The organism is Burkholderia sp. WP9, from assembly GCF_900104795.1.
Lineage (GTDB): Bacteria > Pseudomonadota > Gammaproteobacteria > Burkholderiales > Burkholderiaceae > Paraburkholderia.
Window position 1 is genome coordinate 1 of sequence record NZ_FNTG01000005.1, and the last position, 115343, is coordinate 115343.

Annotated in this window: 104 protein-coding genes and 9 pseudogenes (1 of these 113 running past the window's edge); 77 read left to right on the top strand and 36 right to left on the bottom strand. The window is 60.0% G+C overall.

Annotation, left to right across the window (positions count from 1 at the left end):
* Positions 1–187 precede the first annotated feature (187 nt).
* The 10 genes and pseudogenes from BLW71_RS39480 to tnpC (BLW71_RS39525) form a co-directional block, all read left to right on the top strand.
* Complete coding sequence (locus BLW71_RS39480; RefSeq protein WP_091810129.1) at positions 188–1438, top strand: acyl-CoA dehydrogenase family protein; 1251 nt, start codon at positions 188–190, stop codon at positions 1436–1438.
* Between the two features lie 89 nt (positions 1439–1527).
* Positions 1528–2724 (top strand): acyl-CoA dehydrogenase family protein, encoded by a 1197-nt coding sequence (locus tag BLW71_RS39485; protein WP_091810131.1) that lies wholly within the window; start codon positions 1528–1530, stop codon positions 2722–2724.
* 75 nt (positions 2725–2799) lie between these two features.
* On the top strand, positions 2800–4041 hold the full coding sequence (locus BLW71_RS39490) for a CaiB/BaiF CoA transferase family protein (RefSeq protein WP_091810134.1): 1242 nt from the start codon (positions 2800–2802) through the stop codon (positions 4039–4041).
* A gap of 94 nt (positions 4042–4135) precedes the next feature.
* The gene (locus BLW71_RS39495) at positions 4136–5095 is read left to right on the top strand and encodes a fumarylacetoacetate hydrolase family protein (RefSeq protein ID WP_091810136.1); all 960 of its coding nucleotides are present in this window, start codon (positions 4136–4138) and stop codon (positions 5093–5095) included.
* Between the two features lie 247 nt (positions 5096–5342).
* Positions 5343–6101, top strand: coding sequence for an IclR family transcriptional regulator (locus BLW71_RS39500; protein ID WP_091810140.1), 759 nt, complete (start codon positions 5343–5345; stop codon positions 6099–6101).
* A 684-nt stretch (positions 6102–6785) separates the two neighbouring features.
* Entirely contained in the window at positions 6786–6926 is a 141-nt protein-coding gene (locus BLW71_RS42875; protein WP_353615917.1) for a hypothetical protein, read from the top strand.
* A gap of 509 nt (positions 6927–7435) precedes the next feature.
* Positions 7436–8164, top strand: coding sequence for an SDR family oxidoreductase (locus tag BLW71_RS39510; RefSeq protein WP_091810144.1), 729 nt, complete (start codon positions 7436–7438; stop codon positions 8162–8164).
* Between the two features lie 408 nt (positions 8165–8572).
* Positions 8573–9547, top strand: a pseudogene (gene xylB / locus BLW71_RS39515) (xylulokinase); the annotation flags it as partial.
* 312 nt (positions 9548–9859) lie between these two features.
* Positions 9860–11320, top strand: coding sequence for an ISKra4 family transposase (locus BLW71_RS39520; protein ID WP_143048466.1), 1461 nt, complete (start codon positions 9860–9862; stop codon positions 11318–11320).
* 35 nt (positions 11321–11355) lie between these two features.
* A pseudogene (gene tnpC / locus BLW71_RS39525) lies at positions 11356–12291 on the top strand (IS66 family transposase); the annotation flags it as partial.
* 70 nt (positions 12292–12361) lie between these two features.
* Here the strand turns inward: tnpC (BLW71_RS39525) and BLW71_RS39530 are convergent.
* From BLW71_RS39530 to BLW71_RS39575, 11 genes and pseudogenes are all read right to left on the bottom strand, one after another.
* The gene (locus BLW71_RS39530) at positions 12362–13930 is read right to left on the bottom strand and encodes a DDE-type integrase/transposase/recombinase (protein ID WP_286162285.1); all 1569 of its coding nucleotides are present in this window, start codon (positions 13928–13930) and stop codon (positions 12362–12364) included.
* Between the two features lie 340 nt (positions 13931–14270).
* Positions 14271–15176, bottom strand: a pseudogene (istA, locus tag BLW71_RS39535) (IS21 family transposase); the annotation flags it as partial.
* 104 nt (positions 15177–15280) lie between these two features.
* Positions 15281–15651 (bottom strand): annotated as a pseudogene (locus BLW71_RS39540) (SLC13 family permease); the annotation flags it as partial.
* Positions 15652–16269: 618 nt separating this feature from the next.
* Positions 16270–16632, bottom strand: coding sequence for an AlbA family DNA-binding domain-containing protein (locus BLW71_RS39545; protein WP_091810151.1), 363 nt, complete (start codon positions 16630–16632; stop codon positions 16270–16272).
* A 626-nt stretch (positions 16633–17258) separates the two neighbouring features.
* A complete protein-coding gene (locus BLW71_RS39550) occupies positions 17259–17543 on the bottom strand; it encodes a type II toxin-antitoxin system RelE/ParE family toxin (protein WP_091810153.1) in 285 nt (94 codons plus the stop codon).
* Positions 17540–17818, bottom strand: a complete 279-nt coding sequence (locus tag BLW71_RS39555; RefSeq protein ID WP_091810155.1) for an antitoxin of toxin-antitoxin stability system — start codon at positions 17816–17818, stop codon at positions 17540–17542. Before BLW71_RS39555 ends, BLW71_RS39550 begins: the two co-directional genes overlap by 4 nt.
* A 298-nt stretch (positions 17819–18116) precedes the next feature.
* Complete coding sequence (locus tag BLW71_RS39560; RefSeq protein WP_091810157.1) at positions 18117–19388, bottom strand: Cdc6/Cdc18 family protein; 1272 nt, start codon at positions 19386–19388, stop codon at positions 18117–18119.
* Between the two features lie 271 nt (positions 19389–19659).
* Positions 19660–20688, bottom strand: a complete 1029-nt coding sequence (locus tag BLW71_RS39565) for a ParB/RepB/Spo0J family partition protein (protein ID WP_091810158.1) — start codon at positions 20686–20688, stop codon at positions 19660–19662.
* Entirely contained in the window at positions 20678–21889 is a 1212-nt protein-coding gene (locus BLW71_RS39570; RefSeq protein ID WP_091810161.1) for a ParA family protein, read from the bottom strand. Before BLW71_RS39570 ends, BLW71_RS39565 begins: the two co-directional genes overlap by 11 nt.
* 259 nt (positions 21890–22148) lie before the next feature.
* The gene (locus tag BLW71_RS41410; protein WP_143048467.1) at positions 22149–22364 is read right to left on the bottom strand and encodes a hypothetical protein; all 216 of its coding nucleotides are present in this window, start codon (positions 22362–22364) and stop codon (positions 22149–22151) included.
* A gap of 449 nt (positions 22365–22813) precedes the next feature.
* Positions 22814–23017 carry a hypothetical protein gene (locus BLW71_RS39575; RefSeq protein ID WP_091810163.1) on the bottom strand — a complete coding sequence of 68 codons (204 nt, stop codon included), beginning with the start codon at positions 23015–23017 and terminating at the stop codon, positions 22814–22816.
* A 498-nt stretch (positions 23018–23515) separates the two neighbouring features.
* On the opposite strand from BLW71_RS39575, the gene BLW71_RS39585 reads away from it, so the two are divergent.
* The 8 genes from BLW71_RS39585 to BLW71_RS39615 all read left to right on the top strand — a co-directional run bounded on the left by BLW71_RS39585 (position 23516) and on the right by BLW71_RS39615 (position 28974).
* Positions 23516–23794: a ribbon-helix-helix domain-containing protein gene (locus tag BLW71_RS39585; protein WP_091810167.1), complete on the top strand. Its 279-nt coding sequence runs from the start codon at positions 23516–23518 to the stop codon at positions 23792–23794.
* Entirely contained in the window at positions 23794–24111 is a 318-nt protein-coding gene (locus BLW71_RS39590) for a type II toxin-antitoxin system RelE/ParE family toxin (protein WP_091810169.1), read from the top strand. The genes BLW71_RS39585 and BLW71_RS39590 overlap by 1 nt, the downstream gene beginning before the upstream one ends.
* 235 nt (positions 24112–24346) lie before the next feature.
* Complete coding sequence (locus BLW71_RS42695) at positions 24347–24937, top strand: rhodanese-like domain-containing protein (protein ID WP_286162286.1); 591 nt, start codon at positions 24347–24349, stop codon at positions 24935–24937.
* A 28-nt stretch (positions 24938–24965) separates the two neighbouring features.
* Positions 24966–25382, top strand: coding sequence for a tRNA 2-selenouridine(34) synthase MnmH (locus tag BLW71_RS42700; RefSeq protein WP_286162287.1), 417 nt, complete (start codon positions 24966–24968; stop codon positions 25380–25382).
* A 259-nt stretch (positions 25383–25641) separates the two neighbouring features.
* The gene (locus BLW71_RS39600) at positions 25642–26691 is read left to right on the top strand and encodes a hypothetical protein (RefSeq protein WP_177205244.1); all 1050 of its coding nucleotides are present in this window, start codon (positions 25642–25644) and stop codon (positions 26689–26691) included.
* A gap of 326 nt (positions 26692–27017) precedes the next feature.
* Positions 27018–27272, top strand: coding sequence for a hypothetical protein (locus BLW71_RS39605; RefSeq protein ID WP_091810171.1), 255 nt, complete (start codon positions 27018–27020; stop codon positions 27270–27272).
* Positions 27273–27296: 24 nt separating this feature from the next.
* Entirely contained in the window at positions 27297–28016 is a 720-nt protein-coding gene (locus BLW71_RS39610; protein ID WP_091810173.1) for an autoinducer binding domain-containing protein, read from the top strand.
* Positions 27982–28974 carry a fatty acid desaturase gene (locus tag BLW71_RS39615; RefSeq protein WP_177205245.1) on the top strand — a complete coding sequence of 331 codons (993 nt, stop codon included), beginning with the start codon at positions 27982–27984 and terminating at the stop codon, positions 28972–28974. Before BLW71_RS39610 ends, BLW71_RS39615 begins: the two co-directional genes overlap by 35 nt.
* 71 nt (positions 28975–29045) lie before the next feature.
* Here the strand turns inward: BLW71_RS39615 and BLW71_RS39620 are convergent, their stop codons facing one another.
* Positions 29046–29336 (bottom strand): Arc family DNA-binding protein, encoded by a 291-nt coding sequence (locus tag BLW71_RS39620; protein ID WP_091810177.1) that lies wholly within the window; start codon positions 29334–29336, stop codon positions 29046–29048.
* A 433-nt stretch (positions 29337–29769) separates the two neighbouring features.
* Between BLW71_RS39620 and BLW71_RS39630 the strand changes: the two genes are divergently transcribed.
* From BLW71_RS39630 to BLW71_RS39685, 11 genes are all read left to right on the top strand, one after another.
* A complete protein-coding gene (locus BLW71_RS39630) occupies positions 29770–30153 on the top strand; it encodes a mating pair formation protein (RefSeq protein ID WP_091810181.1) in 384 nt (127 codons plus the stop codon).
* 9 nt (positions 30154–30162) lie between these two features.
* Positions 30163–30447 carry a VirB3 family type IV secretion system protein gene (locus BLW71_RS39635; RefSeq protein WP_091810183.1) on the top strand — a complete coding sequence of 95 codons (285 nt, stop codon included), beginning with the start codon at positions 30163–30165 and terminating at the stop codon, positions 30445–30447.
* On the top strand, positions 30434–32953 hold the full coding sequence (locus tag BLW71_RS39640) for a VirB4 family type IV secretion/conjugal transfer ATPase (protein WP_091810184.1): 2520 nt from the start codon (positions 30434–30436) through the stop codon (positions 32951–32953). The genes BLW71_RS39635 and BLW71_RS39640 overlap by 14 nt, the downstream gene beginning before the upstream one ends.
* Before the next feature lie 256 nt (positions 32954–33209).
* Complete coding sequence (locus tag BLW71_RS39650; protein ID WP_091810186.1) at positions 33210–33446, top strand: DUF3717 domain-containing protein; 237 nt, start codon at positions 33210–33212, stop codon at positions 33444–33446.
* On the top strand, positions 33443–34093 hold the full coding sequence (locus tag BLW71_RS39655) for a TrbJ/VirB5 family protein (RefSeq protein ID WP_091810187.1): 651 nt from the start codon (positions 33443–33445) through the stop codon (positions 34091–34093). The genes BLW71_RS39650 and BLW71_RS39655 overlap by 4 nt, the downstream gene beginning before the upstream one ends.
* Positions 34094–34279: 186 nt before the next feature.
* A complete protein-coding gene (locus tag BLW71_RS39660) occupies positions 34280–34588 on the top strand; it encodes an EexN family lipoprotein (RefSeq protein WP_091810188.1) in 309 nt (102 codons plus the stop codon).
* 1 nt (position 34589) lies between these two features.
* Positions 34590–35681 (top strand): TrbL/VirB6 family protein, encoded by a 1092-nt coding sequence (locus BLW71_RS39665; protein ID WP_091810189.1) that lies wholly within the window; start codon positions 34590–34592, stop codon positions 35679–35681.
* Positions 35675–36382, top strand: coding sequence for a VirB8 family type IV secretion system protein (locus BLW71_RS39670; RefSeq protein WP_091810190.1), 708 nt, complete (start codon positions 35675–35677; stop codon positions 36380–36382). Before BLW71_RS39665 ends, BLW71_RS39670 begins: the two co-directional genes overlap by 7 nt.
* Before the next feature lies 1 nt (position 36383).
* Positions 36384–36794: a TrbG/VirB9 family P-type conjugative transfer protein gene (locus BLW71_RS39675; protein WP_091810191.1), complete on the top strand. Its 411-nt coding sequence runs from the start codon at positions 36384–36386 to the stop codon at positions 36792–36794.
* Positions 36795–36811: 17 nt separating this feature from the next.
* On the top strand, positions 36812–37588 hold the full coding sequence (locus tag BLW71_RS39680) for a TrbG/VirB9 family P-type conjugative transfer protein (protein ID WP_091810192.1): 777 nt from the start codon (positions 36812–36814) through the stop codon (positions 37586–37588).
* A complete protein-coding gene (locus BLW71_RS39685; protein ID WP_091810195.1) occupies positions 37585–38838 on the top strand; it encodes a TraB/TrbI/VirB10 family type IV secretion system protein in 1254 nt (417 codons plus the stop codon). Before BLW71_RS39680 ends, BLW71_RS39685 begins: the two co-directional genes overlap by 4 nt.
* Here the strand turns inward: BLW71_RS39685 and BLW71_RS41415 are convergent.
* A complete protein-coding gene (locus BLW71_RS41415) occupies positions 38808–39125 on the bottom strand; it encodes a hypothetical protein (protein WP_143048468.1) in 318 nt (105 codons plus the stop codon). The two genes, BLW71_RS39685 and BLW71_RS41415, sit on opposite strands and share 31 nt — an antisense overlap.
* On the opposite strand from BLW71_RS41415, the gene virB11 reads away from it, so the two are divergent.
* From virB11 to BLW71_RS41950, 10 genes are all read left to right on the top strand, one after another.
* The gene (gene virB11 / locus BLW71_RS39695) at positions 39100–40110 is read left to right on the top strand and encodes a P-type DNA transfer ATPase VirB11 (RefSeq protein ID WP_091810201.1); all 1011 of its coding nucleotides are present in this window, start codon (positions 39100–39102) and stop codon (positions 40108–40110) included. The genes BLW71_RS41415 and virB11 overlap by 26 nt on opposite strands.
* A gap of 31 nt (positions 40111–40141) precedes the next feature.
* Positions 40142–40867 (top strand): lytic transglycosylase domain-containing protein, encoded by a 726-nt coding sequence (locus BLW71_RS39700; protein ID WP_286162299.1) that lies wholly within the window; start codon positions 40142–40144, stop codon positions 40865–40867.
* On the top strand, positions 40857–41204 hold the full coding sequence (locus BLW71_RS39705; RefSeq protein WP_091810206.1) for a hypothetical protein: 348 nt from the start codon (positions 40857–40859) through the stop codon (positions 41202–41204). The genes BLW71_RS39700 and BLW71_RS39705 overlap by 11 nt, the downstream gene beginning before the upstream one ends.
* Positions 41201–41848, top strand: a complete 648-nt coding sequence (locus BLW71_RS39710) for a hypothetical protein (RefSeq protein WP_143048469.1) — start codon at positions 41201–41203, stop codon at positions 41846–41848. Before BLW71_RS39705 ends, BLW71_RS39710 begins: the two co-directional genes overlap by 4 nt.
* A gap of 222 nt (positions 41849–42070) precedes the next feature.
* Positions 42071–42670 carry a phospholipase D family nuclease gene (locus BLW71_RS39715; protein WP_091810210.1) on the top strand — a complete coding sequence of 200 codons (600 nt, stop codon included), beginning with the start codon at positions 42071–42073 and terminating at the stop codon, positions 42668–42670.
* A gap of 11 nt (positions 42671–42681) precedes the next feature.
* A complete protein-coding gene (locus BLW71_RS39720; protein WP_091810212.1) occupies positions 42682–44157 on the top strand; it encodes a hypothetical protein in 1476 nt (491 codons plus the stop codon).
* A 2-nt stretch (positions 44158–44159) separates the two neighbouring features.
* The gene (locus BLW71_RS39725) at positions 44160–45815 is read left to right on the top strand and encodes a type IV secretion system DNA-binding domain-containing protein (protein ID WP_091810214.1); all 1656 of its coding nucleotides are present in this window, start codon (positions 44160–44162) and stop codon (positions 45813–45815) included.
* A 20-nt stretch (positions 45816–45835) separates the two neighbouring features.
* Complete coding sequence (locus tag BLW71_RS39730; protein ID WP_286162288.1) at positions 45836–46342, top strand: PH domain-containing protein; 507 nt, start codon at positions 45836–45838, stop codon at positions 46340–46342.
* A 15-nt stretch (positions 46343–46357) separates the two neighbouring features.
* Positions 46358–47659, top strand: coding sequence for a DUF1173 domain-containing protein (locus BLW71_RS39735; protein ID WP_091810218.1), 1302 nt, complete (start codon positions 46358–46360; stop codon positions 47657–47659).
* Between the two features lie 525 nt (positions 47660–48184).
* Positions 48185–48922, top strand: coding sequence for a Crp/Fnr family transcriptional regulator (locus BLW71_RS41950; RefSeq protein WP_091810220.1), 738 nt, complete (start codon positions 48185–48187; stop codon positions 48920–48922).
* Between the two features lie 465 nt (positions 48923–49387).
* Here the strand turns inward: BLW71_RS41950 and BLW71_RS39745 are convergent, their stop codons facing one another.
* The 4 genes from BLW71_RS39745 to BLW71_RS39760 form a co-directional block, all read right to left on the bottom strand.
* Positions 49388–50713, bottom strand: coding sequence for a hypothetical protein (locus BLW71_RS39745; protein ID WP_143048470.1), 1326 nt, complete (start codon positions 50711–50713; stop codon positions 49388–49390).
* Positions 50714–51082: 369 nt separating this feature from the next.
* Positions 51083–51535, bottom strand: coding sequence for a D-Ala-D-Ala carboxypeptidase family metallohydrolase (locus tag BLW71_RS39750; RefSeq protein ID WP_091810225.1), 453 nt, complete (start codon positions 51533–51535; stop codon positions 51083–51085).
* A gap of 109 nt (positions 51536–51644) precedes the next feature.
* Positions 51645–52349: a glycoside hydrolase family 25 protein gene (locus tag BLW71_RS39755; protein WP_091810227.1), complete on the bottom strand. Its 705-nt coding sequence runs from the start codon at positions 52347–52349 to the stop codon at positions 51645–51647.
* A 206-nt stretch (positions 52350–52555) separates the two neighbouring features.
* The gene (locus tag BLW71_RS39760; protein ID WP_177205246.1) at positions 52556–53074 is read right to left on the bottom strand and encodes a hypothetical protein; all 519 of its coding nucleotides are present in this window, start codon (positions 53072–53074) and stop codon (positions 52556–52558) included.
* 525 nt (positions 53075–53599) lie between these two features.
* Here BLW71_RS39760 and BLW71_RS39765 point away from each other — a divergent pair.
* The 7 genes and pseudogenes from BLW71_RS39765 (at position 53600) to BLW71_RS39795 (ending at position 64059) form a co-directional block, all read left to right on the top strand.
* A complete protein-coding gene (locus tag BLW71_RS39765) occupies positions 53600–55768 on the top strand; it encodes a GAF domain-containing protein (RefSeq protein WP_091810229.1) in 2169 nt (722 codons plus the stop codon).
* Positions 55761–57344, top strand: coding sequence for a CHAT domain-containing protein (locus BLW71_RS39770; RefSeq protein WP_091810231.1), 1584 nt, complete (start codon positions 55761–55763; stop codon positions 57342–57344). The genes BLW71_RS39765 and BLW71_RS39770 overlap by 8 nt, the downstream gene beginning before the upstream one ends.
* A 65-nt stretch (positions 57345–57409) precedes the next feature.
* Complete coding sequence (locus tag BLW71_RS39775; protein WP_143048471.1) at positions 57410–58624, top strand: hypothetical protein; 1215 nt, start codon at positions 57410–57412, stop codon at positions 58622–58624.
* A gap of 136 nt (positions 58625–58760) precedes the next feature.
* The gene (locus BLW71_RS39780) at positions 58761–59429 is read left to right on the top strand and encodes a hypothetical protein (protein ID WP_091810235.1); all 669 of its coding nucleotides are present in this window, start codon (positions 58761–58763) and stop codon (positions 59427–59429) included.
* Positions 59430–59769: 340 nt separating this feature from the next.
* Positions 59770–60943, top strand: a pseudogene (locus BLW71_RS39785) (IS30 family transposase).
* Between the two features lie 510 nt (positions 60944–61453).
* The gene (locus BLW71_RS39790; protein ID WP_353615916.1) at positions 61454–62650 is read left to right on the top strand and encodes an MFS transporter; all 1197 of its coding nucleotides are present in this window, start codon (positions 61454–61456) and stop codon (positions 62648–62650) included.
* A 98-nt stretch (positions 62651–62748) separates the two neighbouring features.
* A complete protein-coding gene (locus tag BLW71_RS39795; protein ID WP_091810239.1) occupies positions 62749–64059 on the top strand; it encodes a chloride channel protein in 1311 nt (436 codons plus the stop codon).
* A gap of 806 nt (positions 64060–64865) precedes the next feature.
* Here BLW71_RS39795 and traA read toward each other — a convergent pair.
* A complete protein-coding gene (gene traA / locus BLW71_RS39800) occupies positions 64866–67709 on the bottom strand; it encodes a Ti-type conjugative transfer relaxase TraA (RefSeq protein ID WP_091810241.1) in 2844 nt (947 codons plus the stop codon).
* 204 nt (positions 67710–67913) lie between these two features.
* On the opposite strand from traA, the gene BLW71_RS39805 reads away from it, so the two are divergent.
* The gene (locus tag BLW71_RS39805) at positions 67914–68396 is read left to right on the top strand and encodes a conjugal transfer protein TraD (protein WP_177205248.1); all 483 of its coding nucleotides are present in this window, start codon (positions 67914–67916) and stop codon (positions 68394–68396) included.
* 280 nt (positions 68397–68676) lie between these two features.
* On the opposite strand, the gene BLW71_RS39810 is transcribed toward BLW71_RS39805, so the two are convergent.
* Positions 68677–70662, bottom strand: a complete 1986-nt coding sequence (locus BLW71_RS39810) for a ParB/RepB/Spo0J family partition protein (protein WP_286162290.1) — start codon at positions 70660–70662, stop codon at positions 68677–68679.
* Positions 70663–70883: 221 nt separating this feature from the next.
* On the opposite strand from BLW71_RS39810, the gene BLW71_RS39815 reads away from it, so the two are divergent.
* The 7 genes from BLW71_RS39815 (at position 70884) to BLW71_RS39845 (ending at position 74902) form a co-directional block, all read left to right on the top strand.
* Positions 70884–71297: an antirestriction protein gene (locus BLW71_RS39815; protein ID WP_091810245.1), complete on the top strand. Its 414-nt coding sequence runs from the start codon at positions 70884–70886 to the stop codon at positions 71295–71297.
* Positions 71298–71359: 62 nt separating this feature from the next.
* Positions 71360–71680 carry a hypothetical protein gene (locus BLW71_RS39820; protein ID WP_091810247.1) on the top strand — a complete coding sequence of 107 codons (321 nt, stop codon included), beginning with the start codon at positions 71360–71362 and terminating at the stop codon, positions 71678–71680.
* The gene (locus BLW71_RS39825; RefSeq protein ID WP_091810249.1) at positions 71677–71871 is read left to right on the top strand and encodes a hypothetical protein; all 195 of its coding nucleotides are present in this window, start codon (positions 71677–71679) and stop codon (positions 71869–71871) included. Before BLW71_RS39820 ends, BLW71_RS39825 begins: the two co-directional genes overlap by 4 nt.
* 50 nt (positions 71872–71921) lie before the next feature.
* Positions 71922–72146, top strand: coding sequence for a DUF3717 domain-containing protein (locus BLW71_RS39830; RefSeq protein ID WP_091810251.1), 225 nt, complete (start codon positions 71922–71924; stop codon positions 72144–72146).
* Positions 72143–72553, top strand: coding sequence for a hypothetical protein (locus tag BLW71_RS39835; RefSeq protein ID WP_218157164.1), 411 nt, complete (start codon positions 72143–72145; stop codon positions 72551–72553). The genes BLW71_RS39830 and BLW71_RS39835 overlap by 4 nt, the downstream gene beginning before the upstream one ends.
* Before the next feature lie 189 nt (positions 72554–72742).
* Positions 72743–73867 carry an IS110 family RNA-guided transposase gene (locus BLW71_RS39840; RefSeq protein ID WP_143048472.1) on the top strand — a complete coding sequence of 375 codons (1125 nt, stop codon included), beginning with the start codon at positions 72743–72745 and terminating at the stop codon, positions 73865–73867.
* A gap of 495 nt (positions 73868–74362) precedes the next feature.
* Positions 74363–74902 carry a hypothetical protein gene (locus BLW71_RS39845; protein WP_091810255.1) on the top strand — a complete coding sequence of 180 codons (540 nt, stop codon included), beginning with the start codon at positions 74363–74365 and terminating at the stop codon, positions 74900–74902.
* A 1062-nt stretch (positions 74903–75964) separates the two neighbouring features.
* On the opposite strand, the pseudogene BLW71_RS39860 reads toward BLW71_RS39845, so the two are convergent.
* The 8 genes and pseudogenes from BLW71_RS39860 to BLW71_RS39895 form a co-directional block, all read right to left on the bottom strand.
* A pseudogene (locus tag BLW71_RS39860) lies at positions 75965–76673 on the bottom strand (succinate dehydrogenase iron-sulfur subunit).
* 446 nt (positions 76674–77119) lie between these two features.
* Positions 77120–77506, bottom strand: a complete 387-nt coding sequence (locus BLW71_RS39865) for a DUF488 domain-containing protein (protein WP_091810259.1) — start codon at positions 77504–77506, stop codon at positions 77120–77122.
* Positions 77507–77523: 17 nt separating this feature from the next.
* Positions 77524–78174, bottom strand: coding sequence for a uracil-DNA glycosylase family protein (locus tag BLW71_RS39870; RefSeq protein WP_091810261.1), 651 nt, complete (start codon positions 78172–78174; stop codon positions 77524–77526).
* Positions 78175–78176: 2 nt separating this feature from the next.
* Positions 78177–78545: a cupin domain-containing protein gene (locus BLW71_RS39875; protein WP_091810263.1), complete on the bottom strand. Its 369-nt coding sequence runs from the start codon at positions 78543–78545 to the stop codon at positions 78177–78179.
* 178 nt (positions 78546–78723) lie between these two features.
* Positions 78724–79415 (bottom strand): annotated as a pseudogene (locus BLW71_RS39880) (2Fe-2S iron-sulfur cluster-binding protein).
* Between the two features lie 81 nt (positions 79416–79496).
* Positions 79497–80072 (bottom strand): hemerythrin domain-containing protein, encoded by a 576-nt coding sequence (locus tag BLW71_RS39885; protein ID WP_091810265.1) that lies wholly within the window; start codon positions 80070–80072, stop codon positions 79497–79499.
* Positions 80056–80421, bottom strand: coding sequence for a carboxymuconolactone decarboxylase family protein (locus BLW71_RS39890; RefSeq protein ID WP_091810267.1), 366 nt, complete (start codon positions 80419–80421; stop codon positions 80056–80058). Before BLW71_RS39890 ends, BLW71_RS39885 begins: the two co-directional genes overlap by 17 nt.
* Positions 80422–80541: 120 nt before the next feature.
* Positions 80542–80742, bottom strand: a complete 201-nt coding sequence (locus BLW71_RS39895; RefSeq protein ID WP_091810269.1) for a heavy-metal-associated domain-containing protein — start codon at positions 80740–80742, stop codon at positions 80542–80544.
* 415 nt (positions 80743–81157) lie between these two features.
* Between BLW71_RS39895 and BLW71_RS39900 the strand changes: the two genes are divergently transcribed.
* The 11 genes from BLW71_RS39900 to BLW71_RS39950 all read left to right on the top strand — a co-directional run bounded on the left by BLW71_RS39900 (position 81158) and on the right by BLW71_RS39950 (position 94657).
* The gene (locus tag BLW71_RS39900) at positions 81158–82360 is read left to right on the top strand and encodes an NnrS family protein (RefSeq protein ID WP_091810271.1); all 1203 of its coding nucleotides are present in this window, start codon (positions 81158–81160) and stop codon (positions 82358–82360) included.
* Positions 82361–82609: 249 nt separating this feature from the next.
* A complete protein-coding gene (locus BLW71_RS39905; protein WP_091810273.1) occupies positions 82610–86434 on the top strand; it encodes a nitrate reductase subunit alpha in 3825 nt (1274 codons plus the stop codon).
* Entirely contained in the window at positions 86431–87972 is a 1542-nt protein-coding gene (narH, locus tag BLW71_RS39910) for a nitrate reductase subunit beta (RefSeq protein ID WP_091810275.1), read from the top strand. Before BLW71_RS39905 ends, narH begins: the two co-directional genes overlap by 4 nt.
* Positions 87973–88656: a nitrate reductase molybdenum cofactor assembly chaperone gene (narJ, locus tag BLW71_RS39915; RefSeq protein ID WP_091810278.1), complete on the top strand. Its 684-nt coding sequence runs from the start codon at positions 87973–87975 to the stop codon at positions 88654–88656. It begins immediately after the preceding gene.
* Between the two features lie 69 nt (positions 88657–88725).
* Positions 88726–89412: a respiratory nitrate reductase subunit gamma gene (narI, locus tag BLW71_RS39920; protein WP_035479270.1), complete on the top strand. Its 687-nt coding sequence runs from the start codon at positions 88726–88728 to the stop codon at positions 89410–89412.
* Between the two features lie 15 nt (positions 89413–89427).
* On the top strand, positions 89428–90225 hold the full coding sequence (locus BLW71_RS39925; RefSeq protein ID WP_091810280.1) for a peptidylprolyl isomerase: 798 nt from the start codon (positions 89428–89430) through the stop codon (positions 90223–90225).
* 96 nt (positions 90226–90321) lie between these two features.
* Positions 90322–91581 (top strand): MFS transporter, encoded by a 1260-nt coding sequence (locus tag BLW71_RS39930; RefSeq protein WP_502686878.1) that lies wholly within the window; start codon positions 90322–90324, stop codon positions 91579–91581.
* A gap of 60 nt (positions 91582–91641) precedes the next feature.
* On the top strand, positions 91642–92052 hold the full coding sequence (locus BLW71_RS39935) for a ribonucleotide reductase subunit alpha (protein WP_091810472.1): 411 nt from the start codon (positions 91642–91644) through the stop codon (positions 92050–92052).
* A gap of 195 nt (positions 92053–92247) precedes the next feature.
* Positions 92248–93402, top strand: coding sequence for a cytochrome P450 (locus BLW71_RS39940; protein WP_091810282.1), 1155 nt, complete (start codon positions 92248–92250; stop codon positions 93400–93402).
* Positions 93403–93470: 68 nt separating this feature from the next.
* Complete coding sequence (locus BLW71_RS39945) at positions 93471–93605, top strand: PAS domain S-box protein (protein ID WP_091810284.1); 135 nt, start codon at positions 93471–93473, stop codon at positions 93603–93605.
* A gap of 77 nt (positions 93606–93682) precedes the next feature.
* On the top strand, positions 93683–94657 hold the full coding sequence (locus tag BLW71_RS39950) for an IS5 family transposase (protein WP_091800817.1): 975 nt from the start codon (positions 93683–93685) through the stop codon (positions 94655–94657).
* Between the two features lie 595 nt (positions 94658–95252).
* On the opposite strand, the gene BLW71_RS39960 is transcribed toward BLW71_RS39950, so the two are convergent.
* The 5 genes and pseudogenes from BLW71_RS39960 to BLW71_RS39980 all read right to left on the bottom strand — a co-directional run.
* Positions 95253–95399, bottom strand: coding sequence for a helix-turn-helix domain-containing protein (locus BLW71_RS39960; RefSeq protein WP_091810286.1), 147 nt, complete (start codon positions 95397–95399; stop codon positions 95253–95255).
* A 153-nt stretch (positions 95400–95552) separates the two neighbouring features.
* Positions 95553–97193: an IS66 family transposase gene (tnpC, locus tag BLW71_RS39965; RefSeq protein WP_091793202.1), complete on the bottom strand. Its 1641-nt coding sequence runs from the start codon at positions 97191–97193 to the stop codon at positions 95553–95555.
* Positions 97194–97283: 90 nt separating this feature from the next.
* Positions 97284–97652: an IS66 family insertion sequence element accessory protein TnpB gene (gene tnpB / locus BLW71_RS39970; RefSeq protein WP_177204968.1), complete on the bottom strand. Its 369-nt coding sequence runs from the start codon at positions 97650–97652 to the stop codon at positions 97284–97286.
* Positions 97652–98143 (bottom strand): IS66-like element accessory protein TnpA, encoded by a 492-nt coding sequence (gene tnpA, locus BLW71_RS39975; protein WP_091800339.1) that lies wholly within the window; start codon positions 98141–98143, stop codon positions 97652–97654. The genes tnpB and tnpA overlap by 1 nt, the downstream gene beginning before the upstream one ends.
* A gap of 496 nt (positions 98144–98639) precedes the next feature.
* A pseudogene (locus tag BLW71_RS39980) lies at positions 98640–98983 on the bottom strand (transposase); the annotation flags it as partial.
* A gap of 70 nt (positions 98984–99053) precedes the next feature.
* Between BLW71_RS39980 and BLW71_RS39985 the strand changes: the two are divergent.
* From BLW71_RS39985 to BLW71_RS41425, 3 genes are all read left to right on the top strand, one after another.
* A protein-coding gene (locus BLW71_RS39985; protein WP_091810474.1) for an IS3 family transposase occupies positions 99054–100252 on the top strand; the annotation gives its coding sequence in 2 pieces (ribosomal slippage) (positions 99054–99369 and positions 99369–100252; 1200 coding nt in all).
* A gap of 241 nt (positions 100253–100493) precedes the next feature.
* The gene (hpnN, locus tag BLW71_RS39990; RefSeq protein WP_091810476.1) at positions 100494–103097 is read left to right on the top strand and encodes a hopanoid transporter HpnN; all 2604 of its coding nucleotides are present in this window, start codon (positions 100494–100496) and stop codon (positions 103095–103097) included.
* Between the two features lie 263 nt (positions 103098–103360).
* Positions 103361–103699: a hypothetical protein gene (locus BLW71_RS41425; RefSeq protein ID WP_143048473.1), complete on the top strand. Its 339-nt coding sequence runs from the start codon at positions 103361–103363 to the stop codon at positions 103697–103699.
* On the opposite strand, the gene BLW71_RS40000 is transcribed toward BLW71_RS41425, so the two are convergent.
* Positions 103692–103895 carry a DeoR/GlpR family DNA-binding transcription regulator gene (locus BLW71_RS40000; protein ID WP_091810289.1) on the bottom strand — a complete coding sequence of 68 codons (204 nt, stop codon included), beginning with the start codon at positions 103893–103895 and terminating at the stop codon, positions 103692–103694. The genes BLW71_RS41425 and BLW71_RS40000 overlap by 8 nt on opposite strands.
* Before the next feature lie 615 nt (positions 103896–104510).
* On the opposite strand from BLW71_RS40000, the pseudogene BLW71_RS42705 reads away from it, so the two are divergent.
* From BLW71_RS42705 to BLW71_RS40025, 6 genes and pseudogenes are all read left to right on the top strand, one after another.
* Positions 104511–104720, top strand: a pseudogene (locus tag BLW71_RS42705) (helix-turn-helix domain-containing protein); the annotation flags it as partial.
* 349 nt (positions 104721–105069) lie between these two features.
* On the top strand, positions 105070–106464 hold the full coding sequence (bcaP, locus tag BLW71_RS40005; protein ID WP_091810291.1) for a branched-chain amino acid transporter BcaP: 1395 nt from the start codon (positions 105070–105072) through the stop codon (positions 106462–106464).
* Positions 106465–106663: 199 nt separating this feature from the next.
* On the top strand, positions 106664–107089 hold the full coding sequence (locus BLW71_RS40010; protein WP_091810293.1) for a DUF3293 domain-containing protein: 426 nt from the start codon (positions 106664–106666) through the stop codon (positions 107087–107089).
* A gap of 12 nt (positions 107090–107101) precedes the next feature.
* Complete coding sequence (locus BLW71_RS40015; RefSeq protein WP_091810295.1) at positions 107102–107323, top strand: winged helix-turn-helix domain-containing protein; 222 nt, start codon at positions 107102–107104, stop codon at positions 107321–107323.
* A gap of 153 nt (positions 107324–107476) precedes the next feature.
* Positions 107477–107902 (top strand): transposase, encoded by a 426-nt coding sequence (locus BLW71_RS40020; RefSeq protein WP_091810297.1) that lies wholly within the window; start codon positions 107477–107479, stop codon positions 107900–107902.
* A gap of 227 nt (positions 107903–108129) precedes the next feature.
* The gene (locus tag BLW71_RS40025) at positions 108130–108465 is read left to right on the top strand and encodes a hypothetical protein (RefSeq protein ID WP_091810299.1); all 336 of its coding nucleotides are present in this window, start codon (positions 108130–108132) and stop codon (positions 108463–108465) included.
* Positions 108466–108786: 321 nt separating this feature from the next.
* Here BLW71_RS40025 and BLW71_RS42710 read toward each other — a convergent pair whose 3' ends face one another.
* The gene (locus tag BLW71_RS42710) at positions 108787–108915 is read right to left on the bottom strand and encodes a hypothetical protein (RefSeq protein ID WP_286162292.1); all 129 of its coding nucleotides are present in this window, start codon (positions 108913–108915) and stop codon (positions 108787–108789) included.
* Between the two features lie 98 nt (positions 108916–109013).
* The gene (locus BLW71_RS40035; RefSeq protein ID WP_091810303.1) at positions 109014–109478 is read right to left on the bottom strand and encodes a MarR family winged helix-turn-helix transcriptional regulator; all 465 of its coding nucleotides are present in this window, start codon (positions 109476–109478) and stop codon (positions 109014–109016) included.
* A 521-nt stretch (positions 109479–109999) separates the two neighbouring features.
* Here BLW71_RS40035 and mnmH point away from each other — a divergent pair.
* From mnmH to ltrA, 3 genes are all read left to right on the top strand, one after another.
* On the top strand, positions 110000–110878 hold the full coding sequence (mnmH, locus tag BLW71_RS40040) for a tRNA 2-selenouridine(34) synthase MnmH (protein ID WP_091810305.1): 879 nt from the start codon (positions 110000–110002) through the stop codon (positions 110876–110878).
* 27 nt (positions 110879–110905) lie between these two features.
* Complete coding sequence (locus BLW71_RS40045) at positions 110906–112357, top strand: IS1182 family transposase (protein WP_091810307.1); 1452 nt, start codon at positions 110906–110908, stop codon at positions 112355–112357.
* A gap of 478 nt (positions 112358–112835) precedes the next feature.
* Positions 112836–114314, top strand: coding sequence for a group II intron reverse transcriptase/maturase (gene ltrA, locus BLW71_RS40055; RefSeq protein ID WP_091801149.1), 1479 nt, complete (start codon positions 112836–112838; stop codon positions 114312–114314).
* Between the two features lie 464 nt (positions 114315–114778).
* On the opposite strand, the gene BLW71_RS40060 is transcribed toward ltrA, so the two are convergent.
* A protein-coding gene (locus tag BLW71_RS40060) for an ATPase, T2SS/T4P/T4SS family (protein WP_286162293.1) crosses the window boundary here: on the bottom strand, positions 114779–115343 show its 3' portion. Its footprint extends 284 nt past the window's final position; 565 of the gene's 849 nt are visible here — the last part of the coding sequence; the start codon falls outside the window, past its right edge — the gene reads right to left on this strand; the stop codon is at positions 114779–114781.

A 115343-nucleotide genomic window follows, 5' to 3' on the forward strand; every position in this document is an offset into this window, starting at 1 on the left:
GTTAGCCGACAGGTCAATGGATCAGGGGAAAACACCAGGTTTCTGGCGCAACATGAAAAACCGTCGAGGGTTTGTACTACGACGGAATCATTTGACGACCGCAAACGAAGGCCGTAGCATCGTAATTGTGAATTGTTAATTTGCATAGCGAATTACGCCGAGATTTTGACCAGGAGACGCACAGACAATGGACTTCGCTTATACCCCCGAGCAGGAAGCGCTCCGACGCGACGTTCGCGCGTTCATCGAGCACAACGTGACGCCCGCCGTACTCGCCGACGACAACATCAAGGTGGCCGCCGAGGATGGCGAGATGCGCCCGACCGGCAGGACCGGGCCGTTGATGAAAGAGCTCTACAGAAGGATCGGCGAACGTGGCTGGCTCGGCATCGCCTACCCGAAGGAATATGGCGGCCAGGGCGGCGACCAGCTCTCGCAGTTCATCGTTGAAGAGGAATTCATGCGTGCCGGCGTCAGCATCGATCTGGGAGGGAGCGGCGCCCCGGCCATTCTTGCGGCCGGGACAGAGGAACAGAAGCAGTACTTCATCCCCAGACTGATCAACCGCGAAGTCTCGTTCTGCCTCGGATTCTCTGAGCCTCATGCGGGTGCGGATCTCGCCAACCTGCGCTGCCGGGCCGTACCGACCGCGGATGGCTACGTCATCAACGGCCAAAAGATTTACACCACAGCAGCGCACTGGGCGACCCACATCTACCTGATGGCGCGAACTGACCCATCCGCACCGAAGCACGACGGCATCTCCATCTTCCTCATCCCCATGGATACGCCCGGTATTACGGTGCGCCCGCTATGGACCATACAGAATTCACCGGGCGCACCGCACGGCACAACCTACGGCGAAGCCCGCACCAACGAAACCTTTTTCGACGATCTGCACGTGCCGAAGACAGCGTTGCTCGGCGAAGAGAACAAGGGCTGGGGTATCGGCGCCGCAGCGCTGAACCTCGACCGGGTGGGCGCATGGCGGTACCTGATGTCGATCCGGCGCGACGAGGACATCGTCAACTGGCTCAAGGAGAACCGGCACGGACCCGAAGCACTTGCCAACAACGCAGCGATTCGCGACAAGGTGGCCGAGTTGTGGACCGAGGCGCAGGTCTGCCGGCTCATGACAATGCGCAGCATGTCGATCGTGCAGCGCGGCGGCAAGTTTACCTACGAAGGTTCAGCCGAGAAGGTGTGGGCGCCCGAGCATGGCGTCAAGACGACGGAAGCCATCACCCAGATGCTTGGGCCCTATGCCCAGCTGCTCAGTACTTCCCCGCATGCGATTGAGGAAGGGGTCTTCGCACATAACGTGATGGGCGCTTTCCAGTCGGGAGTGAATCACGGCAGCGTGCAGATCATGCGTGACCAGATCGCCCGGCGTGGCCTGAACCTGCCTTCGTCACGAAAATCTCGCAAACCTCAGTGAAGAACCATTGGCTCGCCGGCTATTGGCATGCACGGCGTGAGCAATCAACGGAGATCGATGTGCAAGTCCTACTAGATGATGAACAAGAGATGATCCGCGACGCGGCCCGCGCTTTCCTCCGAGGAGAATGCTCGACCAAGCTCGTGAGAGAAATGGAGCGCGATCCCAAGGGCTATCCGCCGGCGCTCTGGCACAAGGCCGCCGAGCTCGGCTGGCAGGGCTTGTGCCTGCCCGAAACCTATGGCGGCTCGGCCATGCCTTTGGTCTATCTCGGGCTCGTGCTTCAGGAAATCGGCCGTGCCGTGGCGCCGTTGCCGCTGCTGAGCACGGTAGTCGCGGCACTGACCATCGCGCGCGACGGATCAGACTCGCAGCGCGACGCGATACTGCCCGCCGTAGCTCGCGGCGAGAAGCTTTTGACGTGGGCTGTCGTGGAAAACGGAGCGTACTGCTCCCCCACTGCCGTGCATACCACGGCGCGTCGCGAGGGCGATGACTTCGTGATCAACGGCAGCAAGCTCTTTGTGGACAACTTCGTAAGCGCCGATGCATGTCTCGTTGCGTGCCGCACTTCCGGCGACGCATCGCGCGGCGCAGAAGGTCTTTCCCTCTTTCTGGTCGACACTGTCAGCGCAGGCATTACGCACCGTGCGCTCGTCACTACCGCGAAGGACCAGCAGAGCGAAGTCGTATTCAAGGACGTGCGCGTTCCGGTCGGCCAATGCATTGGAGCGCTAGACCAGGGCTGGCCAGTCGTCGAAGCGATGCTCGATGTCGCAACGGCGCTGCTGTGCGCCCAGATGCTCGGCGCGGCCCGCAAGGACGCCGAAATGGCCATCGAATACGCAAAGATGCGCGAGGCCTTCGGCCAGCCGATCGGCGCGTTTCAGTCTGTGCAACACATGTGCGCGGACATGATCATCTGGATCGACGGGGGCGAACTGTTAACGTACGAAGCCCTGTGGAAGATGGATCAGGGCCTGCCACATACCGTCGAGGTATCGCAAGCGAAGGCCTTCTGCAATGAGAAATGCGAGGCCGTCGTCCGTAACGCCCAGGTGATTCACGGCGGCATCGGCTTCATGATGGAATTCGATCTGCACCTCTGGTTCCGACGCGTGTCGGCGTGGACCATGCGTCTTGGAACGACGCATGAGCATCGCGCCAGAATCGCCCACGCGCTGCTCGACCTCCCTGGCCACGTGGTGCTCGGACGGCCGGTACCCGTCCTTACGGACGAGCACCCGTGCGACGCGCTCCGGCAGCCTGCCGAGTTCGCGCACTGAGCAGTCACAGCAGAAACCATGCGATGACGGCTCTCCGGCGCCCCTATCGCAGCAACACTGCAGGAGACACATAACATGGCTGGTCCATTGGACGGAATGAAGGTGGTAGAGCTCGGCGTCGCTATGGCGGGGCCGTTCTGCTCCATGACACTCGGTGACTACGGCGCGCAGGTTATCAAGGTGGAACGCATCGGAGTGGGAGACGACAGCCGATATTGGGGCGAGGGCTTCCACGGCGTTCTCGCCGGCTACTACGCATGTACCAACCGCAACAAACGCGGCATTGCGGTTGACCTGAAAAATCCCGAGGGAGCGGCTCTTGTGCGACGCCTCGTGGACCAGGCCGACGTGCTGGTCGACAATTACCGGGTCGGCGCGCTGGCGCGCGCCGGCCTCGACTACGAGCAACTTCGCGAAACAAATCCGCGGCTCATCTACTGCTCCATCAGCGGCTTCGGCGCGACCGGTCCGCTGAGCAAGCGGCCCGCCAATGATCTTTTCATGCAGGCGTATACGGGCGGCATGAGCTTGACCGGCGAGCCTGACGGTGGGCCGGTCAAGATGGGGCCATCGGTATGCGACGTCACAGCGGGCATGATGGCCACGATCGGTGTCCTGCTCGCGGTGGAGGCGCGTCACCGCACCGGGCGCGGCCAGCGTGTCGACACGTCGCTGCTTGAAGGGCAAATCTCGATGCTAGGCCAGCATCTCACGCGTTTATTCGCTACCGGCGAGCCGCCGACGCGGACCGGCAGCGCGGGACTCGGCGGCAACCCTACCTATCGGGCGTTCGAGGCATGCGACGGCTGGCTGGTCATTGCATGCTTCAACGACCGCATGTTCAGGGATCTGTGCACGGTGCTCGACCAACAATCCTGGGTCACCGACGAGCGCTTTCAGAGCAACAGCAGCCGCACCGAGCACAGGGACTTCCTCGCCGCAGCGATCGCGCAGATCATCGCGAAGCAACCAACCGCGCATTGGCTTGAGCATTTCGAAGCCGCAGGCGTACCGTGCTCACCGATCAACACCCTGGACCGCCTCGTTCGGGAAGAACAGTTGCAGGCACGCGAATGTCTCGTCGATATCGACCTGCCAGGGCTTGGTTCCATGCGCATGGGCGGCTTACCGGTGAAATTAAGCGAAACACCCGGCAGCGTCGCTCTGCATCCGCCACGCCTCGGCCAGCACACTGAAGTCGTATTGCGAGAGATTGGACTATCCGCGATCGACATTGCCGACCTTGCCGAGCGCGGCGTGGTCGCGACAGACGCCGGCTGGTCAGGCCCGAATGTACCCGCTAACGCCTCCCATTGAATGTCTGTCCACGCTGGCAAGTGCGCACCGGAAGCGCAACTCACCACGCGGCGGGGCAGCAGGCCATTGATCACAACACAGACAGCGGCACGCCATGAAACTCATCTACTTCGACGACTTCCAGCTCGGCGTACTCAAGGGCGAGCGGGTCGTCAACATCACGTCCGTGCTGAGTGATATCCCACATCGCGATCGGCAGGATTTGATGACCGGGCTCATTGCAGGATTCGACGCCTACCGCCCGCGCATCGAATCGCAGCTGGCAACGGAACAAGGAACGCCGCTCGCCTCCGTGACGCTGCGCGCGCCGCTGCCGCGGCCGCGGCAGATCAGTTGCATGGCGGTGAACTACATGGAGAACGGAACGCTCGATGCGCGGCCGCCCATGAACGCGTTTCACAAGTCTCCGGGCGCAATCATCGGACCGGGCGAGACCATGCTCCTGCCCGATGTGCCCGCGAGCGTATTCGAGGGCGAGGCCGAACTCGGCGTCGTGATCGGTAGGCGCGCGTCCAACGTACCCGCGGCGCAAGCGCTGTCCTACGTCTTCGGCTACGTCAATTTCATAGACGGTTCGGCGCGCGGCCTACCGCCCGCCCACAACGTCTTCTTTCAGGCCAAGTCACGCGACACCTTTGCGCCTGTTGGGCCATACATTGTGACGGCAGACGAGATTGCCGACCCGCAGAAACTTCAAGTCCAGCTGTGGGTGAACGAAATGCTCAAGCAGGACTTCAACACGGATGATATGGCGCACGACATCGTGCGCTGCATCGAGTGGGTCAGCGCCATCCATGCCCTCGAACCCGGAGACATCGTCGCGACCGGCACAAACCATCGAGGCTTGAGCGCCCTCCACGACGGCGACCGGGTCGAACTCGAAATCGAGGGGCTGGGGCGTCTGCGAATTCACGTCCGGGACGATCTGAAGCGCACCTGGTCCAGAGACACGCGGCTCGAATGCAGCATGAAGTACGTCGCCGAGACGGGCCAGAAGGCGCCGCCTACCGGCGTCATCGCGAGGCAACTGAGTGGCAGGTATGCGCAGACCTGATCCGGCGCCCGAGAGAAGCACGTCGGTCGACGGTCGGGGGTCTTACTCATCAACACCGCGCAGTGTAATATCTCCACCCTGTGGTCCGGACGGCCTGACATCCCAGCTGGCTCCCCGGGCTATGGTGCAAATCCCGGCTCGCAGCCATTCACGCCGGAAATCCCGTACATGACGTACCCAGCAATTTGCGGCACTGCCAGATGTCAGAACTCTATTCCGATTTTTCAGATCCGCACGAGGTGAATGGTTGACAGACAATGACCGCCATTTTGTCACGGCGCTGGCGCGGGGCCTGGCAGTGCTACGCTGCTTCACTACCGCCAAGCGGGAACTGGGAACCTCGGAGATCGCCAGGCTTTTGAAGTTGCCGCAGCCTACCGTCTGGCGTCTTTGCAAAACGCTGCAGGACGAAGGGTATTTGCTAACCGGCCAGAACGGCGACAAACTGCAGTTGAGTCCATCGGTGCTGGGCCTGGGCTATAGTGCGCTCGCGGCAGCACCGCTGTCCGATATCGCCAGGCCCGCGATGCAGGAAATCGCCAATCGCTTTGGCGCCGCGTGCAGCATGGGTATGCGCCATGGGCTGCAAATCGTCCTGACACAACGCTGCCAGGGGCAATCGGAGCTTGTCCTCAATCTTCACGTCGGTTCGCAGTTTCCTCTGGCGAACACTGCGATGGGCGCGGCCCACATCGCCCGCATGCGTGAAGAGGATCGCACGATGCTGCTCGAGCAGATACGCGTAGCCGATCCGGACAACTGGCCAGCACGCGAAGCCTTGATTTCCGGAGCACTCAGGCAGTTTGCGGAACAGGGATTCATAGTCGACTCTGGCGACTTCCATCCTCGTATCAATGCGGCTGCCATCGCATTCGTCGCGAGCGACGGACAGATCTATTCGCTCAGTTGCGGCGCGCCATCGGAACAGATCAAAGTGGACACGCTGCGCAATGAGATTGGACCGGCTCTGGCAGTGCTTGCGAAAGCTCTCTCTCCACAGCGTTAAGAAGCGGCCTCCCCCGCACCGGTGTAGACCGCAACAAGTTGTCAAACTGCTGCCACCCGCGAAAGCCCCGTGGCGGCGGAAGCGTCTCGTCTGCGCTCATTTCCATAACTTCGCGACAGCGATCTGGTATTCCTGCGACGAGGCCCGCATGAGCTTCGAGGTGCCTCTTCGTCAAATGAGCGTGCCGATATCCTTCGCGGGTTCCCCCGGCTTGCGGGAGATCCGCGCAACGCGTCCACCACGTGCATCGACGTAGGCCAGCAGAACGACATGCATATTCGAAGTGCTGCGGAACAAAATGGGCCTCCAGTCGGCGCCGCAGACCAGGACCAGTTACCGGGTGGCTGACCTGAATGACAATGAGCGCACGCCTTCTGCGCCGAACGTATGCGAGTTGCCGGCGTTGCCCCACTGACTGGTTGGCGGTCTGCCACGCGTCGACGGTCATCTCCATCGGGTTCAAATAATGTGCCTGGGCATTGATCCTGGCACGTCCTAACTGCACGTCCTGCTGCTCTCCAGCGAAGGCCTTATTGTCGGGACCGCTTGACATCCGTTGGACATATCCAGGCCAGGAACCCGATAGTCTGAACAGGATCGAGAGAATCGGTGGCGCGCCACGCGCACCGCGCTATCGGCGCTGCGTGAGAAATGGTCCGACAGGCCGTTGGCCTCTCCGCCCAGATGCACGGCGTCGTTCTCCTTTACGCCAATGACCGGCCGCTGCGCCCCGCAATCGTGTGGAACGACACGCGCAGCGTCAGCGAGTGCGATGGACTAACCGCGCGGGCGTCCAGGCTCCGCGTTTGCGTAGGCGGCGTTTAATTTGTCACTATTCCGAGGGTAAATCACCCGCGCACCATGGATGAACCGGTTCGTCGCTAATCCTTTTGTCCAGATAAGCTTCTCGAACCGCGCGAAATGAACTGGTGCGCTGCCTCGCCGGACGGTCAACTGTGTTCACCGTATCCGCCTCTCGGGGTTTTCCCCTCCAGAAATCACCTTGACAGCGTTCCTTCCGCACTTGATCATTTGCTCAAATAACGATCAAATGATCAAGCTCTGCAGTTCGCTCATTTTTTTCGACAGAAGCGGCAGAAATGGAGAAAGGCATAGAACCGTTGCGAGGGCGCGATTATCACGAGAAACCGGACCCCGGCAGCGGTATGCGACGCAGCCAATATGGGAACAGCGCAAATAATGCTCGGCCATAACCGGCGCGTCGACGGTGGCTAGAGTGTGATCGGTAGGTGATCATCGTTCCGACGCCGTTCGGCAGGTTGCATCCCGGATTAGGTGCCGGCAAGAACGGCCAACCAGGAAGGACAGAGAACATGGCACGAGAATTGGAAGGCAAGGTCGCCGTTGTAACCGGGGCTGCGTCGGGCATTGGGCTGGCCAGCACCGAGGCGCTGCTGGCGGCCGGCGCCCGCGTGGTGCTGGTCGACCGCGACGACGCAGCACTGGCGGCGATTTGCAGCGGACGCGGCGATGCGGCGACTCCGCTGGTGATCGATCTGCTCGACCCGAAAGCCTGCGCGACGCTTGCGCCGCGCGTCCTGGAGATGGCGGGGCAGATCGACATCCTGCATGCCAATGCGGGCGCTTACGTCGGCGGCGATCTGGTCGATGCCGACACGGCAGCGATTGACCGGATGCTGAACCTCAACGTCAACGTCGTAATGAAGAATGTTCACGACGTTTTGCCGCACATGATCGGAAGACGGACCGGGGACATTATCGTGACCAGTTCGCTGGCTGCTCACTTTCCGACGCCCTGGGAGCCGGTCTATGCGTCGTCCAAATGGGCGATTAACTGCTTTGTTCAGACGGTGCGGCGCCAGGTTTTCAAACACGGAGTTCGCGTCGGCTCCGTCTCGCCTGGCCCGGTCATTAGCGCACTGCTCGCTGACTGGCCCGAGGAGAAACTGAGAGAGGCCAAGGAGTCGGGAAGTCTGCTAGAAGCTAGCCAGGTAGCCGAGGTGGTAATGTTCATGTTGACGAGGCAACGCGGCATGACCATTCGCGACGTGATCCTGATGCCCACCAATTTCGACCTCTAGAGCGAGAAAATCGGATCCGTCGGCCTCCTCACGAACAGTGAAAACGGGAAGGACGTCCCGTTGGGCGCGCCGAGGAGTTCCGGACGCGGGCGAAAAGGAACATCTGATAAGCGCTTTCTTCGGGCATCGAATCGCGCTCCTTGCCCGGACTTTGCATCACGCGATTACCGATGAACCCGAACGCAGGGGCGCCAGCAGCAGCTGCCTTCGCGCGGCCACTTCATTGAGATGACATTCGGGTCGACACCGACGTCTTCGACGCGAGCACTGCGTCGCGACGAGTCCGACCTGGACTAAAATGCCCTCTGACTTCAAGACGCGCGCCCTGCCCAAATTGACCGCTGCTGCGTGACGGGGGCTTTGGTAACCTATCACGCCACAACCCCCGGGCTTCATCGAGTTTGAAGAATGTTCCTTGGCATTGATCTCGGCACGTCCGAACTGAAAGTCCTGCTGCTGGCCAGCGACGGACTTGTTGTCGGGACTGCGCGCCATCCGTTGGAGATATCCAGGCCGAGGCCCCGATGGTCTGAACAGGATCCAGAGGATTGGTGGCGAGCCACGCGGATTGCTCTATCAACGCTGCGTAAGCATTATCCCGACGCGTTAGGGCGTATCCAGGCCATTGGCCTCTCTGGCCAGATGCACGGGGCTGTTCTCCTTGATGCTAACGACAGGCCGCTGCGCCCCGCGATTCTGTGGAACGATATGCGCAGCGTCATCGAATGCGATGAACTAACGGCGCGCACACCAAGGCTGCACGAAGTCTCAGGCAATAGCGCGATGCCAGGGCTCACGGCGCCAAAGCTGTTATGGGTTGCACGACACGAGCCGGAGCACTTCCGGAAGCTGGCGTGCGTCCTGCTGCCGAAAGACTATTTACGTCTGCGATTGACCGGCGTAAAGCTCACCGACCCGTCAGATGCGTCGGGAACCCTTTGGCTCGACATTGCGCGCCGCGAGTGGTCTGACGAGCTTTTGCAGGCTTGCGCCATCACGCGCGCGCAGGTGCCCCCGATTGAGGAAGGGAGTCGAGCGGCCCGCGTCGTTCATCGTAGCGTCGCTAGCGAACTTGGCCTGCCTGCAAATGTAATCGTTGCCGCGGGCGGGGGCGACACGGCGACGAGCGCGTTGGGTGTTGGCGCAGCGGAGGCCGGAGATGGATTCCTGTCGCTCGGTACGTCGGGAGTTTTATCCGTCGTCGCCGATCAGTTTCGGCCGAGCCCACATCCAGGGATTCACGCGCTGTGCCACGCGATTCCGAACAGGTGGCACCGAACGAGCGTAGTTCTGTCTGCGGCCAGTTGCGTTCGTTGGCTATGCAACCTCACTTCGGCCGACGAAACAAGTTTGCTGGACGAGGTCGCGAGTGTCAGTGCCGACCCGTAGGCCACGTTAAATGTGTCACCGGCGGAGCCTCGAAATATCGGACCGATTCGCCGTTGTAGTGACATTTTTACTTGCAGTCCGAACGAAATAAAACCGTCAATTCGCATAAGTCGAGAGTGAACCAAACCGTGGGAGGCTATTTCCGTCGACTTGACCGCCGTCATAGACGACGTGACGACGCCTTACCTGATGGGATACGGCGTTTGGAATCTGCGAAGTTTCTAACGAAAAGAGCCCAACAAGGCCGCCCGGTACGCTCGCTGTATCAGCTATGCTGCCGACGTTGCCAACCCGATTGGAGTTGCTATGCGACTGATCATCGAGGCCCGCCTGGAGGCGGGGGAAACGAGTGAGACTAAAGCGACGACCGTTGCTGTGGTCGAACGAAAGGACCGGAGCGTCGCCGACTTGGGACTTACACTTGCCGAAGGCCGCGCCTTGCTCGCTGAGGTTCAATCGTTACTGGTGTCGGAGCAGACTGCCGGGTGGATGGAAAGCCAATTGGCTTGCGATCGTTGTGGCTCGATGCTGGCGCACAAGGATGCCCGGTCGATCGTGGTGCGAACCGTGTTTGGCAAGGTCGACGTGCCGAGTCCGAGGCTGTGGGCGTGCAGCTGCGCGGCAAAGCAAGGGCAACCGCGCCGCTCTGTGAGTCCGCTGTGCAAGGCCGTTCACCAGCGTGTGACGCCGGAATTGGAGTACCTGCAGGCCAAATGGGCCGCCCATCTACCCTACCGTCAGGCCACTGAGCTGCTTCGAGAGGTCCTTCCGCTGGACAAAGGGATTTCCTTCGGTAGTACTCGCCGTCGGATCCTCGCCATCGGTAGGGCGCTGGACGCGCAGATCGAGCGCGATATCGCGTCTGGACCAAAAGTGGTCAGCGCAGAGCAGGTTCGCGAATCGACCACCGTCGGCTGCGTGAGCGTCGACTCGGCGTGGCTGAGCTTCAGCAGCAGCCCCAAGAGCCGCAAGGCGGCGCGCGACCTTGCGGAGTTGAAATCGCCTTGGGCGCAGAACTTGCCGCGGGATCGACATGTCAACATCGTTGCGGGCCGTGCAACTCTTGCTGATCGCACCCCGCGTCTCTACGCGTACGTGCATAAGCTGGTGCCATCGGCACCCGCGCGGTTGGACCAATTTCTCTTTGCAAGCGGCGTGGCTCCAGACGAGCGAGTCACCGTGATCAGCGATGACGCTGGCGAATTTGGCAAGGCTGTGGACGGCAGCCAGCTCGCCAGGGGAAGGATCCTGGACTGGTTTCACATCGCGATGAAGTTCAAGGCTGCCAAGAACTCGGTGTTCGGAAGCCAGACGATTGAGCCCGAAGAGCGAATCGCTGTAGAGACAGAGATCGATCACGCCAAGTGGCTGGTTTGGCATGGAAAGGGCCGGCAATCGGTGTCCCGCATAAAGGCCCTGGATGAGACGCTGTTGGAGAAGGAAGGCTATGAGCACTCGACGTTGTTCTGGAACCTGCGCCGCCTGTACTTCTACATCGAGCACAACGCCGGTACGCTGGTGAACTATGGAACGCGCTATCACAAGGGTCTACCGATCAGCAGTAGCATTGCCGAGTCCGCGGTGAACCTGGTGGTCAGCCATCGCATGGCAAAGAAGCAACAAATGCGATGGACGGACGAGGGAGCGCACTGTCTGGCACAGGTCAGAGTTGCTGTTCTCAACGAAGAATTCTCGGTTGTGAAACTTGCCGTGTTGACCAAGACTTCTGCAGCTGAAAACTCGCCGAGTGCACGCCGCGCGGCATGAATTGACCTCCCACGGTTTGGTTCACTCTCGTCTACGTCCGCCCCAGCGAATTGCACTACACCCGCCTGTACGACGCGCTGTACAGGACATTGCTGTCGCAGCCGCTGATCCACGGCGACGAGACCACGCTTCAGGTACTCAAGGAACCCGGCCGGTCTGCGCAGAGTAAAAGCTATGCGTGGGTCTACCGCAGCGCCGAAGACTGCCCCGAACCCGTGGTGCTGTTCGAGTACCAGCCGGGGCGAGGCCAGGAGCATCCGAAGAAATTCCTCGGCGACTACAGCGGCATGCTGGTAAGCGACGGATACAGTGCGTGGCGCACGCTGAAAAAGGCGACGCACTTCGGCTGCATGGCGCACGCGCGCAGGCTGTTCGTCAAGGCGGACAAGGCAGCGCAGAAGAAAGGGGATTCCGGGAAAACAAAGATGCCGAACGCTCGTGTGGCAAAGGCGCTTGAATACTTCCAGGCCCTATACCGTGTTGAGGCGCTGGCCAAAGGCGATCTGCCCGTCGGCCAGACACGTGCCGACTACACATATGACTTGCGGCAGAAACACAGCGTGCCGGTACTCGAGGCGTTCAGGGCGTGGCTTGACGAACTGGCGCCGAAGGTGACGCCCCAGAGCCTGCTCGGTAAGGCAATCGCCTATACGCGTAACCAGTGGGAATATCTGAGCCGCTACGTCACTGACGGGCGAGCCGCAATTGACAACAATATCTGCGAGCGGGACATCAGACCGTTTGCGACTTCGAGAAAGTCGTGGCTGTTCAGCGACACGGTCGACGGCGCAAAAGCCAGCGCCACGATTTACAGTCTCGTGCTGACGTGCCGTGCCTGCGGTGTCGAACCGTACGACTACCTGTTGCACGTACTCAGGGAGCTGCCGCAGCGTCCACCGGACGCCGACGTGACGGACCTCTTGCCATTCAACTATGCGCGGCAGCAACAGGCGACGGCACAGGACGGCTGATACATCGAGCGCCCCCCGGCTGTAGATCGTCAATTACAAAGTCCGCCGCGTGTTGCCTCACGGGATGATGTTACTCTGGTGTATTCGTCACCTCGGGGTTGTTCTGCGATGGAGGCTGGCGCTGCGTAGCGGCGCCAGCCTCCATCGCATCGGGCTCACCGAGGATTCTGGTAACCAGCTCCCTCGCGCGGTTTGATCGCCATGCTGCAACGCGTCGCTGCAGCGTCCGAAGCTGAGCGCTTGAGTACATCGCCGGCGCCATCCCAATCAGCCGGTTCTGCAGTTGCTTCGCGGTGATCGCGGGCTCCGTTTCCAGCCATTGCTGTATCTTCGGCCATGTGTGTTCGAACGGATCGGGACGTGTGCGCCAGTCGTGTGGGACCGTGGCCTTTCTGCGATGTGTCGGACGCACTTCGCCCACCTGCCACGCCGTGGCCAAACCCGCCAGGAAGTCACCGATCGTCACGTCGCGTTCTGGCGTGGCGTCTACTGCAGCTACTTCTGTGGCGGCGCATGCAGCGATACGTCGCTGCGCCTCGCGCATACGGCGTAGAAGGTCGACAGGGTCGAGCGAGCGGAACTGCTCTCGCAGCGCCAGCTTGGTCGCCTCAGGGACAGAGGGTGAACGGAGTACGCGCTCGAGTGGCGTTAGCGGCGCCTCATAGCGCTTCGTTACGCGTGCCCCGTGGCGTGTCTTGGACTTAAGTTTGAATGACGGCTGGAAATAGTTGATGTAAAGCCGCGAGACCCGGTACAGCGAGGCCAACGCTTCCGTATCCTCCAGCCCGCGCAGTTTGCCGTATCCCACCAGCCGCCGCACGATCGAACCGTTCTTCTGCTCGACCCATGCCTGATCGTTCTTCTTGTACGGGCGCGAACGCGTCAGCTCGATGCCGGTCGTTTTGCAGAAGTCGAACACGGATTCGTTCATGAAGGCGGTGTCGTTATCGCTGTCGAGACCACGCAGTGGAAATGGCAGCGCAGCCCGTACACGCTCGACGTGCTCAATGACAAATGCGTGGTTACGGAATGGCATCGCAAGACATTCGGTCCAGCCGGTCGCAACGTCAGTCATCACCAGGCTGTGTACAAAGTCGCCGTCGATCTTGACGCCGCCGCAATGCTCGACGAAGTCGATTTCCAGATAGCCGGGCAGCGGGTCATTCCAGTCGGCGAAGGTCCGAACAGGAACGGCGCGGCGAATCGCGTTGCCAACTCCTCCGGCACGCTTGCGCCGACCACCGAAGGCCTGCTCACGAATGTCGGCGAGCAGCCGGTCGATGGTCGCTGCACTGATGCCCAGGAGCTTCTCGCGCAAGCCGTCTGACAACGACAGATGACCATACCGGGTCATCGATTCGAGCAGCGTCGGAATCACCGCTTTCAGCCGTTTCCCGCAGATTCGATCGGCGGCTTCCCAGAGCGTTATCAGCGCCGCACGCACTTCGTCTGTGTAGCGCTGGGGCGGACCAGGCCTCGCCTTCGAAGCCTGCACTTCATTGCATAGCACGCGGATCGCATGCTTGCGGTGATAGCCCGTCAATTTGAGAAACTCGTCCAGAATCTGGCGTTTGCCGCTCCGGTCCGAACGTCGGTAACGCTCGCCAACCGCCTCAATCAATTCCCGTCTTGTCGCCATGCTGAGTCGCCTCGTCATAAGTCGCCCCTGCCAGCCATCTGGAAGGTAGCAAATTACATGAGGCAACAACCCGGGCCTGGTAACAAATAACCTGAGTCAATGCGCCGGACAAGATAATTGTCGGTCTTTACCCGGCGGTGCCCTGCGCCCGCCCCTCAGTTGCACGGTCCTCCGTTCGGTGTGCTAAAGCTGCCGCTTACGATTTACCGATCACCCGCAACGGCAGGAAGTCAAAGTCAGTTTGTAGGTCAGTCATAAGCTGCGTCCGCAATGTGGTGGCTGCGGACGCAATCTTGTTCCTTCTCATGCACCGGTTCCAGATGAGTCGGAACTACCGCTTACGCTCGATCGACCACGCGTCCCAGATCGTCGTGTCCTGCTCAGGATGCTGCGTCTGCTGCCAGAGCAGGACGCACTGGTCAGCCAGCCAGTCGTTCAATGCCGCGAGCGAACCGAACGCCGGCACACGTTGCCACAGCCGGTGACGGCTATCCTGAACGTTCTTCTCGATCTGCCCCTTCTCCCAGCCTGAGGCCGGATTGCAGAACTCGGCGTCGAACAGGTAGTGACTGACCATGGCGCTGAAGCGCGCGTTGACGTCCCGCAACTTGCCACGACGAACCTTGTCGACAGCGGTCTTCATGTTGTCATATATGCCACGGCGCGGAATGCCGCCCCACGCCACGAACGCGTGGTAGTGAGCGTCGAACAGCATCTCGTGGGTTTGCAGAAGATAGGCACGCAGGAAGAACGCCCGGCTGTGACTGAGCTTGAACTGCGCAACCTGCAGTTTGGTGCGCTCGCCGTTGATCACGGCCCAGTCCTCGCTCCAGTCGAACTGGAATGCTTCACCGGGTGCAAAGGTCAGTGGCACAAAGGTGCCACGTGCTGCGCTCCTTGCCTGCTCCTGCTGCTCCTGTCGCCAGCGACGTGCAAAGGCGGCGACCCGGTCGTAGGAACCGGTGAACCCCAGCACAGTGAGGTCAGCGTGAATCTGCTTGAGGGTTCTGCGCTGTTTGCGCGGCCGGTTGGCTTCCGTCTTTAACCAGCCCGCGAGCTTCGCCGCAAATCCGTCGAGCTTGCTCGGGCTCTGCCGTTCCGGATAGGTGGGCACGACGGTGCCGGCGCGGATATGGCGCCTGACGGTGTTTCTTGAAACGCCAAGCCGTTTGGCGATCTCGCGTAGCGAGACATGATCGCGATAATGCCAGCGTCGGATGATGCTCAATATTGCCATGTCGATCACTCCGTTCTCCCGCTAGCTGCACAGCGGGCCAGTGTGTTCCACGTGGGTCAATATTCGATGCAAATCACCGTGTCAGGTGGGTCCGGATTCGGTGCAAATCAACAGGCTGGCGTAAGTACCACCGCGGTGGCATCGTTGGAGAGGAACGTTGTGCTCACTGCCCCCACCAGATAGACCTGCAAAAAGAGTCGCTTTGGCGACCCCTTCGCATGGTGGACGGCAAGCACCGCAACCCAATCAAAGAGCCCCTCGCGCCGGCCAACTTCGACAGTAGCATCATGCCAGACAGGAACAGGTACACATCGGTGCCGTTTCCGACTGACTGGAACGCAAGGCTCAGCGGCAGCAGGCCGAGAGCGACAAGCAACAACGCGCCCGCCACCGCCCAAACTGCTTCAGGCCACTTGAATGGCCGGGTGATGACCCCGAGCGTGGCCATCGCAGCGACTCCCCAGGACAGGAAAATTGGATTCACGAATAAAAGTCTCAATATGATCGACGACGAGCTACGGGAGTAAAAGAAAGGGATCGTAAACATCGTAGCGATGCGTCCCATAAGGGCGCACGTCGTCAATCGCACGGACGAACCGCAGGTTGGCCATCGCCGCCCTCAGTCTTCCAAGACAATTACCCAGTTGAAGTACAAAAACGGAAGACACGACGCGGACAGTAGCCGGGCGAGGGCCGCGCCGGTTCAGCGCCGGGCGAACATGACGGGGTGGAGCATCCCCAGTGGACCTCCGCTTGATGCCAAAGCCAGTAACGCGTCCAATCCTCCTCGTAACGATTGATACGTTTTACGTTCCAATCAATACAAACTGCATCTTGAGCCCGGTGTGCAGCCTGCTGCAAACGAAAAATGTGCTTAAGAAATGCGTCGCGCCGGCGGAACCCGCGCATTTTCGTGAAACATTCCTTTTCAAATTGCCGGAAGTCCGCGCCACACGTGGACTTCCGGGCGAGCCCCGCTCAACGCCGGATGTTTCACGGTCGTCTTGCCTCCTGCGCCAGTAACAGACCGTTGCCAAAGCCCGAATCCAGGACTCGCGGCATGGCCGCCGATCCGCCATCACCGAATTTTCCAATATTCAGTTCAGTACTCCGAAGATTCCAACTTTCGCTTCCGTGAGGTCGGAACTGAATCTGGACGCGGTCGGGCGGCGGAGGCCGAGAACTCAAGGGGTTGTGTTTCCGGCGGGGCTATCACTTTTGCTTCACTCGACGGCAGCGGCACGATCGCGGCCGCAGCGCCGCCCTCCTCCCGCATGCCGAAAACCAGGTCGCCGCCCATCGTGTTCGCGAACGCGCACACGTCCTTCGCGAGTTCGGTGCGCGCGTCGCGGTCGGCCGGCCAGTCGCGCTTGTAGTCGAGCGTGCGGCTTTCGCGCACGCCGTGGTCGATCAGGGTCTGCAGGTCGGCTTCGGTGACGGCATCGAGGCGCGCGTGGGGGATCAAGGGGACCTTTGGATTAAGGGTAAACCCGCAAAAACGGCTCAACCGTACCGGAAACCGATGCGCGGAATTTCACCGCTGGTCGCCCGCTGGCCGCGAAAACCGGCCTGCATCCGGTCCGTTACGCACCTTCCCGAGGCTGTCGTGAGCGCCCAGGCACCGGGTCGCACCGGCCGACCGGCGGTTCCACCCTCCCGTGCGCCGGCAGGCCGCAATGCCGCTAACAGGAGTTAGCGGCATTGACGGTAGGCAAAAAAAAACGGCCCGCCGATGGTTGTCGCGCGGACCGCTTCGTGATTCGTCGCGGAGCAGCGACGGGCGGCCAGTTTGCCCGCCAGCCCCGCCTCTGCTCCGTTGGTAGTCACGTGCTGTGAGCACGGACCACATCTACATGATAGTCGCTGTTCCGCCGCCCTGCCGGGCCTGTCTGCCAATACCAATTGCAGACAAGGCGTCTAGCGGCAAACCGGCGCATTGGTGCCGGAAACGTTCACACAACTAACGTTGTGGCCAGATTTCAACCAATGGGGTGTTCATCCGACGTCGACCGCGCATGCGTCACCCTCGAACGCCGGTTTCCGGCGCGCTGGCGGTGGCCAGCCCATCCGGTCCGTTCGTGCTTCCCCTGACTAATCACGGAGCGGCGGCCACCGGCGCGCGGTGTGAACCAGTGCCAGCACCCAGATGGTTTCGCCTTCGACCTCATACACCAGGCGATAGCTTTCGTGCAGTACCAGCTCACGCGTGCCGGCGATTTTTCCGGCCCGACCCATCAGCGGGAAGTGGGCCAGCTGTGTGACACCATCGCTGAACACCCCGTCCATCCGGGCAGCGGCGGCCACGTTGCCGGTCGCGATGTAGTCCCACACGTCATCGCGGTCCTGTTCCGCTTCTGGCGTCCAGACGACCCTCACGCCTTGCCTGCCACACTGGCGCGCCGCGCGGCGAACCTCGCTTCAACCTCATCATCCGGACGGCCGCGCCCGGCACGCATCGAGGCGCGGCCGGCTTCGACCTTGCGCTGCAGGAACTCATCATATTCGCGCGCCTCGCGCTGGCGCTGCACGAAATCGCGCATCAGCTCGCGCAGCACCTGCGACGCCGGCCGGTGCGCGGCTTCGGCTTCGGCCATGAACTCGGCGCGCAGCTCCGGTTCGAGCTTCATTGTGAATACGGCTTCTTTCGACACGGGGCACTCTCCGGCAATAAATACTAACCAAGTATATACGTTTTAATTACAGCGGCGGGCACTGCCCTGCAAGCTGTTTAACTGATGGGCGAGAAGAGCCGCCGCACGACGTGTGCTATGCCACGGGTGCAAGAAGCCGCTGTCGGCGACCTTGCTACGTCAGGGGCGGTGGCACGCATGGACGATGCGAGCCGGGGTTATCGTCCTTGCCGTGCGAATTCCGGCGGTAGTCGCGTGCGCCTCGGTTCCGACAATGCCTTTTTGGGTCGCCCCGCCAGTTTTTGAACGATGGCCCTACTCACAACGTACGTGCGAGCGCCGGGGAGAACCGCCGCAACGCTCCTTTTAAAAGGACCAGATTGTCTGTGACAGCCTCGGTGACGATGCGCGGAGCATCGACAGCCGGGAGAGCCGACGACGAGGTCGCCCGACAACGCGCTTGGGCAAATGCTTCGAGATCATCCGGCTGTGCTGGTCGGATCTTTCCGTTCTGGAGTGCCTTCGCGAATCGCAGTTGCCATTGACCCGCTTCGCGACGTGCGACGCCCTCCTCCGAGTTGTAGACCGACAGCGACTGTCCGTCAGCATCGAGGACGAGCTTGCGCTCACCGGCAGCGTCGACGAAGGTCTGACCCGCGACTTGGCGAACCAGCGACTCGGCGGCCTCTTGATCCTCGACCGCAGCACGCGCCGCCTTTTGCTCTGCATACCGGGTGCGGATCTGGAATGAGAAATCGGCGGTGCTGGTCAGCAGGGCGCGCAGATAGCAGATGGGCCGCTTGGCTTTCTTGAGATGCTCCCACGTTGCTTCGACAACGTCAGACAGACGCTTGCCCTGCTCACGTGCTTCGCGCATCAGTTTGAAAATCAAGAAATCCCGAAAACCCAGGGACTGCAGACGCTGAAGATCCACAGGCACTTGCCCCGGTTGTCTCTTTTGCAAAGAGGTGGGGGAAAGATTCTTATATATACCACCGTCTGCCACCTTGGCAGACCGATAGGAAAATGCTTCAGCCGCGACGGTACCGGCTTGCTGAGCTCTGGGATTGGTGCTGGATGAATCCACCGAATCAGTCTTTGCTTTGACTGGCTGAACAGCCGGGATTGGCTCCGCTGCCAGCCCGAGAATGATGGCGGCACGTTCGGTCAGGTGAAGATAGGCGCGACCAAAGAGACCCGCCTGCACATATCGGCGTTGCGGTGGCCGGTCGATTAGACCTGCGGTTTCTAGGTCATCGAGGCTTCGGTAGAACGTCCGTTCCGACTGCATCGACCGTTCGGTCAGCAGCTCACGTCGGGCGTAGATATGACCGAACGGGTTAGAGGCGTCAACGGTGCGTGCAAGTGCAGCCAACACGAACCGTGCCCGGGCAGGGATCCCATCGAGGCGCGAAGCGCGATGGACGGCCCGCAGGATGACCCACGGCAGGTTGACGGAATCGGAACGCAGAGCGATCACGTCGCTGTCCTCGGTTGCCTGAGGAGCAGGGGAAGCATCGACGTGTTCGGTTTCGGGGAAGTCCGGGCGTAACCCTACCTCGCCAGCAACGAAGTGTTGCGCGATAGACATATCCAGCGTCCATTTCTTGAAAAATGGATGGAGTGCGCTTGACTGTCTTATTCGATCGGCTACACTTCGAGGTGTCAACGCTCAACCCGATTTGCAGTCGGGAAGCGCAGCCGGGCGAGTGAACAGCAAGCCCGTATTCAAAAGCCTCCAGCGCCAACTGGAGGCTTTTGTCTTTTATGCCCTGTGATCAATTCATCTTGTTATTCCTTTTCGCGTCGAACTGAAGCCGCTCGAGAAAGATTCAAAGTTCAAAGTCATTGATCTTAAACAACTATTTTTCGGTAACCTCTGTCTGCTCCGTCTGAGCTGCCGCTGCGCGCTGCTCCAGAACCTCCTTCAGCGCCGACTGGGCCGCTTGAGCTTCAGTCTCCGACTGGAACTCAAGCCGCACGACATTCTTGGCCTGACGCACATCACAGTACGTGCCCCGCCCTGCCTTGACCTTGAAAGACGTCGCCGCAGACGTCACCTTCTGCTTCGCGGGGTCCGCGCTTGCGAACTTCACCGCCTGTCTTTCATCCAGCTCTTTGTTCGCCAGCCGCTGGGCTGCAAGCACAACCCGATCTGCCTTTCCGGTTCTGACCAAGCGCGCCAACGCATAGCCAGAAGTCGCGCCCATGAGGGCAGGCTTCTCGTTCAGAAGAGTCAGAACTTCAGCCGGGAGATCGTCAAACGCCATCAGTGCGGAAACCACCGATTCGTTCACCCCGGCCTGCTCTGCCATCTTGGCCTGGGTCATGTCCGGAAAGCGTTGGCGGATGTCCTTGAAGCCGAGGTACTTCTCATAGTCGGTCAGGTCTGACTGCAACAGATTCGCGTAGAACGCAGCGAGCGCCGCTTCGTCCTCGCTCGAATCGTCGTCCAGTACGCAGTCGATTTCTAGCCGACCCAGTTCCCGATAGGAATCCGTGCGCCAGTGTCCCGAGACGATTTCAAAGCCGCCTTCGACGCGAGGCCGGATGCCAACAGGCGTGGCCAACTTGTTGTGCCGGAGGTTCTCGCGCAGTTCGGCGAACGCCTCCGGCGACTTGTAGCGCCGCCGGCCCGGGACTTCGTGCAGGTCGGTCAAGGGCACTTTCATCGAGCCCTTGCCACTGCGTTTGGCCTCTTCCAGTTCCGTTTGCAGTTGCTGGATCCTTTCTTGATACTCACGTGCTTCGAGGCGGAAGGCGCCCAATTGCGCCGGCATGGTCGCCGCGCGTGGCGCTGCCTCGGGAGGGCGCGCCGCAGCCGCAGACTCTGCTCTGTCGGCGACCCCAGCCGTGCGCGCCATCAGGCGTTCCTTCAACTTACTCGACATTCGCTTTCTCCTTCACCTTCAGCAACTGCGCGGCCCACGCACCTTGAATATGCCCTTCGATCTCGTCGACCATGGCATCGAACGAATCAATGGCGCGGCTGTACTGACCCAAGGCCTGAACGTCGTAGATTGTTTTGAACTCGGCTGCTGCGTTCTTGACCACGTCCGAATCCTGAATCTCTGCGCGACCCAGCAACTCCGGGTAGGTTTGCTGAATCCATGACCGAACGACGTCGGTGGCGTCAACCCGCGGCTTCACCTTCGAGAGGAAGATGCTGATAAAAGCAAATTCCTTCTGCACGTCGCGGTCGTCGGCCAAGGCTTTGAACAGGTCTGCGAACTGCCGAAAAAACGACGCGCTCGAAGCATAGTCGAGAGTCTCGGGCGGCAGCGGAACAATCAGGCCGTCGCTCGACATGAAACAGCTGGTCGCGAGGTAGGCAAGGCTCGGCGGTGTATCGATCACGATCACGTCGTACTTCTCGCGGATCGGACCCATCGCCCGTTCCAGAACCTGCCAGAACTGGTAGTTCGGATCCTTCGACTGCCGGTTCGGCAGGTAGAAATCCGCGCCAAACAGAGCAGGGCAAGCCGGGATGAAATCCAGGTTGTCCCAGTAGCTCGGAAGGATGGCGTAGTTCAGGTCCGGCTGTTCCTCGTAGACGAGCGGCATCACCGTCATTTCTTCGGTGACTTCCGGCGTAGGAACGTAGCCCATGAGCGTTGTCGACGAAGCCTGTGGATCGAGGTCGATCAGCAGAACTTTGTGACCATGAAGGGTCAGGCCCTGAGCGATTGCCACAGCGCTGGTCGTTTTGCCAACGCCGCCCTTGAAATTCCCGATGGCCATCGCGAGGCCGAGCGCCCCTTCCGGACGGCGCTTGTACGGCGCCGCGAGACGAATGAACTGCTGTGCTTCCGCGAGCGTGAACTCACGATTGCGTCCATTGCCGGTAAGGGTGCCAGTGGGATACTCTCCCTTTTTGTTACCCCGTGTACACAGGTACTGGATCTGGGTGCGCTCGATCTTGCACAGCTTGGCCAGTCGCGACGCCGTGAGCATTGGCGCCATCTTTCTGGGCCAAGGCTCCAGGAGGTCGTCGCGTAGCTGCGCGAGCGTCGCCTCTGCCCGGTCAGCAATGGCGATCAGTTGGTCGATACCAATTGCCTTGCGAGGCGGCGGTAGTTCCTTAGTAACCATGAGGTACCTGCGAATTGGTGTTGTCATCGAAAACCGCGAAAATCACCAAAGTTCGATGACGCGCGATTTTGGCGAATAATAGCCGGTAAACTCGTAAACTTGAAGGTTTACTTTAGGTATTTGTTGCGAGACCAATCACACAAGGATTCCGAATCCGCGCGCGGGGTAGTTGGGCAGGGGGTAGAAACCGCCAGATTTGAGTAATTAAAATGTAAGAAGACCGTGCGCAAGACTGGAACGTGCGCTCAACCGACCGGATTCAAAGTTCAAAGTCATTGATTTCTTTAGGACTATTTTTTCGGAAGCGCCAGTCTTTGCGCCGCTTCGGTGTGCTTTCTATGACTCCCGCGCGGGCGGCTTTCTGGCTGCGTCCTTGACTCTGCGTTCGTCGTTCGGCTTCTCGCTCGTCCACGCCATGCCGAAACACACCGGCGATGACGCAAATCATCTTATCGTTCGTATCGTCGTTTCCCATCCGCCCGGCTTTGCAACTCCCGTCAGTCGCGTTCCTACGTTCTCAATTACAAAACCCGCGCAACCTGTAGCTATGCATTCGCCGAATTCGCTTGCGACACCACCAATCTCCCGTGAATCATCTTTCGTGCCGCGCATTTGCAGGGCGTCCCCGTCTGTGCCCGCGCCTGCTCTCCGTCCTCGCCCGCACTGTCGACGTTTATCGCCCTTACGCCACGATATACGCGCGCCGCGAACTCGGCCGCCTACTTCCATCTCACCGAGCAGGCTACCGACCTGCTCGGTCTCGTCGAACTCCCGGCCACCGCCAGCGCCGGATCACCACGAGGTAGTCGCCCCGGCGGTCCTTTCCTTGCCGCAGCCGACTGCCAGCATGGCGGACGGTGCTATCTCTATCATCAAAAGAGACAACCCGGCCAGCTCCCCAGTGACCTCGAGCGCCCTCGCCGCCTAGGATTTCATGAATTCCTGGTCTTCAAACTCATGCGCGAAGCACGCCAGCACCAGAAGCTGCTTTCCGATGTGGTCGACGTCGCCTAGGAGCATCTCAGCAAGGCCGAGCGCCCCATCAACCACCTGCGCGCGCTGCTGCGCTCGACTGCTGATTTCGCCTGGCAAGCCCGCAACAAACGGCAGGCAGCGGCCAAACGACACGAGACCGACCAGGAAGCACTCCGGGTCGCCACCGCGGTCCAGGTGTGACCGGCGGGGTCTTCTTCGACTGCAGTACCTCGCGACGGATCTGTGTGGCCGGCGATGCCGGTACGGTCACCGTCCACGAATGCGGGGAGGCCGCACCACGCGTCAGCGGCGGAAACTGGCAGGTAGATTTCGTTGCCGCGATCTACAGCGGGCACTTGGTTCCCGCTACGCCGGAGCGCGAGGCAGCATTCGAAGGCAAGCGTCAGCGGGGCAGAGAGGACCGGCAGGCGGCAACGCGTCTCCAGCCCGCCCACGCGATGCTGCCGGTCCTCATCGAGGCGGCAGGCGAACGCTTGCCGAGATGACGAAGTTGCTGCGTGCGACCGTTGCCGGCGTTCGTACACAGTAACGCGGTTAGAGAGTGCGGGTCCCTGTTGGCGCGCGGACGCCTTGCACGCTTCAAAGGCAAAGCGTAGGATTAAATCCTACACTCAGAAGGGAGACTTCCCCGTGCGCTCAACCCAACAATTCAGCATCACGCTGCCCAACGAAATGGCCGAGGCAGTCAGGTCCAAGGTGGCGGCAGGCGAATACGCGACGGAAAGCGAAGTGATCCGCGATGGACTCCGGGCGCTGCTCGCGCGCGACCGTGCAGTGGAAAGCTGGCTGCGCGAGCAGGTCGCGCCCGCCTACGATGCGCTGAAGGCTGACCCATCCCGTGCCGTCGGGGTCGACCAGCTGCGCGCGTCGCTTGCCGCTGAACACCGCAAGGCCGTCGAAAAAGCGTAATGTCCTATACCGTCGTCTTTACACCGGAAGCGCAAGAACAGCTGCTCGAGCTTTATCGCTACATTGCGGCCACAGCCTCGCCGGCGACTGCGGAACACTATACAAGCGCAATCATTACGTACTGCGAAGAGTTGCGGACGTTTCCGCGTCGAGGCAATCGCCGGGATGACATTCGCGAGGGCCTGCGCGTCACGAATTACCGCAAGAGGGTAGTAATAGCTTTCGACGTCGACGCGGAGCAGGTCTCTGTGATCGGCATTTTCTACGGCGGACAGGACTACGAGACGGTCTTGCAGGATGACACCGACGACTCCTGACTCAGCCTGCAAGGTTTCCCGCCCACGCTCCACAACAACTATATCGGCGAAGCCACTCCCGCTGTTTGTTTGAGCCGTCGAGGTAATCTAAAGAATCCTTGAAGCCACCCGATATTCGCAAGAGGCCTTTAGTACACGCACATCGTCGCGGGCGCTCAATCGCTCGACGTCTTGAGTCGTAACCGGTTGGCATAGAGAACATTAGTTGACGCCAAAAATTACAGGGTAGGTGGGCATGTACCGATTCGAAAATTTCGACCTTATCATCGACGCGCGCAGCGAACGCGGATACGCCGTGGATCACATCCCTGGGGCGATCAACCTATCCGTGGTCAGCAATGACGAATACGCCGAGGTCGGCACCCTCCATCGAACTGACAAAATGCGGGCGTATCTGATCGGCGTTTCCTATTCGCTGAAAAACATTTCACGTCGCCTTGACACCGTAATTGCGGCCCGCCCACGTCATGGCAGGGTGCTTGTGTATTGCTTTCGTGGCGGAAAGCGCAGTCGCCTTTGGTTTGATGCTCTCGATACGATCGGCTATAAGGTGGACAGCTTGCCGGGTGGCTGGAAGGGCTATCGACGTTGGGTCAACGAGCAACTGGCAACGCAGCCACGCGAGTTCTCGTATGTGGTCCTGTCAGGTTCGACAGGTTGTGGAAAGACTCGATTGCTCGATCAACTCGAAGCCGTCGGCGCGCAGGTGTTGAATCTGGAGGCGCTCGCGTCTCACCGGGGTTCGGTCATTGGTGCGATACCAGGTACGCCGCAGCCGACGCAGAAATACTTTGATAGCCTGCTGCAACAGAAGCTTAGTACTTAGTACCTTCTCGCCCGGGCGCCCGGTGTGGGTGGAAGCAGAGAGCAAGAAGATTGGCAATGTACAGTTACCGCCGGCGCTGCTCGAAACAATGCATATGAAGGGCAAGCTTGTCTGCGTGAATACGCCGATGGCCCAGCGAGTCATATTGTGGCGACAGGATTATCATCATTTCGAGAAAGATCCGGACGCCTTTGTATCGAAGCTCGCCTCTTTACGGAGCCATTTCGGAGGCAAAGAGTTTGCGATGTGGCAGGAAATGGCCAGATCACGGCAAATACCCGAGTTGTTCGAGCGGATCATGGTCGCGCACTACGATCCCGCCTATGCGCGTTCGACGCGGCGCAGTTATTCCGCACTTGCCGATGCACCAGTCATTGACTTGCAGGAACTGTCGCCTGACAGTCTCCGCGCCGTGGCGCTTGCGCTCATTCAGCGCTTCGGCTAAACGGCCCTTGTCTAAAGTTCGCTGAAACCGTTTCATCGCCAGTTACCCCCGCGATACAGGCGGGATAGGGCATATTTGCCACATCATTTATGCAATAAACATAGGTGTGCAGAGAAAATTCCGCCTTGTAGCAGTAGGCACCTTTCTTCTTGTTTCCGTTTGTAACTGAATTGGCGGAGGCAAAGGAAGGGCGCGTATGGTCATATCTTATGAATTGATCTAATCGGGACAGATTGACTGATTGGGATTTTTTCGGAATATGACCACGACAATCGAAGACCGCATGATCTTGCTCCTGAATGAGCAGGCACGCCTCGCGCCAGATGAAGACGAAAGGCCAGAGGGGGCGTTGCGCAGGGCATTCGGTACGCTGCTCGCGAGGCCCGAGCCTGGCCGGGGTTACTTGGAACGGCTGACGGGATACACCCGTATTTCCGTTCAGCGCTGGCGTAAGGTGTTTCATCGTCGACAACGACCCACGCCAGACATGATCGAGGCGCTTGCGCGTCTTTTCCCGCACTATGCTTTCTGGCTTGTCACCGGCATTACAGACGCGGCTAATGGCCATGCTGCACCGGATAACGCGCAAACATTTCCGGAGCGCCTGTATGCGCAGTCAGATGGCGCATCCCAGTATTTCCGCAAATCACTGGTTCTATTTCGCAGACTATTCGAGGAGTCGGGCGTCAATCTGGAGGATGACCATCAGCGCATGTATGCGGCGGAGCGCACTAGGCCGCTCGCTCACTGGCACGACAGCCCGCTTGTCGATGCCGCTTACCGGATCTCTCAATCGAGGGAGTACTGCGAACTGCGTGAGATCTGGGAGTCCCGCGAGAAGTACCGGGCTGATGACCTGAAACGCATTTGGCCAACATCCCCTGACGATCGGCCGTGGGTTCAGCGCACCAAGGATGCAAAGGAACAGGGGCTTTCGTTTCCCATACTCGGCGTCGATCCCCGCACAGCGCACCAGAACCATTGCGATCTTTACTACGTTCCGCGAGCGCCTTCCCCAACGCGCTTCGCATTGAGCGTTCTAAACACAGCGCCGGCGGAGTTGACTGGCGAGGAGTTGGAGCGTCTGCGGACGTGGCTGAAGCAGCTGCAGGACGATGACCTGTCCGTGTTCTTTCAGTATCTCGAGCATCACGGCATCGACCGCGAGTTAATTTTCCCGTGGGAGCCCGGAACCATTCGATTCGCGTGGCTCGGGATGGCCGAGTCCGAGATAGACCGGTTCGTCAATTACGTGCAAAGACTGCGTTCGAGTCGACCGCGCGATGCGTATCCAGCACGGGCCGGATGAAGGCTGGCTCTGCGCTTGGGTGCATGAGTGGCCCGGCGATTCGTCGGCGTTAAGGTGATTTCTTGGATTGGGAACTATGAGCGACTGTATCAGCATTGTGTGCGCTTCTTGTGGGGCCGATCACGGTGATGATGGATGGGAAGTTTTGCAGGAAAACCAAGTCCATCGGATGAGGTGCGAAGTCTGCCGCGCGGAATTTTTCGTATCGATCTTCGAGTGCGAAAGATGTGTGGCAGACAATGTGATTTCGGCTCTGTCCGATCATGAAGTCAAGAATAGGACGTGTCGTGCGTGTGGACATCGCCCCGAGATCGAAGGCGAGGATTATGAAGAACCTTGTCTATGAGCGAGCTGTTAGCGCCGATATCGAGAAGGTGGGCATTCGCCTCTATCAGGTGCCACGCGGTTTCATTGCGGAAAGGTATCTGATTCAGGGTGACGAACTGATGCTGGTTCAGATTTTGCCGGTTTCATCAAAAGGCGAGTTTGAAAAATTCGTGCTTTCGGACCCGCATCATTCGGTGATGCGGGCAATTTATATGGAAGTGCGAAACATTGTCTGGGCGGATGGGGTTGGGTGAAGTAATCTAGACGGATCGATCGTAATGGAACTGAGCTTTGATGCCGTTATAAACGCAACGGATGAGTTGGAGTTGATACCGCTTGTTAGGGACGCAATTCGATCGAAGGGGGCCGAATGGTTTGTGTTCGTTTCGTTGCATCCTACGGATCATTCAGCTAGCCGTTCCACCCATCGATTCTTGATCGGTTGTCGCCCTGAATGGTGTCAACTGTACAACGCGAACAGATGGTATCTGACGGACCCTTGTCTCGATTACGCACGATCGAACACGGCGCCAGTGTTGGGTTCGGAGTTGCCAGTCCGGACCGCTGGGCAACAGCGGATGCTTGAGGTGGCCGCGGAACACGGGTTTTTCAGCACATTCCTCATTCCTGCGCACGCCAGCGAGAAAGGGCGGATTGGAGCTCTCTACCTCGGCTCGAGCACGAAGCCCGAGGAAGGTGAGCCGAAACTCAGGGAGGGCAGAGCATTTTTCCGAGCCCTGGCACTGGAGCTTCTCGATTGGTCATCGCGAGCAGTGCGAGAAGATGCGATCAGGAAGTGCGGCCTTTCGCACCAGGACGTGCAGTTGATTGGATTCGTCAGATCTGGCTTCAACGCGGGTGCGATCGCCGACGAGCTGAAGGTGTCTTCCACAACTGTCTATAGGCAGTTCCAACGGATCAATGAAAAGATTGGCGTTTCGCACATTACCGCGGCGGTGCGGTTTGCAGAAGAAAATGACATCTTTGCGCAACAGTAAGGGCGGGTTCTGGCTATCGACGCTATTACCAGCGACTGCGGCGGCATTGTTCTTTTACCGGCATCCCTGGCTGTTTTTGCTGCTCCTGGTTGCGGTGGTTCCGGCCGCTGACGCGCTTATCGGGCAGGACGTGGGGGGCAAAAACCAGAGGGCGAGCCAGGCGCCGATCGGGCCTGTGGTTCCGGTCACTTACATTTGCGTGTGGAGCGTCGCGGTGCTTGTTGCCGTCAGAAGAGCGATGAGCGCGAGACCGCTGGAGTTTGCCGGACTGGTGATTGCCTCCGGGGTGGTGAGTGCTTTTGCGATGGCGCACATTCATGAGGTAATGCACCGGGGCGGGCGTCGGTCCAAGTTGATCTCCGACGTAGCGCTAGCTGTCGCTGGATACCCTCACTACCGAGTCGTACATCAACTCCACCATGGTCACGTCGGCGATCCGCGATTCGGCTCAACGGCCCATGTTGGCCTGTCGGTTTGGTGTCACGTCGGCCGCTCCTTTTTCTCGGCGCTGAGATCCGCTATTGCTTACGAGCTGGGCCCGGCCCGCTGTTGGAGGGAAAGCCGGCTCCTGCAGATCGTCCTGGTCAGCGTAGCGGTAGTGGCTCTTTTCGCGTGGTTTGGTGGCTGGCATGGGGCCGTCTTCTACGTCGGGCAAGGCGTAGTCTCCGTTTTCGTCGTAGAAACGGTTGGCTATCTGCAGCACTATGGCCTGTGCGGCAGTCCTGATGAATTGGAAAATCAGGTCGCGTGGGATGTTAATTTCTGGCTGTCCAACCGGTTATTCGTAAATAACGGTCTTCACACTCACCACCATCTAGAGCAAACGCGTACCTATGATCGCCTGGTTCACGCCGGGAGAGCGCTTCCTGGCGGCTATCTGCACATGTTCGGCCTGGCCTTAATTCCACCGCTCTGGTTCTCGGTCATGAACCAGAGGCTGCCAAACGCAAATGACTAGCATAAAACGCTGTCGGTAGCAAGGCTAAGTGGGCCTCTTGAATTCGTCACACCATCTGCCGGAAAGTGTCACTACGGTGTTGTCTTGGTAGTGCGCTTGCGTGCGGCAATAGCGAGCATGCGTTCGGCGAACATCGTTATCTCGTCTGGGGTCATGAGTTCGGCGAGAGACATGGTAGTGACGGTTTCACGCATTTCGTCGACATCGGTATCGTCGCCGAGGACGCTGAGCCCGGGATAGGTCGACTCCAAACGAGCGACCAGCTCAGCGTTGAGTGGGCGCCGATTCTTCGTGGCGGATTCCTTCAACTGGTAGTAGAGGGACCACGGTAGCCGGAATTGTGAGCGGTAGCTGTCTTTCATAGTGACATTTGACACTATGGTGGCGTTGGAATATAGTGACACGGTGTCACTATAAAGTAGTGACAAAAAAACACTAAAGGAGAGGGAATGGGTGACATCGTTCGCTCGCAGTGTCGACTCCCCCGAGAGCTAAATGAGTGGCTCATCGAGCGGGCAAGGCAGGAGGCGCGGTCGAAAAATGCGCAGCTGGTTGTTGAGCTTCGTACTCGTCGGGCCGAACTGGAAGATGAGGCGGTCTGCAAGGGATGCGCATCGGATGCGCCGGCGTCGCCAACGTCGCGACAGGAGGAGGTGTCAGAAGGAGATTAACTTAGCTCGCATCGCGATCCGGCCAGGTTGTTGATGGCACCGGGAGAGCGATAAGAGCGGTTGATGTCGGTGCTACCAACACTGACACCAACCTAACCATTTCGCAACCCTGTGAGGACTAACTATGGCTACCGCCATTATAGGCGCGGTCACGCTCGCCCCTGCAATTCAGCACTTCTTGTTTAGCAAGTCACCCTCGCTGATGCGCTCGCAAACAAAGTCAGCGGCCACGCTGTCCCTGTTGTTCATTGCTGCGGTGTTCCCCGAATACGCCTATGCGATGGATTACAGCACAGGCACCGGCCTGGTTCGCGATTTCGTTAGCTGGCTGTTCGTCGACGCGGGTCCCTATGTCTTCATGGCGATTCTCGGCATCTGTGTACTCGGGGTGCCGAAGGGTTGGATTCCGATGAAGGGTGCCGTGATCGCAGTTATCTGCTCCTTTGTGTTCTTTGCGGTCCCGTCGATCGTCCGCTATGCGGCGTCGGTCGCTTCCTCGCAGATCTGAGATGAGCTCATGCGTGAAGTTCACGAAATCCCGAAAGGCATGGTGCAACCCTGGATGATATGGGGCTGCCTGGCTGAGTTGTTCCTCGGCTCGTTCGTCTTGCCCGCGGTTGTCTTCATGTTCCTCAAATGGTGGCCGGTGATGCTCGCCGTGCCCTTCCTGGTCATCGGCGCCTATCTGATCACCGCGAAAGACATGTTCGCGTTCTCGGTCGCGTATCAGAGTTTTGGTGCGACGGCGAAGCCACGTAGCCTCAAATACTGGGGCGGAGCGAAGACCTATGCCCCTCGGTGACTTTCTTGATCGTCATTTTGGCGCGTCGCCATTCGTTCAGCGGAGCGAGTCAGACAAGGATGATGCGGCTGATCTGCACGCTTCGCGCGAACTTCCGTTTGGCCTGAACGCGTACTACAACGGCCATACGTTGCGCACGCTCGACAGCGGATTGGTGCAGATTGTGCGTCTCCAGGGTCTCTACGCGGAAATGCTCGATGACACCGGCGTCGATGCGTACAAGCATCAGCGGAACACCGCGCTGGAGTCGATCGCTGACAGCAACGTGGGCATCTACGTGTACGAGATCCGGCGCAAGGCCAACCGGTGGCCCGCCGGCAAGTATTCGAACTGGTTTCCGAATTTCCTCAATGAAAAACTGAAAGCGCGTTTCCAGACGCGGTCGTTGTATCAGCACGAAATCTATATTGCCATCGTGCGCTACCGGCACTACAGCGGGGTAGTGGGGCGGCTCGATCGCGTATTCAATGCGTTCAATCCCTCCGGTGCCAACGACAAGCTTGAAACGGAGTCGCGGCAGGCGCGTGACCTTGAAGAGAAGGTCAACTCGCTAATGAAATCCCTGGCGCACTATGCGCCTCGCCGGCTGGGCCGCCTCGAAACAGAAATCGGACCCTGTTGTGAGATGGCGCGTTTCCTGCGCTATCTGCTCACGCAGGAAGACGGCCCCGTGCTGGCTGACTCATACAACCTGGCCCAGGCGATCGCGAGTTCGTATCTGCATTTCGGCCGCAACCCGATCCTGGGGAAAGACGTTTTTGAGGTCAACGGGCTCAATCATCGCCGCATCGGACAGGTGCTCGCCATGTCGCGCTGGCCTGATGGCGCTGTCGCCGGGATGGCCGACCGGTTCCAGCGGCTGCCCGCCGAACTGATCGTCACGCAGAAGTTTTTCCCGATCGACAAGCTTGACGCGAGCATGGCGACGTCGACCAGCGAAGCCCGGCTGTCGCACGACCGGACGACAGCCGGCATGTCGGCGGAAATCACCGCTCTGCGCATGCGGCAGGCGGCCATGAAGGCCGTGCTCGGCACGCATCACATGAGTGTCCTCGTTCACGTGCCGGTAGAAGGGCGCTCGCAGGAAGCGGCGCTCAAGGCGCTTGAGGCGCTGGACGATGCCGTGGGAAAGACGGGCGAGTGTTTCAAGAGTTGGGGCGTGAAACCGGTTGTTGAGACGACCGGAATGGAGCGTGCCGTATGGTCGCAGATACCGGGCGCCACGAAGCGGCACAACGGCCGGATAGGCAAGGTCGAGACGATCCAGTTTGCCGCCTTTGCATCGCTGCACAGCTTTCCACAGGGACGCTTCGACGGGAACCTTTGGGGGGAATGCCTCATGGTTCTGCCGACGGAAGGTCAGACCGGCTACTACCTCAACCTGCATGAGGAGCGTGCGGGGATGGTGCCCGCACACGGCAATTTCGGCGCGAAAACGGGGGTGGGCAAGACGTTGTTTGTCGCAATGGTCACCAGCCAAGCCGATAAGTTCGAGCCCCGGGTGCACTGGTTCGACCGGGAGAACGGGAGCGCCGTGTTCATGCAGGCCATGGGCGGCGCCGACATCGTACTCAGCCTGTCACGGTCCCTTGGCAATCCCTGCAAGATGCCCGACACGGAACAGAATCGCGCGATGCTGCGCGAACTGCTGCAGATGATGGCGACGTGTTACGGCTATGTGCTCACCGTCGATGACATCGAACGCATTGCAACAGCGGTCAAGGACAACTTCGATGACAGCAAGACCCGGGTCGAGGACCGTCGCCTGCGGAATCTGGCCTGGCGCTTCGGAGGGAAGAGTTCGGATCTGTATCGGGCGATTGCCGTGTGGCACGGCGATGGCGCGAATGCAGCGGTTTTCGACAACGAACATGACACGCTCGATGTGGCAACACACCGTCACTACCGCTACGAGATGCGGGAGCTGATGAGGGACAAGGAAGCGAAGCCGGAGCTTCCTGTCCTGCTCAACTATCTGACGCATCGTATCGAACAATCGCTCGACGGATCACCCGCAATCATCGTGTGGGATGAAGCGCAGATGCTGATCCGCAACCCGTTCTGGCAACGGAAGATCGAGACATATCGAGAGACATTCCGCCGGCGCAACTGCGCGACGCTCTTCATTACGCCGGAGCCGAGCGCTCTCTATCGACCAGTGGCGGCCGTCAAGAATCAGGCTGTAACGAGCTTTTATTTCGCCAACGACAAGGCGGATCGACGGGACTACGTCGATAACCTGGACTTTTCGCAGAGCGAGTTCGAGTTTATCGAACGTGCGGTGCCGGAGGACTACAAGGTGCTCATCAAGAAGGGCAGTGGAGTCAGTGTGCGCGCCTCGTTTGATATGTCGGACATGCCTGAGCTCGTGGCCGTGCTGTCGTCGAATGACAAGTCGGTTGAGTTGATGAATCGTGTTCGCGCCGAGTTGGGCACAACGGACCCGAGCCGATGGGTCCCGGTGTTCATGGCGCGCGCGCTATCTGAACGGACGTACAACGTTTGACTTGAGACGTGGGGTGAACCTGTGATCGGACAGATTGCAATCGGTGTACTTGGTGCTGCGAGCGTTTTCCTATCGCAGGACCGACGCGAACCGTGGCGGAGGTGGGCCTGCATCTGTGGGCTTGCAGGGCAACCTTTCTGGTTCTGGATGGGGTGGGAATCGCAGCAGTACGGCGTGCTCGCGCTTTGTTTTGTGTATGCGTGGTCGTGGGCGCGAGGCTTCAGGGTGTACTGGATGGCCAACCACGAGCGGCGGCATGCAGTTCACGCTCGGTGAGATAGAAGGGGCGATCCACTGGTGGCGTGTGCGCGCGTCATCGGATGCCGGGTTTGCCGGCAGCGTCGTGGGATGCGCGCTGGCTCGACTTTATGGGGAGACGATCGTTGACCATCGCGTGGTGGCGGATAACGAACTCGACGACGTGCAGCGCGATGCTTTGCGCGTCTTCGTCCGGATGTCAACCGTGCAACAGGAAGCGGAGGTGCGGAAATGAAAGGTATATCCGTAGCGGCCATCGCAATGATGGTCATGTCGACGACAGCTTTCGCAACGGGCGTCCCGGTCGGCGACGCCGGGACGTGGACAGCGCTGGCCGCGCAACTCGCCCAGCTCAAGCAGGAATACGACACGCTCAAGCAGCAATACGGCGCGGTAACCGGTTCGTACGGGCGGGGCGAACAGGGGTTGACCGATGCAATCGACGCGTCATCCATTGTGCCGGGCAGCTGGCAGGACGTTGTATCGCAGCAGAAGAGCGGTATCTACGGCAGCCGACAGGCGACGTATGAAAAGGTGATGAACACGATGTCACCCGGCGACTTTGCAGACCAGGGCGAAGGCGCGAACTACAAGATGAGTGCCGACTCGGTTCGCTCGGCACTGGCCGGCGGAGAGTCGCTGTACGACGAGTCGCAAACGCACCTGCGTAACTTCCAGAACCTGTCGCAACAGGTCGACACGACGCAGAACGTGAAGGATGCAGCCGATCTGCAGAACCGCATGTCGGCCGAGTTGGGGATGGCGCAGTCCGCCCAAACGAAATTGCAGGCTATCAATGCGAATCTGACCGCGAACCAGCTCAATGAAAGCAACCAGGCGACGGCGGCTCGCACGAAGTTTTTTCAGAACGTATCGAAGTGAGGAACTACATGCGACACATCGCTTTTTACCTTCTGATCGCCGGGGCCACGTGTCTCGCCGGTTGTGCGCATTCCGGCGCGATATCGAAATCGCCGTGCGCGTGCGATTTTCATCCGATCGGGCAGCAGGCGTGACAGTGCACCGTGGGCCTGCTGGCTCACGGGTGAAGAAACTGGAGGCAGGCATATGACGTGGACGGGCAAACTCAGTTGGTTCCTTCTTGCGATCGCCGTCGTTGGATGCGGTGGCCTGATCGTTTACATCGTACATACCAGTGGCACGGGTGGCCGCACTGTCGAACCCCCTGCGCAGACTGTGCCGGCGTTCGAGCCGAAGACGGAAGCGTATTACCTCGCACACCAGGGCGAGATGAAGCAGCGACTGGCTGACTGCAAGAATCAGGGTATCGGCATAGGCGCCGACACACCGGAAGCAAGGGATTGCACGGCGGCGGCCGCGGCGCTTAACGATAGATTCTTCGGCGCGAGCAAGTGACATGGCCGATCCGGTAGATCAATTCATCCAGACGCTGTTCGACAGCATCCCGTCGCGGACGGAAGCGTTTCTGTCTACCAACTACCCGGTGCTCGGACACGCGGTCACGCAACCCGCGCTGTACCTCGCGATGATCTGGGTGGCAGTGAAGGTGATCCGCGTTCATTCCGGGCGTGATCCTGCGGACGTGTGGCCTCTCGTGAGGATGCTGCTCACGATCATGTTCGTGTTTGCAGCATTGAACTGGGGTGGGCTGGCCGGACAGATCTTTCACTCATTCCAGGAGCTGCGCGACGACACCGTAAGTTCGCTGATGGGTGGGCAGTCGATGACGCAATTTCTGGAGAACGACTACAACAAGTTTTCAGACGCATCGGGCCAGATGATGAAGCAGTCGATGCTCAATATTGGCATCGTTCTTCTCGGATTGGCGTTGCAGATCGTCAATTCAGCAATGGTCCTGATAGCCCTGGTCCTGAAGGTTGGGTCAGACATGGGCTTTGCGGTCACGATGCTGCTTTTCCCTTTGTTCGTGCCGACGTTGATGTGGGACAGCACGCGCGGATTCGGCATGAGCTGGTTTGCAGCGATGGCGAAGTTCGCACTGGTCGGCATCCTGCTCGGTGTCATCGTGAAGTTCAGCTTCGATATTACCGACCAGTTTGTCTCGAAGATGGATCCCAATGCGATGACGGCGAAGGATGCGTTCGCAGCAATCATTATCGCCGGCGCAATAGCGCTTTTCATGGCCTTCACTATTCGCCCCCTGGCGTCCGCCCTGACATCGAGCGGCGCTGCCGGCAGCGGCATGGCGGACATGATCGGCGGCTTCATGATGTCCCAGATCATGTCGAAGTTTTCCGGTGGTGGGCGAGGCGGCGCCGGCGCAAATCCGGGTGCGGCGACTGCGCTGAACAGTATCAGCAACACCCAGACTGCTCACGGCAACCAGCTTGCCCGGATCGAGCGGGCGCTTTCCTCTGGCGGTGCTATGAGCCCTTCAAGCATGTCGAGCCCATCGGGTGCCGGTCAACCGGGCGGCCCTGGCGGCACAGCGCCGTCGAGTGGCACATCTGATGGAGGTCAATGGTGAGCGCGATTTTCCAGAAATCTTCCAAGGTGCGTCAGGCGGCAGCGCCTGACGCACCGCCAGCCGAATCCTATGAGGCGATTCGCCTATCCCGGAATCGCGCATATCTGCTCGCGTTGGTAGCGTGGCCGATCGCGGGCCTCGCACTGGCTTCAATGGCCTACGACAAGGCCAATCAGGAGTATGTGCCACCTGTGGTGCTGACTCTTGACAGAAACAACCACGTCGCAAAAAGCGAGATCGGCACACCTGCGGTGCTCAGCTCGAAGGATGCCGTGATCGAGAGCGAACTTGCCCGTTACGTGACGGAACGCTACACGCTGGATCGCGCGTTTCGCCAGGACCATATTGATTACGTCAGGCTGCATTCAGCATCGGACGTGGCGGACCGCTTCAATCACGAGATGGACGCGAAGAACAAGGACAACCCGTACTACGCGATCGCGGAGACGACGGTTCGTCGCGTGAAGGATCAGCGCATCCGCATTCTCGACCGTGACGACCACAAGGCCGAAGCAACTTTCACGACCTACAACGACGGGAACGGTGACAACAAGACGGTGTACTGGCATGTGCTGTTCCGCTACGACTTCGTGAAGCAGGCGCTAACGCCGCAGAACCGCTACATCAACGGGACGGGTTTCATGGTGACCGGCTTCGAGCCAAACACCGAGCCGGGTGCGCCGGCTCCATCTGGAGGTTGAGATGCGAACAGTCAGGGGTGCCTTGACGGCAGTAGCGATAGCAGTGGCGTTGTCGGCCGTGGCTCACGCAGTAACCGCGGCTGATCCTGTCCTGCGGGGCACGGAAGGCAATGTGCAGCGCCTGCCGTACATGCCGGACCAGATCTACGACCTGACCGTTGCTGACAGAACCTTGCTGGCGATTGACTTTCCGCGCGACGAACACATCAAGGCCATCGCGCAGAGCACGGCACCGGTCTTTCATGTTCAACGAACGGGCGACACGCTGCAGGTGACGGCCGACAGGCCGGGCGAAAAGATGGGGCTGAATGTCACGACGACGCGCGGCACTTACCACCTGCAGATAGCGTCGATTGACGATGCATTGCAGGCCGCGCATATCGTGCATTTCGTGACGCCCTCGGCGTACTAACCAGGAGAGGGAACGACATGAAAACGATTCGCCACGGCATGCTGGCATGGTCAGTGGGTATTGCGTGCGCCGTTATGGGTGTGAATGCGCAAGCGGCCAAAAATCCACGCTGCGTGATCACGGATAACCGGGTATGCCAGCTTCAGTTCGATCCGAATCAGGTGTACGAAATCACCGGTGTCTATGGTTATGCGACGACGATCGAGTTTGCGCCTGGGGAAAAGATCCTCAACAAGGCGATCGGCGATTCGATCGGCTGGCAGGTTCTGAAGTTTCGCAATCATCTTGTGCTCAAACCGGTCGAGCCTGATGCGAGAACCAATCTGACGGTCACGACCAGCAACCACGTCTATTACTTTCGTCTGTCCAGTTCGAAGAATCCGGAGCGCGCGACCTATGCGGTGCGCTTTATCTATCCGGTAGATGGAAACGATGGATGGAGCGACGATTCGGGCGGTGTCTCCGACGCATCCTATTCGCAGCCTCGGATGGTCAACAAGAATTATCAGGTGTCGGGTGACGAAAATTCGTTCGGCCTGCAGCGCGTTTTTGACGACGGGCAGTTCACTTACTTTCTGACCACGATCGGCAAGCCCAAGCCGAGCATTTATGTCGTTGACCGGGACGGCACCGAGGCGCTTGCGCCCATGCGCAGGGAAGGGCCATACCTGGTGATCGAGCAGATGGCCGACCGCTTTACGCTGCGCGATGGCGATCGCACCTTGTGTGTGAGCCGGTCGCAACAGGGTGCGGCGACACAGGCGCAGCGCTCACCCTGGGGAGGCGGAAATTGAATACGCCTGATAACCCGAATGATCTGCCTCGTGACATCGGGCAGCCAGGGGGCGAGCCGGGCGATGCAGGCGACAGCCTGAACGAGCGCCGGCGCGCAGCTGATGCGCTGCGTCAGACGTCGCTCGCGGCCGATCCGGGACGCGGCCGGCGTCAAACCTTTTTCACGGTCGCCGGCGCGATTCTGTTCCTGCTGTGTGCCGGTGGGTTCTACGCGATGAAGCATGACGCGCCGGCGCCATCGGGCAGTTCCGACAAGCCGAAGATCGACGAAGACACGGCGAAGGCCGCGCCGCTGGATGCTGGCCGGCAGAAACTTCCGGCGTCGATGGCGGCAGCTGCGTCGGCACCAGCGGCAAGCTCGGGCGTCGATCCGGACGAAGCGCGACGGGCTGCGGAGCGTCAACGTCAGGCGGCCGCAGCAGCTGAGCAGGCACGCAGAAAAGCCGAGGCAATGCACGAGGCGCGGATGAAGTCGGGTCTTTTTGGTTCAGACACGGGGGGCGATGGGTCGGACGATGCAGGTGCGGCTTCCGCCGATGCACAGCAGGGTGAGGCAGGACTGGGACGCCGTTCTGGCGGTGACGGCCCGAATGATCCGAATTCGGCCTTTGCGCGCAGCGTTGCGGACGCCGACGATTCGACGGTCAAGGCGCAAAAGATCGACAACCTGCAATGCAAGATGGAGCCGGGGGCCATCCTCGAGGGCCACCTGGTGCCGCGCATTATCTCGGACCTGCCAGGTTCCATCACGATCATGCTGGATCGGGACGGTTATGGGGAGCAGGGCAGGATTGCGCTGCTGCCGTGGGGCACGCGCATTACAGGCAAACCGAATTCGTCTGTGCGCAAGGGGCAGGAACGAACCTTCATTGCAAGCGCCGTCGCCTTGCGTCCGGATGGCGTCAAGATTCATGTCGACTCACCGGTTGCCGATCAGCTCGGATCGGCGGGCATCGACGCCGATGTTGATAACCACGTTGGCCAGATCCTCGGTATGAGCGCGGCGCTGTCGCTGCTCGGCGCGGGTTCATCGACCTACGGCGTGTCGTCGTCAGACCAGAACAACTCGATGGCGATGTACCGCGCGGGTGTGCAGCAGTCGATGGCGCAGTCTTCGCAGCAGCTGCTGGGCGGCTACGTCAACATCCCGCCGACGCTCAAGAACGATCAGGGCACGCGCGTGCGCATTCAGGTCGAACACGAACTGGATTTCTCCGACTACTGCAAACCGGGCGACGGGGAGGAATGATGACAACGGATATCTCGCACGTTCAATGCGAAGTCGCCGCAGGCGAACTGCGCCGCCAGCTGGACGACGCGGTTGCCGATGCGTTGCAGGCACAGATATTCAGGGACTTCGCCCGGGATGACGGACGGTATCTGATGCTTGCGCAGGCAAAGCTTAAGGCCGTTGCCCGCCAGTGTTTCGATGCGAAGGTGTGCCTCGATCGTCCGTCCGTGCAGCAGGCCGGCGCGATGGCTCGCGCCGAACGCATCCGGGGGCGCTGACATGTCGATCGTGCCGGCATTCTTCAACCGCACTGAGTCCATCCGTCCGCTCTTTGATGACGTCGATGTCTCGGAGATCGCTGTGAATGGTCCGGGCGTCGTATGGGCCGGCCGGAAGGGCATGCGTTTCATGGAGCGGGTGGATACGCCAGTATTGACCGAAAGCACATTGCGGGACTTTGCCGAGCTGGTGGCGCATCACTCCGACCAGGAGACGGATGCGAAGCGCCCGCTCCTCGCAGCCTCGATCCCCTCGGAACTGACGGGGCCGGGGAATCGCGATTTCCGTATCCAGGTTGTTCAACCCCCAGCGGTGCCGCCCGGCACGATCGCGATTGCGATCCGCAAACCGTCAACGCTTGATTTGACGATGCAGTACTACGAGGAGAGCGGTGCCTTCAGGCGAGTCAATGAACCATTGCCCGACGCGGAAGACACTGGCAGGAAGCTGGCGATGCTATACCGCGACGGCAACTGGCCAGCCTTCCTGCGGCTCGCCGTCAAGGCGAAAAAGAACATCGTTGTGAGCGCACCGACTTTTGCTGGCAAGACGGAATTCATCAACATGCTCCTGAAAGAGATCTCGCCGGCTGAGCGGATCGTGACGATTGAAGACGCGCGCGAGCTGCGGCCTCCGCAGGCCAATACGGTGAACCTGCTGTATTCGCGGGGCAATCAGGGCACGGCAAATGTGACGCCAGTTGAACTGATGGAAGCGTCGTTGCGCCTGTCGCCTGATCGCGTGATTCCGGGCGAACTGCGTGGCGCTGAAGCATACGTCGCGCTCGAAATGCTGAATTCCGGTCACGGCGGCTGGATGACGACGTTGCACGCAACAAGCCCCGAGCACATGTACGAACGGCTTGCACAGATGGTTATGCGCTTCGGCTCGACCTTGCAGCGTGCCGAGATTATCGACTATGCCCGCAGTCTCATCGATGTCGTGGTGCAGATGCATCGCTATGACGATGGGGTGCGGGGAATCAGCAAGGTGCTCTATGTCTCCCATTAAACCGCTTGTCGTGCCTCTGGCGCTGGGTGTGATGCTGCTGTCCGCTCAAGCGTCACACGCGGATATACAGGGTGCTTCCCCACCGGTTGCAGCCCCCTTTGTCTCGCTGGCCCAGGAGTGCGCCCCTGATGTTCATCACGCGCTGTTGGGGCGCGTGGCGACAGTCGAGAGCAGCGGCAATCCGTTCGCGATCGGCGTCGTTGGTGGTCATCTTGCGCGACAGCCAAAGAACCTTCCGGAAGCGCTGGCCACCGTCAAGGCGCTCGACGCCGGAGGCTGGAATTACAGCATGGGACTGGTGCAGGTCAACGTACACAATCTGGCGCGTTACGGACAGACCACAGCGAGCATTTTCGAACCGTGCACGAACCTAAAGACCGGCGCCGCGATTCTTAAAGCGTGCTACGCCCGCGCGAAACCGCAGTTTGCGCAGGCTGATGACGCGGTACGCGCGGCGCTCTCCTGCTATTACAGCGGCGATCTGACTCGGGGCGCCGCTTATGCCCAAAAGGTGGCGGCTGCCGTCCCGGCGTCCGGCGTGCAGGCGGCGCAGCCAATCGATGTTGTTCCGGACGTTCGCCCTGCAGGTGGACCCGCACGACGCGCGGCGGCACGGCCGGAGCGCGCCGCAAAGTCTGCAGCCAAAGACGACTGGTTCACGACCTATGGGGACGACGACGAAGACGGTCAGGCCAACGGGCAGGCGAGCGATACGCGCAAGGCAGTAAAGGCGTCTGGAGCCGTCGATGACCAGTAACCAGTTTCGCATGCTTGCTGCCGCCCTGGTGCTGGACGGCTATGCCGTCACGGCGGGCGTGGCGGCGTCGCAATGGTGGCATCACCAGCCTGGGGCCGGCGCGCAATTCGCGGCGCTCATGGTGCCTATGTCCTTTTATCTGATGGCCCGGCTGGTGCGGGAGAGCGGCGGCTGGGTCCTGCTGCCGCCCGTGCTTGCCTTGATGTGGTTGGGTGCGGTGGCTGCGTCGCCGTTCTGTTTGCTGGGTCTGGCCGTGCGCAACACGTGGAGTGCCTGGCGAACCATGAGGGTCGGGCGCAGGGCGCCTATTTTGGAAGGGGGTGGGATATGGCTATGAAAAATGGAATCAGGCTGATGCTGGTGATGTCGGTGCTCGCTGCTGGTGGTCACGCCGGCATGGCCCGTGCCGATGACGACTACGGATGTCGCATTGTGATCTGTCTGGGCAACCCTTCATCGAATGGCGGGCCGTGGGCGCCAACTACCTGCGGACCGGCAATGGATCATCTGATGGACGATCTCCGCCACGGCCGCGGCTGGCCGCAGTGTAAAGACTCAGACATGACCGTCCGCCAGAACAACACGCCTTACGATCCGTGCCCTGCTGGCACGACGGCCGCGGCGGCTGGCGCCTGGGTGGCCGAAGGGCAACGCAAGGCCGGAGCCCGTCCGTACAGCGGCATGAGCGGTTTCGCACTGGTCGGAACGCCGAAGCCTTCGGTGGCGGATCTCACTCGCGGTTACGCGTATTACGGGCCGCAGGCCTGTGTAGGCAGCCAGGTCGGTGCGTATCAGGTGTATGGCGATCCTTCGGTCGATGCGTCAGCGGTGAGCTGGCGAAATGGGCGTGACGGTGGTGGATACGACGGCGATCCAGTCACCGTCGCGGTGTATGACCACATCGTCTGGCAACAGCCGCAATCGCCGAACGCGGTCGACGTGTACGAGGCCGGCCAGTTCCAGACACGAATTCATTACTAACAGGGTGGCGGGGATGACTTACGCGGCAGCGCACGGCTGGACACGGGTTGGTCCGTATGAACTGGTTCATCCGACCGGATGGCGAATTGCCAGCTGCATTATTCAGGGTAAGCCTAGACACATTCTCTGGCACGGTGGCGAGACGCAAGGAAATTTTTCTAGTGTTGACGTCGCCGTCGCGAAGCACGTCGAGTTATTGGGTCAGGGCCGGTGAGGGCGAGGATGAGCAGACTCTATCGTTCTCTCATATCTGCAGCCGTCACGTCGGCCATAGGGGTTCTTGCCCTTCCACTCCTGACCTATGCGAGCAGTGCCCACGCTGCGTGCGTAGCTCCTGACGGTCCCGCAATCGACACGGGTTTTTCGCCGGAAGGTTCTGCGGAGCGGCTGGTTCTCAAAACCATCTGTACGGCCCGGCATTCAGTGCACCTGTCGGCGTACAGCTTTACGTCGCCGGCGATCGTGCAGGCGCTGATCGACGCGCATCGGCGCGGCGTTGACGTGGCGGTGGTTGCCGATCGGAAGAGCAACCTGGTCGAGGATCGCAGCGGCAAAGGCCGCATCGCGCTCGATCTTCTGTCGGGTGCGGGCGTCGGTGTACGGACGATCGACGTGTATCCGATCCATCACGACAAATTCATGGTGATCGACGGTGAATCGGTCGAGACGGGCAGCTTCAATTACACGACGTCGGCGGCCAGGTACAACAGCGAAAACGCTGTGGTGATGTGGCATGTGCCGGTAGTCGCGCAGGCGTATCAGCAGCACTGGCAAAGCCGGTTTAACCAAGGGCGCCCCTGGTCCGGGCAGGCGTCGAACTGACGGAGGTTTTTATGTTTGAAGACACCGTATTGCGATTTAGCGACAAGGAGCGTCAGCAACAGCTTGCGGAGCAGGAACAGGCGCTCGCGCAGCGTCGCGCGAGTCTCGATGCCCGCCAGAAGAATCTCGCATACCGGCAGGACTGGCTTAAAAGGGAGCCTCACGCAGTCGCGCAGGCAGTCGAGCGCGAGGACCAGCAGCGTCGTGAAGACAAGCAACTCGCGACCGATGCCAAGGCGCTGAAGACACGCTTCGGCCTGAAAGACGGTGAGCCGATCGACACGGCCGCGATGCGCGGCGCGCTCGAGCAGGCGTTAGCAGAAAAAGAAGTCGAGCAGGCACAGCGGGCTGAGCAGATCACCGATCGGGCGTCGCTTCTGTCGGGTCTGAACAAGCTGGCGTTGATCGACGCGAGGAAGACCGCCGAGATCCTGCACGCGAACAAGGATCTGAATGTGCAGCGTGAGTGGAGCCGGCAGGAAGTTGCCGACATGTTCGCGAAAGCGCAGGCGGGCGTCGACGACAAGGGCGCCACGCACACCTACCCCAAGACGCTCGATGGCTGGGCGAAATCGCTGGAAGCCCGCAATCGCGAGCTGGAGCTTGCCGAGATCAAGCTTGATGCACAGGAGCAGGCATTACGGGCGCAGGTGCGCCGTGCGATCGAGGGGCCGGAGAAGACCGCGGCGCAGCCCGTCGCGGAGCAGGCCGCGCAGAAGGCTGCAGACCGCACGGGAGAGGTAGCGGCAGGCAAGGTTGCGGCAGCGGGCACGAAAGAGAGCGTCAGTATTGATACGTCGCTGGAGACCCTGAAAGATCCCGCTAAATTTGCAGAAACGGTCGATACGGTCGCGAAGACCTCGGGGGTCAGTACGGAACAGGCCAAAGCCACACTTGAAATGCTGCGCGAAATGAGGGAAGCCAACGCGGGCAGGGCGCCTGCAGCGGGGACACCTGACAAGGCCGCGATCGAAGCTGCGCGCAATGCGTTCTTCTCGCGCGGCAGTGGGAAGAGCGCGGCGCCGGTCGAGAAGGTAGCAGAGAAGGCCGCGGAACAGCCGGCGGCGCAAAAGTCGAATGTCATCGAAATGGGGGCCGGCAAGCGAACGCCGTCAGCTGCGCCAGTTGAGAACAGCGGCCAGACACCGGAGGCAAAGAAGTCCGTCGACGGGGTTGCGGGTTTCAAGAAACTTGGTCGGAACAAAACGAAGGATGCCGCCGACCGGGGCGCTCCAGATGCCAGCAAGTCGGCTGATGCGGGCAAAACACAGCAGGTGGAAGGTGCCAGCGTCGTGCGCGTGGAGGCGGGACCACGTAAGAAATTTGCGGAGCTGAATGCGCATGAAAAGCTTGAGCGTCGCGCCGAGTTCTTCGGGAACCTGCGCGAGTCGGCCGGCTTTACGCGCGATGGCAAGCAGGCGGTCTCGGAGCGGGCCAAGGAGGCCGTCAGGCCGGGAAAGCAACGTGAAGGGCACGGGATCGGCTAATCATGCAAAAGCACGAAATCGTGATGATGCAGTGGGCGGGCTCGGTGCTCGCGCTCGTTCTTGGCCTTTGCGTGTCCTTCACTTTGGCAGGGTATCCGCCGCTGCCGTTTCCTGCGGGGATCGTTCACGGTTTCATGGCGGCCGTGCATGATCCCTTGCTTTTCTGGGGCGCGGTTCCGGGTGCGGCGCTTGCAGCGGGTGCTGCATGGGCATGCCACGAATACCTGTTCAATGGCTTCGAAGGCTACCGGTATGCCAGGTTTATCCGTGGCACGAAGATGGAAAACCGGCACCAGCTGAGCAGCCGCGTCGCGCGCCATAACAATCAGTACCGCAAGCAGGCCGTGAAACACGGCGATGCGCCGCGCGTGCCAGTCGCCGTTTGTGGCGTCGAGATGCCGACGGATCTCGAAACGCAGAACCTGATAGTCGTGGGCGCGCCAGGCTCCGGCAAGAGTCAGGCGATAAATGGATTGATCGCATCGGCACTGCGCCGCGATGACCGCATGGTGGTGGTCGATCCTAATGGGTCGCTTATGGCGCGCTTCTATTTGCCTGGCGACATCGTGATCAACCCGTACGACGCCCGGTGCGTCGGCTGGTCGCTGTTCAACGAGGTCGATCACGGTTTCGACTTCGAACGGCTCGCACATTCGGCGATTCCACCGCAGAACGGCGATCAGGCCGAAGAGTGGGCGGGCTATGCACGCGCGCTGCTCGCGGACACGATGAACAAGCTCGCCAGCGACGACATGCGCGACATGGTGACGCTCACTGATCTGCTGGTGCGCGAGCAGCGCCCAGTGTTGCAAAAGTACCTTGAGGATACGGATTCGGTCGGTTTCTTCGCGAAGGACGCGGATAGGGCGACGGCCAGCATCATCTTTACGCTGAACAAGTACATCCGGCCGCTGCGTCGCATTCCTGATGGCGATTTCTCGATCCGGCGCTGGATGGGCGACGAAAACGGAGGGAACATCTGGATTACGTGGCGTGAGGACCAGCGCACGGCTCTGGGCCCGACGATCCCCGTCTGGCTCGACCTGATCTACGCGATGATTCTGAGTGAGGCGCCGACGTTCGATCGGCGGCTGTGGGTGTTCAAAAACGAGCTGGCATCCCTTGGTCGCCTCTACAGTTTCGAGGCTGCAGTATCGAAGGGCCGCAAGCATGGCCTGTGTGTCGTGGGGGACCTGCAGGATCTGATTCAGTTGCATCAGCAACTGGGAGATCTACCTGCGAAAGCGACGCTCTCGTGTTTTCGCAGTCTGCTTGCGTTGGGAGGGGCCAACGCACTGACAACCAAAAATGTTGCGGAGATGATCGGCTGGCACGAAGTAGAGCGCCACCCGATCGGCGTGCAGGGCCAGTGGCGTATCAACACACGCGAGCGCAAGCGCGATCCGGAGCTCGTCGTCACGTCGTCGCAACTCTCGAATCTGCCCGACCTGAACGGTTATCTGAAATACGGCAAGGACTGGCCGCTCGCGAAAATCAGGTTCGGTGCGCGCGACTATCCGGTGCGCGTGCCTGCCTACATCGAGGCGCCGCTGCGCGAAGCCCAGCTGTCGGTCGCGGTCTCCGCGCCGGTCAATCCAGCGCCTGCGCCGGAGGATGGCGGCACAGCCGCAATCATTATCGGCGCCATTAAATTATGACCGGGCGCACGACCAACCTCATGCCGGCATCTGCCCAGCCCACCGTGATTTTTCACGGCACGCCGTCGCAGGTTATCAACCTGCCTGACCTGTTTGCCACCAGCGCCGCGCTCGGTACGCTGGGCGTCTTCTTTTCATGGGTAGTCACGAGGTGGCCGGTATCTCCCGCCGTAGTTATCGCCCCTTTTCTGCTCTGCCTGGCGCGGCTCGCACTTGTATTCGTCGAAACGGCGCTCACGGAAATCGTGATCGACATTGAGCGGATTACCTGCCGACAGGGAATTATGAGCCGGAAGGTTTCGAGCCTCGAGCTGTTCCGCATTCAGGATGTGATCTCGCTTCATCCGTGGTGGCAGCGCGTGTTTAACGTGGGGACGGTCGTCATCCTGACTAGCGATTCGAACAACCCGCGCTGGTGTCTGCCGGGCATGGTCAACGCGGAACAGATGCGTAACGCGCTTAACCGCGCTGCGATCGCGCTGCGCGACGACAAGGGTATTCGGGAAGTGAATATGGGGCGGGTCTGACACGTGGAGGGCATCATGCATGAATATCGATTTGACGATGTAATCGTCGCGGCTAATGCCGATGACCTGCAGACGTACCTGGCCGATGCGCATGGCGAGAAGATTCGGCCACTGTGCATGTGTACGCCGGTTGGCGTCCCGATGTATGTCGCAAAAGTCGGCGAACACCATGTGATCAAGCGCATGCCGAACACGGGAGGCGCACATGCGCCGGACTGCGTGTCATACGAGCCGCCAGCGGAACTGTCCGGGCTGGGCGAGGTGAAAGGTGAGGCAATACAGGAGAACATCGAGGATGGCATCACCACACTCAAGCTCGATTTCAGCCTCTCGAAAACCGGGGGTAGGGCAGCTCCAGCTCCATCAGGCGCCGCGGCCGATACGGTGCGTACAGACGGCGCAAAACTGACGCTGCGCGGCACCTTGCACTATCTGTGGGAAGAAGCTGGTCTGAATCGCTGGTATCCGGCGATGGAGGGCAAGCGCAGCTGGTACGTCGTGCGCAAATTCCTTCTGCAGGCCGCAGCCGGCAAGGTGTCAAAAGGGGAGCCGCTGGGGCGGTCACTGTATGTGCCCGAGTCGTTCTCGTTGGAACACGCGGCAGGCATTACGCAGCGTCGCATCGCGCACATGGCCGAGCTGGCTACCAGCAAGAAAGCCCGCAAATTGATGATTGCGATCGGAGAGGTGAAGGAGATTGCGGAGTCGCGCTATGGCTTCAAGATCGTCGCAAAACACCTTCCAGACTTTCCGTTCATGCTGAGTGAGGATCTGCATCGGCGGCTCCAGAAGCGCTTTGTGAACGAACTGGCACTGTGGGACAGCATCGAGGAGTCGCATCTAGTGTTCATTGCAACCTTCGGCCTGAACCCGACCGGGATCGCCTCGATCGAGACGCTGGCCGTCATGGTCGTGTCTTCCAAATGGATTCCATTCGAGCATGCTTACGACAAGCTGATGCTCGATGCGCTCACGGCGCACAAGCGCCGCTTCGTAAAGGGCCTTCGATACAACCTGGCCGAGAACAAGCCGCTCGCGTGCGCGGTGCTGGCCGACGTATTGCCGAAGCCGGTTGCGCTGTATGTGCAGCCGCCGGGTGTTGAGCAGGAAGACGAGGATGCGCTGTCGAGCTTGATCGAGGAAAGCGACATGCCGTCGTGGATCTGGCGTGCGGGTGAGGAGATGCCAGAGCTGCCAGCGCCGACGTTGGCCCGTGCGGCAAAACCATCGACGCGCGCCGGCAATACGTTGGACGAAGTCAATGCAGCTGCGGCGGTTGCATCCGCATCATCAGCGGCGCAGGAGTCTGCATGGTGAGGCGTGGGTTACTGAGCCGGCTCACCGTTTTTGTTGCAAACAAAAGTCACGGGCCGCTTCGGTCGGAAGATTTCTATTTCTGTTCAGCAGGACTGCGTAGCACACGACAAAACCGAACCTACAAAAGAAAAACCCCCGCCTGGCAGCGAGGGTAGTTCTTGACGACCGCCAGCACAGGGAGAAGTGCTAGAGACATCGAATTCAGAGCGTTTCGATTCTAGCAACTCTTCACTCTGTGTCAAGCGTCGCCCGTGGGCGTCCGATCGTAAAAAAATGAGTGACTGCATGAATCGACGACTAGCCAACTGGGCCGGACGGCCGATCCCCGTTCCATTCGCAATATCTGCGCCGCCCTGCCTGAAGGGGCGATGCAGGCGAAAGCCGTTTCTTCCCTCGGTGTTCCTGATGCCACGTTAAGCCCGCACCAGTTCCGGCATGTCCGGCCGATCGCACGCGCGTCGCGTTGCGGCACTCCCGCCAGGGTTGCCGAACCCGCCCCGAACCGGGGCGGGCGGACACCCGCGCGTGCTGACCGAACTGATGCACCGCCTCGGGCGCTATCTCGATGCGCCCGACGAGTGGTTGCCGAGCCTGAACCGAGCGAACGGTTCGACGCGTCAGCAACGCACTGAACGCAGCGTCGCGTGCATGCAGTTGCTGCGCGCGAGCCTCAAATACCTCGATCTGTTGACCATGCGCGTGGGTATTCCGTCGTCGGACGGTGGCATGCAGAACCTGACGCTGCCGTTCCTGGCCGAGCAGGCTGGACTTGATCAGCGGCGCGCGGAGCGTGCAATGCACGACCTGCAGAAGGCCGGGTTGACCTCGGTGCGGCCGCGCTGTGAGCGCATCAATGATGGTAACTACAGAGGACTGGCCGCGATCAGGTATTTGCCGCCGACGCTATTCGGCGCGTTTGGCCTCGCGAAATGGCTGCGGCACGAGCGTAGCAAGGCGGCACTGCGTCAGCAGATGCGGGCGGCCGCCGACGTCAAACAGCGCCGGCGCGATACACGTGACGAGCGCGAGCACGCCCGTGGCCAGCTCTGGTTGGCAGGCTTGAAAAACTGTGTGGCGGAAGGTGCCGACCGCTCGCGGCCCCGGCCGACCGGAGGGTCCGGGGGCATGGCCGTCGATGCTGAAGCCGAGTTCGAGCGGCAGATCCAGATCCGCGCCGGCCAGATTAAACAGGCCGATCCTTCCTTGGACCACGAAACCTGTTTCAGGCTCGCGCGACAGCAGCTCGCGCCTCCGCGCAGCTAGCCCTCTCGCACGATCAGCATCACCCGCCGCGCGAGGCACCGGCTCGTCCGGATTTCGCTGGTCAGCGGCCGCCGTGCGCCTCCTGGACTATTTCCGGCGGATTCGCGTACGCACCGCACCGCCTGAAAGGCAATTTCGCAACCCACCCGCAGAGTTATCCACAGTCGATGCAATGCCCAATCAAATAAGTGTCGGGAAAGCCGCGATTGAACTGTCGGTTCTTAATCACGGTCTCTTTTCACTACCGGCCGGTGAAAAGGGGGGTCGGATTTTAGGTGGTTGGTTTCAGCTTGTGCGGCGCAGCAGTCGCCGCGCGGAGCAATCGTTGATCCGAGGGCGCACAACGGCCAGTTACGGTCGTTGGCGTGCGCTTTCCTGCGGACATTCGAACGTCGGATCTGCAGCCGGTAACGGATCGTCCGAAGGTCGATCACCGATAAGTCAAAGGGGCAAAAGCCGCAACGCTTATGTCTCGTTCACTTGCTTGCCAAGCGCAAGCGCCGCTCCGCTAATGCCGAGAAAAGCCAGCCAAGATGAATCGAAGAGCGGATAAGCCAGGCTCTGGACCACGTTGGCGATGCCGACGGAGAGCAAGAGCAGATTCACCACGACGGCTTGGTAACGATAGACCTGCTGCTTGTCCTTTTCCCCTCCAATTACCAGATCGGTGAGCACATCCTTCGACAACGTGAACGGTCGCTTGTCGTCCTCGGTCGCACTCTTATCGATCGCGAGCGACACGCCGGCGGTGCCCACACTAAGCCCGAGCAGTATGAGCAGCGAGCCGTCGATTTTCTGAAGCTGGCCGTACACGATCCAGAGGAATACCCCTGCTGCGACCGCGAAAAGAAACCAGAGGCCGAGTTGCGTGCGTGCGAGACTGAACGTTGCGCGCAACGGCGGCGGTTTCCGGCCGTCGAGCATTAGCCCGAATAGCGCATCCCATTGCTCCGGCTCGGTGGCCGGCAGCTGCTCGGCGCGGGCGCGCGCGGACGCGTCCTGGTAATCCGCTTTTCTCGCAGCATCGAACCTCGGGTACACCTGCTTCAGCCAGTCCACATCCGATGTACTCATGCGCGCTTTCGACCTGAGCGCGCGCTGTCTCCGGACTTCAGTAACCCACCAAGGAGAAGGCGCGTCCCGGAACGTATCCGTCTTTAAGAACACGATTGCACTGACGATCACTAGGAACAGCACAACTCCTGTGGCCGCGATCACCGAGCCTGCGCTCGTGACAGAGATTTTTCGGTTGAGCGCAGGTTTCTCCTGCTCACTGACGGGGCCGGCGTCGTCCCATGCAATGCCGGCGTTGAGCGGCACTTCGTCCGTCAGCCCGGACGATCGGTAGAGCGCGGCCCAAAGCTCCTTGCTGCCCGGGCCGGGGAGAACGTGAAAACGCAAATGCACGTCATTGCCGCAGGTCAGTTGCGCGATAAGTTTGCCGTCCTCACGCAGGCTGATTCCGTTGATATAAAGGTGAGGCAGCGTTCCCAGCCGGTTCGATTCGACATAGACCCGCTTGAAGTCAGATTCGTCAATGACCAGATCGACATCACCCGAGCCCCTGAGCACCTGCGTGCCGCCGAATGCCACGGTCCTGGCATTCGCCTGGCTGGCTCTCGCGCCGTTTGCGGGCTTGGCTCCCGCACCCATGCCGAATGTGTCGGGCTGACTCGCGCCCGGCTGCGTCTCGGTCGCCGCGGAAGCCCCTGCAGCGGGCTGAGCGGACGAAGCGCAATCGAGTGCGGCCGCTGCCGACCCTTCCAAAACATACACGTCTCTGATCGTCACGGGACCCTGATTGATCAAACGCGTACCAGCGGGCGTATCTTTTGGGGTGGGTGTCTTCGATGCAGGCAACCCTGGCGTCGTATTCGCAGGCGCTGATGCTTCGCTGGGCTCACTCGCGTCTTGACCCATCGACGCGCTCGCGAAAAGCAACAGTCCCAACGCAATGCAGGTGCTGCATGAAGCTAGCCGAAGATTGCGGTTCATGTGCATCCCGTCCAGTCGGTGAGTAAGCGGGGCACATCGCGCATCGTCGCCAGGTAGTGCCGACATAGCACATTGCGCGTAGCTTTTGGCGAGTCATATAGCGAGAACGTGCGCGATTGCAGGAGCGTTCCAACCTCCCTGACCAAAGCCCGCCAGGTCGATCGTTCACGCTAAGGACGCGCTGTAGGTGACGGTCCCACCATTGAAGTGCGCAGTCAGGACCTGTCTTCTCGGCTGCTCTCCGGCCGGGGAGAGTCCGAGATGCACCCAGGTTCCCTCGAAAATCAGTTGATCGAACGTCAGCTTGGAGTCTTTGATCTTGAGGCATATGTCTTGCGGAGTGCCAAAGGAAGGACAAGTGAAGTCGGCGGCCAGCCCCAGGAGATGCCGGCTATTGGGCGCGCCGCCCACGGCAGCATTCACACCAGGCGATCTAAAACCCGATGAGACCGATATCGCGCGGTTGCCAAGAAGAGCGCGCACGCCTTCCAGCAACTGCGCCACCCGCGTAAGGTTTTGAATTGCCGTTGCAGAAGGCGTGTTATCGATGCCCCGCCGCGTCGCGGTCTGGCTTGGGGTAAGTTCGACAAGCCCAAAGTGTTCAGTCAGTTGCGTCATCTCAAGTCTCCTTGGACCGGAAGCGTGGAAAAAAGGGGCCACCGCGCGACGAACCCGACCTTTGTCGAGGCCCGCGGGCAGGGTCCTTCGCGGCAGCGGCGCACATCCCCTATCCGCCACGCTCATTCGAGGCGGGTGCGCTCTTGAAATAGTCAGGAAACGGCCACGATCTCATGAATTCTTCCGTCGAACCGGCAAAGCAGTTCCGGTCTGTGTGCCCCAGGCCGTTCACGTCGTGCGGCAGGGGGCCGGCGTTTCCGTCCGTGTACTGCCATAACACAAATTGCGGCCAGGTCTCCTCGGGAATGCCTATGGGCCGGTCCCGGTAGCGGGCATACCACAAGGGACAGTTCTTCAGGATCGGATCCGCGCCATGCGGTTGAATCGCATCGCGCAGCATGTTCCCGCCGTAGATCATTGGCCATCGCCCGGTCCTCTTCCTAACCAGGGTCACGAACTCATGTGCCTGATCGAGCGACATGTCAGGCCCGCTGGTGCTCGGCTCGAAGTCCAGGCACAGCAGGGTTCTGTTGTTGTCAACGCCCGCGGCGTCCCACTCCACCGCGCCCAGGAAATTGTCAACTTGGGAAGCGACCGACCGCGCGCTGGAAAAGTGATACGCGCCCCAAAGCAAGCCCGCCTTTAGCGCCGCGTCCTTGCGCTCTTTGTACATTGGATCCTTGAACGTGGCACCTTCGCTGGCTTTATGAATGATTGCAGCGATCCCGGCCTTTTTCGCCTTGTCGGCGTCGAAATCATTGTCGTGATTAAGGTCGACGATCACGTCTATGGTTCCATCAACGGAAATCGGCATATCAGCTCCTCAGGCTCATCTTTCATTAATCGAACTGCTGCACAGTACGCGCCCTGCACATACCGCATGGCAATTGCATTGCAAGCATCGCTTTCACGCATCACCATTGCCTATACCGGCACGACGCGATGCGGGATCTTCGAACCCCGCGTCAGCGTGATCGGCGGTAAATCGGAACTCTAGCTCGTTCCGGTGGCGTGACTCGTTCACGGCAGCATCCTCTGCCTCGCGACCTCGGCGCAAAACCTGGACGCGATCTGCCGGTATCCCGCGGATGTCGGATGTATCTCGTTCAGCCAGTCAACGCTTTTCACCTTGGGGTCGGCGTCGGCGGGTCGCAGCGAACCGAGCGTCTTCACGACATGGAAGTTTTGCAATGGCATGTTGCGCACCAGAACAAAGAGGCGGTCGATCAACACCTTCGCGAGCACCTCCCAGTCTGCACGTGGCACCTCATACATCAGCAGCAAGGGATATAGCCATGGTCCGAAACGCAGCCCCGCGCCGACGTCGCGCGGCATCGGATAATCGTAGGTATGCGTGATAATCGGCATATCGCGGTTGTTCTTGCTGGCCGCTCGCATGGAATCCAGCGGCACGAACCGCGCGCGCAGATGCGTTGCGAAAAGCGACCAGCCGTCTTCCGATATGTAATAGGCTCCGGCTTGCTGCCCCAAACATGATCTGCCCTCGAGTCGACGAGAAAGGTGGACGCGCGCATTCACAGGGGATCGATACACGACGAGTGTTCCAGGAAGAGGCGTGCACAAAAATCCAGTCACGCTGGACCTCGTGCGGCCGTCTTTGGGAAACGCGTAATCTTCTCGTTTTTTTGCGCTGGTGCTTTCAAAAAGTAGTCGAAGAAATCGCTAATTGCTGTCAGGTATTCCCTAACAATCGGATGGCGTGCTGCGTCGGCTGGCGTACAGACAAATGCGGCTCTCGCGGAACGACTAGTTAGTGCTGCGGCTCAGACGGTGCGTCAAAGGCCGTCACACGCCAAACACTATCGTTCTGGTCCGAATCGAGTGAACGTGCGATGACTAGTGATCCCAATTAGATCAGATTGCGAAGCAGCGGCGCATATTAGTGCTCCTTGTGCAATGCCCTCTCATTGATCCGACTGGTATGTGGCTTAGCACACACTTTGGCACCAATTGCAGCTCCCGCGCTTGACGCATGACCTATATTCGCAACTGCCTAATGACCACTTAAGCCGGCCCTTGCCGAGCCACGAGTAGCGTGCGAGCATGAGCGTCGATATTGGCAGGCAGTCGGGGGACAACGTGACCCAAGCTGACGATCTGAAGTTCGCGATAGGCGCGCTGGAACTTCGTCGCGCGTGCGACCCCGGTCAATCGCCTGAAACGATGCTCGACAGGATATTGGAGATCCTGCGGGCCCCCGTCCCGTTCGACATCGCGACGTTCTCGGAATACGCGATTGAGCCGACGGTCACACAGACTAGCAAGCCGGTGCTGGTGCTAGGCCGCTACGCCGTCGATGACGGCAAGCGCTTCAACTGGCCGGCGCGCTGGCTCAAGGTTCCGTCCACCATGATGGAGTGGATCGATGGAACCGAGCTGGCTGTCCCCGACATCAACGCATTCTTCAGAGAAAACCCATCGTTTCGGACGTTGCGCAACAATCCCGTCACTCGCGAATACCTTAACAGGGGTGCGCGCAGCTTCGTCGTTGCGGTGCTTAAGGAAAACGGGGGGACGGTGGTCAGCCTTACATTGGCGCGCAAACGCGGAGAGCCCTTCACATCCGAAGACCAGCGCACATTGGACAAGCTCCTGGTGTCCGATACGCTAAGGCTCGTGCGTGCCGCCTACCAGGCGCAGGCCGCGCTTTTCCATCAGGAGATTCGCGATCTTTTCGCACAGCGCGCAGGACCCCTGGAGATCGCACAGAGTGCGGTGAAGCGTCTCTGCGAGCACTTCCGGTGGGACTATGCGGCTATCTTTCGCTTGGCGCACGCGCGGGAACGGTTCGAGTTGGTGCAACAATACAATGCAACGGACAAGAAACTTCTTGTGCGCGAAGACTATACCCAGCCTATTGGCGCAGGCGTACTCGGCCGCGTCTACAAGACCGGCATGCCGGTTCGCGTCGAGAACACGCAAGGGCGCGACAAACATGGATATATTCAGCTCGCGCCTGACGCCCACTCGTGTCTTTGCTACCCCATCCTGGTGGACCGTTCGGTCGAATGGATCCTTGATTTCGAGTCCAGCGAAGAGGGCGCCTTCCAGCACCCGGATGTGGCCGTGCTGGCCGAACTGATCAAGGAAGCGCAGAAGACCGTCGCACTATGGTTCGAGATGCGCCTCAACAAAGCCCTTATCGAAAATGTCGAGCAGGGGGTGATAGTAGTCGACAGGGCGAATCGCATTACGCGTCTGAACTCGCTGGCAAACCAACTTCTCGGCGTCCTGCCGGACAAGGAGTCCCGTATATCGCCCATACCCGCCGGCGTCCGCGGTATGTCGACCGGGTCTGTCCGGGGCGAGGATCTCAGCAGGTTCGGCGCTGATGAGGAGGCAAAGGCCATTCTTGCGTCGGGACACGTCGCGGAAAAGCCCCTTCGATTGCGCGGCGCGGACGGGCTCGAACGGCATGTCGTCGCGTCGTCGCGCGAAGCGGAGGACGCGTTCAATCGGCGGATATGGCGGCTGACCGACCCGAAGGGCTGGGACTGGGTGACCGCGCTGGAGTACATGCGCACGACGGTTCAAGGCGTTGCTCAGCAAACCCGGGGCCCACTTCTGCTTGCCAATGCGCTGGTCGCGAAGGCCCGCGGCCTGGCTGAAGACAATCCTGACCTGCAGAATCTGCTATCGAAAGCCCGGGCAAGCCTTTGCAAGACAGACATCACTTACGAACGACTCGTTGACGGCCTCGAGGTTGAGCGCACGCCAGTGGGCAATCCGGTCGCCGTCGATGTTAAAGCGGCGATTGACCGCTTCGTAGCCGATCTTCCGCTCTACGACAGCAATTCGATTGCCGTCACGCAGACTGACAGCGTTCCCGCAGCCTACGCAGATCCGGATCGCGTGCGCTTTGTGATCCATTCCACGCTCGGCTATATGCTTGCCATTCGCCTACCTTCCAGCAAGGTGTCGGTTGAAGTCGACGGCGGCCGCCGCCACGTTTCGGTGAAACTCTCGACGAGCATTCGCGGGGCTGCAGGCATCGCTGTTCTTCCTGCGGACGCGGACCGATTGACGCGCGCGAGGACCGACGCACAGCAAGCGACGGTTCACGCGCTATCTGCGGTGCGCAGGATGATAGAGTGCAACGGCGGCACGCTGAAGGCGAGCCAGCGCGCCGATACACTGACTATCGCCTTCACCCTGCCTGTACCTTCGGTAGCGAAGTACAGGATGCGTGAAAAAGGAACGAGCAATGCCTGATCACTTGCTCGTCGCCGCGTCTGACCCGGAATGGCTCACGGCGATCCAACTACTGCTCGAAGCGACGAAGGACGGGGAGGCGGCGCCGCGCCTGACCCTGTGCCGGGACGCTACCGAAGTCTTCGCAGCACTCGAAACGAAAGCGGACAGCCCGCCATCGGCCGCGATCATTTACGGCTTCCATGCCGGCACGTCGACGACGCACGAGCTTGCCGCACTGGGTTTTGGGGCATGCGAACTAGCGATCGCCTTGCGCGCGAAGCGACGCTCGCTGCCCATTCTGTTCGCGGCCCCGGTGCGGCTCGATCTGCTGCAACGCTACGCCGCGGGCGTGGACGACGTGGAAGTGTTCGGCAACGAATCGATCGACGGGATTCGCGAGGCTCTGCGTAAGATGCGCAAGGTCATTCCGGACCCTCAGCCCTGGGCACAGGTCGACATCTTCATCCACGTGGAGTCCATCCGCGTGCGCGTAATGCTGGCAAACGGCGCTGTGCTGGCGGACGAGCCCGTTGCATCCGACATGCTGAGCTTCCTCAGGGCCGAGCAGCAAGAGTTCGGGCCACGCTGGGAACTCTACAAGTACGACGATCCCGAAGGCGAGGCGCGCGTGAATGACGGCTGGCCGCACCGATTGCTCAGTGTGGGCGAGCAGCTTCATCAGTTCCTTCTGAGCGAGCCGCAGCGTACGGCCATCGACACCTGCCTGCAGTGCGTAAAGAGCATGGACAACATGCACTTTCGCATCGTCACCGACAGTGTCGAGTTTCCGGACGTGCCGTTCGAAGCGCTGCGCGACTGTGTGAGGCGCAAGTTCGTGCGCGACATGTCGCCGCTCGCGCGACGCATCCTCCTACGGCCGTCCCAGGCCACGGTAGCAGAGGATGACGCAACGTCGGTGCTAGCGGCGAAGAAGGCATTGACTGGACGTACCCTCGTGATCGTGTCCAATCCGGGGCGCGGCACGCTGAGCGTGGGACGGCATACGTTCCGAAGGCAGGAAGCGCAGAGCTTCCGGCGGTTGCCGGACCTCGACGCGGAGCGCTCGGACATCAGCACGGCGCGGCTCGCGCGCGATCTGGAAGAGCCGGCGCAATGCGTCCTGAAAACAGGCGAGGACAGCATAGCCAGGCTCGAGGCAGCCGTCGGCGACGGGCCCTGGGACATCGTGCACTTTTGCGGACACAGCGTCCGCGCGGATGACGACGACGTCTTCCTGGTTTTGCCAGGACAGGAACCTTTGGAACTGACGGGCCTGTCGATGGAACGCTTTGCACAGATCCTGCGCCGCGGTCGGGTCAATTTGCTCGTCCTTTCCTCTTGCGAAGGCGCGTCGTCGCAAAGCCTGTTCAGGGTCGCGCAGGAAGGCGTGCCGGCGACGGTCGGGTTTCGCTGGGAAGTCAAGTCGAAGGATGCAAGGGCGTTTTGCGGGCGCCTGCATGAGAAGCTCGCCAGCGGGGCACCGATCGGCAAGGCCTACCTCGATGCGCTGCACGTACTGACGCCCGACAACCCGGCGTTCCTTTCCGCCATGTTGGTCGTGCAACAGGATGCCTGGGCGCACGCCGATATCTAAACGGGGGCAAAGAAATGTTCGAACGGTTTTGGACAATGGTGGGCACGGTTCGACGCGCCGAGGTCATGCGCAAGGACGCGACGATGCTGCCGCCCGAACGGGTAATGGACGACCCGTTTCCGGATCTCGTGGACGGCAAGAAGTTCCAGTCCGGCGGATGCTACTTCGGCGTGAGCCTCGCAGGCCTGCATGTCGTCGAAGGGCGAAAGTTCGGCACGGAACGGCTCCCGCTATTCGTGAGTCTCGCGGAGTTCACGCAGCGCGGCCAGGAGCGGATGATCCCATTCTCCGTCGGTCCCCGCGAGATCATCGACAAGTTGAAGAAGGCGGGCGAACTGGGTGACGCCGGCACGTCCACGGGCTGGATCGAACTGCGTAACCTCCGCATGGTTCCGCCCACTCCCGTCGGCGTGGGCGATCTTTCGCTGTTTGTGGGGCTTTACAGCGTGCCGGGCAGCGACATCGTGCGTACGCTGCTCGACGTCGTCGGCGACCTGTCGAGAAGCGCCGGCGCGATCGTTCCATTGGCGGCGGTGAGCCCGGCTACGGATGTCGCGAAAGCAGTCTACGCAGGCTTCGGCTCTCTGGTCGGGGCCACTTCGTTGCAGGCACTGGCGCAGGCAGAGAACGGCCGTGCATTGCCCGGCACGGGCAGTGGCTATCTCGTGGTGGCTAATACCAAGGCCGGGACGTTGAGTGACGAAAGCATCTGCGTACGCGGCGGGAAGCTGTGCCGGGGCGATGCGATGGTCGTCGACTTCGACTATTGTCTCGTGGCGATCGAACGCTACGCGAGCGTCCTCGAAGAGGCGACCGGCATCGCGCCTGATCTGTTCGCAAGCGAATGGCAGGACGTGTTGAAAGCGCTCGATAGCGGAGAGTCCGGAGCATCGAAGGCGCCCATGCGCAAGCTGCTCGCCGCCGTCCGTGGAACTCCTGCCCTGATCGACGCTGATCGGGCGGCGGCAATGACCGCATATCTGCAGCGATACACCGAGGAGGTCACGCTGGCCGGGAAGATTCAGGAGCTTACCCGAGGGGCCAACGATCCATTGGTTTCCGCAGTGACGAGCGCGCTCGGCAGGAAGACAGAGAAGAATGAGGAGTTGCACAGGAATGTTTCGACGGCACTGAACTTGCTTGACGCGACACCCACGACACCACGCGAGTTCAGGGAAAAGCCGCCCGTCATGTTGGCGGCTGACGCTCGCGCGGCACTGGGAGCGCTTGACGACACCGCGAATAGCGCCCTGGCTGACGTATTGCTACGTGCTGTCTAGTTGCGTGCCCCTTCGAGTTGTGTGCCGTCGGATTCCTTGCGGAACGAGGCGTTAGCACACCGACGTCTTCACGGGCCGCTTTGTTTGTATTGACGGGTGGGCATGACCTACCCGATTAACTGACACGAGATGAGAGATGGCGAAACTGCCTGGAGATGCCGAGCGCTTCTCAAAACTCGCGGCCGGCTTTCAGAGCATCATCCTCTCCATCGCTGTAGTGGTCGGCGGTGCATGGACGATCTATACATTTTGGTCGCTGAACCAAGCGCAACTGGCGCAACTGCAAGCTCAACTGCAAAAACTTGATTTCGAGCAAAGACAGGCGGTACGTCCCGTGCTTCAGGTCGCAATAGAGGCGTCACTCCTCGATGCTACTGTCGACGACTACTTTTCGAACACGTTAGAACCGAAGCGTCAGCTCTTCATTCAGGCGAAAGTCAGCATTGCAAACGCCGGAAATCTTCCGACAATAATAGACTTAGAAAAAAATAGTCTCCGCGTATCGCGAATAAACTCCGGTTCGAACAACGTGCCATTTCAAACCGGGCCGCGTTTCTTTGACGTCCTCGGCGCAGAGAATAAGATAAAGAACTTATTACTTGCGCCAGCCAACAAGACTGAGCTTCAATATCTTGTTGATGTTCAGCACCCTGGCATTCACACATTGGAATTCCAGATACCCTTGGACCCGGCTAGCTATGCCGGAATGAAGGACAAAGCTGCGGCTGCAACCGGTCCGCCTGCGACTGTTCGTGCTGTCACTTTCGTATACGTCTCGCCGCAATTTTTTTTGAAGCGCGATTAGTCAAAGCTTCCCAGTATCAAGATGTCCTGCCGATCATATATACGGGCCTCCCGATCTGCACGCGAAAACAGTCTCGGAATGCGGCGATAGAAAGGTTTTTCGGCACGCTTAAAGCCAGTGAAATAGGCACTGGATTGAACCGCGAACCCGCAAGGCACAGTGAGAAATACGGTAAGCGTGAAGCGATGCCGTCCGGCCAGCCTTTGTGCTGGCCCGAATGACCGTTGGTCCTTCAAAGCCGTCGTCGGGGAAGGCTTGGGTCGAACGGCAGCATTGGGTGGCGCATTCAACCGGTGGATGCAACACACTGAAGACTGCGTAAGCAGCAGGAGTGTTGCAAATGAAACAGCGACGCCGGATTTATTACAGCGAGACGCAGAAGGCGCTGATGTGGGAGCGTTGGCGCAAGGGCGAGTCGTTGCAGAAAATTGCCCAGCTTTTTGATCGGAACCACTCGTCAGTTCAAGGGATTCTTGCTGAAACAGGCGGTATCCAGCCACCACAAAGGCACCGATCGAGGTTGGCGTTGACGCTGGAGGAGCGCGAAGAGATCTCGCGAGGGCTCGTGGCTGATGATTCGATCCAGTCCATTGCGAAGCGACTTTCGCGTGCGCCTTCCACTATCTGTCGGGAGATCAAACGTAACAGCGGACCGACCGGCTATCGGGCAAGCCACGCCGATGAACTCGCATGGGATCGCGCGCAGCGCCCCAAAGTCTGTAAACTGGTTCGGTACCGGAAGCTGGCGCACATCGTCGCCGGCAAGCTCCAGTTGCAGTGGTCACCGCAGCAGATTGCCGGATGGCTCAGGCGGGCGTATCCAGACGACGAGGACTACAACGTGTCTCACGAGACCATCTATCGCAGTCTCTTCATACAGGCCCGAGGTGCCCTGAAGAAGGAGTTGCTGGAGCACCTGCGGCGTACCCGAGCCATGCGGCGTTCCCGACATCACACGCAAAAGACCGACGATCATGGCAGGATAAAGGACACCGTATCGATCAGTGAACGCCCCGCGAGCGTTGAAGATCGTGCAGTACCGGGCCACTGGGAAGGTCATCTGCTGTGCGGTAGCGGCAGCAGCCAGATCGCGACGCTCGTCGAGCGCCAGACGCGTTACGTTATGCTGGTCAGGATAGCGAGCAAGGATAGCGAGCAAGGATAGCGAAACGGTCGCCAATGCACTCATCAAACACGCTTCAAAACTGCCGCAGGAGCTCTACAAGTCGCTGACATGGGATCGGGGAACAGAGATGGCCGCACACAAACGCTTTACCGTGGCTACCGACATACAGGTCTACTTCTGCGATCCCCAGCATCCATGGCAGCGCGGATCAAATGAAAACACGAACGGGCTGTTAAGACAGTACTTTCCTAAAGGCACCGATCTGTCCGTGTATTCGCAGGTCAAACTCAACGCTGTGGCCAGGCGATTGAACGAGCGTCCAAGAAAGACGTTGGGCTACGAGACACCCGCCGAACGATTCCAGCAAACTATTGCATCCACCGGTTGAATCCGCCGTCGCGTGCTGCCGATCACCGATTTGTGCGCTTCAGGTGCGTATGCCCTGTGCATGAGGCAGCACGCGGCCATCAACCGTCATACGCCGACGGGTCTAACCGGCCGTCCTAACGGCGCCTTTAGCGCCGTTAGCGGACCGCCACGCGTATCGCTCCCAGGATGCGAACCACCCCGATGCGGCTCGCCATGCACCCACCGAGGCAGTGGCGACATACCCACTATGAGTGAACGGGAGTGCTCAGCAGAGGGGATATCTGGCGACGATCAGGCCAGCCGTACGGACGCAGCGAATTAAGTTACCTTTAAGAATCTCGGTATAGATTGCGGGAAGTGTCATGCCGTGATCTTTATTGCAATGTGCTTTGAGCGGGCGCAGAGCGAGATCGGGTGACTCCGCAGTGTCCTCAGCTTGCCGGACTGAACGTCCAGTTGCGACCAGTGGTCCCGGCGGCAGCTTCCTCTGACCCAGCGCTCACGCTGGGTTTTTTTTCGATTGCACTCCATGAACGCGCCCTCAGACACCTCGGCTGCCCCTTCACGCATGAGCGCGCCCGAATTGCGCGCGACCGTGTCGCTCGCCGCAATCTTCGCGCTGCGCATGCTAGGTCTCTTCATGATCATGCCGGTGTTTTCGGTCTATGCGAAAACCATTCCTGGCGGCGACAACCTGCTGCTGGTCGGCATCGCGCTCGGCGCCTACGGCGTGACGCAGTCGCTCCTCTACATCTTTTACGGCTGGGTCTCCGACCAGGTCGGCCGCAAGCCCGTCATCGCGACCGGCCTCGTGATCTTCGCGATCGGCAGCTTCGTCGCCGCGGGCGCACACGACATGGTGTGGATTATCGTCGGACGGGTCATACAGGGCATGGGCGCGGTGTCGTCGGCCGTGCTCGCGTTCATCGCCGACCTGACCGCCGAGGAGCACCGCACCAAAGCGATGGCGATGGTGGGCGGCTCGATCGGCATGTCCTTCGCCGTGGCCATCGTGGGCGCGCCGATTGTGTTCCACTGGGTCGGCATGAGCGGCCTCTTCACCCTGGTCGGCGTGTTCTCGATCCTCGCGGTGGGCGTGGTGATCTGGGTGGTGCCCGACGCGCCGCGGCCCGTGCACGTGCGCGCGCCGTTCGCCGAGGTGCTCCACAACGTCGAGCTGCTGCGCCTGAACTTCGGTGTGCTCGCGCTGCACGCCACGCACACGGCGCTCTTTCTCGTCGTGCCGCGACTGCTCGTCGATGCTGGTCTGCCGGTCGCGTCGCACTGGAAGATCTACCTGCCGGTCATGGGTCTCGCATTCGTCATGATGGTTCCCGCCATCATCGCGGCGGAGAAACGGGGCAAGATGAAGGCCGTGATCGTTTCTGCGATCGGTTTTATCCTGATCGGCCAGCTGTTGCTCGGCTCGCTCGCGCATACACTCGTGATCGTGTCAGCTGTCCTCTTCGTGTACTTCCTCGGCTTCAACATTCTGGAAGCGTCGCAGCCTTCGCTCGTTTCGAAGCTCGCGCCGGGCAACCGCAAGGGCGCGGCCACGGGCGTCTACAACACCACGCAGTCGATCGGACTAGCGCTCGGCGGCATGATGGGCGGCTGGCTCCTCAAGCACGACGGCGCGAGCACCGTGTTTTACGCCTGCTCAGGCCTCGTCTTGTGGTGGCTTATAATCGCGGCCAATATGAAGGCGCCACCGCGCAAGGTCTAGCTTTCCGGTGCTCGACGTAAACTGCCCAACGCGGCACGAATCGCAAATGTTGCCTCAACTCCGAATAACGCGAATCGACAAAGAAGAGGATACAGATCGTGCGCATCGTTCCGCTGATCGACCGACGAACGCTGCAGCGTGCCCATCGGCTGTGGCTCCATTACGGTGTGTTCTGGCTGGGCGCGATCGCGGTCGGCCTTGTCGCGGTGCTCTACGCGAAGCTGATCGATTTCGGCTACGCGCTGTTTCTGCGCCTTGCGGCTGAGCACTTCTGGTTACCGCTCGTCGCAGCACCCGTCTTAGGCGCCGTGACGGTGTGGCTCACGCGGCGTTTCTTCGATGGCGCGGAAGGCAGCGGCATTCCGCAGGTGATCGCCATGCTGCATGGACCTGACACACTGGGTCCGCGGCTGCTCACGCTGCGCATCCTCGTCGGCAAGATCTTCGTTTCGTTTCTTGCCATTCTCGGTGGCTTTACGATTGGACGTGAAGGGCCGACCATTCACGTCGGCGCGGCCCTGATGTTCAGCCTGAGGCACTTCTACCCGCAACGCTTTCGCACAATCCGGCCCGGCGTGCTCGAACGAAGGCTCGCGCTTGCGGGCGCAGCCGCAGGACTGTCGGCTGCATTCAATGCGCCGCTCGCGGGGGTGGTGTTCGCGATCGAGGAGCTCACGCGCAGCTTCGAGCAGCGCACGAGCGGCGTCCTGATCACCGCCATCATTTTTGCCGGCATCGTTTCGCTGGGTATTCAGGGAAACTATGTTTACTTCGGCACGATCGAGATTGGCTCGGGACTGCCCAATTGGCTCAGCCTCGCCGTCGTGCTGATCGGCGTAATCGCCGGTGTACTGGGGGGCTGCTTCTGCTGGCTCCTGCTGAATACGAGGCGCTGGATGCCCACGGCATTGCTCGAGCTTCGCGGGCGGCGGCCCGTGCTCTTCGGTGCGCTATGCGGTCTGATCATCGCGGTCGTCGGCGTGCTCGCGCACGGGCACACGTTCGGCAGCGGATATGCCGAGGCGCGCAGCATGCTGGAGGGTAGCGCGCATGTAAGCGCTGCGTATCCGCTGCTGAAGATCGTTTCGATGGTGGGTTCGTACTTGCCTGGGGCACCTGGCGGGCTGTTCGCGCCGTCGCTCGCGATCGGTGCGGGTATCGGCAATACGCTGCATATGGTGTTTTCGCAGATGCAGCTTTCGATGCTGATCGCGCTGGGCATGGTCGGCTACCTCGCGGCGGTCACGCAGAGTCCAATCACGGCATTCGTGATCGTCATCGAAATGATCAACGGGCATGCGCTCGTCATCTCGTTGATGGCCACCGCGCTGATCTCGAGCCGCGTCTCGCGGATCTTTGCGCCGCCGCTTTACGAGGCACTCTCGGAGCGCTATCTGCGCGAACCATAAGCGGAATCGTCGGTTGCACCCCTTAGCGCGAGAAGCGGAGAGGAACCCATCTCTAAGATTTTCGAATTCAAGGCCCGCGAGTCTGCTCAGCGCGAGCGATGCCTAGATCCGTCCAGTTTACGATCAAGTGGACAAGGTGCTGGCTTGCGAACTTTGTGCGCTGATGACCGATGGTATCCGGTAAGCGGCCGATGTGAGGGCATTGGTTCCGATGGCCGCAGAGGGTCGGCAAGAGCCGGATGTCCCGCGGATGCCCAGGACGCTTGATTTTCGCAATGCAGCATGTATGGCGAACGTCAACCGCTGAATTCGAATACCTCTAGACCTACGGTCCTCCCCCCGGACGCTCCACGTCGGCCTGCGCGCGCTACGCACGCTTCGATCCAGCCCGCAGAGAGGACGGACGGAACCGAAACCGTTCGACAAGACTTCTACGGGGCGGGATCTAGGGCTGAGCCGGCCTGAGGCCGCGGAATCCCCAAGGTGCGCGATAAAAGATTTACGCGCGTGTCCGCAGCACACCCGTAATCAACGCGGTCGCGTGCTCGCCTGATTGCCCTGCAAACGTTATTGCTCACCAGGGCTTCAGACAGTCTGCAGAACAGGAAATAATCCGGCATCGCCGAAATATCAAGCGGTATTGGATATTTCTACGCCGAAGACAGCAATAAAAAAGCCCGCACCTGATTAAGTGCGGGCTATAAAACAACGTCATTCCGAGGCGGCGAAGGGGCATCGCCCAAACATGGGGCTGGGTTCAGATCAATTGGTTCATTCAACGTTGGCCGATTATCCAGACAACCAGATTAATCACCGATTTCTGGCCCGCCACGTCCGCGCGATGCCGTGCGCTCATGCGGTGGCTTATCTCGCCCGACCGCCTGGCCAGCCGCTTCGCGCAGTTGAGCCTTGAACTCGTTGCGCCGTTCCTGACGTTCTTCTGGCGTCAGGTCGGCGAAACGCCGGGATGCGGTGGCTGGCGTCGGCGATTGCGGGTGTCCGGCAGCTGCCGCGTCGATGCCGGCGCGTTGCGCCCGGGCCTGCGCTACTTCGTTGACAAGCGCTGCCGCCCGCTCGGCGCCGCTGAGTTCAACGAGCGCGCGCCAGGCGCGGTCATCCCGCTCAACTACATACCGGATCTCGCGACGCATCGCCGGATCGAGCCGGTCCAGTCCGACGCCCGCCCGCCTGAGGGCCGCGCGGTCCTTTGCGGGCACCGGCTTGCCTGCCCGGTTTGCGGCCGCCGCAGCGGAGAGGGCATCGGCATACTGCTCGACTGTACGATCGAGGGTCTTTTCGGCCCGTTGCGGCCGGGGTGCATTCGAGAAGTCGACACGGCGCCGGTTCAGCGTGTGCCGGTAGCCCAGTTCCGGCCGGCGATCACGCTCCGGCTGCAGCTCATGTTGCGCGCTGAACGATTTTTCGTCGGCACGCGACAGGCTGCGCATCAGCGCTGCGCCGTCCGCGAACTCGTCCCGGCCGGCCGCCATAATCAGATTTTCCCTGTGCCGGGTCATCGCGACGTAGGCTAGCTCGGCATGCATGCTCTTCGTCGCCAGCACATATGCGCGATCGACTGTCACACCCTGGCTCTTGTGGACCGTGAGCGCGTAGCCGTGATCGAAGTGGCCGTACTGCGCCGTATCGACCGCGAGCTGTCGGCCATCATCGAGCCGCACGTGCAGGACGGCGCCGGGCGCTTTCCTGTCAGGCATTTCGATCTGTTCGACCGTGCCCAGCGTCCCGTTCTTGACCTGCATCACGTATTCGTTCTGCAGGAACATGATCCGCTCGCCGGCGGCGATCGCGATGTGTCGGTTCTCGGTCCGCACGGTCTGTTCGGCGCCCAGTTCGCCGGCAGCCCGCCGCAATTCGCGCACGCGCGCATTCAGCGCGCAGCGCTCTTCGTTGGTGTGAGTCAGTAGCAGCTGGGTCTTGCCGGGACTGGCCCGGCGATCATCCTGCCACTGCGCAATCAGCCGTTCGCGCGCGTTGGCGACGGTCGAATACAGTTGTACGCCACCGCGCTCCGCATACGCGGACACGGCGGTTGGTACATCGTGCCGGGCCAGCGCCGACGTTGCGTCGCGCTGCCAGGCCTCGTCCTGCCGCCTGATCTCGGTCAGGCTTTCGAGCCGGTTTGAGGCCGCCGCCTCACGCGACACGGCGCGGAAAGCATCGCCAGCGGCGACCGCATGCAGCTGCCACGCATCGCCCACCAGGCGTACGCGCGCCCCGGCCACCTGCGCATGGTCGAGCAGTTTTTCCATCTGCCGCGATCCAACCATTCCGGCCTCGTCGATTACCAGAACCGTTTTCGCGTCCAGGGTTTCCGCACCGCGCTCGATGCCCGAAAGCAGACTGTGCAGCGTCCGGCTCGCGATGCCGGCGTCGCGCTGCATGTCGTCGGCCGTCTTGCCCTGCAGGGCCGCGCCCATCACGCGCAGTCCGTCCGCCTCGAGCGCTTCGCGTGCTGCGGCGAGCACATAGCTTTTGCCGGTACCCGCAGCACCATTCACGACCACCAGCTGGCCGCCGCCCGCGAGCGCGACAAAAGCCGCATCCTGTCCCGCATTGAACTTCCGGGTTGCGCGTAGCATTTCGCGCACCGCGGCGTCTCCAGTTGCAGCGTCGCCGGCGCGACCCATTGAGCGAGCACGATCGACCAGGCGCACCTCAATCGCACGCAGATCCGCCGACGTGAACCATTCGCCATTGCGACCGGAATCCTTCAGCGCGAGAAGTTCCTTCGAATTCATCAGCCGCGCGTACACCTGCCGGAACTGTTCGGCACCGTCGGTATTGCGAAAGACGAACTGCTCGACGTCGCGACGTGAGAAGGTGGATTGATTGATCGTCAGCGCGGCGACACCGATCGCCGGATTGATGAGCAGCCGCTGCCCATTGCGGTACGCGCGCTGGCGATTCTCTTCGAGCAATCCGGCCATCACGCCACGCTCGCCCGCGTAGCGCGCGACGCCCACTTTCACGGACGGCTCCAGGTCGATACCCAGCGTCCGGTAGCTGCGATGGTCGATGCGAGCCTCGATGCCGGCCCGTGCCATGAAGTGATTGGCCGTGACGGCCCATTCTTCCCGCACATCACGGACGAACTGCCGGCTGCTCAGATAGCGGTCTTTTCCGGCACCGCCTTTTTCCGGTTCCTGCGCATTCCTGCGCCTGAAATATTGCCCTGGATCGCGTGCGATGCCGTCGTTCACCCGTTCGGTGAACATGATGTGCGCGTGCGGCTGTTCCAGCCCGTCACTTGCGGCCGGATTGTGGATCGCCCAGGTGTACGCGTGCCGCTGGCCGAGCGTGTGTTCAACGAACTCGCGCACGAGCGCGACGCGCTGTTCATCGTCCAGTTCGCGCGGAATCGAAACCTCGATCTCCGTGTACGGCCGCCCGTTTGCACGCTCGTAGGTGTCCGCTGCCTGCCAGAAAATGCTCGCGTCGTGTGCGGCCCACGCTGGCATGTTGCCGCTCTCGGTCATCTTCAGGTCGCCGCGTTCCTCGTACTTTCCACCGCGAGAAATGTAGGCGTAGTGATCCTCCCGCGCAATGTACTTGGCGTGTTCCCCTGCGGCAGCCTTCCGGCCTGCTTTCACGCTCAGATGGTACGTTGGCATTGGCGGTCGGGCTTTCATCTTATCATAAGCTGTTTCTATGCTAGCATAGAAACGCGGAAGCGCGCCCTGACTCGCTTTGCTCGCCAGATACTGCCGGGTCGCGCCTCCCTACTAGCTCGCTTTTGTGATTTTCATAATCCGGAATGGCTTGCAGGAAAGGGGCTGAATGGTCGGTCTGCGCTGTCGCTCGATGCAACGTGAATTTGATCCAGGAGAAAAATGATGGCAAAGGCCGAATGGCTCACGGAACACGTCCAGTACATCAAGGGTTTGAAGTCGCCCACCGCCACCCAATCGTTGCTGGTCGAACTGGCCGCGATTCCGAATCCGACCGCGCAGGAGTCCCGCCAGTTAGACAAGCTGGTCAGGCTTGAAAAGATTAACCAGAAGGCCGACGCGATGAAGGCCGAAGCGGCCCGCATGCTGAGCGCGCGGCGCGAGGATCAACGCAAGGCCCGTACGCGCGAACTGATCGAACTCGGCGGCATCGTCTCGATGGTTGATTTTCCGGTGGATCGCGGCACGCTGACCGGTGCGCTGCTATGGGCGCTCGATCAGTTCAGGACGGACGACGATTTGCAGCACACGCTCAAGAAACGTGGTGATGCTTTCATCGCTGAGCGCGAAAATGAGAAAAAGGTGGAGTCGCAGGCCAGCGCGGAGGTAGCTGCTAAAGCGGCTGCGGAGGAGAAAGTCCCCGCATAACACACTGTGCCCAGCCGGATCGCCCCTCGCTGCGCTCCGGGTCGGCGCTCTCCCCGCACCTGTGGGCGCGGCGAGGTCCTTGTCGATGCGTGCGGCTCGCTCCGGGCGCGCAGGCGCGCGCGATATGGCAGCGGTCTGCGTGGCTTCGGGCTTGCTGAAAAAGAAAAAGCGCGTCGTGGGGAACGACGCGCCGCAGGCATAGAAAGGGATTCTGGAAAACGGGCCGGGGATCGGTCAGCGCCCCGGAACAGCTTCGTTCGGGGCGCTGTACTCGGCTCGCTTAGGCGGCTTCTTCCTCCTCCTTGTCTTCGTCGTCATCCCATACGACCGGCGTTTCCCGGCTCACCAGCACCTCGGGCAACCAGCGTGCATCGGCCAGCAACCGTTCTGCCGTCTCTGCCGCTGCGTCTTTCTTCAATTTCTCCAGTGGTGCCGCCGCTTCGGGGGAGAGCGCTTGCGCTACCACGTCAACGATACGTGCTTTCGAAACGTGGTTCAGATAGCTCGTTCGCGTCGGCGTCCAGTACTGCGTCATATCGACGTTCAGCAGATTCATCAACACGTTCACCGGGTGTGCGCCATCCGATTCGCTTACGCCGTTGACGGTCGCGGCCACGCAGAAGGCAAACAGGTTGCTCAGCACGTCTTCGCTCTGCGTCATGAGCCAGGGCAGCACATCACTGAAACGCTTCGGCAGCAGCGCGGCCCACTTTTCGCGCTCGGCCGAAATCTCTTTCCATGCCGCGCTGGCTTCCATGTCGTCCGCTGTCTGCAACAGGCGGTTGTGTGAGCACGTGGCCCGCACGTCGGCGGCATGCTGGTCGTAGACGCAGACATAGCGGTCATCGAACACAACCGGGATCAGGCGGTGCATCAATACCGCCAGTGCGGCTACCGGGTTCCGTGCAAGTTCGATCTGGACGGCGGCGGTGCGGTGTGCCGTCAATCGCTTGCTGAGGTCTTTACCGTGCAGCGGCTTTTCTGCTGGCGCTGGCAGTTCGTCAGCACCCGTCACACCTTCGCGATTCACGCTGGCCCGGTCCTCGGGTTTGACCAGTCCGCGCTCGATCGCGGCCTTGCCGTCATGGTCGAGGGTCACGAACGCGCCGGCCCGTGCCTTCTGGTCGTCGCTCCAGATTTCGAGACGTTCCGCGAAGTCATCCAGCGCTTGGGAAGCTGCGTTGGCTGCGACTTCCAGTGCGTCGCGGCGGGCGTCGTCGCCGGATTCGTCCTCGGCGTCGTAGTACGCGTTCAGTTCCGCTGCAGCCTGTTCGCTCGCTTTCGTCAGCGCGCGAAGCTCGGTCTTTTCCTTCTTCGTGTACTCGCGCGACCCCGACGGCAATCGGCCAAAGCGGGCCATTTCGGAAAAGTCACGGCGCACACGTGTTTCGACCCAACTCCAGCCGTCAGCGCTCAAGGCCTGCGCGAGACAAACCAGCTTTTCCGCGACCAGACGATGCAGCAGTTCGGCATCGGTCACATACCCGGCGTTGTGCTCGTCGCTGAACAGGTCGCCGCGAACGTGGCCGCCTGCCACCTCATACGCGTCGAGCGTGACGAATGCAACCAGGTTGCTGTCGGCCACATCGATCTCGCTGTCCGTGATCGCGTCGCGCAGCTGCGCGGGATTGCGTTGCCACGCCTGGGCGGCGTTAAACCACAGGCGTTCCTGCAATTCGTGGTCGTCCGTTAGCGCAAGCGTGCGGATCTGTTCCAGCGTCATGCCGTCATCGCGGAAGACGTCGATCAGGCGGGGCGACACGTTCGCAAGCTTCAGGTGTCGTTGCACCTGAATTTCCGACAGCGAGAACAACGCGGCAATGAAGGTCACCGTGCGGCCTTCATTGACCAGCAGGCGGAATGCCTCGCAGGCGTCCGCCGGGTGCATCGGCTCATGCTGGTTTTCGATCAGCGATACGGCGACGGCATCGGCCTCGCTCACGATCTTGACTGGGACAGGGTAGCTGTCATCGATCCGGCCAGTCGTGCGCAGTAGTTCCAGTGCGAGCAGGCGGCGCTGCCCCGCGCATACGCCCAGCTTGCGCTGTTTGCCACGCGATTTCATTTCATGGGTGACGAGGTTTTGCATGACGCCTGCCGCAGCGATGTTCCCGGCCAGTGTCTCGATGCCGGTAGGCGCTTTGCGGCGCACGTTGTGCGGTGACTTGCACAGCAGTGCGAGCGGGACGTATTCGATCTGGGTGTCGTTGCCGAAACTGCCTTCGGGAACGGTTTCGGTTGTACGGTTTTCAACGATTTGATCCACGGTTATCTCCGGTTATGGCCATCGCACCACGCGAGGCACATAACCATTATAAGGACATAATGACCTAAGTAAAGAATTTATCGATGGGCGTCATTTGAAATTATTAATTGAATAATAAAACTGATTTAAATTGAAAATCAAAATATCCTATTGTTAGGACAAAATGTCACTATAATTGAGTTGTGCCTCGCGTGGTGCGATGGCCATAACCGGAGATAACCGTGATTGATAATGAAACCAGAATCTCGTCAAACGTTGTTGTTGATGAGTTGCGCCTGAAGTTCCTTCCTCACTACCTGGGCACGCAATACCTCCAGGGCGAGGCGTTGGTGTACGACTGGGCCTCGCGCCTTTCGAGTGCCTACAACGGCGGTTCGTGGGACTTCTTCCAGTTGTCGAATGGCGGCTTTTATATGGCCCCCTCGAACTGCGGACGGGTGCACGTGCGGTGGCATATGAACGGCTACAGCGACATGATGGGCGCGGACGCGTTTGGGATCGTCGTCACGCTGTTCGCCCTGTGCCACCTGGCGGAAAAGTGTGGCGATGACAGAATCATTGACCACTACCACTCCCTGCGTGCCTTTGCGACGCAGCACGTAGAGGCAGCGAACATCCTCCGCGCTATCGATTAATCAACCAGCCCCGGCCTGAGGGCTGGGGCCTTTCGCCCTACCTGAAAATCAGTGAGGAAGAAATGGACCTGACGCAAATTCGCCCAACCTGGCTGACCGCACTTCTGCCTTTGCTGGCCGTCTACCAGTACGGGGACCGTGAAATCGTGCGTGCTGAACTGTTCCGTATGGCGCTGTCGGCGGATGCTGCGGCGAAGACCGCCGAGGCGCTGCACCGCATCGCCAACATGCTCGACCGGGACGGTCATGCGATCGACATGCACCGCGAAGAGCTTCGCGCGATCGCGCGTGCCGCGCTTTCGGAGTTTGACCGCGTACCACCCCGCGCGCCGCTGGTCGCGGTCCACGAAGCGGTCCGCCACACTCGCGAGCGTGCCGCATGACGCCAGAACTGAAACGGGGTTGCGAACTGAAACGCGGCGACGTGCTGCGCACATGGTTCGGCAATCAGACGATTCTTGAAATGCTGCCGTACAGCGGCCCGTTCGACTTCATCTGCGGTGTGGCAAAGTTGCCGGATGCCGAAATGTCGATCGACCGGGGCGGACTCTACGAAGTGCTGTTCGCCCGCTAACCTGAACCCTGAACCGCCCGCGTGTACACGCGCGGGCTTCGGAGCCTGCCATGCCAACCTTTACAATTGCCGAGATTGAAAAGGCGATCAACGTGTGGCGAAACCGCCAGGCGTCTGGAGAAGACGCGGCGCTGTGCCCGAAAGCGCGTCACCTTGCCGATATCTATGGCGGGATGATCTACACACACGCAACGGCCATCGACGTGTCTTCGCTGTCTGCCGAGCAGGTGGAAGCTGTGACCACCGCCCTTTATCAACAGGAATTGCCACTATGACCGACGAATCGAAGTTTTCCCCCGAAATGCTCGAACAGTTTCGGCGCGAGCAGGAGGAAAGCGACGCGCACTTTACTGTCGCGGCCGGACGGTTTTTTGACGCATGGAAACAGGCTGCCATGCTGGCCGGTCCAGTCTATTTCGGCGATGGCACCAGAGAGGCTGTTGAGAACGCGAAAGACAAGTGGGCGCTCGCGCCCAATGGGGCGGTCATTCTCGACGCCTTCGGTGTTCTCAGCAGCGGCGAGCGCACTTTCCTTGCCGCGCTGTATTCGTTCTACAACTCGGACGATAGCGTTCTTCTGTGGGAGAAAGCAGGCATCAGGGGCTTCGCCGACCTGTCGGGGCTGGACCTTGTTCGTCGCAAGCTGATCGCGGAGCTTTTGCTGAACTACGTTGGTTGGTAGCGGGCAGGTATGTCGGTGTCCGAGGCTGACAGGCTCCGGCCCGCCAGTCCGATCGCAGACACGGGTGCCGGGTAACCCCCTTCCTGCTAAACCAGGACTCGTGTTGACCGGGAGCGCATCGCGCGCGCCTGCGCGCCCGGATCGAGGCGAACGAATTGATAAGGACCTCCCTCACGCGAGCGCTGGGATATGCCACGATGGTGGCGCAGGTCCGATCAATCGAGCAAGGAGAACGTCGTGAACAGGATTGTCCGTATAGGCGTTGATCTGGCGAAGAACGTCATGCAGCTTCATGGTGTCGATGTAGCGGAGCGCGTGGTGATCAGGAAGGCAGTCACGCGGGAGAAGTTTCTTGAGTGGTTTGCGAATCTGGAGCCTTGCCTGGTCGCGATGGAGGCCTGTACAGCTTCGCATTTCTGGGCGCGCCGGCTTCGCGAATACGGACATGATGTAAGGCTCATTCCGCCGCAGTTTGCGGCGCCCTATCGCAAGGGCGGCAGCTCTGTCAAAAATGATGCACTTGACGCTGAGGCGATCTGCGAAGCAGCAAGCCGGCCGCATATGCGTTACGTTCCGATCAAGACGCCAGCCCAGCAAGGCGCGCTCGTGTTGCATCGGATGCGCCAGGGTTTGATTGAGGAGCGTACTGCACTGGTCAACCGGCTTCGCGGCCTGGTTGCTGAATTCGGGATATTTCTTCCGCAGGGCATTCACCGATTCAGGGAGAGGTTCGCCGAATCAGTGGAGGACGGGGGGAACGAATTGCCCGGACTCACGCGGGTGGCATTGTTGCGAGGGTGGACGCGAATTGTCGAGCTTGACGCAGAGATCGACTGGTTCGACAAACAGGTCGCCCAGCATGCAAAGAATGATCCCAACGCGAGACGCGTCACGGAAATGTTCGGTGTCGGGTTGATCACTGCTTCCGCCGCGAGTGCCACGGTAGGGGATGGCCGCCAGTTCCGCAACGGCCGACAATTCGCTTCATGGCTCGGGCTTGTTCCAAAGCAGAACAGTAGTGGCGGCAAGGAGCGGCTCGGTCGCATCACCAAGCAGGGCGATGCGTATCTGCGCACGCTGCTGTTCCAGTGCGCGCGGGTCACGCTGACGGCAGCCCGACGCAGACAGGACCGACTGGCGCAATGGGTTACCCAGCTAGTTGAACGCGTCGGCTACGGCAAGGCGCTGATTGCGATCGCCAACAAGCACGCACGTGTGCTCTGGGCAATCCTGGCGAAAGGTCAGCGATTTGATCCCGCACACGACGGGCGCTCCGCGGGATTGCAGCGCAATGAAGCACCGATAGCATCGTAAGTTGAAGCAGGTCATGTTGTACTTCATCGCAGACACCCGGTAAGGATAAGCGACAGGTCAGACCGGCAGCAGGAGAACTCGACGGGTCCCCAGGCAATGCGATCTCGCATGTGCCGACGCACGAATGGAGTCCCGCTGCGCGGTTATTATCCGGGCCACGGTCAGCAACGCTGACATCGAGAGGCCGATTGTAGGTGTGCAGTCTGCCAGCCGCTGCGTACCGCGTCGCGATGAGTAACAGATGACGAAGGAGTACAACTTAAAAGGATATAACCCTTGGTTTCAACGGGAGGTCCTTATAGGGGACCCGCGCCGGGAGGCGTGGGGAGAGCGCCGGCCCGCAGCGGCAGCGGAGGGACGATCCGGTGAGGCGCCGTGCAACTGTGGCCGGGGTCGTCAAGCAGCCGCAGGCGGCGTGTTTCCACCGCGGCGAAGCCGTGGGGGCCGGATCGAGGACAGAGGCACCAATGAATCGTTCAGGATCAGGAGGACACCATGTTTCGAGTGCAGATCTGGGATGACGACGCGAACCGCTACGTCGATGTGGTGCTCAGCTTTGACCAGTGGGGGGCGGTCGGCTACAGGCACGCGCAGCTTGGCGATCCGCCGGCGGAATACGACGATCCAGGGAAGGCATGGCGCGATGCAGTTGACCTGCAGGAACGATTCGGCGACGCGATCGTTACGCTGCTCGACACGTCGACGGGAGAGCGACACTTTGATGAGCGCAACCTGCCGGAGGTGGGCGCTGATGCCAGCGAAGCTTCGGCGGCCCCCGAAATCTGGACGGACGACTGGATCATCCAGCGTGCCGTGCGTATGCGGGCAGTGAGTGCTGGCGGCGACGTGTACGAACCATGGCCGGGGTACACGCACCCGATGACTCGCGATCAGGCAGTCAAGGCGCTCGAGGAGTGCGAAGAGCGGTGGCCGGAACATGAGTTCCGCGCGCATCGATTACGGCTGGAGGAAAAGGTCGCTGCGGACGCGATCGACCGGGCGCGAAGATCCGTCCGATCCAGGAAGTACGACTAAGAGAAAAGGCGATAGAAAAATGACGGTTGATATTCATACACCCATTCGGGCAGAGTGTTTGCTTCCGGCGGATGAGGGATGGGAGCGGCCTCGGGGCGCTGAAGTTCAGGAGGTGGTGCGACGCATCGGCCTGTCGGGCCGGGCTCTTGCCAGGGTGCTCGGGCTGAGTGAGCATGGCGGCCGCCAGGTCAGACGTTGGATAAGCGGAGAAACGCCCGTCCCGTATATAGCGTGGGCAATTCTCTGTGATATGGCGGGCCTGGGCACAATCTGGCGTGGCAAAACCCTTGAATTGGGGTTGAGTGGTATGGCTGAATCAGCGCCCGATGACGAATGACCCGGCGCTACGTTTTGCTGTCAGCATGTTGCGCGATAAAACGAAACGCCCGCGCACCGAGGCCCGTCGGCTGAATGTTCGGGGTACATTTCGAGGCTGGCCATATCGCGCCCCCAAGACAGGCCAAATCGCTCGGCAACGCGACGACATCGAGGATATTCCCGGTCATCGCTCAACAAGAGATCGCCGATTGCGCAGTGGCTTATGTCGATTGGCCTTGCGTGAATCTATCAGCGGTCAATGTGAGAGCAGAAAGCCTAAAAGACAGCACGTTGTGTGAGTGCGAGAAGTCGGCGCCGGGTGATGATCTCGGTATTCGGCAACGGAGATATTGAATCGGTGATAATTCAACTCTTGGGGAAGATGAGTCCACCGACAGTGCTTGGCTCGGCATGCTGAAACGTGTTCGCCGTGGATCGCAGTTCGACGGAATTAAGGTCCCTGCCGATGCGCTCATCAGGGTGTGGAAGCTGATCGCAACCATTGCTTGAACTCAAGATACGCGAGGATAAAGCGAGATCGATAGGGTTCGGAATGCGCGAAATGCCGATTCGAAAGCACTGCGCTTCGATAGATCTTCACCGTGGTGTGAACCCATTCGACAGTTGCCGGTAATCCGTCACGCGCGATGAGAAACTCGATACGTGAACGTTCTTCGATTGGTTCATCTCGTGATGCACGTTGAATTGCCACCCCAGCCTTCCTGTACGATCACAATGCATCAATCAGATAATTCTGCGTGCAAGCATGGTGCGGATCTCCCCGATTGCTTTTGCCGGATTCAGTCCTTTGGGGCAAACGTCCGTGCAGTTCAGGATCGTGCGACATCGGAATAGACGGTACGGGTCATCGAGATTATCCAGCCGTGCGGCGGTTCCTTCGTCGCGGGAATCAACCAGAAAGCGATAAGCCTGTAGCAAGCCCGCTGGCCCGACGTATTTATCCGGGTTCCACCAATACGAAGGACACGCGCTCGAGCAACATGCGCACAGGATGCATTCATAGAGGCCGTCGAGTTGATCACGTTCCTCCGGCGACTGGAGCCGCTCTCGCTCGGGGGGCGGGGTATGGTTGATCAGGTACGGCGTGATCGAATGGTACTGCATTGAAAAATGCAGTCATATCGACGATCAGATCGCGTACGATTGGTAAACCGGGTAACGGTCGCAACACCGTGTGGCTGGGTAGATCGTTGAGATTGGTCGTGCAGGCGAGACCGTTCTTGCCATTGATGTTCATCGCGTCAGAGCCGCATACCCCCTCGCGACAGGAGCGCCGGAAGCTGAGCGTCTCGTCCTGCGCTTTGAGGCGAATTAGTACATCCAGTAGCATCCGGTCATTCACCGTCCTTTCTATCTTGAAGACCTGCGAATGAGGCGTGGCATCCTTGTCTGGATCGTATCGGTAGATCTCGAATGTTCTTGCACCACTCATAACGTCTCTCCAATCGGGTGGCAGGCTGCCCCACACCGGACAGTTGTCCGCCGTTGCTTTTGCGTCGATCAGCTACTCGCAATAACATGCTTGGACGGCTATCAGCCGTGGAGCGAACACCTCGCAAAAATCATCGCATGCATCGTAATCCAGTTGCTGCCATCGTCAGCCCACACAGCGTGTCGGCTACCGCCGGAGAAAGGCGCGGTATCGAAGCGCTTCGTACTGTGATCGAAATCGTCCGCCTCGCTGCGGGCTCCCGTTTGAGCGCTACCCAGATCAAGGTAGCTGTCATGCGCTATCTATCACTGTATATCGTGCCGTGACATTGTCGGCGAATTTGTCTGGCAGTGATGTCATCAATTGCTGGCATGACACGTAGAAACAACACCGCTCGCGGGCCGGAGAGCCATGCAAGGGCGATCGTATGAAAACAGTCACTGGTCTCATTCTTCAGGCAGGCACGAAAGGACATCTCGCAAGACAACGGCCTGGTTATGGTTCTCGTCCTTTGCGCCGTAGATGAGCGAGATCGAACGGCCACCTGAATCGCTCAAAAGGCGTCGCATCCGTTCCTTCTGCTCCTCAGAAGCAAGCTCGCTTCGGTAGCGCTGCCCGAATGCTTCCCATCGCTTCGGATCGTGGCCGAACCATTTGCGCAATGCGGTACTGGGTGCGAGGTCGAACACCCATTGATCGAGGGCAAGCACAGCCTTGCTGCGACCTCGAGGCCAAACCCGGTCGACGAGGACACGATAGCCATCCTCCGGTGTCGGATCCTCGTATGCTCGTCTGATGAATATCTGCAATTTCTTGCGACTCGCCCGCGACATATCGTGCTCCCTCCGGGTTATCTTGTTGGCTCTGCTTCGTGCGCCAGGATCGCTTCAACTCTTGCGCGCAACACCGGAAGCAAGTCCCTTTCGAACCATGGATGCCGTTGAAGCCAGGCCAGGTTGCGTGGTGACGGATGAGGCAATGGCATCACGATCGGCCCATATTCTGCCCATGCGCCAACTGTTTCGGTCAGGGACCGCTTGCGGCAGCCACCGAGAAAATGGCGTTGCGCATACTGGCCGATCAACAGCGTCAGCTGGACGTGCTCCAGCTTTTCCAGGAGGCTGTCCAGCCAGAGCTGCGCACATTCGCGGCGCGGCGGTTTATCGCCACCGTTACCCCGCCCTGGATAACAGAACCCCATCGGGATGATCGCGAACCGCGACTCGTCATAAAACGAGGGAACATCGATTCCAAGCCAATTGCGCAGTCGATCGCCGCTTGCGTCGTTCCATGGAATGCCGGACGCGTGCACGCGGGCGCCGGGCGCCTGCCCAACGATGAGAATCCGCGCGTCGGCTCTCGCCCGCAGGACTGGGTGAGGGCCGAGTGGCAGATGCTCAGCGCACACGCGACAGGCACGGACCTCACTCAAAAGTACATCGAGAGAGGGGTATTGGCGCTTATTCACTGTACGGGCAGCTGACTTCGAGATCGTAGTCATGGCTATTGCGTCCCGCCTGCCGCGATTCCCGGCATGTCCCGCGGATCCAGAAGAACGACGGTTACAAGCAGCGACGAATTCGTCTTGGCCGTGAGTTCATGCCGGGCGCCGCCCGCCAGATAGATGAGGTCACCGGCACGAAGGCGTCGAAGTGCATCGCCGATACCAATGTCTACCTCGCCTTCGAGACACTGCACCGTGATCGGTCCGTCTACCGCATGCGCAGGCATCCGCTTGCCGGCCGGCAGAACGATCCGCATGACCTCGAGGTGCTTTTCCTTGAACAACGCCGTGGTCGGCGTCTGTTCAAGCAGCGCGGCCAGCGGGAGCACACTCGCGACTCCTCCAGACGAAAGATGCGATATAGCCATACAACTTCTCCTTGATACGTACGCCAGCTCCGTCCACATTGATGCGGATCCCCAGCCAGTCCGTTTTCAGTTTCAGGGCAGCGTCCCGGGCATCGCCACTGTATTGCCCCATGGAACAGTAACCCTTGATCTCCCGGCAAATGGTTCAGTTTCTTCGCGTTCCGGGGTTTCCACATGGTCATACCGCTCGGCGCGCGAACATCCATCGGTCCTGCCCGATTGCATCAACCGGATTGAGATTTTTAGGGCGATGTCCATACGGTTCGGAATAGTGCGACATCGAAACAGCCGACACGGGTTCTCCGGTTGTCGAGGCGGGAGATAGTGGCCATGTCGCGTGAGACGACGATGAAAAGGTACGCTCGCAGAAGCCCGGTCGGACCGCCATACCTGCCATGATTTCCACAGAATTACGGCCGCGTCGACGAACAGCATTCGTACAGGCCCTCCAACTGAGCGCGCTCCTCCGCACTCTGCAGGCGCTCGCGCCCCGGCGACGGCGGGGTATCGTTGATCAGATACGGCTTCTCGGAAGGATAACGCTGGAAGAGCGATATCATGATCGACGATCAGGTCTCGGATCACGGGCAAGCCCGGTAGCAGCCGAAGAATAATTCGCGACGGCAACTCTTTCATGCTGGTCTGGCACGCGGGCCGCTTGGCGCCATTGATGTTGATGGCGCTGGATCCTCGGGTGCCTTCGCGGCACGAGCGCCGCAGGGAAATCGACTCATCGACCGATTTCAGCCTGACCAGCACGTCCGGCACTATGCGATCGTTCCGATCGATGTCGACCTCGAAGCACTGCATATAGGGCAAGACATCCTTGTCCGAATCGTAGCGACAAATTTCGATGACACGTTCGGCGATCACGGAAAGCTCCAGTTCATGGTTCTGCCCGATGGCCGACGGTGCAGCACACGGTCAGCCAACATGGTTCGGCTACGCCGTTCAGAGATCGTCTCCGCCGCAGCCGCAGCCCGCCTCGTTTGCAATCACGCGATGCAGCTGCGCGAACCGCTCATCCACCGGCGTCTGGAGCAGAGGGTCTGGCTGACCGTACACGTCGAGTAACGCAATCGCGCGAAAATCGTCCCCGTTGAGGTGCCGTACAGCCGTCGGAAACAGAATCACCTCCTCGGCGTCCATATTGCGCTGCAGCAGTTGTGCGTACTCGCGAATATGGATCGCGACAAGCTCCTGTGACATGTTTTCCTCACGCACCGCTGCCTCGAGATCCTGCAGGAGTTCGCGGCCCTGCCTGAACAGTGCCGCATGCTGAGCCTCGACTTCATGGCCGAAGCTCGCCGGCAACGCCTGCTTCTCCAGCAGGCGTTCGACGATGCGGTCCTCGAGCATGTGATGGCTGACGTCTGGAAACTGCGTCAGGTAGTAAAGCGCGTCTACGAGAAGCGCGATGTCCGGTGCGCACGGGGCGGCACGCAATGACATCTCCCCGCCAAGGAGCCGCACCAGTCTTTTCAGCGTGACGTGCTCTGCCAGTAGCCGGTCAATGAGCGTGGGCATCGGGTGTCTCCCCGGGATCCTGTTGCGCTGCGATTGTGTCGAGCGCCAGCGCGGAATGGGCATACGCAGCACCCGCTCGCATTTCGGCCGCGACCCAGATTGCCTCCATGATCTCCTGTCCAGTCGCGCCACTTTTCATGGCCGCCGCGGTGTGGCCGCGTATGCAGTAGGGGCATTGCGTGACGTGCGCGACCGCCACGGCGATCAGCTGTTTTGTCCTGGCCGGCAGTGCGCCGTCGGCGAACACGCTTTCGCTGAACGCCTTGAAGGCGGCCAGCGGTTGGGGCGCGAGCTCCTTGCGTTTCCTCGCGATGGCCGCGCCGGATGCAGGATAGAGAGATTTGTCCATGATTCAGCTCCCAAAAACCGTTCAGGGAAACGTCCGCGTCGCATGCGGGCAGACGCAGCCGATGACGAATCGTCACCGGATCGCGGAACCCGACCACAAGTGACTGGCCTCGACGCACCATTAGCGTTCGACTAACTTGACGTCGTATCCGGCGTCAACGAACGCAACCAGAAACTCTTCGGCAAACAGCCATGAGTCAACTTTTACGGTCCTCGCATCGACATCAACGTCGACCTTTGCATCTGGTTCGACCGTGCGCATGGCCCGGGTAAGGACAGCCGCATCGTTGTCCCCCTTCATCTGCCCGACTCTGAACATCATGTCCTGCTCCGTCAATCGGTGAATTCAGGACGCTGCGTGACTGCCGCTATGCCCGGTAGCGGTCAGCAACATGGTCCCCTGCCTTCCGACAGAGAACACCCGTACCCAACGAATGCGAGTGCCAGGGAAACGTCTCCGGCGCTCGCGGACTCCCAATGATCTGTTGCTAGATGTTGTATATCATAACGTGATCTATTGGGGAATACACCTGGATTTCGGATGGATTTCGTTGCAAACCGGATTGCCCGGGCCGTTGACTGAGTCATTGCTCTGCGTCAATTCGACAACGCCATTTATAGCTTTTCATACTGCGATGGGACGGGAGGATGGCGCAGCGTGCACGATTCAACCTCGGCGCTGTCTGCGAGACGCGAAGGCACGTTGCGACTCCGCAGAGGCGCATATTTTGGAGACCATGTTGAGGATTACAGAACCTGTCACGGAACCGCGACCAACAGCCGATTTGGGTCTTCCCGTTCTGCGGCTGGGCTTCCGGCCGTTCTATCTCAGCGGTGCACTTTTTGGCTTCATTGCAATAACGCTCTGGCTGATCGCGCTGCGTGGCCACACGATCGCAGGCTCTTCGCCCGCCATGAATGGTGTGCTCTGGCACGCTCACGAGATGATCTTCGGCTTCGTCGCCGCGATTGTGGTGGGCTTTCTGCTCACTGCTGTGCGCGCCTGGACGACGCTCGAAACGCCACGAGGCGCGCCGCTCGCGGGACTATGGCTTCTGTGGCTAGCGGGACGCGTGCTGGTCTGGTCCGGCCCGGAACCCATCGCGGCTATTGTCGATTGCGCCTTCCTTCCGGTTGTCGCCATTGTGCTCTTGCGGGTGCTGATCACGGCACGCAATCGCCACAACATTTTCCTGCCCGTGGCGCTGGGGTTCTTTGGTTTGCTGAACGTCGGTTTTCACTGGTGGGCATGGCAGGAGCGTCCCGACCTCGCAATTCGGGCGTCTTACGCAGCAATCGGACTCGTAGTGATGTTCGTTACCGTCATCTCGGGCCGCGTGGTGCCGATGTTTACTACGAACGCTATTCCCGGATTTCGGATGACGCACTGGAAAGTGATCGAGCGACTCGCGGTGCCGACCGTCATATTGGCATTTATTGCGGATGCGACCGATGCCGCGCCGTGGTTCGTCGTGGTATGCGCCTGCGCCGCCGCGACCGTCCATGGAATCAGAATTGCCGGATGGCATTCGTGGCGAATAGGGCCTCGGCCGATTCTCTGGATTCTGCATGTCGCCTATGCGTGGATTCCGATCGGTTTTGCGTTGCTTGCCCTGGCGGCCGCAGGCGCCGTCCCGCATTCGCTTGCGATTCACGCCCTGACGATCGGAGCGATAGGGTGCGCCATTATCGCGATGATTACCCGCACCGCGCTTGGACACACCGGACGCCCGCTCGTTGCGGGACGAGCCGAGATAACGAGTTACTGGCTGATGATCGTCGCGGCAATCGTGCGGGTTTTCGGCCCCTGGCTCGCCAGCGGCGCCACAGCCGTCTGGATCGACATAGCCGGCATATGCTGGTCTGCCGCGTTAATCGTCTACCTGGTCAAATACGTGCCCTACCTGAGCGCGTCCCGTATCGATGGCAAAGCAGGCTGACAGGTTATCGCCATGCTGGGTCAAGTTGGGTGTGTGGCGAATTCCGAGGAATATTGTTATGCAACGTGCATGAAGATAGTGCCGCCCTTGGTCGAGAAAAAGCGGCCCCTGTTCCAGAGAACAAAAGAATCCAGATGTAGGTTTTCCAAAGATCAATCTATCGGCGAGTGTCATGAAAACAATCGGAGTGCCCACAATTTTGAACAACACGCGTAGACTTCGTGCATCGAGCGCCATGGAGTCGATCAGATGAGCCACTTTGTTGATCGCCTGAAATACTTCTCCACGTCGAAGCCGACGTTCTCCGAGGGGCATGGGATGACAACCCATGAAGACCGTGGGTGGGAGGACGCTTATCGGCAACGGTGGCAGCATGACAAGATCGCGCGCTCGACCCACGGCGTCAACTGCACAGGTTCGTGTTCGTGGAAGATTTATGTCAAAAGCGGCATCGTCACCTGGGAAACCCAGCAGACCGATTACCCGCGCACCCGCCCGGATATGCCGAATCACGAACCCCGTGGCTGTGCGCGCGGCGCGTCCTATTCGTGGTATCTCTACAGCGCCAATCGCCTTAAATATCCGCTGATTCGCAGTGCGCTGCTCAGGCGGTGGCGCGAAAAACGCCTGACGCTCGCGCCGGTGGAGGCGTGGAGCGCGATCGTGAATGACCAGGAAGCCCGCGCCTCATATACGCGTCGCCGCGGACTGGGTGGCTTCGTTCGTTCAAGCTGGGATGAAGTGAACGAAATGATTGCGGCCGCAAACATCCATACGATCAAACGACATGGCCCCGACCGGATTATCGGGTTTTCACCCATACCCGCCATGTCGATGGTGTCCTATGCGGCTGGCAGCCGCTACCTGTCGCTGATCGGCGGCGTCAATCTGAGCTTCTACGACTGGTACTGCGACCTGCCGCCCGCGTCGCCACAGACGTGGGGTGAACAGACTGACGTTCCCGAGTCGGCCGACTGGTACAACTCCAGCTTCATTATGTTGTGGGGGTCCAACGTACCGCAAACGCGCACCCCCGACGCTCACTTCATGACCGAAGTACGTTATCGCGGCACCAAGGTCGTATCGATCTTCCCCGATTATGCCGAGGGCGCGAAGTTCGGCGACATCTGGTTGCATCCCAAGCAGGGTACGGATGCGGCGCTCGGTCTCGCGATGGGTCACGTCGTGCTCAAAGAATTTCACGTCGCCGGCAGGAGCGAATATTTTTCGGATTACTGCCGACGTTATACCGACATGCCGCTGCTCGTGCGTATCGTCAAACAGGGCGAGCACTATGTGCCCGAAAGACTCCTGAGAGCAGACGAGCTCGATGATGCATCCGGCCAGGAGAACAACACCGCCTGGAAAACCGTCGCGTTCGATGAATTGAGCGGCAAGCCCGTCACGCCGGTCGGTTCGATCGGCTTTCGCTGGGGCCAGAAGGAAGGTGGCGACGCCGGCAAATGGAATCTGAAAGAAGAGGATGTCCACGGCAATCCGATCCGGCCGCTCATGTCGTTCGTGGAGCAGCACGACGAGACGATCGACGTCGCCTTCCCCTATTTCGGCAACGTCGAACATACGCACTTCACGCATACCGGCCATGCGAGCGTATTGCCGCGCCGCATCGGCGTGCGCAAGATCGCCACCCGCGCCGGTGAGATTCTGGTCGCCACGGTCTACGACCTGTTCATCGCCAACTATGGCGTGGACCAGGGGCTCGGCGGCCCGAACGTCGCGAGCAGTTTCGACGACGACGTACCGTACACGCCCGCGTGGCAGGAGAAAATTACCGGCGTCAAACGGAACGACGTTATCGCGGTCGCGCGCGAATTCGCCGACAACGCCCAGAAGACCGAAGGCAGGTCGATGGTGATCGTCGGTGCCGGCTTGAACCACTGGTTCAACATGGACATGAGCTATCGCTCGATCATCAATCTGCTCGTCATGTGCGGCTGCGTCGGCAAATCAGGTGGCGGCTGGTCCCACTACGTCGGCCAGGAAAAGCTCCGGCCGCAAACCGGCTGGCTGCCGCTGGCATTCGCGACCGATTGGTACAGGCCGGCGCGCGTCATGAACGGCACGTCGTTTTTCTATGCGCATACCGATCAATGGCGCTATGAAACGATGAAAGTCACAGAACTGCTATCGCCGCTCACCAATGGCAGCGGGTTCACCGACAGCCCGATCGACTACAACGTCCGTGCCGAACGGATGGGCTGGCTGCCGTCCGCGCCGCAGTTCAAAACCAATCCGCTCGAAATCGGCCGGGCATCGGCCGGCACCGACGCCGCCGCTTATGTCGCGAAGGGGCTCAAGGATGGTTCGATTGAGATGTCGTGCAGCGATCCCGACGCAGCAGAAAATTTTCCGAGAAACCTGTTTGTCTGGCGCTCGAACCTGCTCGGCTCTTCCGGCAAGGGACATGAGTACTTCCTCAAACATCTGCTCGGTGCCGAACACGGCGTGCAGGGAAAAGAGCTGGGTACCAGCGCCGGCATCCTGCCCAAAGAAGTGAAGTGGCGCGAGAAGGCGCCCGAGGGAAAGCTCGATCTCGTCGTCACGCTCGACTTCAGAATGTCCACCACGTGCCTCTATTCGGACATCGTGCTGCCGACCGCCACCTGGTACGAGAAGGACGATATGAACACGTCCGACATGCACCCGTTCATTCACCCGCTTTCGGCGGCTGTCGACCCGGCGTGGCAATCCAGAAGCGATTGGGAAATCTATAAAGGCATCGCGCGAAAGTTCTCTGAACTGGCCGAAGGCCATCTTGGCGTGGAACGCGACGTCGTGATGTCGCCGCTCCAGCATGACAGTGCCGGCGAAATCGCGCAGGCCGACGGCATTGCCGACTGGGGTCACGACGAGTGCGATCCGATTCCGGGCAAAACGATGGGAAGCATTGCGGTCGTCGAGCGGGACTATCCGAATACCTGGCGCAAGTTCACCTCGCTCGGACCGCTGCTCGATTCGCTCGGCAATGGCGGCAAAGGCATTACGTGGCAAACCGGCGACGAAATCGAACAGCTTCGAGAATTGAATTACCCGGTCACCGACGCGGGCGTTTCGCACGGGCGACCGCAGATTCTTTCGGCGATCAATGCGGCCGAAGTGATTCTGTCGCTGGCCCCCGAAACCAATGGTGCCGTCGCGGTTAAAGCATGGCAAGCGTTGTCGGCGCTCACGGGTACCGATCACACGCATCTCTCGCGTGCTCGCGAGGATGAAAAAATCCGGTTCCGGGATATTCAGGCGCAGCCGCGCAAAATCATCTCCTCACCGACATGGAGTGGCATCGAATCCGAACATGTGTCCTATAGCGCCAGCTACACGAACGTGCATGAGCTGATTCCCTGGCGCACCCTGTCCGGACGCCAACAGATGTATCAGGACCACGCGTGGATGCGCGACTTTGGCGAGTCACTTTGCGTCTACAAGCCGCCGATCGACACGCGCAGCACCACCGGCATGGCCGGTAGCCGCTCAAACGGAAACGCGGAGATCGCACTGAATTTCCTGACCCCTCATCAGAAGTGGGGCATTCACAGCACCTACACCGACAACCTGTTGATGCTGACGCTGTCGCGCGGCGGGCCGATCGTCTGGATCTCCGAGATCGATGCCAGGAAGATTGGCGTGGTCGATAACGACTGGATCGAGGCATTCAATCTGAACGGTGCGCTAACCGCGCGCGCCGTGGTGAGCCAGCGCATTCCGGTAGGCGCCGTGATGATGTATCACGCGCAGGAAAAGATCATCAATACACCGGGCTCAGAAGTCTCCGGGGTTCGCGGCATTCACAATTCGGTCACCCGCATCATGCCGAAACCGACCCACATGATCGGTGGCTATGCGCAGCTCTCGTACGGTTTCAACTACTACGGCACGGTCGGCTCCAATCGCGACGAATTTGTGATCGTCCGCAAAATGAAAACGATCGACTGGAAGGATGAGTCGACGCCCGCGTCAGTGCTGTCGGCGGCCGACGCCGCGCGTCATCAGCACACACTTGCCCATGGCGCGCCGACCCTTGCGATGGCCGATGATGAGACTGGAGAGAAGCCATGAAAATCCGCGCGCAGATCGGTATGGTGATGAATCTGGACAAATGCATCGGTTGCCACACGTGTTCAGTCACCTGCAAGAACGTCTGGACCTCGCGCGAGGGCATGGAGTACGCGTGGTTCAACAATGTCGAAACGAAACCCGGCGTCGGCTATCCGAAGGACTGGGAAAACCAGGATCGCTGGAACGGTGGCTGGAAGCGCAAGACGAATGGCAAGATCGAGCTTCGTGCGGGTAGCAAGTGGCGGGTGCTCGCCAATATCTTCGGCAACCCGGACCTGCCGGAGATCGACGACTACTACGAGCCGTTCACGTTTGATTATGCGCATCTGCACGATGCGCCCGACGTCAAGGTCGGGCCGGTCGCCCGACCGCGTTCGCTGATCACCGGCGAGCGTCTGGAGAAAATCCAGTGGGGCCCGAACTGGGAAGAAATTCTCGGTGGGGAATTCGAAAAGCGTAAGCAGGACTACAACTTCGATCAGGTGCAGACCGACATCTATGGGGAGTTCGAGAACACCTTCATGATGTACCTGCCGCGACTCTGCGAGCACTGCCTGAATCCGGCATGCGTCGCGTCCTGTCCCTCTGGTGCGATCTACAAACGAGAGGAAGACGGCATCGTTCTGATCGACCAGGACAAGTGCCGCGGCTGGCGGATGTGCGTGTCCGGGTGTCCTTACAAGAAGATCTATTACAACTGGCAAAGCGGCAAGTCGGAGAAATGCATTTTCTGCTATCCGCGTATCGAGGCGGGCCAGCCAACCGTGTGCTCGGAAACCTGCGTCGGCCGGATCCGCTATCTCGGCGTTCTGCTGTACGACGCCGACCGGATCGAGGAAGCCGCATCGGTCAAGGACCCCCAGGATCTGTACGAAGCGCAACTGTCGATCTTCCTGGATCCGAACGACCCAGCAGTGCGTGAACAGGCGGCTCGCGACGGCGTGCCGGAAAACTGGCTCGAAGCGGCGCGCCATTCACCCGTGTACAAGATGGCGATGGAGTGGAAGATTGCTTTTCCGCTTCACCCCGAATACCGCACCTTGCCGATGGTCTGGTACGTCCCGCCGCTGTCGCCGATCAACTCGGCCACCAACGACGGCCGGCTTGGCATGAAGGGCTTGCTGCCAGATGTCGATTCGCTGCGCATCCCGCTGCGCTATCTGGCCAATCTGCTCACAGCCGGACGCGAAGCGCCGGTTCGGCTTGCCCTTAAGCGAATGCTGGCGATGCGAGCGTTCATGCGCGAGCGTCATGTCGAACATCGCGAGAGCCCGGAATTGCTGAACGAGGTCGATCTGACCAGCGCGCAGGTCGACGAGATGTACCGGTATCTGGCGATTGCCAACTATGAAGATCGATTCGTGATCCCGACCGCTCACCGCGAATATGCCGAAGATGCCTTCGACCTGCGCGCATCGTGCGGTTTCTCGTTCGGCAATGGATGTTCCGACGGCACCACGGAAACCAGCCTGTTCGGCGGACGCAAGGGTATCAACAAGACACGCAAGACAATCCCCATTCGCGCGGCGGGTGAATAAATGGAAGACAACCGTCTGATTTTCAGCATGTTGGGCGCACTACTGGACTATCCCGATCAAAGACTGCTCGTAGCGCTCGACGAGATCCGCACCGCGCTGGCCGGGCACGCCCGCCTGCCGTCGGACACCCGCGCAGCCTTGATCGACCTCGTGGACCGGCTGTCGGCGCGGCCGCTGCTGGATCTTCAGGAAGACTACGTCGAAATCTTCGACCGCGGCCGGGCCACTTCGCTCTATCTGTTTGAACATGTTCACGGCGAGTCACGCGAGCGTGGGCAGGCTATGGTGGATCTACTCGCCATGTACGAAGCGAAGGGCCTGTTTCTCGGCGCCGGCGAATTACCCGACTACCTGCCGGTTTTCCTCGAGTTTCTGTCTCACGAAACGCCTGTGCAAGCGTACGCGCTGCTTGGCGAAATTGCCGATATCACCCGGCAGATTGCGACCAGACTGGCCGAGCGCGGAACACCGTATTTCGCGGCCGTTGCGGCATTGTTGCCACTCGCCGGCGAAGCACCGTTGGCGAACGCGACCGTGCTCGACGCTGCCACGACGCGCGAGGTCGATGCCGAAGCACTCGATCGCGAGTGGCAGGAGGAGCGCGTGAGCTTCCTGGGTGCACAAGCGCCTTTATCCACGGCGCCCCAACCAATCCAGTTTTACGACAAAAGACCGTCACGTTAACCAGAAACGGCAGACTTCCATGCTCACATTCCGTACATTAGAGAACAGGATCCTGGCTGGAGAAACCTCATGAGTCAGCACTTCGTCAACGCACTGCTGTTTGGCATCTATCCGTACGTGTGTCTCGCGATCTGGTTGCTCGGCAGCCTGATCCGTTTCGATCGCGAGCAGTACACCTGGAAGAGCGATTCGTCGCAACTGCTCAGACGCCGTCAACTGCGCCTTGGAAGCAATCTGTTCCACGTCGGCGTATTGATCGTGATCGGCGGCCACTTCGCAGGATTCCTTGCGCCTCACTGGATGGTGTCGCCATTCCTGAACGCATCCCAGCATCAATGGCTTGCGGTGATGGCGGGCGGCATCGCGGGTATCGTCGCGATCGTCGGACTGTCGATCCTGCTGTACCGACGCCTGTCCGATCCGCGCATTCGCATCAATAGCGCCCATGCGGACATCCTGGTGCTGGCAATTCTGTGGCTGCAGCTCGCGCTCGGGCTGGCCACCATACCACTGTCATTGGCTCATATGGACGGCGCGATGTTCGAAATCCTGAGCGACTACGTGAAAGGCGTCGTCACGTTTCAACCAGGTGCTGCCGATCTCATCATCCAGGCACCGCTCGTCTACAAAGTCCATATCGCGCTCGGCTTCACGATTTTCCTCATTTCCCCGTTCACCCGCCTCGTCCATATCTGGAGTGGCATGGCCACGCTGGGTTTCCTGGTTCGGCCTCACCAGATCGTCCGTAAGCGCTAACTCGAGGAATTTTCCATGTCGGCAAACCGCGATATTTCGCCCGCGCCCGCCACCCTTGACGTACTTAGCGTCAACGATGCCGTGATCGAAGCCGCCGCCATTGCAGCGGAATCCGCGTTGCACGCGGACGAGCCCGATCCCGACCACGCTGCGCGACGGGCGCTGGTCGTGCGTGAACTGCTGGCCCAGCGCGCCGTTGCAATAGGTCTGTTGGCGAACGGAGCCGATCTCGACGATGAGACCATTGACCGTCTGCTGGAACTGGAATGCACGACGCCAGTCCCGTCCGCCGAAGAATGCCAGCGCTACTACGCAGCGAACATGCAGAAATTCCGCAGTCCGGACCTGGTCTTTGCGCGCCACATCCTCTTTGCGTTGACCGAAAAGGCTGCGATGACGCGGGTCCGTGCCCGCGCCGAAGAAGCGCACCGCGAGCTCGCGCAGCATCACGACCGGTTCTATGCGCTCGCCCGGACGTTATCCAATTGTCCGTCCGGGCAGGTCGGCGGGAATCTGGGGCAGTTGACCCGTGGCGAGAGCGTGCCGGAATTCGAGGCGGCAATTTTTGGCAGCCAGCATATCGGCCTCTTACCGGGGCTCGTCAATACGCGTTATGGCTTCCATATTGTCTGGGTAGAGCGTCGCATCGCGGGTGAATCCCTTCCGTTTGAAGCAGTGCAGGCGACCATCGAACGCTATCTCTCTGAACATGTCCGGCACAAGTCGATTCAGCAATATTTGAACCTGCTGGCATCCAGCGCCGAACTGCGCGGCATCGCTCTGGACGTGCGCCCGGGCCTGTTGATGCAATAGTGATTTGGCGTGCCGATTGCAGCGTATCGGAATCTGCATTCGGCACGTGCCCACACCCCCACATTGATCGATGACGTCCGCTCGTAACCGTCAGCCTTGTTGCCCTGCTCTGGAGCTGCTGTGAGTCCAAAAAGAAGTCCCATACTGGTTCTAAGTGTCACGACTTTGGCATTTCTGGTCTGCTTCGTGGTCTGGATGATGTTTGGCGTGCTGGGCATCGGGCTGCGAGCCGAGCTCGGACTGAACAGCACGGAGTTCGGCATGCTGACGGCCACGCCGGTTCTGAGCGGCGCACTACTGCGCGTCCCGCTGGGCATCTGGACTGACCGTTTTGGTGGTCGCGTGGTGATGACGCTATTGCTGGTCCTCTGCGCCATCCCGGTATTCCTGATCGCATACGCGACGGTGTTCTGGCAGTTCCTCGCGATCGGCTTGTGTCTCGGTGCGGTCGGCGCATCGTTCGCAGTTGGGACGCCGTATGTCGCGCGGTTCTTCCCGCCCGAAAAGCGCGGCTTTGCGATGGGGTTCTTTGGTGCCGGTACGGTCGGTGCCGCTGTGAATCTGTTCATCACGCCTTCGTTGCAGGCAGCATGGGGCTGGCGCGCCGTCCCGAAGATCTATGCGCTCGCGCTCCTCGTCACTGCATTGATCTTCTGGCTGGGCTCCGCGACCGACCCGGGCGCGGGTAAAGCGTCGGGGCCATGGTATAGGCAGTTCCAGGTTCTGAAGAACCCCAAGATCTGGAAGTATTGCCAGTACTACTCGATCTGCTTCGGTGGTTTCACCGCATTATCGCTGTGGATCCCGCAATATCTGAAGGGCGAGTTTGGCTTTTCGGTCGTCACCGCCGCGGCGTTAGCCGCCGGCTTTTCGCTGCCGGGATCGGTATTGCGCGCGCTGGGCGGCACCCTGTCCGACCGCTTCGGTGCGCATAAGGTGACTTGGTGGGGATTGTGGGTCGCGTGGATATGTCTATTCCTGTTGTCGTACCCAGACACCTCTTTCGTGGTGAGCACGATCGACGGCCCGCGCAGCTTTCACATCCATCTGGGTGTCCCGGTTTTCATCGGGCTTCTGTTCATTCTTGGCGTGGTGTTCGCGTTCGGGATGGCGTCGACGTTCAAGTACGTCGCCGACGACTTTCCGGAACAAATGGGTGTCGTCACCGGCATCGTTGGACTGGCAGGCGGACTGGGTGGCTTCCTGTTACCGATCCTCTTCGGCGTGATTCTTGATTGGCTTGGCGTTCGCTCGAGTTGCTTCATGTTTTTATATGGGATCGTCTGGGTGTCGCTGATTCTGCTGTATCAATCCAGCGTGCGACAGGTCCGTATCGACGGAACGGTTCCACAGTGACTGAATGAACGGCCGACGTACTGCGTCCTACCGACACGACATCCACATGGATGACTGATGATGAGTATTTCGAGTTTTGATGAGCTGATTCGCGTCGCGCGGCAACAACCCGAACCTCAGCGGTTATTGTTCGTATTTACCACGGTTGAGTTGCCCGATGACTGCACGCCCGAACAGCGGGCCCGCTTCCAGGCGGGTCAGGGTGGCGCGTTGACGCCTCTGATGTGCGTGGACAAAACGCCCGAAGAGATCGGCACGTTTAGCGATCTCCTCGAAGAGTCGCGACAGGTTCTCCAGGAATGGGCAATCGTCTTCGTCGCAGCGCTCTCGGGTAAAAACGGGTGTGTGCCGCGGACTGAAGATGCCGAGGCGCCGTTGAACACAATGGTGGAATCGATCAAGGCCGGGTCAATCGGCATGTTTATTCCATTCGATGCGCACGGTCAACCCGTGTTATTTGGTCCGTCCTGAACAGATCTCTCATTGAATGTGAGGGTCTCGCTAATGACGCGTTTCATATTAAGCGGGGCAGGCGCAGCAAAACGATTGGTTCAGCTGCGCGGTTGCAGAATCGCGGGACACCCCGCAGCTGACCGGGATCAAGCCGTGCCCCTGGAAGTTACGACACAGCCGGCATTCGATGCCGGATGCAGGCAAGGATTGAGCATGAACGGGAAGCTGACCAACGATTGGGATCCGAGGTCCGGGGACGTCACTCGAGATCAGGCTGCGGCATATGATGACATGCGGCACCGCTGTCCCGCTGCGCATAGTGACTACCTGAACTTGTCCCTGTTCCGCCATGACGATGTCGTGCGCGTGCTCAACGAGCCTGAAACGTTCAGTAATGCAGTCTCGAGCTATCTCTCCGTGCCCAATGGCATGGATCCTCCCGAGCATACCCAGTACAGAAGCATTATCGAGCCTTATTTCAGCCCGCAGCGGATGGCGGTCTTTGAACCTGTGTGCCGGGAGATTGCCGCCAGTCTGGTAAATGGACTTTCGAGCGGCGACGAAGTCGAATTTAACGCCCGGTTCGCACAGGACTTTGCGATGAACATCCAGTGCGCTTTTCTGGGTTGGTCTGGGGAATTACGCGCGCCACTTCTTCACTGGATTCGCAAAAACCGCGAAGCCACGCTGACGGGTGACAGAATCGCTCTCGACCGGGTGGCCGTCGAATTTGACACCTACATCAAGGGCTTGCTGATGCAACGACGGGAATCGGGCACGGACGCACCAGACGACATCACGAGCAGCCTGATACGCGAGGAGATCGGGGACCGGCTGCTACACGACGACGAAATTGTCAGCATCCTGCGCAATTGGACTGTCGGCGAGCTCGGGACGATTGCGGCGTGCGTGGGCATTCTCGCTCACTACCTCGCCGAGCATCCTGATGTCCAGCAACGTTTGCGAAAGCAGCCATCGCTATTGCCAAAGGCCATCGACGAAATACTTCGGATCCGCGCGCCGCTCATCGCCACTCGCCGCATCAGTACCAAACCGGCGGAGATCGGCGGTCGCGATGTGCCCGGCGGCCAGCGTATCACACTCATGTGGGCATCCGCGAACCGGGACGAGGCGGTTTTTGGAGACCCTGATGAATTCCGGCTCGACCGCGATCCGGCCAGCAACCTGCTATACGGTTCCGGCATTCATGAGTGTCCGGGTGCGCCGCTCGCCCGGCTTGAACTGCGTGTTGGCATGGAAGAACTGCTCGCACGAACTACCTGGATTGCGCTCCTCCCGGGGAGTCTCCCCATGAACGCTGTGTATCCAGCGGCTGGCTTTTCTGCGTTGCCATTGCGCATCGAGTGAATACCTTATTGCTTGACCAGGTCTCCGCTCAAAGTTCCACCGCACTTGAAGCGCCCAGGAGTGACATCATGGAAGAAACGTCCGCGCTCGCTGAATGGATAATCGAACAGACGGCTGATGCCGTAATCTATGCCGACCGTTCCGGTGCCATCGCGCGCTGGAACCATGCTGCAGCAGCGCTGTTCGGCTACAGTGCCGCTTAGGGCAAAGCTGAATAAGTCCACCGTTCATGACGGTCACGCGTTATAGCGTGAGCATGCAACGGCGAAAGCGAAAAATGATGAATCAACTGACACTGGCGATGGCTGTCGATCAATGCGCGGGGTTCGGGGCGCAGCGCAAACCAACGCGACGTGAAGCGTTTCTTGATGAGATGAACAGGATCGTGCCTTGGGCGCAACTGTGCGCAGTGGTCGAGCCGTTCTATCCGAAACGTGGCAATGGCCGCCCGCCGATCGTGCTGGAGCGCATGCTGCGGATTCACTTTGTGCAGCACTGGTTCAACCTTGCGGACCTTGCGTGCGAAGAGGCGCTGTACGACAGTCTCAGCCTGCGCCGTTTCGTTGGGATCGACCTTGGCAGCGAAACGGTTCCGGACGCGACCACGCTGCTCAAATTCCGGCATCTGCTGGAAGAGCACAAGCTGGGCGAGCGGATCTTCGCGGAAGTGGGTCAGGTGCTGCAGGCGCGGGGAGCAAAGCTCAAGAGCGGCACGATTGTCGATGCCACACTGATCGGTGCACCCTCGTCGACGAAGAACAAGGACAAGGCGCGTGACCCCGAAATGCATCAGACACGCAAAGGCAAGCAGTGGCATTTCGGCATGAAGCTCCATATCGGCGTGGACAGTCAGAGCGGGCTTGCTCATAGCGCAGTCGTAACGGCGGCGAACGTGCATGACAAGTATCCGCTGCCACAGTTGCTGCACGGTGAGGAGCAACGCGTGTACGGCGACAGCGCATACGCGAGTCAGAAAGCGCTGATCCATGGCAAGGCACCGAAGGCGCGCGACTTCACCAACAAGCGCACGCGCCGCAAGGGCATCGTCGACGAGGTGGCGCGCCGCAAGAATCGCAACAAGTCGAAGATCCGTGCCCGGGTCGAGCATGTGTTCGCGGTCGTGAAGCGGTTGTGGGGCTTCACGAAGGTTCGCTATCGCGGTCTGGCGAAGAACGCCAATCGCGCCTTCGTTGCACTCGCGCTGGCCAATCTGTACATGTGGCGAGGTCGCGCGACGGCACAGGTGCGCCCGTAAAGGGCCAAAGACGGGCAAATAGCCCGCGCAGAGCCCCTCGAGGGGCGTAACGTGACACGGAATGCCCGCTTTTACGGCCGTCATTCGCGATCTCGAAAGATTACACATGCCTTGGTCGCAACCTGTCGTGTTTACGCGGCTTGATCAGCGCAGCCTTAGGCACTAGGCCAGAACCTCGATCTGATCATCCCGGAACATCTGCGAGCCGCACACTGGTGCGGCTTCGAAGCGGCGATGACAAGTGGTCGTACAAGACTGCATGGCCGCGCGACGTTGACCCGTGCGACCAGCAAGACAGGCCAGAAGCTTTACGTCGAAATGACGTTCGCGATGGTGAAGAATCAAGAAGTGAGGTGCTTGGCTCGGTTGCAATAGCCCGGGACGTCACCGCTCGTGTCGAGCAGGAAAAATTTGTCGCGCGCCACGGTGGGGAAATATAGTGCGGCATGACTTCATCGGCGCCAGTCGGTTCGAATGAGGTACCTCTATCAAGCGGCAACTGATGGTGTGTGAGCATCGTCGAGAAATTACGACAATTGCGGATGGGGCGGCCGCAGTCACATACCACGTTACCGCGGATGTCCTTCTGACAGGTTCAGATGCGTTCGAGTTCGCTGCGGTCGACAATGTGTATCTGCTTGCCATTCACCTCGATGAATCCGGCCTTCTGGAACTTTGAGAGAGCGCGGCTGACCGTCTCAAGTTGCAGGCCCAGGTAGTTGCCCATTTCCTCGCGCGTCATACGTAAGCGGTGAATTTAGCACGCCGAATCGAGAATCATTTGCAAGTGACGGCCGAGCGTAGCCGCACCTCGGCGGTTAAAATCAACCGGCGATGTCTGCATCGGGGTGATGGGAGCGCGCGCAGTCATGATGACCGGCGCGCGTTCGGTGCGTCAGCCGGTCTGTGCCTTGGCCTGTTGTTGCCGCGCATAATTGAACGGCAGCAGGTCGGTCACGTCGGCATCCGGCGCACGCTGCGGCAGCTCCGTGAGTACATGCAGCAGATAGTCGTACGGCTCGACGCCGCAGGCCCGGCATGTGAGGACCAGGCTGTAGATCGTGGCGCTGGCCTTTGCGCCATCAACTGTGTCGCTGAACAGCCACGATTTTCTTGAAGTAGCAAACGGCCTGATATCGCGCTCGATCACGTTGTTATCGATTGCGGCGCAACCGTCAGTGACGTAGCGGCTGAGATATTCCCATTGGTTGCGCGTGTAGGCAATCGCCTTGCCGAGCAGGCTCTGGGGCGCCACCTTCGGCGCCAGTTCATCGAGCCATGCCTTGAAGGACTCAAGCAGCGGCACACTGTGCTTTTGCCGCAGGTCGTACGTGTAGTCGGCTCGCGTCAGGCCAGTAGGCAGATCGCCTTTGGCCAGCGCCTCGACACGGTACAGGGCCTGGAAGTACTCAAGCGCCTTCGCCACGCGAGCGTTCGGCATCTTCTGCTTGCCGGAGTCCGTCTTTTTCGCGGCGGCCTTGTCCGCCTTGACGAACAGCCTGCGGGCGTGAGCCATGCAGCCGAAGTGCTTTGCCTTTTTCAAGGTGCGCCAGGCGCTGTAGCCGTCGCTCATCAGCATGCCGCTGTAGTCGCCGAGGAACTTCTTCGGATGCTCCTGGCCACGCCCCGGCTGGTACTCGAACAGCACCACGGGCTCGGCGCAGTCCTGGGCGCTGCGGTAGCACCACATGTAACTCTTGCTCTGCGCGGATCTGCCGGGTTCCTTGAGTACCTGAACCGTCGTTTCATCGCCGTGGATCAGCGGCTGCAACAGCAACGTTTTATGCAGCGCATCATACAGGCGGCTGTAGTGCAGTTCGCTGGGGCGAATGATCCAGTGGGCGAGCGTGCCGCGACTCACCGGGATCTGCCAGCGCGCGAGTGCCTCCTGCATCCGGTACAGCGGCATGCCGTCGACGTACTTCGCGCTCGCGACCGTCGCGATCACCGATGCGTCCGCATGGCTGCCCGGGATCGGCTGAACCGGCATCGGCGCAAGCACGACCGGGGTATGTTCGGCGTGCCGCTCGCAGTGCCGGCACGCCCACTTGGAACGCACGTTCTTGCGGACTGTCCACTTGACCTCGACGTGCAACTGTTCGCTGACGTCCTCGCCGATGCGATGCAGCTGATTGCCGCAACAGGGGCAGCCGCGCTGGTCCTCCGGCAGGTCGTATTCGACTGGTTCACGCGTCAGGTACGCCGGCAATGGCTTGCGTCCGGCCTTGCGTCGTTCAGGCTGGCTGGCCGGTGGCAATCCGGTGTCGGGCAGCTCAGGCTGGACACCGTCATCGTCTTCGTCGCCCGGTTCGGTCCGTGCAATCTGCTCGGCTTCGTCGAACACGCGATCTTTGCGTTTTTCGCTTTTCGGTGCGAAACGCTCGGCCTGCAGCAGGCGGAGCTGCTCCTCGAGTTGCTCGACGCGCTGGTTCAGTTCGCCGATATGTTTCGCGTCGCCGGCTACACGTGCCTGGAGAGCGTGGATATAGCCCTGGACCGCCCTGGGTACGCGTTTGAGGTCGGGTGCATTCTTCATGCACTCCAGGATAGCGAAACGCAGTGCGCCGTGGGTTTACGTCAATTCGTAAATGGCGCGCCTGCCGTTGTTTACGTGCAACGCATCGGGCTAGCTGACGTGCTGGTAATGGCGCACGGGATGACGACGAAGCGCGTCGATGTCGATGCCGTCGATGTCGATGCCGTCGAGCAACCAGTGAAGCTGCTGCGTTGTCAGTTCGATCACCTCCTGATTCCGCCGGGGCCACACGAAACGGTCTTCCTCGAGCCGACGCAGCAGCAGCCAGAAACCGGTGCGCTCGTACAGCAGAAGCTTGATGCGATCGCATTTGCGGTTGTGGAATGCATAGACGGCACGGGCGAGCGGGTCCAACTGCATCGATTCCTCAACCAGGGCGGCAAGGGTGTTGATGCCGCAACGGAAATCGATCGGCTCGCGGTACAGGTAGACGTGCAGGTCATCGGCGAAGCGCAGCATCAGCGACTCCTCAATGCGTCGATCATCGCCCTGAGCAGTGCCGTGTCCTGTTGCGCACATTCAAGTTCAAGACTTACCCCGTTGGGCAATTGCGCCACCAGCCGTGAAGGCAACGGCGGGCGTTGTGAGGCCCGCATCGGCTCGCGCCGTGCCGCAACTGGCTCAGCGTCGGGCAGCGCCGGCCTGGATGGCAAGTGCATCGCCTCAGCACCAACCACTTCCAGAACAGGAACGAATGCCGGTGCCATGGCTGGCGCCGACTGCCGTGCACGTCGGGGACGTGTCTTTTGGCGCGCCAGGCTAATCCATTTGCGAAGCTGGTTGGCGTTCACTCCAGCCTTCAGCGCCAGCCCGGCCACGGAGGCCCCAGGCTTTTGGCACGCCTCGATCAGCTTGCGCTTGCCCTCACGGTCGTACCGGTTCTTGCCGTCGGCCGATTTGCCGATCACCCGCAGGGGCAGGAAGTCAAAGTCAGTTTGTAGGTCAGTCATAAGTTGCGTCCGCAATGTGTAAGCTGCGGACGCAATCTTGTTCCCTCTCACCCGCATGTTCCAGATGAGCCGAAATTACCGCTTACGCTTTGCGCATGCGGTATGTGGTGACCGGCCTCGCGCCGGCACGGATAGAAGTTGGCCCGGGGCATACCCCGGGATACCAGACACTCCGACCTTGAACGTTTTAGTCACGCGCCTGATGAAAAAGAGTCCAGACCGAATTGCATAGACCTATAGCAAACATCAGGTTATCCACCGCTGGTCAGCGGTTCGAGTGTTATGACCGCGACGCTGACCAGCGGTGGATAACCTGACTCTGTCAAACGGAGGCAACTGACCCATGAAAAACACATCGAAAAAAGGGGTTGACTACCAATTCCCCATAGAAGCCTTACTGTGTCACATAATTAGTTGCGCGCTCTATTGCCGTACAGGAAGAGTGCCACCGTTGCATGAGCCGCAGTCCAAGCAGGATGCGCAACGTGGTAATGAATCAGGAACGTGGCGTTGAGCGCGCTGGACTGCCCCGTGGGACGTAATCCGGGGGAAGGGCAGGCAGCGCGAGTTCAAGGAAGTTTTTTTATCGGGTCCATTTGATCGCATCCTGAGTCGCTGAGCCATCAGAAACCCATATGCAGCGATACTCAGTGTGGCGTGGTGGTGAAAGCCACGCCAGCCTCGTCCTTCGTAGTGACCGAGCCCGCACTCCTGTTTCAGGTCCTGATAGTCGCGCTCGATGCGCCAGCGCATCTTGGTCACGAACACAAGCTGCTCAAGTGTCGCGTCCTCGGGAGCGGTAGTGAGAAAATATTTTGGAGTAGCCCCTTGATTCTCAGGACATGTGGCACCTCTTAAAATAAGAGGTAGTCTTGTGACTAGTTTCAAGCCTAGGCAAATTGTGGAAAGCATTGAAGTTCTGACCGAGCCAGAGCGCCGTCGTCGGCGTTCGGTTCAAGAAAAAGTGGCCATCGTGCAGGAAACCCTGGAGCCGGGAGCAACGGTTTCGGCCGTTGCCCGTCGGCACGGGATGAACCCAAACCAGGTGTTTGCGTGGCGCAAGCAATACGATGAAGGCAGCCTGGCTGCGGTGAAGGCTGGAGAAGCCGTGGTGCCCGCCTCGCAGTTAGCCACAGCGATGAAGGAAATCAGGGAGCTGCAGCGTCTGCTTGGCAAAAAGACGCAGGAGGCAGAAATCCTGAAGGAAGCAGTCGAGTATGGCCGCTCAAAAAACTGGATTGCGCGCTCGCCCTTACTGCCCGGGGACGACCAATGAAAACGGTCTGCGATGTTCTCGGCGTTGCGCGCTCTGCTCTGGCAGTCAGAAAAACCCGGTCTCCGGACTGGCAGGACGGACGCCGCGCCCGACAGACCGACGACACGGAGCTGGTCGCCGCAATCCACGAACATGTGGCGGGCTTGCCGACTTACGGATACCGGCGAGTCTGGGCGCTGCTGCGACGTAGTCACGAAACGACAGGTGCGCCGTGCGTGAACGCCAAGCGGGTCTATCGCGTCATGCGCGACCATCAGTTGCTCCTTCGGCGCCTTGGCCAACGTCGTGATACCCGCCGACATGATGGGCGCATCGCCGTTGACCAGAGCAATGTCCGCTGGTGCTCGGACGGTTTCAAGTTCCGTTGTGACGACGGCTCGCCGTTGCGCGTGACGTTTGCGTTGGACTGCCACGACCGGGAAGCCATCAGCTGGGCAGCGACTACTGGCGGCCACAGCGGTGACGTCGTGCGTGACGTGATGCTCGCAGCGGTCGAGCAACGCTTCGGCACGACGCAGGCAGACGCGCCCATCGAATGGCTGTCGGACAATGGCTCTGCCTACATCGACCATCGCACGCGCAGTTTCGCTCGCGAGCTGGGTCTGGAGCCGTTGACTACACCCGTTCGTTCGCCGCAGAGTAACGGCATGGCCGAGTCGTTCGTGAAGACAATCAAACACGATTACATCGCCTTCATGCACAAGCCTGATGTGCCAACAGCGCTCACACATCTGGCCGGCGTCTTTGAACACTATAACGAGCAACACCCGCATAAGGCATTAAAGTACCGCTCCCCACGGGAGTTCCGGCGAACCGCTGCATCATCAACTTAACGGTGCCCGAGTGTCCTGAGTTACAGGGTCAACTCCATATTTGAGCGGCTTGCGTCAGGCGGCCTTTTCCGATCAGGCCGTCATACATTTTTTCGACGTGTGTGACCGCACCGGTTTTCTCAACCGCATCTTCAAGTACGTTTATGCCGTCCGCCGCATTGGCAAACGAATCAAGGCATATCGTATTGGCCTTCATAATCTGCCAGAATGGGCGCTCCAGGCACACCGACCCATCGCTCGCATGAAAAAGCCACTCGTTGTTCGTGTCGTCGCCTTGTCAGTCCGACACCCGATTATGGTGGTTGTGCTTTCGCTTGTGGTAGCGACTCTTAGCGGCTACTACGTCGCAAACCACTTCAGGATCAACACGGACAGTAGCCGCCTTCTGGGAAGCAACAAACAATGGGCCGCGCGCGAGAAAGCGATGGAAGAGGCGTTTCCACAAAGAGGGGAGACAATGCTCGTCGTGGTGGAAGCAGATGCGCCAGAGTTCGCCGCCGCCGCCGCGAATGCGCTTACCGCCGCGCTGCAAAAGGAAACCCAGGACTTCGTTTCGGTTGCCCAACCGGGCGGCGGAACGTTCTTCGAGCGCAACGGCCTCCTGTTTCTTTCTCTCGATGAGGTCCGGTCGACGACCGCGCAACTCGTGAAGGCGCGACCGTTGCTTAACTCGCTGGCGCATGACCCGAGTCTCGCGGGCCTTGCGAACTTACTCACGGCGAGTCTATTGTTGCCGCTACAGGCTGGGCAGGTGAAGCTTGAAGATATGAGCCATCTCCTGTCGAAAAGTGCCAATGTCCTTGACCACGTGCTGGCAGGGCAGCCGGGGGCCTTTTCGTGGCGGGCACTGGCGAGCGGGGGCACGCTCGCCACGCCGGCACGCGCATTCATTACCGTGCGTTCGGTTGTTGACTATCACGCGCTGCAGGCCGGCGCCCGCGCGTCAAACAGGGTGCGAGCGACGGCCAGTTCGCTCCACCTTGATGATCGATATGGTGCACGTATCCGGATTACCGGTGAACAACCGCTCGCAGACGAGGAGTTCGCATCCATAAAGGACGGCGCGGTAACCAATGGCATCGCGACTTTTCTGTGCGTGCTGGCCGTTCTATGGTTGGCGCTTCGCTCGGGGCGATTGATCGTCGCCGTGTTCATCACACTGTTTGTCGGCCTGGCTGTCACGGCCGCGCTGGGCCTGCTGATGGTCAGCGCCTTTAATATGATTTCGGTCGCGTTCATGGTGTTGTTTGTCGGACTCGGCGTCGACTTTGGCGTGCAGTTCGGTGTGAAGTACCGGGATGAGCGGCATCGCGAGGACCGGCTTGCCGTTGCGTTGGTCAACACGGCTGATGCCATCGGCATACGGTTGCGGCTTGCGACCATCGCTGTTGCAATAAGTTTTTTTTCCTTTTGGCCCACTGCTTACCGGGGCGTATCAGAACTCGGGAAAATCGCGGGCGTCGGTATGCTCGTTGCCTATCTGACTAATGTGACGCTGCTACCCGCGCTTCTGAAGATTTTCAATCCGCCCGGAGAAGCGGCGTCGCCCGGTTTTCCCGGGCTGGCGCCTATCGATGCGTTTCTCGCTCGCAACCGAACACCGGTACTGATTTGGACCGCCATCGTCATTCTTGGCGCATCGCCATCGCTGTTACATTTGCGTTTCGACTTTAACCCCCTGCATCTGAAGGATCCACACACGGAGTCGATGTCGACCCTGCTGTCTCTGAAGGATGAGCCCGAAGCTGCCGTCAACAATGTACGTGTGCTCGCACCGTCACTGGCAGAGGCCGACAGGATCGCAGCACGTCTGTCCCGACTGCCGCAAGTCGGTCGCACAGCGACGCTGTCGACGTTTATTCCCGCGGATCAACCACAAAAACTCGCACTGGTTACGGTCGCTGCACAGCAACTGCTGCCTGCGCTGACGCAGACACCGACACCGCCGGTTCCGGGCGACCTGACGATCGCCGCGTTGAAACGTGCTGCCAATCAGCTAGCCCTCGCGGCCGAAGACCATCCTGGGCCCGGGGCGTCCGAAGCGAAACACCTGTCCGGCACGCTAGTAAGGCTCGCGACAGCGGATGCCGCTACTCGCGACCGTGCGGAAAAAGCGATGGCTGAACCCTTGCAGATCTCACTTGGACAACTCGCGGCACTATTACAGCCTGCTGCGATTACGCGCGCGAATCTGCCGCCGACGATTGCGCGAGACTGGATCTCAGCCAATGGCAAGGCACTCGTTGAGGTCTCGCCGAAGGTGCCGGCGGGCATTGATCCCGGTGATGACACTATGTTGCGGAACTTTGCGAAAGCGGTACAGGCGGTCGAGCCGGGGGCGACGGGTGGCCCGATCTCGATCCTTCACGCGGCGAACACGATCGTCATTGCATTCGTGCAGGCGACATGTCTCGCGCTGTTGTCGATCACGGTCCTCCTCTGGGTGGCGCTGGGCCGCTTAGATGACGTCCTGCGTACACTGATCCCTCTGCTCGTTTCGGCGGTCCTGACACTTGAAGTGTGTGGCGTACTTCACATGCCGCTCAATTTCGCAAATATCATTGCGCTTCCCTTGATGCTTGGCATTGGCGTCGCCTTCAAAATCTACTACGTGATGGCCTGGCGCAGCGGTCGTACTGGCTTGTTGCAGTCAGGCCTCACTCAGGCAGTCCTGTGCAGTGCCGCCACCACGGCTACTGCGTTCGGCAGCCTTTGGCTGTCGCACCATCCTGGCACTGCCAGCATGGGACGGCTGCTCGCGTTGTCGCTTGTTTGCACGCTGATCAGCGCAGTGGTGTTCCAGCCGGTACTGATGGGCAGGCCACGTAACGTATTGTCGCAGTAAGGCTCGCTGCTGAAAGGCGATCGATATGTGAAGTATTGCTTATGTTGCCAGTTCGTAGCATTGATAGGCACAACATCTGCCCATTGTACTTGCGTGCCGAGCACTGCCTCACCGGCCTGCCGGACGTACCTCAAGTTGGCGACGCGGAGTTGGTGATCGCAAGTTGCAGACTCACGCTGCACACAGCGGCCAGCAGAAAGACGGCCGGCATGAAGCCCCGCGACGCGGGCACACTCGGGTTTTGCCAGACAGCGATAGTCCCAATGATGGCCACCCACGCTAATGCTAGCGTAGCGGCTGCCGACCCGGAGATCCGGAACCAGAAGCGTCCGAAGTACAGCTTCGCGAATGCAGTGACGGCTGCGATGGTCGCTCTCGTCGTGACGGCGAGAAAGCCGCTGAAGGTACTGCTCCTGCGGGCGATGAAAAAAGCGATGAAGCCGGTGACAATCACGGACGCGCAAACCTGGCTGTTGGCAAAAAACGCACGTATGTTGCTCCGCGGCCCCCGCTATCTGTTATGGCTGGCAGTCGAGTGCCGCCGGGCTCTCTTCCAGCGGCCGGAGGCCAAGGCAGTACATGGCTCGCCGCGACTTAACTGACCGTCGCCAACTCGAGTTCGACGCGCGCCTTTCGCATGCCGAGTGCCGCATCCGGGGGGAGACCGTCGTCGGTGATGACGAGGTCGAAGCGTTCTAGAGGGGCCGCCTTGTGCAGCCCGAAGATGCCGTACGTCGAACTTGATACTGCCAGCACTGTGCGTGCTGTGGCTTCCATGGCGGCCAGCTTGACTTCCACCTTTGGCGACGTACGCGGGTGCGACCATAGTGCCCGTCGCTTCGCTATCGGTACGCGGATATGCCGCCATTGTTATCGTTACCAATGGCGTCGGCAAACAGCGCGCCTACGGACCCGCTGAAATAATTTCCTTCCGAAAAAGCCGCGTGCGAATTCGCCGTGTCTTAAGCGAGATCCCGCCTTGACCGCCGCTGGAGACGGGACGAAAAATGACGCGACGCGGCTGTATCGCCTGCTAACATAGCGTCCGGTTGGCGTACCTTGGGAAATCCACCGAGCAATCGGCCCTTAACGCGCCGGGATAACTGCGTGAGTGCCCGGAAATCGACCCCTAAACCTGCAGAGCTTGCGGCTGTATGGAACAGCGCGGCAGGCACTAAGCCCCGGTACTCACCTGCCGGGGCTTTTTCATCGAGCGTGGGCGCGCGTTGCACGCGGGCTTACGCTGCTGGCAGCGCGGCCAATTATGGATGGGGTGCAGTTCTGCTGCCGCCTCAACCTGGAAAGAGAGCCCGGCGATGCCGGTCTCGTCACACATCAGCACCCAGCGCGATCGTGTCGCAATCACGGGCCGTTGGTTCATACTGGTTGAAACGATGTGTGTGAACCACACAAATGACGGGTATCGCTGCCGGTACGGCACGCGTGCGCTGTGGCGTTTCGAGATCGACGCTTCGCAAATGGTTAGGACGCTACCGCGATGCCGGCAAAGAAGGTCTGCGTGCTCGAAGTCGCATCGCGGCCCTCTCGACAGTCCAAACCGGAAGGTCTCCGAATGTTCGAATGACGATTTTGCGGCAACGTGCCTGGTACAAGGGAATGCGCGCGCACCTTTTCAGCACGATGATTGGCCGACGTTGGCAACCGACATTGGCAATTCGCTGATCTGCCGGACAAGCGATCGGTCAGCCACGCAGTTCCCGTACGCGAAATACTGAACGACAAGGTCTTGATATCTGCAATCCGCCGACGCTGCGCGGCGGTTTGTGGATCAGTAATCTGCGTCAAGTTTTCGTTGACCCTCCGCTGTCACGATAAGACCGGCATCAGGAAATTTGACAGAAATGACAGTGGCAGTTGCCTATTTGATCAGGTGCGCGCCGCATATCCGGTAATATTGAACGTTTGACGCGGTTCGATGCATCGCATGCGTTCATTACGGAAACCTACTTCAATGTCCCTCTTTCGCAAGAAAAACGTCGAACACATGCTCATCGGCGCACAAGAGGCCGGACTCCAGAAGGCGCTCGGCGCGCTCGATCTCACTTTCCTCGGCGTCGGCGCCATCATCGGCACTGGCATTTTCGTGCTGACGGGCACGGGCGCGGTCCAGGCCGGCCCCGCGCTGATGATCTCATTCCTGATGGCGGCGACCGCCTGCGGATTCGCTGCGCTCGCGTACGCCGAATTCGCGTCGACGATTCCCGTAGCCGGATCGATTTATACCTATTCGTACGCAACGCTCGGCGAACTCGCTGCATGGATCATCGGCTGGGACCTGATGCTCGAATACGGGCTGGCGACGTCGGCGGTGTCGGTCGGCTGGTCGGGGTATCTGCAGTCGCTGCTGTCGGGCTTCGGCATCTCGCTGCCGGTCGGGCTCACCGCCGCACCCGGTGCGTTGCCGGGCCACGAAACGCTCTTCAACCTGCCCGCGTTCCTGGTGATGATGGCGATCACGACGCTGCTGTCGATTGGCGTGCGCGAATCGACCCGCGTGAACAACCTGATGGTCGCGATCAAGGTGACTGTCGTGCTGCTGGTGATCGCGGTCGGTGCGTTCCATGTAACTCCCGCGAACTGGCATCCGTTCATGCCGAACGGCTGGCACGGTGTGTTCGGCGCAGCAGCGGTAATGTTTTTCGCGTTCATCGGCTTCGACGCGGTGTCGTCGGCGGCAGAGGAGGTGAAAAATCCGAAGCGCGATCTGCCGGTCGGCATCATCGCGTCGCTCGGTGTGTGCGCGGTACTATACGTCGCGGTAGCAGCCGTCGTAACGGGCATCGTGCCGTTCGCGCAGTTCGCCAACGTTTCTCATCCGGTGTCGTACGCGTTGCAGGTTGCGGGTCAAACCTGGGTCGCAGGTTTCATCGATCTTGGGGCCGTGCTCGGTATGCTCACCGTGATTCTCGTGATGGCGTACGGCCAGACACGCGTGATCTTCGCGATGTCGCGCGACGGCCTGTTGCCTGCACGGTTCTCGCGCGTGCATCCGCGTTTCGCGACACCCTTCCTCACGACCTGGGTTGTCGGCGTTTTCTTCGGCCTGATCGGCGCGCTGGTGCCGCTCAATGTGCTCGCTGAACTGATCAACATCGGGACGCTTGCCGCATTCTCGATGGTGTCAATCGCCGTCCTGATCCTGCGCCGCACGCACCCTGAACTGCCGCGCGCGTTCCGCTGCCCGGGTGTACCTGTCGTCCCGGTGCTGGCCGTCGCGTCGTGCCTCTTCCTGATGATCAATCTGCAAATCATCACGTGGCTAGCGTTTGTCATCTGGCTATTGATCGGCATGGTGGTCTATTTCGGATATTCACGCCGCCATTCGAAGCTTGCGCATGGAGCGTGAACTCACTGACGCCGGCCGTCGCTGCTCAACCGATGCGCAGGGGCGCCAGTACAAATTCAGGCGCGTATTCGTGGCGCGCCTACCGTCATTCAACATGAAGGTGCGGGCGGTTCTGGCGGAATTGCCACCTCGGCAACATCCACGTCAATGACAAAACGCGGCGTCGTCACAGCTTTGCTTCAGCGTTACATAGACTGCCATGAATTCTGCATCCGCCGTCGACCCGGGCACGATCAACGCCTACCTTGAGACGCACTATCTCGTTGGTGGCGATATGCCCATGACACTACGCGTAGGCATGCCCAACGCTGCGCTGGCGGCCCTCCACGAGGCTGCCGGCGTCGAGTCCAGCGCATTTATCACGGCCTGCAATCCGTTCAGTCGACATTGCGGCGATGAAGGCAATGCTCGACGCCAGGAGGCACTGGCGCACGAGCTGACCCAGCTCCGCGTGAGATTCGTTGATGGCATCGGGCAACACCCGTCGACAGTGTGGGGCGAGCCGAGCTTTCTGGCTCTGGGGCTTGCACTCGAGACGGCGAAAGAGCTTGGTAGTAAATACGAGCAGAACGCCATCGTTTGGTGCGGGCGTAATGCTGTGCCGCAGTTGGTTTTGCTTCGGTGAATTGGATACGGTATGACGCGAGAAGAAGAGGCGGCCTTTCTTGCGCCCTTCTTCGAGAAGGCCGGTGTGGGCGGCATCCTGGTGGTCGGCGAGATCAAGCAGGCGCTGGACGAGCGACTGGGGCGCAAGGTTGCCCTGGCTTCCGCCTACAACCTGCTACACAGTCACGGCTGGCGCAAGCTGGCCCCCGACAAGCGAGACCCCCAGGCCGATGTGGCCGCCCAGGACGCCTGAAAAAAACTCCCCGACGTCCTCCTCGAAATCGACCGCGCGTGGCCGGACCACAGGGCGATCCGCCTGATGTTTCAGGACGAAGCGCGCTTCGGTCGCATCTCCGACACGCGGCGTTGCTAGTGCCCCAAACCCGTTCGCCCACTGTGTCAGGCGATGGTAACGCAGGAGTACACGTACGCTTATGCAGCCGTCTCCGTGACTGATGGCGCGCTCGACTTGCTGATCCTGCCGCACGTCAATGGCGCCTGCATGCAGACGTTTCTCGATGAGGTCTGCGCGCGTCATCCCGTCGACCGGATCCTGATGGTCCTCGATGGCGCCGGGCGGCATCAGAGTGCTTCGCTCAGGCTGGCCCACAATCTGCGCCTGCTCACGCTCCCGCCGTACTCGCCTGAGTCCAATCCAGTTGAACATCTCTGGGACGATCTGCGGGAAAAGTCCTTTCACTACCGCGTCTTCGACAGTATCGATGCGCTCGAACACCATCTGTACGACTCGTTTCGCGACCTTGAACTGGACCGTCAACGGGTTCGCTCCATCGTCGCGTGGCCTTGGATCATTAATTCACCGTTGAATTAGAAATGAAATAAGGGGGGCATCGGCGGCGTGGAACTGTTCCTGACGGGCGTGACCGATAGGGTTTTCCCTGGTCGTTTGCGGACAGCGATTTTTGCCAGCATTCACTTAAACATCTTATGAGCGATGGCCTCTGCAAGTCCGGCATGATTGCGAGATATGCTGGAGACAGCGCCGGACATCCCCAGCGCTTTTAAAAAAACTTACGAGTCAATCTCAAGGGGCAATGAATGCTTTCCTCCGTCAACAAATTCACTCTGATCACCGCCACGGCGGCTTTCCTGATTGGCACGGCAGCACCTGCGTTTGCGCAAACCGACGCAAGCGCGCCGGTCGCTACCACTCGAGCTCCTGCCTCGGACGCCAAGGCGGCAGAGAAACGGGTGCGGGCGCAAGCCAGAGCCCAGCGCAAGGCAGAACATAAGGCTGCTCGGGCGAAGAATACCGCCGAACTGAAACGCCTGGAAGGTGCTGGCTACAACCCGGCGACAAACGACCCGAACTATCCGGAAAAACTGCAGAACGCGGAGAAAAAGCTGAATTCCCCGGCAGGTGCGAGCCAGTAAGCGCAGTTGAAGACAAGTGCGCCCCGGCCAATCAGAGGCGCACTTGTCGCTGGAATCCACGAGAGCTTCGTCAAGTTTCCGATTTGAGCATGACGGTCATCAGCCGATTCATCGCCATCGCAATCTGGGGCAACCGGCCTTCTCGTGCACGTATGGACACGACGCCTTTCGCAAACTTCTTGTTCGTGATGTAGAAACGGACTGCATGCATGTGTCAGGCTTGCCAGATGGGCAGTTGTACTGCCAAACGTTTGAAAGATGGTGCTTCATAACCGGCGACCCTGTCGGGTCCACTGACTTGCTAACGCCGCGCCCGATGATTCAAAATCCATCGACGTCGACATTCATCACAGTAGACTGGCCGAACTCGATGAGGCGATCCATGTCGAGCATGGCCTGGACCAGCCACGAGCGCGAAGCGTCGTTCGAGAGCGTCGGGATCCGCCTCACCCTGTTTTCCGACGCATCATCGCCTGAGTGGTGGCACGGGGACCAGATCATGGCGCCGGAGCATTGGCGCGACGGGCTACCAGTCGCGAAGCGGCCGTTCACTGCATGGTCTCGGCATCAGTCGCACCCGCCTCGCCCGATTTCGCGAACATCTGAAGCACTCTGAGCGTCGCCTCCAGTTCCTCCTTGCTGCAGCCCTCGAGCACTTCCGCACGCAATTGGTTCAGGGCACCATCAATCGAGGCCGCCACACGCGTACCCGCATCCGTCAAGGTCACAACCTTCGCGCGTCGGTCAGTTCGATCGTATTCCTGCCGGACAAGTCCCGCTGCGCTAAGCTGGTCAAGCAGGCGAACCGTCGATGAACTATCGATCGACATCTTTCGTGCGAGCGTAACCTGATGAATGCCGTCCCCGACGCGCCAGAGCATGAGGAGTGGCATTGCGCACGCTGCCGACACGCCAAGGTTGCACAGGACACTATCGCAGGTTCGACGCCAGTTGCGCGCCGCGGGGACCATCATGCTGGAGACGGAGAAGCGCAGTTCTTTAAGGTAGGGCATATTTCGCCGTTGTTCGCGCAACTAAAACGCGGTGGATCGAGGCACTTAATTATAGAAATTTAAGGGTGCCGGGTAAACGGTTTTGAATGCGAGCCCAGTCGGGAGAAGGGCGTTTGTGCGCAAGTGCTCATGGTATGGCAACGTGCAGGGGTTCCGGTGCAAATAGGTAAGCGGGTTGAAAAGCTTCATATAGGATGGAGTCCTAATCGAGTTAAAAGGACCGCATTCCATGCAGCGATCATGGCCGGCGGCGAATATACAGTGTCTAGTGTAGCGCTTATCCCCAAAAAATGTAAAAGGGGGTGGTCCGGAGGCCGCGGCCGGTTACAGCTGGGGTTCCGTTCCAAGCGGGCGCGAGACCATCTTTCGCGACATGGGAGGGAACCCCAGCGGTGACAGACCTGCCGGGTGGTAGGGCTTGCCAGAGAGGTAAGGGGTTCGTACCATGCCTGCACTCGACCGGTTGTCTGGATGGCGTAGAGAAAATTCGTTGTACGCCAAAAATTACAAGGCAGGTGGGCATGTACCGATTCGAAGATTACGACCTCATCATCGACGCGCGCAGCGAACGGGAATACGCCGTGGATCACATCCCTGGGGCAATCAACCTCCCCGTGGTCAGCAATTACGAATACGCCGAGGTCGGCACCTTGCATCGGACCGACAAAATGCGTGCATACCTGATCGGCGTGTCCTATTCCCTGAAAAACATTTCGCGTCACCTTGACACCGTAATTGCGGCCCGCCCACGTCATGGCAGGGTGCTTGTGTATTGCTTTCGCGGCGGAAAGCGCAGTCGACTTTGGTTTGATGCTCTCGATACGATCGGTTATAAGGTGGACCGTCTACCTGGTGGCTGGAAGGGCTATCGACGTTGGGTCAACGAGCAACTGACAAAGCTACCGCGCGAGTTCTCGTATGTGGTCCTGTCAGGCTCGACTGGTTGTGGAAAGACTCGATTGCTCGATCAACTCGAAGCCGTCGGTGCGCAGGTCTTGAATCTGGAGGCGCTCGCGTCTCACCGGGGCTCGGTTATTGGTGCGATACCTGGTACGCCGCAGCCGACGCAGAAATACTTTGATAGCCTGCTGCAACAAAAGCTTAGTACTTTGTCGCCCGGCCGCCCGGTGTGGGTGGAAGCAGAGAGCAAGAAGATTGGCAACGTGCAGTTACCGCCAGCGCTGCTCGAAACGATGCATATGAAGGGCAAGCTTGTCTGCGTGAATGCGCCGATGGCCCAGCGAGTCATATTGTGGCGAGAGGACTATCACCATTTCGAGCAAGATCCGGACGCCTTCGTATCGAAACTCGCCTCTCTGCGGAGCCTTATCGGAGGCCGTTCGAGGTGTGGCAGGAAATGGCCGAGGCCGTGTAAAAACGCGTGTGATCACCTAGACTGAATCAACCTGCTGAAACGAGAGGCGCAGATGGGGCGATTTGTCGAAGGTGCGGAGCGCAGTCAGACCACACTATTGCCAGAGTGTCTCGATGACTTCATCGCTGAAGACAACACTGTACGGATTGTTGACGCATTCGTCGAAGAACTCGAACTGGCGTCCCTCGGATTCGAAGGAACCACGCCGGCGAGCACCGGCCGACCTTCTTACCACCCGGGCGTGCTGCTCAAGATCTATATCTACGGTTATCTCAATCGGGTGCAGTCTAGCCGACGCCTGGAGCGGGAGTGCCAGCGCAATGTTGAATTGATGTGGCTGACCGGCCGGCTTGCGCCAGACTTCAAGACGATTGCCGAGTTCAGGCGAAGCAATGGCGAAGGCATTCGCAACGTGTGCCGTCGCTTCGTGATGATATGCCGGGACCTGAAGCTGTTCACACAAGCGGTCGTCGCCATCGACGGCAGCAAGTTCAAGGCGGTCAACAGCCGCGACAACAACTTCACGCCCAACAAGATTGCACGACGTCAGGAGCAGATCGAGCAAAGCATCCAGCGTTATCTGGACGCGCTGGAGACCGCCGATCGTACCCAACCAGCCGAGGTAGAAGCGAAGACTGAACGGCTACGGGAGAAGATCGAAACGTTGCGTGAACAGATGCGTGATCTGAATCGTGCTGCTGAGCTTCTGAACGATCTGCCGGAAAAGCAGATCTCGCTGACCGACCCGGATTCACGCTCAATGATCTCTCAAGCCAAGGGTACGGGCGTGGTTGGCTATAACGTTCAGGTCGCCGTCGACGCCCGGCACCATCTCATCGTTACCCACGAAGTCACGAATGTCGGCAACGACCGGACGCAGTTGAGCCCAATGGCCAAAGCAGCGCGCGACGCGATGGGCAAGAAGAAAATCAAGGCACTGGCAGACCGTGGATACTTCAGCGCACCAGAGATCAAGGCATGCGACGACGCGGGTATTGCGGCCCTCGTGCCCAAATCACAAACCTCCGGGGCAAAGGCTGACGGCCGCTTCGACCGGGCCGACTTCATTTACATCGGCAGAGACGACCAGTATCTGTGTCCGGCGGGGCAACGCGCGATATACCGCTACACCTCGTTGGAGAGTGCCAATCTGCTGAAATTGCGGACCTACTGGAGCAGTGCCTGCCCACACTGTCCACTCAGAAAACAGTGCACGCCGGCCCCGTATCGGCGCATTCGCAGATGGGAACACGAAGCGGTACTCGACAGAATGCAACGCAGACTGGATCGTCAGCTTGACGCGATGACAATACGGCGACGAACAGTCGAACACGTGTTTGGCACGCTGAAGCACTGGATGGGCTCAACCCACTTCCAGATGCGCAGGCTTGGGAACGTCTCCACTGAAATGAGTTTGCATGTGCTGGCGTACAACCTCAAACGCGTCATGAAGATCCTCGGATTTGCAAAGACACTGCGAGCGATGAAGCTCGCAGGCGCGTAATCTCACACCTGCCTATGCTTGCCGGCGTGGCGCAATCAGTTCAGTCGTAGAAAGCAGGAAGCTGCGAAGGCGCAGCCTCACCAGTCGCTCGACAGACTGCCGGCTTACGCGTTTTTACACGGGTGCGCCGGGAGACCGGCAAGGAGTAAGTGGTGCAAGTCCACTGCGATGAAGGAATAGCGAACCACATCGGCCCCGAGCCGTGCGCAGGCATCCGCGAGGATGTCGGCGAAGCGTCGGCAGGGGTACGTGCAGGCCAGCCATTGAGCCACGATAGAAAACTGATTCCGGGTGCCGACGCTGTCTGTGTAGCGGAAGGCAAAACGTCTGAGCGCGCAATCGCGAGCGCCCGGATGACCCGGCGTGGTCGTAGAACCTGGCATGTGCGCACGCTCCTTGTTAGGGAACCGGGAGATCTCCAGTCTGGCCTGTCGCAGGATGGACAGGTCCGCATCGGGAAGGCGAGGAGCCGTAGCCGATGATGAACGGACGGGAGAAGTCAGACTCCGCCGTAGTAGCGATGAAGCCTGCGAACAAGGCTGGGGAACCAGCTGCGGAGTGGGTGGAGCCAAGGGCGGGGACCAAGGGGAACACGGGTCAGCCACACACGCACCGGGCGCAGAACCGGGCAAGCGTGCCACAGCGGCTGGAACGTGTACGGCAGGCTGCAAGACAGCGGAAGAAGGAGCGGTTCACCGCGCTTCTACACCACGTCACAGTCGACCGACTTCGGATGGCATTCTTTGCGCTCAAACGCAGTGCGGCTCCCGGAGTGGATGGCCTGACGTGGCGGTACTACGAGGCAGGACTGGAAGAGAATCTCCAGCGCCTGTTCTCGCAGGTACAGAGCGGAGCGTACCGGGCACTGCCTGTTCGGCGACAGTACATACCGAAGCCGGACGGCAAACAGCGCCCGCTGGGGATTGCCGCGCTGGAAGACAAGATCGTCCAGCGTGCGGTGGTGGAAGTGCTGAACGCGATATACGAGGAAGACTTTCTTGGTTTCTCGTACGGGTTTCGGCCCGGGCGTAGTCAACATGATGCGCTGGATGCGTTAGCGACGGCCATCACCCACACCCCGGTGAACTGGATTCTGGACGCGGACCTTCGGAGCTTCTTCGACTCGGTTAGCCAGAGTTGGCTAGTCCGTTTCATTGAGCACCGGATCGGCGACCAGCGCATCATCCGCCTTGTGCGCAAGTGGCTCAAGGCGGGTGTTCTGGAAGACGGAGAGCTGAGCGTCAGTGAGACCGGTACACCACAGGGATCAGTGGCTTCACCGCTGTTCGCGAACGTGTACCTGCACTATGTCTTCGATCTCTGGGCCAACCGGTGGCGACGGCGGGAAGCAACGGGCAACGTGATCATCCTGCGGTATGCGGATGACATCGTTGTCGGCTTCGAGCACGAAGCTGACGCGCGGCGCTTCTGGGACGCGATGCGATCGAGGCTGGAAGAGTTCTCGCTTGAGCTACATCCGGACAAGACGAGACTGCTGGAGTTCGGCCGCTATGCAGCGGTCAACCGCCAGAGACGGGGTCTTGGCCGACCGGAGACCTTCACCTTTCTGGGTTTCATCTTTATCTGCGGCAGATCTCGTCGCGGGGCTTTCCAGTTACAGCGGAAGACCCGAGGGGATCGCATGCGGGCGAGACTCAGGCAGATCAAGGAGGCGCTCCGGAAGCGCATGCACGAACCGATTCCAGTGCAAGGGCAATGGCTCAGGCAGGTGGTTCGCGGATACTTCGCGTATCACGCGGTGCCTACCAACTCGCGGGCACTCGTCGCATTCCGACATCACGTCACCGATCTATGGCGGCGCACGCTCCGGCGGCGCAGTCAGAAGGACGCCATGACGTGGGAGCGAATGAGACGAATCGCCAATGCCTGGCTTCCGCCCCCTCGAATCCTTCATCCGTGGCCTGATCGGCGCTTCGCCGTCAAACACCCGAGGTAGGAGCCCGGTGCCCGAATTGGGCACGCCGGGATCTGTGCGGGGGGTGCTCAGTAATGGGCATCCCTACCGCAATCCTCGGCCAGATCACGGCAAATACCCGAGTTGTTCGAGCGGGTCATGGTCGCGCACTACGATCCCGCCTATGCACGTTCGACACGGCGCAGTTATCCCGCACTTGCAGATGCACCAGTCGTTGACTTGCAGGAACTGTCGCCAGACAGTCTCCGCGCCGTGGCGCTTGCGCTCGTTCAGCGCTTCGGCTAAACGACTCTTATCTCAATCTCACTAAAACCGCGTCATTGCCAATCTCCCCCGCGATACGGGTGGAACAGGGCATATTTGCCATGTCGTCTATGCAAGAAGCATATGCACGCAGAGAAATTTCCGCCTTGTAGCAGTGGGTTCCTTTCTTCGTGTTTCCGTTTGTAACTGAATTAGTGGAGGGGAAGGGAGGGCGGGTATGGTCATATCTTATGAATTGATCTGATCGGGACAGATTGACTGATTGGGATTGCTTCAAATATGACCACGACGATCGAAGACCGCATGATCTTGCTCCTGAATGAGCAGGCAAACTTCATGCGCAGCGTGGAGCGCACCAGTTCCTTCGCCGGCAGCGTGTCGCTGAAAAACAGATGCACGCGGTTCGGGTGATTCGGCAGCGACAGTTCCGGCGTGTCCTCGATCGTACCGATCCGCTCATCGGACGGCACGAGGTCTGAGAGCGCCTTATTCAGCGTGGTCTTGCCGGAGCCAGTGCCGCCGGCGAGCACAATGTTCAACCGGTTGGCAACCGCAAGCTCGAGCATGCGCGTGACGTTGCGCTGGCTCTTCGCTTCCAGCATCTCGGTCTCGAACGGCTGCAGGTCAAGCGATACCGACATGTCGCGGCGCGGCGACACGTCCCGATAGCCCTCGAACCAGCCGTTGCGCTCGTACTCGGCGACCGAGAAGCGTACGACTGACGGCATGCGGATCGTGATGGAGATCGTGTCCTGCTCGCAGGCCGGCTGCATCAGCACGTGTCCA

What these genes read in the sequence shown, in the direction of transcription:
- BLW71_RS40035 (WP_091810303.1), bottom strand. Translation starts at nt 109,478, where the DNA reads ATGCCCTACCTTAAAGAACTGCGCTTCTCCGTCTCCAGCATGATGGTC.
- narH (WP_091810275.1), top strand. Translation starts at nt 86,431, where the DNA reads ATGAAAATCCGCGCGCAGATCGGTATGGTGATGAATCTGGACAAATGC.
- BLW71_RS39590 (WP_091810169.1), top strand. Translation starts at nt 23,794, where the DNA reads ATGTCCTATACCGTCGTCTTTACACCGGAAGCGCAAGAACAGCTGCTC.
- BLW71_RS39780 (WP_091810235.1), top strand. Translation starts at nt 58,761, where the DNA reads ATGGCGAAACTGCCTGGAGATGCCGAGCGCTTCTCAAAACTCGCGGCC.
- BLW71_RS39875 (WP_091810263.1), bottom strand. Translation starts at nt 78,545, where the DNA reads ATGGCTATATCGCATCTTTCGTCTGGAGGAGTCGCGAGTGTGCTCCCG.
- BLW71_RS39720 (WP_091810212.1), top strand. Translation starts at nt 42,682, where the DNA reads ATGTTTGAAGACACCGTATTGCGATTTAGCGACAAGGAGCGTCAGCAA.
- BLW71_RS40015 (WP_091810295.1), top strand. Translation starts at nt 107,102, where the DNA reads ATGACGCGAGAAGAAGAGGCGGCCTTTCTTGCGCCCTTCTTCGAGAAG.
- BLW71_RS42695 (WP_286162286.1), top strand. Translation starts at nt 24,347, where the DNA reads ATGTACCGATTCGAAAATTTCGACCTTATCATCGACGCGCGCAGCGAA.
- BLW71_RS39485 (WP_091810131.1), top strand. Translation starts at nt 1,528, where the DNA reads ATGATCCGCGACGCGGCCCGCGCTTTCCTCCGAGGAGAATGCTCGACC.
- BLW71_RS39620 (WP_091810177.1), bottom strand. Translation starts at nt 29,336, where the DNA reads ATGAAAGACAGCTACCGCTCACAATTCCGGCTACCGTGGTCCCTCTAC.
- BLW71_RS39710 (WP_143048469.1), top strand. Translation starts at nt 41,201, where the DNA reads ATGAAAAATGGAATCAGGCTGATGCTGGTGATGTCGGTGCTCGCTGCT.
- hpnN (WP_091810476.1), top strand. Translation starts at nt 100,494, where the DNA reads ATGAAAAAGCCACTCGTTGTTCGTGTCGTCGCCTTGTCAGTCCGACAC.
- narJ (WP_091810278.1), top strand. Translation starts at nt 87,973, where the DNA reads ATGGAAGACAACCGTCTGATTTTCAGCATGTTGGGCGCACTACTGGAC.
- BLW71_RS39660 (WP_091810188.1), top strand. Translation starts at nt 34,280, where the DNA reads ATGACGTGGACGGGCAAACTCAGTTGGTTCCTTCTTGCGATCGCCGTC.
- BLW71_RS39560 (WP_091810157.1), bottom strand. Translation starts at nt 19,388, where the DNA reads ATGTCTATCGCGCAACACTTCGTTGCTGGCGAGGTAGGGTTACGCCCG.
- BLW71_RS39680 (WP_091810192.1), top strand. Translation starts at nt 36,812, where the DNA reads ATGAAAACGATTCGCCACGGCATGCTGGCATGGTCAGTGGGTATTGCG.
- BLW71_RS39945 (WP_091810284.1), top strand. Translation starts at nt 93,471, where the DNA reads ATGGAAGAAACGTCCGCGCTCGCTGAATGGATAATCGAACAGACGGCT.
- BLW71_RS39870 (WP_091810261.1), bottom strand. Translation starts at nt 78,174, where the DNA reads ATGACTACGATCTCGAAGTCAGCTGCCCGTACAGTGAATAAGCGCCAA.
- BLW71_RS39845 (WP_091810255.1), top strand. Translation starts at nt 74,363, where the DNA reads ATGTTTCGAGTGCAGATCTGGGATGACGACGCGAACCGCTACGTCGAT.
- BLW71_RS39835 (WP_218157164.1), top strand. Translation starts at nt 72,143, where the DNA reads ATGACCGACGAATCGAAGTTTTCCCCCGAAATGCTCGAACAGTTTCGG.
- BLW71_RS39935 (WP_091810472.1), top strand. Translation starts at nt 91,642, where the DNA reads ATGAGTATTTCGAGTTTTGATGAGCTGATTCGCGTCGCGCGGCAACAA.
- traA (WP_091810241.1), bottom strand. Translation starts at nt 67,709, where the DNA reads ATGAAAGCCCGACCGCCAATGCCAACGTACCATCTGAGCGTGAAAGCA.
- BLW71_RS39865 (WP_091810259.1), bottom strand. Translation starts at nt 77,506, where the DNA reads ATGTCGCGGGCGAGTCGCAAGAAATTGCAGATATTCATCAGACGAGCA.
- BLW71_RS41425 (WP_143048473.1), top strand. Translation starts at nt 103,361, where the DNA reads ATGATGGCCACCCACGCTAATGCTAGCGTAGCGGCTGCCGACCCGGAG.
- BLW71_RS39790 (WP_353615916.1), top strand. Translation starts at nt 61,454, where the DNA reads ATGAACGCGCCCTCAGACACCTCGGCTGCCCCTTCACGCATGAGCGCG.
- BLW71_RS39725 (WP_091810214.1), top strand. Translation starts at nt 44,160, where the DNA reads ATGCAAAAGCACGAAATCGTGATGATGCAGTGGGCGGGCTCGGTGCTC.
- BLW71_RS39605 (WP_091810171.1), top strand. Translation starts at nt 27,018, where the DNA reads ATGAAGAACCTTGTCTATGAGCGAGCTGTTAGCGCCGATATCGAGAAG.
- bcaP (WP_091810291.1), top strand. Translation starts at nt 105,070, where the DNA reads ATGTCCCTCTTTCGCAAGAAAAACGTCGAACACATGCTCATCGGCGCA.
- BLW71_RS39900 (WP_091810271.1), top strand. Translation starts at nt 81,158, where the DNA reads ATGTTGAGGATTACAGAACCTGTCACGGAACCGCGACCAACAGCCGAT.
- BLW71_RS39480 (WP_091810129.1), top strand. Translation starts at nt 188, where the DNA reads ATGGACTTCGCTTATACCCCCGAGCAGGAAGCGCTCCGACGCGACGTT.
- BLW71_RS39950 (WP_091800817.1), top strand. Translation starts at nt 93,683, where the DNA reads ATGAATCAACTGACACTGGCGATGGCTGTCGATCAATGCGCGGGGTTC.
- BLW71_RS39640 (WP_091810184.1), top strand. Translation starts at nt 30,434, where the DNA reads ATGCCCCTCGGTGACTTTCTTGATCGTCATTTTGGCGCGTCGCCATTC.
- BLW71_RS39735 (WP_091810218.1), top strand. Translation starts at nt 46,358, where the DNA reads ATGCATGAATATCGATTTGACGATGTAATCGTCGCGGCTAATGCCGAT.
- BLW71_RS39675 (WP_091810191.1), top strand. Translation starts at nt 36,384, where the DNA reads ATGCGAACAGTCAGGGGTGCCTTGACGGCAGTAGCGATAGCAGTGGCG.
- BLW71_RS39530 (WP_286162285.1), bottom strand. Translation starts at nt 13,930, where the DNA reads ATGGCGACAAGACGGGAATTGATTGAGGCGGTTGGCGAGCGTTACCGA.
- mnmH (WP_091810305.1), top strand. Translation starts at nt 110,000, where the DNA reads ATGTACCGATTCGAAGATTACGACCTCATCATCGACGCGCGCAGCGAA.
- BLW71_RS40025 (WP_091810299.1), top strand. Translation starts at nt 108,130, where the DNA reads ATGCTTTCCTCCGTCAACAAATTCACTCTGATCACCGCCACGGCGGCT.
- BLW71_RS39715 (WP_091810210.1), top strand. Translation starts at nt 42,071, where the DNA reads ATGAGCAGACTCTATCGTTCTCTCATATCTGCAGCCGTCACGTCGGCC.
- BLW71_RS39755 (WP_091810227.1), bottom strand. Translation starts at nt 52,349, where the DNA reads ATGCCGATTTCCGTTGATGGAACCATAGACGTGATCGTCGACCTTAAT.
- BLW71_RS40020 (WP_091810297.1), top strand. Translation starts at nt 107,477, where the DNA reads ATGGTAACGCAGGAGTACACGTACGCTTATGCAGCCGTCTCCGTGACT.
- BLW71_RS39730 (WP_286162288.1), top strand. Translation starts at nt 45,836, where the DNA reads ATGCCGGCATCTGCCCAGCCCACCGTGATTTTTCACGGCACGCCGTCG.
- BLW71_RS39610 (WP_091810173.1), top strand. Translation starts at nt 27,297, where the DNA reads ATGGAACTGAGCTTTGATGCCGTTATAAACGCAACGGATGAGTTGGAG.
- BLW71_RS39630 (WP_091810181.1), top strand. Translation starts at nt 29,770, where the DNA reads ATGGCTACCGCCATTATAGGCGCGGTCACGCTCGCCCCTGCAATTCAG.
- BLW71_RS39495 (WP_091810136.1), top strand. Translation starts at nt 4,136, where the DNA reads ATGAAACTCATCTACTTCGACGACTTCCAGCTCGGCGTACTCAAGGGC.
- BLW71_RS39820 (WP_091810247.1), top strand. Translation starts at nt 71,360, where the DNA reads ATGGACCTGACGCAAATTCGCCCAACCTGGCTGACCGCACTTCTGCCT.
- BLW71_RS39765 (WP_091810229.1), top strand. Translation starts at nt 53,600, where the DNA reads ATGAGCGTCGATATTGGCAGGCAGTCGGGGGACAACGTGACCCAAGCT.
- BLW71_RS39650 (WP_091810186.1), top strand. Translation starts at nt 33,210, where the DNA reads ATGCAGTTCACGCTCGGTGAGATAGAAGGGGCGATCCACTGGTGGCGT.
- BLW71_RS39635 (WP_091810183.1), top strand. Translation starts at nt 30,163, where the DNA reads ATGCGTGAAGTTCACGAAATCCCGAAAGGCATGGTGCAACCCTGGATG.
- BLW71_RS39520 (WP_143048466.1), top strand. Translation starts at nt 9,860, where the DNA reads ATGCGACTGATCATCGAGGCCCGCCTGGAGGCGGGGGAAACGAGTGAG.
- BLW71_RS39700 (WP_286162299.1), top strand. Translation starts at nt 40,142, where the DNA reads ATGCTGCTGTCCGCTCAAGCGTCACACGCGGATATACAGGGTGCTTCC.
- BLW71_RS39665 (WP_091810189.1), top strand. Translation starts at nt 34,590, where the DNA reads ATGGCCGATCCGGTAGATCAATTCATCCAGACGCTGTTCGACAGCATC.
- BLW71_RS39565 (WP_091810158.1), bottom strand. Translation starts at nt 20,688, where the DNA reads ATGTCGAGTAAGTTGAAGGAACGCCTGATGGCGCGCACGGCTGGGGTC.
- tnpB (WP_177204968.1), bottom strand. Translation starts at nt 97,652, where the DNA reads ATGCTGCGCTTCGCCGATGACCTGCACGTCTACCTGTACCGCGAGCCG.
- BLW71_RS39830 (WP_091810251.1), top strand. Translation starts at nt 71,922, where the DNA reads ATGCCAACCTTTACAATTGCCGAGATTGAAAAGGCGATCAACGTGTGG.
- BLW71_RS39770 (WP_091810231.1), top strand. Translation starts at nt 55,761, where the DNA reads ATGCCTGATCACTTGCTCGTCGCCGCGTCTGACCCGGAATGGCTCACG.
- BLW71_RS39570 (WP_091810161.1), bottom strand. Translation starts at nt 21,889, where the DNA reads ATGGTTACTAAGGAACTACCGCCGCCTCGCAAGGCAATTGGTATCGAC.
- BLW71_RS41410 (WP_143048467.1), bottom strand. Translation starts at nt 22,364, where the DNA reads ATGGGAAACGACGATACGAACGATAAGATGATTTGCGTCATCGCCGGT.
- tnpA (WP_091800339.1), bottom strand. Translation starts at nt 98,143, where the DNA reads ATGACTGACCTACAAACTGACTTTGACTTCCTGCCCCTGCGGGTGATC.
- BLW71_RS39960 (WP_091810286.1), bottom strand. Translation starts at nt 95,399, where the DNA reads ATGACGCGCGAGGAAATGGGCAACTACCTGGGCCTGCAACTTGAGACG.
- BLW71_RS39490 (WP_091810134.1), top strand. Translation starts at nt 2,800, where the DNA reads ATGGCTGGTCCATTGGACGGAATGAAGGTGGTAGAGCTCGGCGTCGCT.
- BLW71_RS39750 (WP_091810225.1), bottom strand. Translation starts at nt 51,535, where the DNA reads ATGACGCAACTGACTGAACACTTTGGGCTTGTCGAACTTACCCCAAGC.
- BLW71_RS42875 (WP_353615917.1), top strand. Translation starts at nt 6,786, where the DNA reads ATGCACGGCGTCGTTCTCCTTTACGCCAATGACCGGCCGCTGCGCCCC.
- BLW71_RS39940 (WP_091810282.1), top strand. Translation starts at nt 92,248, where the DNA reads ATGAACGGGAAGCTGACCAACGATTGGGATCCGAGGTCCGGGGACGTC.
- narI (WP_035479270.1), top strand. Translation starts at nt 88,726, where the DNA reads ATGAGTCAGCACTTCGTCAACGCACTGCTGTTTGGCATCTATCCGTAC.
- BLW71_RS39895 (WP_091810269.1), bottom strand. Translation starts at nt 80,742, where the DNA reads ATGATGTTCAGAGTCGGGCAGATGAAGGGGGACAACGATGCGGCTGTC.
- ltrA (WP_091801149.1), top strand. Translation starts at nt 112,836, where the DNA reads ATGATGAACGGACGGGAGAAGTCAGACTCCGCCGTAGTAGCGATGAAG.
- BLW71_RS39510 (WP_091810144.1), top strand. Translation starts at nt 7,436, where the DNA reads ATGGCACGAGAATTGGAAGGCAAGGTCGCCGTTGTAACCGGGGCTGCG.
- BLW71_RS40045 (WP_091810307.1), top strand. Translation starts at nt 110,906, where the DNA reads ATGGGGCGATTTGTCGAAGGTGCGGAGCGCAGTCAGACCACACTATTG.
- BLW71_RS39600 (WP_177205244.1), top strand. Translation starts at nt 25,642, where the DNA reads ATGACCACGACAATCGAAGACCGCATGATCTTGCTCCTGAATGAGCAG.
- BLW71_RS39890 (WP_091810267.1), bottom strand. Translation starts at nt 80,421, where the DNA reads ATGGACAAATCTCTCTATCCTGCATCCGGCGCGGCCATCGCGAGGAAA.
- BLW71_RS39905 (WP_091810273.1), top strand. Translation starts at nt 82,610, where the DNA reads ATGAGCCACTTTGTTGATCGCCTGAAATACTTCTCCACGTCGAAGCCG.
- virB11 (WP_091810201.1), top strand. Translation starts at nt 39,100, where the DNA reads ATGTCGATCGTGCCGGCATTCTTCAACCGCACTGAGTCCATCCGTCCG.
- BLW71_RS39775 (WP_143048471.1), top strand. Translation starts at nt 57,410, where the DNA reads ATGCGCAAGGACGCGACGATGCTGCCGCCCGAACGGGTAATGGACGAC.
- BLW71_RS39885 (WP_091810265.1), bottom strand. Translation starts at nt 80,072, where the DNA reads ATGCCCACGCTCATTGACCGGCTACTGGCAGAGCACGTCACGCTGAAA.
- BLW71_RS39825 (WP_091810249.1), top strand. Translation starts at nt 71,677, where the DNA reads ATGACGCCAGAACTGAAACGGGGTTGCGAACTGAAACGCGGCGACGTG.
- BLW71_RS40010 (WP_091810293.1), top strand. Translation starts at nt 106,664, where the DNA reads ATGAATTCTGCATCCGCCGTCGACCCGGGCACGATCAACGCCTACCTT.
- BLW71_RS39840 (WP_143048472.1), top strand. Translation starts at nt 72,743, where the DNA reads ATGCCACGATGGTGGCGCAGGTCCGATCAATCGAGCAAGGAGAACGTC.
- BLW71_RS39925 (WP_091810280.1), top strand. Translation starts at nt 89,428, where the DNA reads ATGTCGGCAAACCGCGATATTTCGCCCGCGCCCGCCACCCTTGACGTA.
- BLW71_RS39655 (WP_091810187.1), top strand. Translation starts at nt 33,443, where the DNA reads ATGAAAGGTATATCCGTAGCGGCCATCGCAATGATGGTCATGTCGACG.
- BLW71_RS39705 (WP_091810206.1), top strand. Translation starts at nt 40,857, where the DNA reads ATGACCAGTAACCAGTTTCGCATGCTTGCTGCCGCCCTGGTGCTGGAC.
- BLW71_RS39805 (WP_177205248.1), top strand. Translation starts at nt 67,914, where the DNA reads ATGGCAAAGGCCGAATGGCTCACGGAACACGTCCAGTACATCAAGGGT.
- tnpC (WP_091793202.1), bottom strand. Translation starts at nt 97,193, where the DNA reads ATGAAGAATGCACCCGACCTCAAACGCGTACCCAGGGCGGTCCAGGGC.
- BLW71_RS39670 (WP_091810190.1), top strand. Translation starts at nt 35,675, where the DNA reads ATGGTGAGCGCGATTTTCCAGAAATCTTCCAAGGTGCGTCAGGCGGCA.